Annotated in this window: 82 protein-coding genes and 1 pseudogene (1 of these 83 running past the window's edge); 41 read left to right on the forward strand and 42 right to left on the reverse strand. The window is 71.5% G+C overall.

The genetic code is table 11. The features are described from left to right. Nucleotides 1-37: 37 nt before the first annotated feature. From Pen02_RS35050 to Pen02_RS35060, 3 genes are all read right to left on the reverse strand, one after another. The gene (locus Pen02_RS35050) at nt 38-14,236 is read right to left on the reverse strand and encodes a non-ribosomal peptide synthetase (protein ID WP_239141849.1); all 14,199 of its coding nucleotides are present in this window, start codon (nt 14,234-14,236) and stop codon (nt 38-40) included. Nucleotides 14,237-14,342: 106 nt separating this feature from the next. Continuing rightward, a complete protein-coding gene (locus Pen02_RS35055; RefSeq protein ID WP_203870490.1) occupies nt 14,343-14,630 on the reverse strand; it encodes an acyl carrier protein in 288 nt (95 codons plus the stop codon). Further along, entirely contained in the window at nt 14,630-16,435 is a 1,806-nt protein-coding gene (locus tag Pen02_RS35060) for a fatty acyl-AMP ligase (protein WP_203870491.1), read from the reverse strand. The genes Pen02_RS35055 and Pen02_RS35060 overlap by 1 nt, the downstream gene beginning before the upstream one ends. A 584-nt stretch (nt 16,436-17,019) precedes the next feature. Here Pen02_RS35060 and Pen02_RS35065 point away from each other — a divergent pair. From Pen02_RS35065 to Pen02_RS35085, 5 genes are all read left to right on the forward strand, one after another. Continuing rightward, a complete protein-coding gene (locus Pen02_RS35065; RefSeq protein WP_203870492.1) occupies nt 17,020-17,634 on the forward strand; it encodes a dTDP-4-dehydrorhamnose 3,5-epimerase family protein in 615 nt (204 codons plus the stop codon). A 2-nt stretch (nt 17,635-17,636) separates the two neighbouring features. After that, nucleotides 17,637-19,082: an NDP-hexose 2,3-dehydratase family protein gene (locus Pen02_RS35070; RefSeq protein ID WP_239141801.1), complete on the forward strand. Its 1,446-nt coding sequence runs from the start codon at nt 17,637-17,639 to the stop codon at nt 19,080-19,082. Then, entirely contained in the window at nt 19,082-20,098 is a 1,017-nt protein-coding gene (locus tag Pen02_RS35075; RefSeq protein ID WP_203870493.1) for a Gfo/Idh/MocA family protein, read from the forward strand. Before Pen02_RS35070 ends, Pen02_RS35075 begins: the two co-directional genes overlap by 1 nt. Beyond that, nucleotides 20,095-20,994: a glucose-1-phosphate thymidylyltransferase RfbA gene (gene rfbA, locus Pen02_RS35080; protein WP_203870494.1), complete on the forward strand. Its 900-nt coding sequence runs from the start codon at nt 20,095-20,097 to the stop codon at nt 20,992-20,994. The genes Pen02_RS35075 and rfbA overlap by 4 nt, the downstream gene beginning before the upstream one ends. Nucleotides 20,995-21,064: 70 nt before the next feature. Beyond that, entirely contained in the window at nt 21,065-21,895 is an 831-nt protein-coding gene (locus tag Pen02_RS35085) for an AfsR/SARP family transcriptional regulator (RefSeq protein ID WP_203870495.1), read from the forward strand. Nucleotides 21,896-21,946: 51 nt separating this feature from the next. On the opposite strand, the gene idi is transcribed toward Pen02_RS35085, so the two are convergent. Next, complete coding sequence (idi, locus tag Pen02_RS35090) at nt 21,947-22,561, reverse strand: isopentenyl-diphosphate Delta-isomerase (protein WP_203870496.1); 615 nt, start codon at nt 22,559-22,561, stop codon at nt 21,947-21,949. Between the two features lie 2 nt (nt 22,562-22,563). Next, entirely contained in the window at nt 22,564-23,706 is a 1,143-nt protein-coding gene (locus tag Pen02_RS35095) for a tryptophan dimethylallyltransferase family protein (RefSeq protein ID WP_203870497.1), read from the reverse strand. Between the two features lie 382 nt (nt 23,707-24,088). On the opposite strand from Pen02_RS35095, the gene Pen02_RS35100 reads away from it, so the two are divergent. After that, entirely contained in the window at nt 24,089-25,312 is a 1,224-nt protein-coding gene (locus tag Pen02_RS35100; RefSeq protein WP_203870498.1) for a sensor histidine kinase, read from the forward strand. Then, nucleotides 25,309-26,016, forward strand: a complete 708-nt coding sequence (locus tag Pen02_RS35105) for a response regulator (RefSeq protein ID WP_203870499.1) — start codon at nt 25,309-25,311, stop codon at nt 26,014-26,016. Before Pen02_RS35100 ends, Pen02_RS35105 begins: the two co-directional genes overlap by 4 nt. A 61-nt stretch (nt 26,017-26,077) precedes the next feature. Here the strand turns inward: Pen02_RS35105 and Pen02_RS35110 are convergent, their stop codons facing one another. Beyond that, nucleotides 26,078-27,094: a sulfotransferase family protein gene (locus Pen02_RS35110; protein ID WP_203870500.1), complete on the reverse strand. Its 1,017-nt coding sequence runs from the start codon at nt 27,092-27,094 to the stop codon at nt 26,078-26,080. 237 nt (nt 27,095-27,331) lie between these two features. Here Pen02_RS35110 and Pen02_RS35115 point away from each other — a divergent pair, with 237 nt between their 5' ends. Next, nucleotides 27,332-27,844 (forward strand): phospholipase, encoded by a 513-nt coding sequence (locus Pen02_RS35115; RefSeq protein ID WP_203870501.1) that lies wholly within the window; start codon nt 27,332-27,334, stop codon nt 27,842-27,844. Nucleotides 27,845-27,890: 46 nt separating this feature from the next. Here the strand turns inward: Pen02_RS35115 and Pen02_RS35120 are convergent, their stop codons facing one another. Next, a complete protein-coding gene (locus Pen02_RS35120) occupies nt 27,891-29,345 on the reverse strand; it encodes a glycoside hydrolase family 43 protein (RefSeq protein WP_203870502.1) in 1,455 nt (484 codons plus the stop codon). Between the two features lie 161 nt (nt 29,346-29,506). Between Pen02_RS35120 and Pen02_RS42225 the strand changes: the two genes are divergently transcribed. Continuing rightward, a complete protein-coding gene (locus Pen02_RS42225; protein WP_239141802.1) occupies nt 29,507-30,622 on the forward strand; it encodes a cellulose binding domain-containing protein in 1,116 nt (371 codons plus the stop codon). A gap of 57 nt (nt 30,623-30,679) precedes the next feature. Here the strand turns inward: Pen02_RS42225 and Pen02_RS35130 are convergent, their stop codons facing one another. Continuing rightward, entirely contained in the window at nt 30,680-31,939 is a 1,260-nt protein-coding gene (locus Pen02_RS35130; protein ID WP_203870503.1) for an acetamidase/formamidase family protein, read from the reverse strand. Between the two features lie 248 nt (nt 31,940-32,187). Here Pen02_RS35130 and Pen02_RS35135 point away from each other — a divergent pair, with 248 nt between their 5' ends. Together Pen02_RS35135 and Pen02_RS35140 are read left to right on the forward strand one after the other, a co-directional pair. After that, nucleotides 32,188-33,333, forward strand: a complete 1,146-nt coding sequence (locus tag Pen02_RS35135; RefSeq protein WP_203870504.1) for an NAD(P)/FAD-dependent oxidoreductase — start codon at nt 32,188-32,190, stop codon at nt 33,331-33,333. A 299-nt stretch (nt 33,334-33,632) separates the two neighbouring features. Then, the gene (locus Pen02_RS35140; RefSeq protein WP_203870505.1) at nt 33,633-33,869 is read left to right on the forward strand and encodes a preprotein translocase YidC; all 237 of its coding nucleotides are present in this window, start codon (nt 33,633-33,635) and stop codon (nt 33,867-33,869) included. 59 nt (nt 33,870-33,928) lie between these two features. On the opposite strand, the gene Pen02_RS35145 is transcribed toward Pen02_RS35140, so the two are convergent. Continuing rightward, the gene (locus tag Pen02_RS35145) at nt 33,929-34,723 is read right to left on the reverse strand and encodes an NADPH-dependent oxidoreductase (RefSeq protein ID WP_203870506.1); all 795 of its coding nucleotides are present in this window, start codon (nt 34,721-34,723) and stop codon (nt 33,929-33,931) included. Nucleotides 34,724-35,071: 348 nt separating this feature from the next. On the opposite strand from Pen02_RS35145, the gene Pen02_RS35150 reads away from it, so the two are divergent. The 3 genes from Pen02_RS35150 (at nt 35,072) to Pen02_RS35160 (ending at nt 40,044) form a co-directional block, all read left to right on the forward strand. Continuing rightward, entirely contained in the window at nt 35,072-36,142 is a 1,071-nt protein-coding gene (locus tag Pen02_RS35150) for an LLM class flavin-dependent oxidoreductase (protein ID WP_203870507.1), read from the forward strand. A 439-nt stretch (nt 36,143-36,581) separates the two neighbouring features. Further along, complete coding sequence (locus tag Pen02_RS35155; RefSeq protein ID WP_203870671.1) at nt 36,582-38,201, forward strand: glucuronyl esterase domain-containing protein; 1,620 nt, start codon at nt 36,582-36,584, stop codon at nt 38,199-38,201. Nucleotides 38,202-38,652: 451 nt separating this feature from the next. Beyond that, nucleotides 38,653-40,044 carry a glycoside hydrolase family 43 protein gene (locus tag Pen02_RS35160; protein WP_203870508.1) on the forward strand — a complete coding sequence of 464 codons (1,392 nt, stop codon included), beginning with the start codon at nt 38,653-38,655 and terminating at the stop codon, nt 40,042-40,044. A 125-nt stretch (nt 40,045-40,169) separates the two neighbouring features. Here the strand turns inward: Pen02_RS35160 and Pen02_RS35165 are convergent, their stop codons facing one another. From Pen02_RS35165 to Pen02_RS35180, 4 genes are all read right to left on the reverse strand, one after another. Continuing rightward, on the reverse strand, nt 40,170-41,381 hold the full coding sequence (locus Pen02_RS35165; RefSeq protein ID WP_239141806.1) for a fumarylacetoacetate hydrolase family protein: 1,212 nt from the start codon (nt 41,379-41,381) through the stop codon (nt 40,170-40,172). A 201-nt stretch (nt 41,382-41,582) separates the two neighbouring features. Continuing rightward, a complete protein-coding gene (locus Pen02_RS42700) occupies nt 41,583-42,041 on the reverse strand; it encodes an NUDIX domain-containing protein (RefSeq protein ID WP_275413647.1) in 459 nt (152 codons plus the stop codon). Continuing rightward, nucleotides 42,028-43,149 carry an MAB_1171c family putative transporter gene (locus tag Pen02_RS35175; RefSeq protein WP_203870509.1) on the reverse strand — a complete coding sequence of 374 codons (1,122 nt, stop codon included), beginning with the start codon at nt 43,147-43,149 and terminating at the stop codon, nt 42,028-42,030. Before Pen02_RS35175 ends, Pen02_RS42700 begins: the two co-directional genes overlap by 14 nt. Continuing rightward, nucleotides 43,142-43,705, reverse strand: coding sequence for a UBA domain-containing protein (locus Pen02_RS35180; protein ID WP_203870510.1), 564 nt, complete (start codon nt 43,703-43,705; stop codon nt 43,142-43,144). The genes Pen02_RS35175 and Pen02_RS35180 overlap by 8 nt, the downstream gene beginning before the upstream one ends. Before the next feature lie 344 nt (nt 43,706-44,049). Between Pen02_RS35180 and Pen02_RS35185 the strand changes: the two genes are divergently transcribed. Then, nucleotides 44,050-44,499 (forward strand): helix-turn-helix domain-containing protein, encoded by a 450-nt coding sequence (locus tag Pen02_RS35185; RefSeq protein WP_203870511.1) that lies wholly within the window; start codon nt 44,050-44,052, stop codon nt 44,497-44,499. Nucleotides 44,500-44,664: 165 nt separating this feature from the next. Beyond that, on the forward strand, nt 44,665-45,630 hold the full coding sequence (locus Pen02_RS35190; RefSeq protein WP_203870512.1) for an ion transporter: 966 nt from the start codon (nt 44,665-44,667) through the stop codon (nt 45,628-45,630). Between the two features lie 34 nt (nt 45,631-45,664). On the opposite strand, the gene Pen02_RS35195 is transcribed toward Pen02_RS35190, so the two are convergent. After that, a complete protein-coding gene (locus Pen02_RS35195; protein WP_239141808.1) occupies nt 45,665-47,152 on the reverse strand; it encodes an RICIN domain-containing protein in 1,488 nt (495 codons plus the stop codon). Nucleotides 47,153-47,662: 510 nt separating this feature from the next. Here Pen02_RS35195 and Pen02_RS35200 point away from each other — a divergent pair. From Pen02_RS35200 to Pen02_RS35210, 3 genes are all read left to right on the forward strand, one after another. Continuing rightward, nucleotides 47,663-48,313 carry a M23 family metallopeptidase gene (locus Pen02_RS35200; RefSeq protein ID WP_239141810.1) on the forward strand — a complete coding sequence of 217 codons (651 nt, stop codon included), beginning with the start codon at nt 47,663-47,665 and terminating at the stop codon, nt 48,311-48,313. A 98-nt stretch (nt 48,314-48,411) separates the two neighbouring features. Further along, nucleotides 48,412-50,094, forward strand: coding sequence for a hypothetical protein (locus tag Pen02_RS35205; RefSeq protein WP_203870514.1), 1,683 nt, complete (start codon nt 48,412-48,414; stop codon nt 50,092-50,094). A gap of 109 nt (nt 50,095-50,203) precedes the next feature. Further along, complete coding sequence (locus Pen02_RS35210; RefSeq protein WP_203870515.1) at nt 50,204-52,501, forward strand: LLM class flavin-dependent oxidoreductase; 2,298 nt, start codon at nt 50,204-50,206, stop codon at nt 52,499-52,501. Nucleotides 52,502-52,658: 157 nt separating this feature from the next. On the opposite strand, the gene Pen02_RS35215 is transcribed toward Pen02_RS35210, so the two are convergent. Then, nucleotides 52,659-53,600, reverse strand: a complete 942-nt coding sequence (locus Pen02_RS35215; RefSeq protein WP_203870516.1) for an aldo/keto reductase — start codon at nt 53,598-53,600, stop codon at nt 52,659-52,661. 46 nt (nt 53,601-53,646) lie between these two features. Here Pen02_RS35215 and pdxR point away from each other — a divergent pair, with 46 nt between their 5' ends. Together pdxR and Pen02_RS35225 are read left to right on the forward strand one after the other, a co-directional pair. Then, complete coding sequence (pdxR, locus tag Pen02_RS35220; protein ID WP_239141812.1) at nt 53,647-55,101, forward strand: MocR-like pyridoxine biosynthesis transcription factor PdxR; 1,455 nt, start codon at nt 53,647-53,649, stop codon at nt 55,099-55,101. A 76-nt stretch (nt 55,102-55,177) separates the two neighbouring features. Beyond that, nucleotides 55,178-55,729 carry a dihydrofolate reductase family protein gene (locus tag Pen02_RS35225; RefSeq protein WP_203870518.1) on the forward strand — a complete coding sequence of 184 codons (552 nt, stop codon included), beginning with the start codon at nt 55,178-55,180 and terminating at the stop codon, nt 55,727-55,729. A 143-nt stretch (nt 55,730-55,872) separates the two neighbouring features. Here the strand turns inward: Pen02_RS35225 and Pen02_RS35230 are convergent, their stop codons facing one another. Both Pen02_RS35230 and Pen02_RS35235 read right to left on the reverse strand, forming a co-directional pair. Beyond that, on the reverse strand, nt 55,873-57,084 hold the full coding sequence (locus Pen02_RS35230) for an FUSC family protein (protein WP_203870519.1): 1,212 nt from the start codon (nt 57,082-57,084) through the stop codon (nt 55,873-55,875). Between the two features lie 73 nt (nt 57,085-57,157). Then, nucleotides 57,158-59,323 (reverse strand): amylo-alpha-1,6-glucosidase, encoded by a 2,166-nt coding sequence (locus Pen02_RS35235; protein WP_203870520.1) that lies wholly within the window; start codon nt 59,321-59,323, stop codon nt 57,158-57,160. 323 nt (nt 59,324-59,646) lie between these two features. Here Pen02_RS35235 and Pen02_RS35240 point away from each other — a divergent pair, with 323 nt between their 5' ends. Then, nucleotides 59,647-61,080, forward strand: coding sequence for a condensation domain-containing protein (locus Pen02_RS35240; protein ID WP_203870521.1), 1,434 nt, complete (start codon nt 59,647-59,649; stop codon nt 61,078-61,080). A 138-nt stretch (nt 61,081-61,218) separates the two neighbouring features. Here the strand turns inward: Pen02_RS35240 and Pen02_RS35245 are convergent, their stop codons facing one another. Continuing rightward, entirely contained in the window at nt 61,219-64,026 is a 2,808-nt protein-coding gene (locus Pen02_RS35245) for an immune inhibitor A domain-containing protein (protein ID WP_239141814.1), read from the reverse strand. 679 nt (nt 64,027-64,705) lie between these two features. Here Pen02_RS35245 and Pen02_RS35250 point away from each other — a divergent pair. Together Pen02_RS35250 and Pen02_RS35255 are read left to right on the forward strand one after the other, a co-directional pair. Continuing rightward, nucleotides 64,706-65,983, forward strand: a complete 1,278-nt coding sequence (locus Pen02_RS35250; protein WP_203870523.1) for a pectate lyase — start codon at nt 64,706-64,708, stop codon at nt 65,981-65,983. 77 nt (nt 65,984-66,060) lie between these two features. Next, nucleotides 66,061-67,272 carry a right-handed parallel beta-helix repeat-containing protein gene (locus Pen02_RS35255; RefSeq protein ID WP_203870524.1) on the forward strand — a complete coding sequence of 404 codons (1,212 nt, stop codon included), beginning with the start codon at nt 66,061-66,063 and terminating at the stop codon, nt 67,270-67,272. Nucleotides 67,273-67,359: 87 nt separating this feature from the next. Here Pen02_RS35255 and Pen02_RS42705 read toward each other — a convergent pair whose 3' ends face one another. The 5 genes from Pen02_RS42705 to Pen02_RS35280 all read right to left on the reverse strand — a co-directional run bounded on the left by Pen02_RS42705 (nt 67,360) and on the right by Pen02_RS35280 (nt 76,201). Then, complete coding sequence (locus Pen02_RS42705) at nt 67,360-70,149, reverse strand: discoidin domain-containing protein (protein WP_203870525.1); 2,790 nt, start codon at nt 70,147-70,149, stop codon at nt 67,360-67,362. 154 nt (nt 70,150-70,303) lie between these two features. Beyond that, nucleotides 70,304-73,018, reverse strand: a complete 2,715-nt coding sequence (locus Pen02_RS35265; RefSeq protein WP_203870526.1) for a laminin G domain-containing protein — start codon at nt 73,016-73,018, stop codon at nt 70,304-70,306. Nucleotides 73,019-73,035: 17 nt separating this feature from the next. Then, nucleotides 73,036-73,968, reverse strand: a complete 933-nt coding sequence (locus Pen02_RS35270; protein WP_239141816.1) for a carbohydrate ABC transporter permease — start codon at nt 73,966-73,968, stop codon at nt 73,036-73,038. After that, entirely contained in the window at nt 73,965-74,861 is an 897-nt protein-coding gene (locus tag Pen02_RS35275; protein WP_203870527.1) for a carbohydrate ABC transporter permease, read from the reverse strand. The genes Pen02_RS35270 and Pen02_RS35275 overlap by 4 nt, the downstream gene beginning before the upstream one ends. 62 nt (nt 74,862-74,923) lie before the next feature. Continuing rightward, nucleotides 74,924-76,201 (reverse strand): ABC transporter substrate-binding protein, encoded by a 1,278-nt coding sequence (locus Pen02_RS35280; protein ID WP_203870528.1) that lies wholly within the window; start codon nt 76,199-76,201, stop codon nt 74,924-74,926. A gap of 236 nt (nt 76,202-76,437) precedes the next feature. On the opposite strand from Pen02_RS35280, the gene Pen02_RS35285 reads away from it, so the two are divergent. Both Pen02_RS35285 and Pen02_RS35290 read left to right on the forward strand, forming a co-directional pair. Beyond that, on the forward strand, nt 76,438-77,472 hold the full coding sequence (locus Pen02_RS35285; protein ID WP_239141818.1) for a LacI family DNA-binding transcriptional regulator: 1,035 nt from the start codon (nt 76,438-76,440) through the stop codon (nt 77,470-77,472). Between the two features lie 90 nt (nt 77,473-77,562). Next, nucleotides 77,563-78,525, forward strand: coding sequence for an NAD(P)H-dependent flavin oxidoreductase (locus tag Pen02_RS35290; protein ID WP_203870529.1), 963 nt, complete (start codon nt 77,563-77,565; stop codon nt 78,523-78,525). 114 nt (nt 78,526-78,639) lie between these two features. Here Pen02_RS35290 and Pen02_RS35295 read toward each other — a convergent pair whose 3' ends face one another. Further along, a complete protein-coding gene (locus tag Pen02_RS35295; RefSeq protein ID WP_203870530.1) occupies nt 78,640-80,355 on the reverse strand; it encodes a dihydroxy-acid dehydratase in 1,716 nt (571 codons plus the stop codon). 101 nt (nt 80,356-80,456) lie between these two features. Between Pen02_RS35295 and Pen02_RS35300 the strand changes: the two genes are divergently transcribed. The 4 genes from Pen02_RS35300 to Pen02_RS35315 all read left to right on the forward strand — a co-directional run bounded on the left by Pen02_RS35300 (nt 80,457) and on the right by Pen02_RS35315 (nt 85,707). Beyond that, complete coding sequence (locus Pen02_RS35300; RefSeq protein ID WP_203870531.1) at nt 80,457-81,479, forward strand: zinc-dependent alcohol dehydrogenase; 1,023 nt, start codon at nt 80,457-80,459, stop codon at nt 81,477-81,479. A gap of 79 nt (nt 81,480-81,558) precedes the next feature. Then, nucleotides 81,559-82,122 carry a hypothetical protein gene (locus tag Pen02_RS35305; RefSeq protein WP_203870532.1) on the forward strand — a complete coding sequence of 188 codons (564 nt, stop codon included), beginning with the start codon at nt 81,559-81,561 and terminating at the stop codon, nt 82,120-82,122. 75 nt (nt 82,123-82,197) lie between these two features. Further along, entirely contained in the window at nt 82,198-82,818 is a 621-nt protein-coding gene (locus Pen02_RS35310; protein ID WP_203870533.1) for a hypothetical protein, read from the forward strand. A gap of 558 nt (nt 82,819-83,376) precedes the next feature. Further along, entirely contained in the window at nt 83,377-85,707 is a 2,331-nt protein-coding gene (locus tag Pen02_RS35315; RefSeq protein WP_203870534.1) for a M28 family peptidase, read from the forward strand. 243 nt (nt 85,708-85,950) lie between these two features. On the opposite strand, the gene Pen02_RS35325 is transcribed toward Pen02_RS35315, so the two are convergent. After that, nucleotides 85,951-86,499: a hypothetical protein gene (locus tag Pen02_RS35325; protein ID WP_203870535.1), complete on the reverse strand. Its 549-nt coding sequence runs from the start codon at nt 86,497-86,499 to the stop codon at nt 85,951-85,953. Between the two features lie 428 nt (nt 86,500-86,927). On the opposite strand from Pen02_RS35325, the gene Pen02_RS35330 reads away from it, so the two are divergent. Then, nucleotides 86,928-87,695, forward strand: a complete 768-nt coding sequence (locus tag Pen02_RS35330) for an SDR family oxidoreductase (RefSeq protein ID WP_203870536.1) — start codon at nt 86,928-86,930, stop codon at nt 87,693-87,695. Between the two features lie 66 nt (nt 87,696-87,761). Here the strand turns inward: Pen02_RS35330 and Pen02_RS35335 are convergent, their stop codons facing one another. From Pen02_RS35335 to Pen02_RS35385, 11 genes are all read right to left on the reverse strand, one after another. Continuing rightward, a complete protein-coding gene (locus Pen02_RS35335; protein WP_203870537.1) occupies nt 87,762-88,556 on the reverse strand; it encodes an AAC(3) family N-acetyltransferase in 795 nt (264 codons plus the stop codon). Nucleotides 88,557-88,766: 210 nt separating this feature from the next. Next, a complete protein-coding gene (locus Pen02_RS35340) occupies nt 88,767-89,438 on the reverse strand; it encodes a FadR/GntR family transcriptional regulator (RefSeq protein ID WP_203870538.1) in 672 nt (223 codons plus the stop codon). Nucleotides 89,439-89,485: 47 nt separating this feature from the next. Then, on the reverse strand, nt 89,486-90,337 hold the full coding sequence (locus Pen02_RS35345; RefSeq protein WP_203870539.1) for an amidohydrolase family protein: 852 nt from the start codon (nt 90,335-90,337) through the stop codon (nt 89,486-89,488). Beyond that, nucleotides 90,334-91,344 (reverse strand): aldo/keto reductase, encoded by a 1,011-nt coding sequence (locus Pen02_RS35350; protein WP_203870540.1) that lies wholly within the window; start codon nt 91,342-91,344, stop codon nt 90,334-90,336. The genes Pen02_RS35345 and Pen02_RS35350 overlap by 4 nt, the downstream gene beginning before the upstream one ends. After that, nucleotides 91,341-91,724, reverse strand: coding sequence for an L-rhamnose mutarotase (locus tag Pen02_RS35355; RefSeq protein WP_203870541.1), 384 nt, complete (start codon nt 91,722-91,724; stop codon nt 91,341-91,343). The genes Pen02_RS35350 and Pen02_RS35355 overlap by 4 nt, the downstream gene beginning before the upstream one ends. A 98-nt stretch (nt 91,725-91,822) precedes the next feature. Then, nucleotides 91,823-92,851, reverse strand: coding sequence for an ABC transporter permease (locus Pen02_RS35360; RefSeq protein WP_203870542.1), 1,029 nt, complete (start codon nt 92,849-92,851; stop codon nt 91,823-91,825). Further along, nucleotides 92,848-94,380, reverse strand: a complete 1,533-nt coding sequence (locus Pen02_RS35365) for a sugar ABC transporter ATP-binding protein (protein ID WP_203870543.1) — start codon at nt 94,378-94,380, stop codon at nt 92,848-92,850. Before Pen02_RS35365 ends, Pen02_RS35360 begins: the two co-directional genes overlap by 4 nt. Beyond that, nucleotides 94,380-95,429: a sugar ABC transporter substrate-binding protein gene (locus Pen02_RS35370; RefSeq protein WP_239141820.1), complete on the reverse strand. Its 1,050-nt coding sequence runs from the start codon at nt 95,427-95,429 to the stop codon at nt 94,380-94,382. The genes Pen02_RS35365 and Pen02_RS35370 overlap by 1 nt, the downstream gene beginning before the upstream one ends. A 358-nt stretch (nt 95,430-95,787) precedes the next feature. After that, nucleotides 95,788-96,588 (reverse strand): SDR family NAD(P)-dependent oxidoreductase, encoded by an 801-nt coding sequence (locus tag Pen02_RS35375; protein ID WP_203870544.1) that lies wholly within the window; start codon nt 96,586-96,588, stop codon nt 95,788-95,790. Beyond that, entirely contained in the window at nt 96,585-97,979 is a 1,395-nt protein-coding gene (locus Pen02_RS35380) for an L-fuconate dehydratase (protein WP_203870545.1), read from the reverse strand. The genes Pen02_RS35375 and Pen02_RS35380 overlap by 4 nt, the downstream gene beginning before the upstream one ends. Continuing rightward, on the reverse strand, nt 97,976-98,806 hold the full coding sequence (locus tag Pen02_RS35385; RefSeq protein ID WP_275413648.1) for a fumarylacetoacetate hydrolase family protein: 831 nt from the start codon (nt 98,804-98,806) through the stop codon (nt 97,976-97,978). The genes Pen02_RS35380 and Pen02_RS35385 overlap by 4 nt, the downstream gene beginning before the upstream one ends. Before the next feature lie 343 nt (nt 98,807-99,149). Between Pen02_RS35385 and Pen02_RS35390 the strand changes: the two genes are divergently transcribed. From Pen02_RS35390 to Pen02_RS35420, 7 genes are all read left to right on the forward strand, one after another. Next, entirely contained in the window at nt 99,150-102,554 is a 3,405-nt protein-coding gene (locus tag Pen02_RS35390) for a glycosyl hydrolase family 95 catalytic domain-containing protein (RefSeq protein ID WP_203870547.1), read from the forward strand. A gap of 287 nt (nt 102,555-102,841) precedes the next feature. Further along, the gene (locus Pen02_RS35395) at nt 102,842-103,750 is read left to right on the forward strand and encodes an ABC transporter ATP-binding protein (RefSeq protein ID WP_203870548.1); all 909 of its coding nucleotides are present in this window, start codon (nt 102,842-102,844) and stop codon (nt 103,748-103,750) included. Nucleotides 103,751-103,760: 10 nt separating this feature from the next. After that, on the forward strand, nt 103,761-104,501 hold the full coding sequence (locus Pen02_RS35400; protein WP_203870549.1) for an ABC transporter permease: 741 nt from the start codon (nt 103,761-103,763) through the stop codon (nt 104,499-104,501). Between the two features lie 3 nt (nt 104,502-104,504). Then, the gene (locus Pen02_RS35405) at nt 104,505-105,800 is read left to right on the forward strand and encodes a sensor histidine kinase (RefSeq protein ID WP_239141822.1); all 1,296 of its coding nucleotides are present in this window, start codon (nt 104,505-104,507) and stop codon (nt 105,798-105,800) included. Then, nucleotides 105,797-106,426, forward strand: a complete 630-nt coding sequence (locus tag Pen02_RS35410) for a response regulator (RefSeq protein WP_203870550.1) — start codon at nt 105,797-105,799, stop codon at nt 106,424-106,426. The genes Pen02_RS35405 and Pen02_RS35410 overlap by 4 nt, the downstream gene beginning before the upstream one ends. 89 nt (nt 106,427-106,515) lie before the next feature. Next, complete coding sequence (locus tag Pen02_RS35415) at nt 106,516-107,772, forward strand: PP2C family protein-serine/threonine phosphatase (protein ID WP_203870551.1); 1,257 nt, start codon at nt 106,516-106,518, stop codon at nt 107,770-107,772. Then, a complete protein-coding gene (locus Pen02_RS35420; protein ID WP_203870552.1) occupies nt 107,769-108,125 on the forward strand; it encodes an STAS domain-containing protein in 357 nt (118 codons plus the stop codon). The genes Pen02_RS35415 and Pen02_RS35420 overlap by 4 nt, the downstream gene beginning before the upstream one ends. Before the next feature lie 37 nt (nt 108,126-108,162). On the opposite strand, the gene Pen02_RS35425 is transcribed toward Pen02_RS35420, so the two are convergent. Continuing rightward, entirely contained in the window at nt 108,163-109,056 is an 894-nt protein-coding gene (locus Pen02_RS35425; RefSeq protein ID WP_203870553.1) for a sulfotransferase domain-containing protein, read from the reverse strand. A 243-nt stretch (nt 109,057-109,299) separates the two neighbouring features. Here Pen02_RS35425 and Pen02_RS35430 point away from each other — a divergent pair, with 243 nt between their 5' ends. Next, on the forward strand, nt 109,300-109,770 hold the full coding sequence (locus Pen02_RS35430; RefSeq protein WP_203870554.1) for a GNAT family N-acetyltransferase: 471 nt from the start codon (nt 109,300-109,302) through the stop codon (nt 109,768-109,770). A gap of 293 nt (nt 109,771-110,063) precedes the next feature. On the opposite strand, the gene Pen02_RS35435 is transcribed toward Pen02_RS35430, so the two are convergent. The 4 genes and pseudogenes from Pen02_RS35435 to Pen02_RS43110 form a co-directional block, all read right to left on the reverse strand. Then, nucleotides 110,064-110,432, reverse strand: coding sequence for a group I truncated hemoglobin (locus tag Pen02_RS35435; protein WP_203870555.1), 369 nt, complete (start codon nt 110,430-110,432; stop codon nt 110,064-110,066). Between the two features lie 202 nt (nt 110,433-110,634). Continuing rightward, nucleotides 110,635-111,480 (reverse strand): MOSC domain-containing protein, encoded by an 846-nt coding sequence (locus Pen02_RS35440; protein ID WP_203870556.1) that lies wholly within the window; start codon nt 111,478-111,480, stop codon nt 110,635-110,637. A 180-nt stretch (nt 111,481-111,660) separates the two neighbouring features. Continuing rightward, the gene (locus Pen02_RS35445) at nt 111,661-112,623 is read right to left on the reverse strand and encodes a WD40 repeat domain-containing protein (protein ID WP_239141824.1); all 963 of its coding nucleotides are present in this window, start codon (nt 112,621-112,623) and stop codon (nt 111,661-111,663) included. Between the two features lie 30 nt (nt 112,624-112,653). Beyond that, nucleotides 112,654-112,770: pseudogene (locus tag Pen02_RS43110) on the reverse strand (hypothetical protein); the annotation flags it as partial. Nucleotides 112,771-112,894: 124 nt separating this feature from the next. On the opposite strand from Pen02_RS43110, the gene Pen02_RS35450 reads away from it, so the two are divergent. After that, nucleotides 112,895-113,380: a hypothetical protein gene (locus tag Pen02_RS35450; protein WP_203870558.1), complete on the forward strand. Its 486-nt coding sequence runs from the start codon at nt 112,895-112,897 to the stop codon at nt 113,378-113,380. 536 nt (nt 113,381-113,916) lie between these two features. Next, entirely contained in the window at nt 113,917-114,966 is a 1,050-nt protein-coding gene (locus Pen02_RS35455; RefSeq protein WP_203870559.1) for a polysaccharide deacetylase family protein, read from the forward strand. A gap of 246 nt (nt 114,967-115,212) precedes the next feature. Here the strand turns inward: Pen02_RS35455 and Pen02_RS35460 are convergent, their stop codons facing one another. Continuing rightward, nucleotides 115,213-115,343, reverse strand: the 3' end of a protein-coding gene (locus tag Pen02_RS35460; protein WP_203870560.1) for a carbohydrate ABC transporter permease. The gene runs 736 nt beyond the window's last position; 131 of the gene's 867 nt are visible here — the last part of the coding sequence; the start codon falls outside the window, past its right edge; its stop codon occupies nt 115,213-115,215.

A 115,343-nucleotide genomic window follows, 5' to 3' on the forward strand; every position in this document is an offset into this window, starting at 1 on the left:
AACGGCAGGACGTCCTCAATGACCGAGGCTGACTGACTCATCGCGACGACTCCCACTCTGCTTGCAGTTCGCGTTCGAACTCGTCGATCTCGCTCTGGTCGATCGTGGACAGGGCCACGTCGGACGGGGTCAGACCACCGGCGCCGGGTCGTTCGGCATGCGCCACCAGGACCTCCAGGGCGCGGAACCAGTACCCGGCCAGCCGGTCCACCCGCTCCTCGTCGATCGCGCCCGGCGCCCAGGTCCAGACCGCGGTCAGCTCGGGGCCGGCGTCGGTGTCCCGGGTGGCCGCGTTGACCTCCACCACGTGGGCCAGCGGCAGCGTCGGATCCTGGTCGGTGCCGGTGTCGAGACCCGGCACCACCGCCCAGTCCGCGCCGTCCGGCACGGCGATCCGGCCGAGGTAGTTGAAGCCGACCCGGGGGCGCGGCAGGTCGGCGAACTCCGCCCGGCTGCCCGGGTCCAGGTAGCGCAGCAGGCCGTGCCCGAGGCCGTTGCCGGGCACCGCCCGGAGCAGTTCCTTGACGTGTTTGAGCAGCCCGCCGGTGGCCGGCCCGCCGGCCCAGACGTCGGCTCCGGCGCCCGAACCGGGGTCGAGGCGGACCGGGTAGAGCGAGGTGAACCAGCCGACCGTGCGGGACAGGTCGAGGCCGGCGGCCAGGCTCTCGTCCCGGCCGTGTCCCTCCAGGTCCACCAGTACCGAACCGTCATCGGTGCCCTGCTCCTGGAGGATCGCCATCAGCAGGGCGGTGAGCAGTACGTCGTTGACCCCCGCCTGGTACAGCGCCGGCACCGTGGAGAGCACCGGTCCGGTGGTGCCGGCCGGCAGGTGCCGGGTGAGCCGGCGGGCGCTGGCGTACGTGTCGGCGGGGCCGAGGTCGCGGTCGCCGGGGCGTACCGACGGTGGGGTGAGCGCCTGCCGCCACCACTGCGCCTCCGCCTGGCGTACCGGCTCGGTGGCCTGCCCCTCGAGGAGTTGCGCCCAGCGACGGTACGAGGTGCGTACCGCCGGCAGCCGCACCTGCTGACCGGCCGACACCGACAGGTACGCCTCGGCCAGGTCGGGCAGCAGGATGCGCCAGGACACCCCGTCGACGGCGAGGTGGTGCACCACCAGCAGCAGGTACCCGGAGCGCTCTGCGCCACGGTCGAACCAGACCGCCTGGAGCAGTACCCCGCGTCGCGCGTCGAGCCGGGCGCGGGCGGCGATACCCTCGGCGCGCAGCACGTCGGCGTACGCCTCGTCGTCCGCGTCGCCGACGTCGACCCGGCGCAGCAGCGGGTCCGGTGGCAGCTCCCCCGATTCCGGGATGGTCAGCGACCACCGGCCGTCGGTCACGGTGAGCCGGGTACGCAGGGCGTCGTGCCGGTTCACCAGCGCGGCCAGCGCGGCGGCCAGCGGCGCCTCGCCGGTGTCGGCCGGTACCCGGAGCACCTGGGACTGGCTGAACAGCATGTCGGGGGTGGCCCGCTCGGCGAAGCGCGCCACGATCGGGGTCAGCGGCACCTCCCCGGTCGGTACGTCGGGCTCGGTGCCGACGCCGGCCGGCGATTCCGTGCTCCGCCCGGCGACGACCCGGCTGAGCGCGGCGACGGTCTGGTGCTCGAAGACGTCGCGGACGCTGATCTCCAGCCCGGCCCGGCGGCTGCGGGCCACCAGGTCGATGGAGAGGATGCTGTCCCCGCCGAGTTGGAAGAACCCGTCGTCGACGCCGACCTCCGGCAGGTGCAGCACGTCGGCGAAGAGTTCGCAGAGCAGTTGCTCCTGCGGGCCGCGCGGCGCCTGTCGGGTGGCGGCGCGGCCGTAGTCCGGCACCGGCAGCGCCTGCCGGTCGAGCTTGCCGTTGCGGGTCAGCGGCAGCGCCTCGACCGGGACGACGGCGGCCGGCACCATGTAGCCGGGCAGCCGGGCCGCGAGGTGCCGGCGCAGTTCGGCCGGGTCGCAGTCGAGGCCGGTGGCGGGCACCACGTAGCCGACGAGCTGGCGGAGGCCGGGCCGGTCCTCCCGGACCAGTACCGCGCTCTGCCGCACCGACGGGTGCCCGGTCAGCGCCTGCTCTACCTCGCCGGGCTCGATCCGGAAGCCGCGCAGTTTGACCTGCTCGTCGGCCCGGCCGGCGAAGACCAGTTCACCGGACTCGGTCCACCGGGCCAGGTCCCCGGTGCGGTACATCCGCTGGCCGGGCGGCCCGTACGGGCAGCCGACGAAACGCTGCGCGGTCAGCGCGGGGCGGTGCAGGTAGCCCCGGGCCAGGCCGGGTCCGGCCAGGTACAGCTCGCCGACGACGCCGGGCGGGACGGGCCGGAGGGCGGCGTCGAGAACGTACGTCCGGGTATTGGCGAGCGGGCGGCCGATCGGGGCGGCACCGCTGCCGTCCAGCGGATCGCTGGCGGTGGCGTTCACCGTGCACTCGGTCGGCCCGTACGCGTTGACCAGCCGGCGCCCGGCGGACCAGCGCTCGACCAGGGCCCGGCTCGGCGACTCGCCGCCGACGACCAGGGTGCTGACGCTCTCCGGCAGCCGTGCCTCGGCCGGCAGCGCGGCCACCACCGCGGCGGGCAGCTTGGCGTAGGTGATCCGTTCCCGGGTGAGGAAGTCGGTCAGCGGCAGGTCGGCGACCCGCAGCCGTTCCGGCACCAGGACCAGGGTCGCCCCGGTCAGCAGCGCGGTCCACATCTCCAGGACCGACACGTCGAAGGAGAACGAGGCGAACTGGAGTACCCGGCTGTCGGCGGTGACGCCGTGCTCGGCGGCGAGCAGGGCCAGGTTGCCGAGTCCGGCGTGCGTGCTGACCACGGCCTTCGGCGTGCCGGTGGAGCCGGAGGTGTAGATGACGTAGGCGGCGTGTCCGAGGGCCGACCGGCCGGGCTCCGGGTCGTGTTCCGGTTCGGTGTGCAGCTCCGGCAGCACGTCGAGCACCAGTACCGGCCGGGCGTCGTCGAGAATGAACTCGATCCGCTCGGTCGGCAGCTCCGGGTCGATCGGCAGGTACGCGGCGCCGGCCTTCTGCACGCCGAGGATCGCGGCGACCAGGTCGGCCGACCGGGGCATCCGGAGCGCGACCAGGTCCTCGGCGCCGACGCCCTGCCGGATCAGCCAGTGCGCGAGGCGGTTCGCCCGGGCGTTGAGTTCGGCGTAACCGAGCTGCTCGCCGTCGTGCTCCAGCGCGGTCCGCCGGGGGTGCTGGCGGGCCAGCTCCGCGAACCGGTCCGGTGCGGTGCGCGCCGGCACCTGTCGCTCGGTGGCGTTCCACCGGCGCAGTACCCGGTCCTCCTCGACGGCGGTGAGCAGCGGTACCTCGCTCAGCCGGCGCTCGGGGTCGCCGACGACGTACGCCAGCAGCCGGACGTACCGGTCGGCGAGGGCCTGCACGGTCGCCTCGTCGAAGAGGTCCCGGTTGAAGGTGAGCCGCCCGGTCAGCCCGGCCGGCGCACCGTCTTCCGCGCTGTGTTCGAGCAGCGAGAAGGAGAGGTCGAACTTGCCGGCGCCGATCGGGATCCGCTCGTGCCGCACGGTCAGGTCGGGCAACTCGGCGAGTGCCTCCAGCGCCGCCTGGTGTTGGGCGCCGTCGAGGTTGAGCATCACCTGGAACAGCGGATGCCGGGCCAGCGAGCGTTCCGGGTTGACCAGTTCGACCAGCCGCTCGAACGGCACGTCCTGGTTGCCGAACGCGGCCAGGTCCACCTCGCGGACCCGACCCACCAGCTCGGTGAAGGACGGGTCGCCGGCCGCGTCGGAGCGCAGCACCAGGGAGTTGACGAAGAAGCCGACCAGCTCCTCCAGGCCGGCGTCGGAGCGGCCGGCGCTCGGGGTACCGATCGGGATGTCCTCGCCCGCACCCAGCCGGGACAGCAGACCGACCAGGCCCGCCTGGAGCACCATGAACAGCGTCGCCTGCGAGCCGCGCGCCAGCCCGGTCAGTCCGGCGTGCAGGGCCGGGTCCACGGCGAAGCCGACCTCGCCACCGCGCTGCGAGCCGACCACCGGCCGGGCCCGGTCCACCGGCAACGCCAGCTCCGTCGGCAGGTCCGTCAGGCGGTCCCGCCAGAAGGCGAGTTGCCGGCTCAGCCCCGAGCCCGGATCGTCCTCGGTGCCGAGCAGCTCCCGCTGCCACAGCACGTAGTCCAGATAGGACACCGGCAGCACCGACCAGGCCGGCGTCCCGCCGGCACACCGGGCCACGTACGCCCGGGTCAGGTCCGAGGCCAGCAGCGGCATCGACCAGCCGTCGGCCGCGACGTGGTGCACCACCAGCACGAGTACGAACTCCCGCGCGCCGGTGGCCAGCAGCCGTACCCGCAACGGCGGCTCGCGCAGCAGGTCGAACTCGTGCCGGGCGAGGGTGGCCAGGGTCTGCGACAGACTCTCCGGGTCGATCGGGGTCGGCTCCAGCCGGGGTACCGCGACGGCGGCCGGGACGATGACCTGGTGCGGTCCCTCGGCGTCCTCGGCGATCACCGTACGCAGCGGCTCGTGCCGTTCGGCCACGTCCCGCAGCGCGGCCAGCAGTGCCTCGTGGTCGAGGTCACCGGTCAGCCGCAGCGCAGTGGAGATGTTGTCGTTCCCGTTCGGCCCGTTCAGGTGGTGGACGAACCACAGCCGCTGCTGCGCGTGCGACAGCGGCAGCCGGGCCGGCCGGGTGGCGACCCGCTCGACCGGCGGGCGTGCCGTGCCGGCCTGCCCGAGGGCGTCGGCCAGCCCGACCACGGTGGGCGTCTCGAAGACCTGCCGGATGGACAGTTCTGCGGAAAGCGTGCTGCGGATCCGGCTGACCAGCCGGTTGGCCAGCAGCGAGTGGCCGCCGAGGGCGAAGAAGTTATCGTCGATGCCGACCGACGCGACCCCGAGCACGTCGGCGAAGATCTCGCAGAGCATCGCCTCCTGCGGACTGCGCGGCGGCCGGGCCGCCCGACCGGTCTGGTAGTCGGGGTCGGGCAGCGCCGACTGGTCCAGCTTGCCGTGCGCCGTCCGGGGCAGTACCGGCAGCGGCACCACGGCCGCCGGCACCATGTGGCTGGGCAGGTGCCGGCCGGCGTACTCGCGCAGCGCCGCCGGGTCCGGTGCCGTTCCGGCCGCCACGACGTACGCCACCAGGCGCCGGTCGCCGGACGGGTCGGCCCGGACCACCACCACCGCCTGGGCCACCTGCGGATGCGCGCCGAGTACCGCCTCGATCTCGCCCAGCTCGATCCGGAAGCCCCGGATCTTCACCTGCGAGTCGGCCCGGCCGAGGTATTCCAGGTTGCCGTCCGGGGTCCACCGGCCCAGGTCACCGGAGCGGTAGAGCCGGGAGCCGGGCGGGCCGTACGGGTCGGCGACGAAGCGGACGGCGGAGAGTTCGGGCCGGTTCAGGTACCCCCGGGCCACGCCGGCACCGCCGACGTAGATCTCGCCGCCGACGCCCACCGGCACCGGCCGGAGCCGGTCGTCCAGCACCCGGAGGCTGAGGTCGGTGATCGGCCGGCCGACCAGGCTGCGGGCCCGGGCGCCGTCGGCCACCCGGCGGTCCACGGTCAGCTCCGTCACGTGCACCGTGGTCTCGGTGATGCCGTACATGTTGACCAGTTGCGGGCGGTCCGGGTGCCGGTCCAGCCACGGCCGCAGCCGGGCCAGGTCCAGCGCCTCACCGCCGAAGATCACGTAGCGCAGCGCGAGCGGACCGTCCGGCCCGTCGACGGGCAGCTCGGCGTCGGCCCGCATCAGCTCGGCGAACGCCGCCGGGGTCTGGTTGAGCACCGTCACCCGCTCGCGGGCGAGCAGCCGACGGAACGCGGCAGGGTCGCGGCTGTCCGCGTGCGACACGACGACCAGCCGGCCGCCGTAGCGCAGCGCACCCCACAGCTCCCAGACCGAGAAGTCGAAGGCGTACGAGTGGAACAGCGTCCACACGTCCGAGGCGTCGAAGCCGAACCGCCGGTCGGTCATCGTGAACAGCCGCTCGACGTTGGCGTGCGTCACCACCACGCCCTTGGGGCGCCCGGTCGACCCGGAGGTGTAGATGACGTACGCCGGATGCTCCGGCCGCAGTGGCCGGACCCGCTCGGTGTCCTCGACCGGGGTGTCCGAGAACCCGCCGAGGTCGGTCTCGTCCAGCACCACCACCGGAGCACCGGTGGCCGGCAGGAGTGACGCCGTCCCGGCGGCGGCGAGTACCAGCACCGGCTGGGCGTCGCCGACGATCAGCCGGATCCGCTCGGCCGGGTAGTCCGGGTCGACCGGCACGTACACGCCACCGGCCTTCACCACGGCGAGCAGCGCGACCACCAGGTCGGCGGAGCGGGGAACCGCCAGCACGACCAGCGACTCCGGGCCGACGCCGTGCCCGATCAGCAGCCGGGCCAGCCGGTTCGACCGCAGGTCGAGATCGACGTAGCTGAGTTGTTCGGTGCCACTGACCACGGCCACCGCGTCCGGGTCGCGCCGGGCCTGCTCCGCGAACGCCTCCACCAGGGTCCGCGGTGCCGGTGCCGCATCGACGGCGTCACCCCAGCGCAGCACCTCGTCCCGGCCGGCCGCGCCGAGGATGTCGAGATCGGCGACGGTACCCGTCGGGTCGTCGACGACAGCCCGCAGCACCCGGGTCAGGCAGGCCACCATCCGCTCCGCCGCCGACCGGTCGTAGAGGTCGGTGCTGAACTGGAGCGCACCCTCCAGCCCGGCCGGCGCACCGGCCGCGTCCCGCCGCTCGCGTACCCCGAAGAGCAGGTCGAACTTTGCCGCCCCGGTGCCCACGTCCCGGGGCCGCACGGTCAGCCCCATCAGCCGGCCGACCCGTTCCGCCGCCACGTCCTGGTCGGAGTTGTCGAAGGCCAGCGCCACCTGGAACAGCGGATGCCGGCCCATCGACCGCTCCGGGCTGAGCACCTCCACCAGCCGCTCGAACGGCAGGTCCTGCTGGCCGTACGCGGCCAGGTCGGTCTCCCGGACCCGGGCCAGCAGCTCGGTGAAGGTGGGGTTGCCGGAGAGGTCGTTGCGCAGCACGAGGGTGTTGACGAAGAACCCGACGAGGTCCTCGGCGGCGTCGTCGACCCGGCCGGCGATCGGGGAGCCGATCGGGATGTCCGGGCCGGCGCCGAGCCGGTACAGCACGGTGGCCAGTGCCGCCTGCACCACCATGAACAGCGTGGCGTGCTGGGTACGGGCCAGCTCGCGCAGCCCCTGGTGCAGGTCGGCCGGCAGGGTGAAGCCGATCCGCTGACCCTGGTAGGAGGAGATCGCCGGCCGGGGCCGGTCCGCCGGCAGGTCGAGCTGTTCGGGCAGCCCGGCCAGGGCGGTACGCCAGTAGTCGAGCTGGGCGGCGGCCGGCGAACCGGGCTGCCGCTCGTCGCCGAGCACGGCGTGCTGCCACAGGGTGTAGTCGGCGTACTGCACCGGCAGTGGCGGCTGCTCCGGTGCGGTGTCCTGCCGCCGGGCGGCGTACGCGGTGGCCAGGTCGCGGGCCAGCAGCGGCACCGACCAGCCGTCGGCCGCGATGTGGTGCATCAGGATCAGCAGCGTGTGCCGGTTCGGCGCGACCTGGAACAGCCGGGCGACCAGCGGAAGCTCGCTGGCCAGGTCGAAGCGGTGCCGGCTGGCTTCGGCGATCCGGTCCGGCAGCGCCTCGTCGGTGGTGACCTCCAGGGCGAGCGCCGGCCGCGCGGCCTCGACGTCCAGCACGTGCTGGTACGGGCCGTCGGCGTCCTCCGGGAATACGGTACGCAGCGACTCGTGCCGGGCGACTACGTCGGCGAGGGCGGCCTCCAGCGCCACCCGGCTGACCGGTCCGGTCAGGTCCAGCGCCAGCGGCATGTTGTACGGGCTGGTGTTCTCCTCCAGCCGGTGCAGGAACCAGAGCCGGCGCTGGGCGAAGGAGAGCGGCAGCCGGTCCGGCCGGGACACCGGGGCGAGGCGCGGCCGGGCACTGCCGCCGGGTGCGGTCAGCACACTCGCCAGCCCGGCCGGGGTGGGGGTGCGGAAGAGCTGTCGGATGGTGATCTCGGCCTGGAACATCGCCCGGACCCGGGACGCCAGGCTGGTGCCGAGCAGCGAGTGCCCGCCGAGTTCGAAGAAGTTGTCCTCCGGCCCGACGCTCGGCACGCCCAACACCTCGGCGAAGAGTCCGCAGAGGATCTCCTCCTGCGGGGTCGACGCCACCCGCCCCTCGGCGGCCCGCTCCTCCGGGGCCGGTAGTGCCCGCCGGTCCACCTTGCCGCTGAAGTTCGTCGGCAGCGCGTCCAGCGGCACGTACGCCGCCGGCAGCATGTGTTCGGGCAGGAACCGGGCGAGGTGTGCGCGCAGTACCGCCGCCTCCGGTGCCGGCGTGTCGGCGACCAGGTACGCGACCAGCCGCTTGTCGCCGGGCCGGTCCTCGCGGAGCAGTACCACCGCCTGCCGTACCGCCTCGTGGGCGGTGAGCGCGGCCTCGATCTCGCCGAGTTCGATCCGGAAGCCGCGCAGCTTGACCTGGTCGTCGGCTCGACCGAGGAACTCCAGTTCGCCGCCCCGGTGCCGGCGTACCCGGTCGCCGGTGCGGTAGAGCCGGGTGCCGGGCGGGCCGAACGGGTCGGCGACGAACCGTTGCGCGGTCAGTCCGGGCTGGTCGAGGTAGCCCCGGGCCAGTCCGGCACCGGCGACGTACAGCTCGCCGGGGGCGCCGACCGGCACCGGCCGGAGCCGGTCGTCGAGCACGTACGCCCGGGTGTTCAGCGACGGTCGGCCGATCGGCACCACGGCGCCGAGGTCGGGGGCGCAGCGCCAGCTCGTGGCGTCCACGGTGGTCTCGCTCGGCCCGTACGCGTTGAACATCACCCGGCCGGCGGCCCAGGTCCGGATCAGGTCCGGGGTGGACGCCTCGCCGGCGACCACGATGGTCAGTCGGGCCGGCACGTCGGCCGGGGACATCGCCGACAGCGCGGCCGGCGGCAGGGTGGCGTGGGTGATCGCCCGTTCGGTCAGGTACCGGGCCAGCGGCTCGCCCGGCGCACGCTCGTCCGCGTCCGGCACCACCAGGGTCGCACCGGAGAGCAGCGCCATGCAGATCTCCGAGACGGAGGCGTCGAAGCCGACCGAGGCGAACTGGAGCACCCGGCTGTGCTCGTCGACGCCGAAGGCCGGTACCTGGGTGCCGACCAGGCTGGCCAGGCCGACGTGGCTGACCAGTACGCCCTTGGGCCGGCCGGTCGACCCGGAGGTGTAGATCACGTAGGCGGGGTGCTCGGGCCGGAGCGTTGCACGCCGGTCGTCGTCGGTCAGGTCGGCACCGGCGTCGGCCGCCGACGGCTCGTCCGGCCGGGACCCCGCCGAAGACGCGTCGGCGCCGGACGGCTCCTCGTCGAGCAGCAGCACGGCGGTGCCGGTGTCCGGCAGCCGGGCGGCGGTGGCCCGGTCGGTCAGCAGCGCCACCGGGGACGCGTCGGCCAACACCGTCCGGATCCGCTCGGCCGGGTAGTCGGGCTCGATCGGCAGGTACGCGCCGCCGGCCTTGACGATCGCCAGCAGGCCGGCGATCAGGTCGACCGAACGGGGCAGCGCGACCGCCACCACCGTCTCCGGCGCCACTCCGGCCCGGACCAGCCGCCGGGCCAGCCGGTTGGCGCGCTCGTTGAGTGCGGTGTAGTCGAGCGTGACGTCGCCGGACTCGACGGCGGGCCGGTCCGGGGTACGCCGCACCTGCGCCTCGAACATCGCCGGCCAGGTCTGCGCCGGCAGGTCGGCGTCGGTGTCGTTCCAGCCGCGCAGCACCCGGTCGCGTTCGTCCTCGTCGGAGACGTCGATGTCGTCCAGCCGCAGCGACGGGTCGGCCACCACCTGCCGCAGTACCCGTTCCAGCCGGTCGACCAGGCCGAGCGCCGTCTCCGGGTCGAACAGGTCGGCGGCGTACCGGACCCCGCCGGTGATGCCGGCCGGGCTGCCGTCCGGGGTGAACTCCTCGCCCAGGTCGATGGAGAGGTCGAACTCGGCCCCGCCGGTGTCGGTGTCGAGCAGGTCCACGGCGAGACCGGTCAGCTCGCCGACCGCGCGCAGCCCGTCGTGCCGGAAGGTGTTCTGGTAGCTGAGCATCACCTGGAACAGCGGGTGCCGGGCCAGCGACCGTTGCGGGCGCAGCACGTCGACCAGCCGCTCGAACGGGATGTCCTGGTGCGCGTACGCCTGGAGGTCGGTCTCCCGGACCCGGTCCAGCAGCTCGGTGAAGGTCGGGTCGCCGGAGGTGTCGGTGCGCAGCACGACCGTGTTGACGAAGACCCCGACCAGGTCCTCCAGGGTGTCGTCGACCCGGCCGGCGACCGGGGAGCCGATCGGGATGTCGGTGCCGGCGCCCAGCCGGGTCAGCAGGGTGGCCAGGGCCGCCTGGAGCACCATGAAGACGCTGGTCCGGGTCGACCGGGCCAGCCGGTCGACGCCGGCGTGCACGTCGGCCGGCAGGCCGACCTCGAGGCGGCGTCCGGTGCGGGACGCCACCGGCGGCCGGGGCCGGTCGGCCGGCAGAGCAAGTTCCTCGGGTACGTCGACAAGCACCGTCTGCCAGAACGCCAGTTGCCGGGCCATCGGGCTGTCCGGGTCGCCCTCGGCGCCGAGCACCTGGCGCTGCCACAGGGTGTAGTCGGCGTACTGCACCGGCAGCGGGCGCCAGCCCGGGGCGCTGCCGGACCGGCGGGCCGCGTACCCGGACGCGAGGTCGCCGACCAGCCGTTCCATCGACCAGCCGTCGCCCGCCACGTGGTGCACCAGGAGCAGCAGCACGTGCTCGGCCGGCCCGAGCCGGAACAGGGTGGCCCGCAGCGGCAGGTCGGCACCGAGGTCGTACCGGTACCGCACCGCCTCGCCGAGCTGCTCGTCCAGTTCGGACTCGGTCACCTCGCGGACGGTCAGCGGGGCGACGTCGTCGCCGGGTGCCCGGATCACCTGCTGGAGATCGCCGGCCTCGCCGACCAGCACGGTACGCAGCGCCTCGTGCCGGTCGGTGACGTCCCGCAGCGCCTGCCGCAGGGCGTCGGTGTCGAGGTCGCCGGTCAGCCGCAGCGCGGCCGGGATGTTGTAGGTGGCGTTGGTCTCGTCGATCCGGTCCAGGAACCACCAGCGTTCCTGGGCGAACGACGCCGGCATCGGGTCCGGCCGGTGCACCGGGGCGCACCGGGGCAGCGCGGTGCCGCCCCGGGCCAGCAGTGCGGCGACCTCGGCCACGGTGGGGGTGTCGAAGAGCTGCCGGATGGACAGGTCGACGCCGAAGGTGGCCCGGACCCGGCCGGCCAGCCGGGTGGCGAGCAGCGAGTGCCCGCCGAGGGCGAAGAAGTCGTCGTGCACGCCGACCCGGTCGAGGCCGAGTACCTCGCCGAAGAGCCCGACCAGGATCTCCTCGGTGCCGGTACGCGGACTCCGGTCGACCTGCTCGGTGGCGTAGCTCGGCGCCGGCAGCCGCCGCCGGTCGACCTTGCCGTGCGCGCTCAGCGGAATCTCGTCGAGCAGCACGACGGCCGCCGGCACCATGTAGTCGGGCAGGGTCCGGGCCAGCGCGTCCCGCAGCGCGGCCGGGTCCGGCCGTGCCCCGTCGGCTGCGGTCACGTAGCCGACCAGTCGGGGGTCGCCGGCCTGGTCCTCCCGGAGCACCACGACGGCGGCGGCCACCTCGGGCTCGGCCCGCAGCGCGGCGGCGATCTCGCCCGGTTCGATCCGGTGGCCGCGCACCTTCACCTGCTCGTCGGCCCGGCCGGCGAACTCCAGCACCCCGCCGGCGGTCCACCTGGCCAGGTCACCGGTCCGGTACATCCGGGCACCGGGCGGGCCGAACGGGTCGGCGACGAACCGCTCGGCGGTCAGCCCTGGCCGGTGCCGGTAGCCCCGGGCCAGCACGGTGCCGGCGATGTACAGCTCGCCCGCGATCCCCTCGGGCAGCGGGTGGAGGCCGGCGTCCAGCACGTACGCCCGGGCACCGGCGAACGGGCGGCCGATCGGCACCGGCCCGGCCGGCAACGGACTGCCGGGTTCGATCCGGTGGTCGAGACAGTTCACGGTCGCCTCGGTCGGCCCGTACGCGTTGACCACCAGCGCGTCCGGGTGCCGGTCCCGCCAGCCGTGCAGGGCGTGCCCGTGCAGCGCCTCGCCGCCGAGCACCAGGCAACCGGTCGGGGACGCCTCGTCCGGCAGCGCGTCCAGCAGTTCGAGGTGGCTCGGAGTGAACTTGGCGAACGTCACCGGCCCGGCCGCGCGTACCCCGTCCTCGGTGAGTTCCCCGACGCGTACGCTGCCGCCGGCGACCAGCGGGGTGAACAGGGCGGTGACGGTCAGGTCGAAGGAGACCGGCGAGTGCAGCAGGGAACGGCCGGCCGCCGCCGGGTACGCCTCGCGGGCCCGGAGCAGGTAGCGGGCCAGCGAGCGGTGTTCCACCGTCACGCCCTTGGGGCGTCCGGTCGAGCCGGAGGTGTAGATCAGGTACGCCGGATGTGCGTCCCGCAGCGGAACACCGCGCTCGGCGTCGGTCACCGGACCGGCCGGTACGGCGTCGAGCAGCGCGCGTACGTCGGGGGCGTCGAGGGCGACGGTCGGCACGTCGCCGAGCCGGGACGCGTACGCCGTACTGGTGACGGCCAGCACCGGGCGGGCGTCGTCGCACATCAGGGCGATCCGGTCGGCCGGCAGCGCGGGGTCGATCGGCAGGTACGCGGCACCGGACCGGAGTACGCCGAGCAGCGCCACCACCAGGTCGACGCTGCGCGGCATCGCCACCGCCACGTACGCCTCGGCGGCGGCGCCCCGCCCGATCAGGTACCGGGCCAGCCGGTCGGCCCGGTCGTCCAGTTCGGCGTAGCTGAGCGCGCCGTGCTCGTCGGCCACCGCCACCGCGTCCGGGGTGGCCCGGGCCTGCGCGGCGAACAGCTCCGGCAGGGTGGTCGCCGGAACCTCGGTGACCGGCCCGGTGCCGGCGGCGAGCAGCGCGGCACGGTCGGCGGCCGGGGTGACGGCGCTGCGCCCGACCGGACGGCCCGGGTCGGCGACGAGTTCGTCGAGCAGGTGGAGGAAGCCGTCCCGGTGCCGCCGGACCAGCTCCGGCGGGTAGAGGGCCGGGTTCGCGTCGACGTCGACCCGGATGCCGCTGGCCGCGTCCGGGGTGCCGTAGACGTGCACGGAGAGGTCCTTGACCCGGCCGGTGGAGAGCTGCCGGGCGACGGCGTCGAACTCGCCGAACCGGAGGCCCTGGTCGAAGGTGACCAGGTTGACCACCGGGCCGGTGATGGCGGCGTCGCCGGAGCGGCCGAGCGCGGCGTGCAGCTCCTCGGCCCGGTACCGCTGGTGCCGGACCGCCCGGCGCAGCGCCTCGGCGGTGTGCCGGACCAGGCTGTCGAAGGGTGCCGAGACCGAGCCGGCCAGCCGCAGCGGCACCTCGTTGGAGACCATCGCCGGGGTGCCGAGTTCGGCGGCGCCGGTGCGGGCCGCGACCGGCAGGCCGAGCACCACGTCGTCGGTCGCGGTGATCCGCTGCACGTAGCCGGCGAAGGCGGCGGTGACGACCGTGCTCCAGTTGGTACCGGTGGACCGGGCCGCCTCGCGAAGCCGGCGTACCCGGTCCGGGTCGAGCCACACGGTGGCCCGCAGGTCGCTGTGCCCGGGCGGGGCGGCGACCGGGGCGAGTCGGCTCGGCTCGCCGACGTCGGCCAGGGTGGCCAGCCAGTACGCGCGGTCGCGGTCGTACCGGGCCGAGCCACGGTAGACGGCGTCGCTGGCGAGTACCTCGGCCAGTGCGCCGAACCGGCTGGCCGGCGGCTCGGCACCGGCCAGCAGCGCGGTGTAGATCTCGGCCACCCGGCGCAGGTACAGCGTCTGCCCCCAGCCGTCCAGCAGGATGTGGTGGTAGCGCAGGTAGAAGACGCTGCGGGTGGGGCTCACCGTCAGCAGTGCGTGCCGGTACAGCTCGCCGCCGGCCAGCTCGGTCGGGGTGGCGAGGTCGGTCCGCATCCAGTCCTCGGCGGCGGTGCCGGGGTCGGGGGCGTCCCGCAGGTCGACGATCCGCAGCGGCTCCGTGGGCGCGGCCGGGAAGTCCTGCCACGGCTCGCCGTCCTCGGCGCGGAACCGGGCCCGCAGCGCCGGGGTCTCGGCCAGCGCCCGGGCGACGGCCCGGCCGAGCAGCTCCGGGTCGGGTCGGCCGGGCAGGTCGACACAGACCCCGCAGTGGTAGAGGGGTTCGCCGGGCTGGAGCTGCTGTGCCACCCAGACGCCGCGCTGGGCGGCGGAGAGAGCCTGCCGGGTGGGTGGGCGGTCGACCATGGTCACGGTGCACTCTCCTGATGTCGCGGTGTGCGGCCCGGAGTCCGGGCCGTACGGGTGCGGGCGCTACGCGCGGACGAGGACGGCGATGCTCCGCCGGGACTTCTCAACCGGCGTCCGTGCCCGGCTCGTGCGCCCCGGCGAGGTAGGCGACCAGGCCGTCGACCGTGGGGTACTCCCAGAGCAGGTCCGAGTCGAGTTCGCGGTGCAGCAGGTCCTCGACCTCGGCGACCAGGGCCACCGCGGAGATCGAGTCGAGCCCGTGGTCGGCCAGCGGCCGGTCGGCGGGCACCTGCTGCGGCGGGACGTCGAGCAGGGCGGCGGCGCGGGCCAGGACGAACGTCCGCAGCTCGTCGGCGGGGATCGGCAGCCCGGCCCGCAGGTCGCCGGTCATCACACCAGCTCCGGGCGGCGGGCGGCGGTGGTCTGCACCGGCACCAGGTCGCGCCACCGGGCGTCGACCTCGACGTGCTCGGCGGTCAGCTCGCCGTTGCGGACGAGTTCGCGCATCGCGGTCCGCTCGATCTTGCCGCTGGTGGTACGCCGGACACCGCCGCGACGCAGCAGGATCACCGCACAGGCGCCGACGCCGAACTCGCGGGCGACGGTGTGCCGGATCTCGCCGGCCAGCCGGGCGAGGCCGGGCCGGTCCCGGGGGTCGGTCACCTCGTGCACCACGACCAGCAGGTCGTCGCCGCTGCTGTCCGGTTCGGCGAGGGTGAAGACGGCACCGACGTTGCCGAGGCCCGGATGCCGGCCGCGCAACTCGTGCTCGACGTCCTGCGGGTACAGGTTCCGGCCGTGGATGATCATCATCTCCTTGATCCGTCCGGTGACGTACAGCTCGCCGTCGTGCACGGTGCCCAGGTCACCGGTACGCAGGTAGCCCGCGTCGCCGTCGGCGGTGACCGCGCCGAGCACCTGGGCCGTCGCCTCCGGCCGGCGCCAGTACCCCGACGTGACGCTCGGCCCGCGCAGCCAGATCTCGCCGACCCGGCCCGGTTCCAGCACCGCCCGGGTCGCCGGGTCGACGATCCGCACGTCGTACTCGGGTGCGGTGCCGTTGCTGGGCAGTTCCCGGATGCCGGCGTCACCGGACGCCGGCCGGAACCGGTGCCCGGCGAGCTGTGCGGCGTCCACCCGGGCGACGCCGAGCGGCCGGGGCGGGGCACCGGAGACGAACACGGTCGCCTCGGCCAGCCCGTAGCAGGGGCAGCAGGCGTCGGCGGAGAACCCGGCCGGGGCGAACCGCCGGGCGAAGCCGCGCATGGTCGCGACCCGGACCGGCTCGGAGCCGTTCACCGCGTACTTCCAGCGGGACAGGTCGAGCCCGGCGATCTGCTCGTCGCTGATCCGCTCGACGCAGTAGTCGTAGGCGAAGTTGGGCGCCGGCGACCAGCCGATGTCGTACTTGTCGATCATCGTGAGCCAGGCCAGCGGGCGCTTGAGGAAGCTGACCGGTTCCATCAGCACGCAGGTGCTGCCGGCGAAGAGCGCCGGCAGGGTCTGCGCCATCAGCCCCATGTCGTGGTAGTGCGGGGCCCAGCCGCCGAACCGCAGGCCCGCCGGCACCCGCAGGGTCTCCAGCAGCGTGGCGGTGTTGTGCAGCAGGTTGCCGTGGGTCACCATCACGCCCTTGGGGTCGCCGGTCGACCCCGAGGTGTACTGCAACAGGGCGAGGGTGCCGGCGTGCACCGACGGCGGCTGCCAGCTTCCCGGGTCGGTGCCGACCTCGCCGTCGGTGGCCAGAATCTCCAGCTCGGCGAGCGGGCCGGCCGCAGCGAACTCGCGGACGGTGGCCAGGTGCGCGGTCTCGGTGAGTACGGCCGCCACCTCGGCGTCGGCGGCGATGCCGCGCACCCGGCGCTGCTCGTGCCGGTACCGCCCGGGCAGCGGGGCGGGTACGGCGACCATGCCCGCGTACAGGCAGCCGAGGAAGCCCACGATGAACCGGACCGGTGAGTAGAGCAGCAGTACCCGGGAACCGACCGGGCAGCGCTCGCGCAGCCAGACCGCCACCGCGCGGGCCTGCTCGTCGAGTTCGGCATAGCTCAGCCGCTCGTCCCGGCGCTCGCCGGGATCCTCGACCCAGATCAACGCGTCCGACGACGGCCGACGAGCCGCCCAGCGGCGCACCGCCTCGATCGCGTCCGGCAGTTCGCGGATGCCTGTTCCGCCGCTCTCGCCGTCCACTGTCATCTGTGCTCTCCCCGCCGTGGTAGTGCCGGACCGGGCCGAGCGCCCGCGTGCCCGAATGGCGCGCGCGTATCCGGCAGACAATGCCATTCGTCGACGTTCGGCAGCGCCACCGTAACGAGCAGCGATGGAGGGGTCAAGCAATCTTTCGAGTAGCCGAAAAGGCTAACGTCAGAGGGGTGGCGAGATTTGGAGAGGTGGCGACAATATCGTCCTGCGTCTTTCACCCGACGCTGAAACAGGATGACCACGACAACCCTCGCTGCTAGCGTACGGGAGGCTGTGAGCTGGGTCTTTGCCTTGCATCGGCGCAGTTTCACGGTAAGCGGAGCACCGCAGGCGCTGTTTTGGACGAGGCTTAAAAACCGCCGTCACGGGTCCATTTCGAAAGGACGACCACACGCGGTCGCGCGACGGGAAGAAGAACTGACGACCGAATCCGCCGCCGTCGGGACGCCGATGCCGGACGACCTGTCGGCGGGCATACGAAAACGGTGCCGACCATCGCTTCGACAGTACGGACTTCCGGAGGTTCACCGCATGCCCGAGCACCTGAGTGGATACCGACCCCGACGGGAGGCCCGGTCATGAAGATCATCCCGGGCGAGCTGCCGGGCATGTTCCGGCTACAGCCGGAGCACCTGGAGGACCGGCGGGGCCGCTTCTTCGAGGCGTGGCGCTCCGACGAGCTGGCCGAGGCGGCCGGCCGGCGGTTCGAGGTACGGCAGGTGAACTTCTCCATCTCCCGGCGCAACACGCTGCGCGGCATCCACGGCACGCTGACCCCGCCCGGCCAGGCGAAACTGGTCACCTGTGTCCGGGGCACCGTGCTCGACGTGGTGGTCGACATGCGGATCGGCTCGCCGACCTACGGCCGGTACGCGACCACGGTGCAGGACGCCGAGTCGGGCCTCGCGGTCTACATGGCCGAGGGCCTGGGCCACGCCTTCCTGGCGCTCACCGACGACGTCTGCATGAACTACCTCTGCTCCACCGAGTACGTCCCCGGAACCATGGTGGACGTGCAGGCGCTCGATCCCGAGATCGGCATCCCGTGGAACCTGACCGCCCCGCCGGTGATGTCCGACAAGGACGCCGCCGCACCCACGCTGGCCGAGGCCGCCGCCGCCGGGCTGCTGCCCACGTACGAGGACTGCCTCGCGCTGCCCGACCCCGGGCGTACCCCCGTCGGGCAGGGCTGACCATGCTCATCGACGCACCCCACCTGGAAGCGCCGGCCTCCGACGACCTGTTCGGGCTGTCGGCGGCACATCCCGACAGCCCGGTCCTGCCGATGCGGGAGTTCGACGCCTGGCTGGCCGCCCGGGGCCGGACCCAGCAGCACCGGGTCACCCGGATACCGCTGGCCGACATGGCCGGCTGGCAGAGCGAACCGGAGACCGGCAACCTGGTGCACGACAGCGGCCGGTTCTTCTCCATCGAGGGCCTGGACGTCTGGACGGACCGGACCTGGGCCGGGCACTGGCAGCAGCCGATCATCGTGCAGCCCGAGGTCGGCGTGCTCGGCATCCTGGTACGCCGGATCGACGGCGTACCGCACCTGCTGATGCAGGCGAAGATGGAACCGGGCAACGTCAACGGCATCCAGCTCTCCCCGACCGTGCAGGCCACCTGGAGCAACTACACCGGGGTGCACGGCGGGCGGGACGTGCCGTACCTGAACCACTTCCTCGGCCCCGGCGCCGGGCGCACCGTCGTCGACGTGCTCCAGTCCGAGCAGACCGCGTGGTACCTGCACAAGCGCAACCGCAACATGATCGTCGAGGTGACCGGCCCGGTCGAGGCCCGGGACGGCTTCTGCTGGCTGACCCTGGGTCAGGTCCGGCGGCTGCTGCACCGCGACCACCTGGTCAACATGGACGCCCGGACGGTGCTGGCCTGCATCCCGCCGCCCGGCCCGGCCGACGTGGTGCCGACCGCCGACCCGTTCCGGGCCGCGCTGCGCGACTCGCTGCGCGGGCGGGGCCGGCCGGAGACGCCGACCCCGGAACTGCTGAGCTGGCTGACCGACATCCGGGCCCGCCGCCGGCTGGTGCAACGCCGGGTACCGCTGCACTCGGCGCGGGCGCACGGCTGGCGCTGGCACCCGGACGAGATCGCGCACACCGACGGCAAGTACTTCCGGGTGATCGGCGTGCACGTGCAGGCCGGCGACCGCGAGGTGCGTTCGTGGAGCCAGCCGCTCATCGAACCGGTCGAGCCGGGCGTGGTGGCGCTGATCGTCAAGCCGGTCGACGGGGTGCTGCACGCGCTGGTGCAGGCCCGGATCGACGCGGGCGCGGCGAACGTCGCCGAACTCGCGCCGACGGTGAACTGCCAGCCGGGCAACTACGTCGGGGTGCCGGCCCCGTTCCGGCCGCCGTTCCTGGACCACGTGCTGGCGGCCGACCCCCGGCGGATCCGGTACGACGTGATGCTCTCCGAGGAGGGCGGACGCTTCTACCACGCGCACAACCGGTACGTGGTGCTCGAAGCCGATCCGGACTTCGCCACCGCACCCGGCCGCTACCACCGGTGGATGACCCTGCACCAGTTGTCCGGCCTGCTGCGGCACTACAACTACCTGAACGTCGAGCTGCGCAGCGTACTGGCCGGGGTGCACACCCTGGACGGATTCGGAGGGCTCTGATGGCCGCCACGGGTTCCCCACTGCGCTTCGGGATCATGGGCTGCGCCGACATCGCACTGCGCCGGATGCTGCCCGCGCTGGCGGCCGAGGAGTCGGCCGTGGTCACCGCGATCGCCAGCCGCGATCCGGGCAAGGCCGAGGCGGTCACCAAACGGTTCGGCGGCGAGCCGGTGCACGGGTACGACGCACTGCTCGACCGCGACGACGTGGACGCGGTGTACCTGCCGCTGCCGGCCGTACTGCACGCCGAGTGGATCGCCCGGGCGCTGCGCGCCGGCAAGCACGTACTCGCCGAGAAGCCGCTCACCACCGACCTCGACCAGGCCCGGGAGCTGTTCGCGCTGGCCCGGCGGCAGGGGCTGGTGCTCTACGAGAACTTCATGTTCCTGCGACACTCCCAGCACGCGGCGGTGGCCCGGATGGTCGCCGACGGCGCGATCGGCGAGCTGCGCGGCTTCGCCGCCACCTTCACCATCCCGCCCAAGCCCGCCGGGGACATCCGCTACCAGCCGGAGGTCGGCGGCGGTGCCCTCGACGACATCGGCGTCTACCCGGTCCGGGCAGCCCTGCACCACCTGCCCGGCGAGCTGTCGGTCACCGGCGCGGTGCTCCGGGTCGACCCGGTCGGCGGGGCGGTGCTCTCCGGCAGCGTACTGCTGCACACCGCCGAGGGCGTGCCGGCGCAGTTGCGGTTCGGCATGGAGCACGCGTACCAGAGCAGCTACGAACTGGTCGGCAGCACCGGCCGGCTGCTGCTGGACCGCGCCTTCACCCCGCCGCCCAGCCTGGCGCCGGTGGTCCGGATCGACCGCCAGGACCATCGGGAGGAGATCACGTTGCCCGCCGACGACCAGTTCCGCAACGTCGTCGTCCTGTTCACCGGCGCGGTGGCGACCGGTGACCTGCTGCCCGAGATCTCCGCCGGCTCGCTGCGCCAGGCCGAGACGGTGGCCCGGATCAAGGAGTATGCCGTGCGCCGCCCGGCGGTCGCCGTCGGAAAGGGAGTGAACGAGTGAAGGGCATCGTCCTGGCCGGCGGGACCGGCACCCGGCTGCATCCGATCACCATCTCGGTGTCGAAACAACTGCTGCCGGTCGGCGACAAGCCGATGATCTACTACCCGCTCTCGGTGCTGATGGCCGCGGGCGTCCAGGAGATCCTGGTGATCACCCGCCCCACCGACCAGCCGCTGTTCCGGACCCTGCTCGGCGACGGCGCGCACCTGGGGCTGGACATCTCCTACGCCGAGCAGCCGCAGCCCCGGGGCATCGCCGAGGCGCTGCTGCTCGGCGCCGACCACATCGGCGACGACTCGGTCGCGCTGATCCTCGGCGACAACATCTTCCACGGGCCGTCGTTCTCCCGGCTGCTCCAGCGGGAGGCCGACCAGGTGGACGGCGCCACGCTGTTCGGCTACCGGGTCCAGGACCCGGAGCGGTACGGAGTCGGCGTGACCGACGCCGACGGCCGGCTGCTGGCGATCGAGGAGAAGCCGGCCCGCCCCCGGTCCAACCGGGCGATCACCGGCCTCTACCTGTACGACAACGAGGTCGTCGACATCGCCAAGAACATCCAGCCGTCGGCCCGGGGCGAGCTGGAGATCTCGGACGTGAACGCGGAGTACCTGCGCCGGGGCCGGGCGAAGCTGGTCGACCTCGGCCGTGGGTTCGCCTGGCTGGACACCGGCACCTTCGAGTCACTGGTCCAGGCCGGACAGTACGTCCGCACCCTGGAGGAAAGGCAGGGGGTACGGATCGCCTGCCTGGAGGAGCTGGCCCTGCGGATGGGCTTCATCGACGCCGACGCCTGCCACGCGCTGGGCGCCGCGATGCCCAACTCGGACTACGGCCGGTACGTGATGAACGTCGCCCGGGAACTGACCGGCGACGTCGAGTACCTGCCGGCGGGCTAGGCCGGGATCGGCGACGACCGAAAGGCGCAGCACTGTCGGCGAAGACGCACTGTCACGGGGTGACATAGCAGTGGAATTCCGTATCCTTGGGCCCGTCGAGCTGTGGCGCGACGGGCACGAGGTGCCGTTGAACGGCACCAAGCAGAAGACCCTGCTGGCCGCCCTGCTGCTGGCCCGGGGGCACGTGCTCACCGACCACCAGCTCAGCGGGGTGCTCTGGGGCGACGACATGCCGGAGACCCAGCAGGCCCAGATCTACACGGCCGCGTCGCGGCTGCGACGCCAGTTCGACGACACCGCCGAACTCAACCGGCAGGGTTCCGGATACCTCCTGGAACTCCGCTCGGCCAGCTTCGACTACCAGGACTTCGTCCGGTTGTCCGGGGCCGGCCGGGCCGCGATGGGTGAGCACCGCTACGAACGGGCGGCCGAACTCCTCGACACGGCCCTGGCGCTCTGGCAGGGCCCCACGCTGACCGGCGTGACGAAACTGCTGGCGGATGCCGCCTGCCCCCGCCTCGACGAGGAGCGCCTCGACGCGCTGGAGAACCGGATCGAGGCCGAACTGGCGCTCGGCCGGCACGCCCGGCTGATCCCGGAACTCATCGGCCTGGTCGGCGCCTACCCGATGCGGGAGCGCATCCGGGCACAGTTGATGACCGCACTGTACCTGTCGGACCGGCAGGCCCAGGCGTTCGCGACGTACCAGGAGGGGTGTCGGCTGCTCGCCGACGCGTTCGGGGCGGATCCGGGGCCGACGTTACGCAACGCGTACCAGGCGATCCTGACCGGCGAGCTGGCGCGGCGGGTACCGGAGCCGGTCGGGGCCCGGGTGCCCGGGGACCCGACGCGGGCCGGGCACCCGGGCCTCCTGCCCACCCGGCCTGCGCTGCGGGCGTGACGCCGGCGCGACCCGATCCCCGGTACGCGGGGACCGGACGCGCCGGTGCCGTCACGCGACCGCCGCCGCCGGCAGCTCCGAGTCGTCCCGTACCGGCCAGCTCGCCGGATCGGCGCCGAGGTCGACCAGTTCCGCGACCTGCAACGCCGACCAGGGCGAGATCGATCCCGGCCGGGCCGCCGCGTCGGCCACGTAGGCGTGCCACGGGTACCACTCGGCCGAGTCCACCTCCGCCGGGTTGATGGTGAGCATCGCGGCGGAGTCGGCGTACGCCCGGTAGACCGGGCACAGCTCGTTCTCCACCATCCCGTCGGCCATCACCGCCCGGTAGCGGAACCGGGGCAGTACCAGGTCGAGCCGCTGCACCGACACCCCGAGTTCCTGCCACAGCCGGCGTACGACGGCGTCCCGCATGGACTCGCCGGGGCCCGGGTGGCCGCAGCAACTGTTCGTCCGTACCCCCGGCCAGGTCTTCTTGCTCCGCGCCCGCCAGGTGACCAGCAGGCGGTCCGAGGCGTCGAACACGTAGCACGAGAACGCCAGGTGCAGCGGCGTCTCGGCGTGGTGTACGTCCCGCTTGAGCATCTGGCCGGCGGCCGAGCCGTCCGGGCCGCACAGCACGACGGACTCGGTGGACTCCTGCTCGACTACGGATAGGGTCTGCACGCTCACTCCTCGGTTCGGGCCAGGGCGAGGACGCCCGGTCTGCCGCTCTGTACGGGTTTGACGCCATAGATCTCCGTGGACAGGTAGACGGTGACCCCGGGTCGGGGTACCCCCATCCGCAGCGAGATGTGGGAGATCAGCCCTCTCCCCTGTTCGAGTGGCCGGCGGGCGACGGCGGCGATGGCGTCCTCGCAGCCGGTCGGGTCGTGCCCGAAGCGCTCCAGCACCGCGATCACGCGCTCCCGGGCCTCCCGGTCGTCGGCCACGTAGTCGCGCACCGGGATGTACAACGAGTACCCGCTCGGCGTGTCCCGCCGTCGGGACAGGAACGAGTAGCTGGACATCAACGGCCGGCGGTCGTGCCGGTCGCCCTGGTCACCGGCGAGTCGGCAGAACTCGCGTACCTGGTCCAGGTCGATCCCGGGCACCGCCTTGGCCGCCCGGACGGCGTCGTCGGCGCTGGCCGCCCGGTGGCTGACGTAGACCTTGACCCGGGCGTCCGGCCCGTCGTTGAGGTCGAGTGCGAAGTAGCCGCAACTGTCCAGGCCCGGTCCCCGGCTCAGGCCGGAGTCCTGGAGCACCCGGAAGCCCTCGCCGAAGCCGAGCCGGTGCAGTGCCTCGCGGACCAGCTCGGCGCTGTTGGCCGGGCCGCCCGCCGCCGGGTTGAGGTACGCCTTGACCTCCGGGTGCTCGTCCCGCAGCACGATCGAATACCAGAGCGCGAAGAGCCCGGTGGCGTGCTGCGGAAAGAAGAGGTCACCGAGCGAGAGCAGCCGGTTCGTCGAGAGTCCATGGTGCCCGAGCAGCCGGTTCAGCCCGCTCAGCGCGTGCCGGGTGTTCGACCGGTGGCTCGGGTAGGCCGCGATGGGCTCCACGAGGATCCGGACCGACGGTGCCCGGTTCGGCTCGAACGCCACCGACCACTCCACCGGGGAGTGGTCGTCGGCGACGTCGGAGGGCCAGGCCGGCGGGGCGCCCACCCGGCGCGCGACGACGTCGCCGAGGAACGTCTCGAGCAGTCGCATGCCGGAGTCGTACTGTGCCCCGGCACCGACCGCCGTCAGCAGACCGGCGAATTGGTCGCGCAGCAGTGCGCCGAGGGTGAGATCGGGTGTGTGCGGAGGTCTCTGGAAGTGAGAGGTCACGTGCGGATCCCCATTCAGTCGAAACACCGGAGCGCGACGGGCCCGCTGCCCGGACCGATCGCTTCACGACACGGTGACTCATCATGTCGGGGCCATCGATATCTGATCTATAAAACATAGATAATCGAACGATAATCAAGGGCGTACGAGGCCGACGGGAATCGAATTCGTCCGGCGCTCGGGGCGGGGCGCGCTATGCGTACGGGCGCGGTCGGGCAGAGGCGTCCGCAACGGGGCGGAAAACGTCGGTCGGCACTTTTTCGGGGACCGCTGAAAGGTATCGTCCCGCGCGGCACGGCGCCGACGCGTCCGACCACGGTCAGAGATCCAGGTCAGACCTGGGAGGCATGTGCGGAGCAGCCCGCCGGTATAGCGTTCTGGCATGCGCTCCGACTCCCCCGGGAGCTTCACCTGGCTCACCGGATCGAGGATCCGGGCCGTCATCGACATCACCGTCGCCGTGCTGCTGGCCTACCTGGCCGCCGCCGCCGCGCTCGATCCGCCCGGTCGCCCGTTCGACGGGCCGGCCTGGATCGCCTGGCTGGTCGGCGCGGCGGTCGGGCTGCCGCTGGCGCTGCGGCGCCACTGGCCGCTACCGGTGTTCGCCTGGGTGGCGGTGACGGCGGCGGCGGCGACCGCGTTCGGCGCGGTCGGTGCCGGGGTGATCTGGGTGACCTACGCCTCGGTCGCCCTCGGTCTGTACACCGTGGCCACCGCGCACGGGCCGGTGTTGGCGACGCTGTCGCTGGCCGGCACGCTGGCCGCCGCGGTCGCCACCATTCCCTGGTTCTACGACCTGTACGGACCCTCGTCCGCCGACGCCGCGAGCAGCGAGGTGCCGCTCTGGTGGCCGGTCGACCTGGGAATGGTGACGGTGACCCTCGCCGCGGCCTGGGTGACCGGGCGGCTGGTACGGTGGCGGCGCGGCGTCCGGGCCGACGCCGCCCGCCGGCTGGCCCGGGACGCGGTGTCCGAGGAGCGGCTGCGGATCGCCCGGGAGCTGCACGACATCATCGGACACAGCATGAGCCTGATCGCGGTGAAGGCGACGGTGGCCAACCACATCGCCACCGAGCGCCCCGAGGAGGTACGCGCCGCGCTGGGCACCATCGAGCAGACCAGCCGGGCCGCGCTCACCGAGATCCGCCGACTGCTCGGGGTACTGCGGTCGGACTCCGAATCGGCGGCCGAGCTGAGCCCGGCGCCGGGCACCGCCGACCTGCCGGACCTGGCCGAGCGGCTGCGTTCGGCGGGGCTGCGGGTGGACCTCGGCGTGCACGGCACGGACGAGTTGCCCAAGGCGGTCGACCTGACGGTGTACCGGATCGTGCAGGAGGCGCTGACCAACGTGATAAAGCACGCGCAGGCGGCGCACTGCCGGGTGCGGGTACGCACCGGGGACGGTGAGGTGCACATCGAGGTGGTCGACGACGGCCGGGGGGCGCACCGCTCCGCAGGTGGACGCTCCGGTGGCGGTCAGGGGCTGATCGGGATGCGGGAACGTGTGAGCATGTACGGCGGCACCCTGTCCGCCGGCCCGCTGCCCCGGGGCGGGTTCCAGGTGATCGCCGACATCCCGTACGACGCCTCGGAGGAGAGCGCATGACCGACGTCCAGGCTGCCCCGGCCGCACCGTCCGGATCGGACATCGGCGTGCTGATCGCCGACGACCACGCCCTGCTGCGGGACAGCTTCCGGGCGCTGCTCGACGCCACCCCGGGTTTCGTCCCGGTGGGCGAGGCCGGCACCGGCGCGGAGGCCGTGCGGATGACCCGGCAGTACCGGCCCGACGTGGTGCTGATGGACGTCCGGATGCCCGAACTGGACGGCATCGAGGCGACCCGGCAGATCTGCGCCAACCCGGACACCGAGTCGGTACGGGTGCTCATCCTGACCACCTTCGACCTGGACGAGTACGTCTACACGGCGTTGCAGGCCGGTGCGAGCGGGTTCCTGGTGAAGGACACCACCGCCGCCGACCTGCTGGCCGCCATCCGGGTGGTCGCTTCCGGCGAGGCGCTGCTGTCGCCCCGGATCACCCGGCGGCTGATCTCCACGTTCGCCGGCCAGGCCCAGCCGCCGGTCGGGTCGGGCGCCAACCTGGAGGCGGTGACCCAGCGGGAACGCGAGGTGCTGACGCTGATCGCGCGCGGGATGTCCAATGCCGAGATCGCCGAGGACCTGCACGTGGCGCTGGGCACGGTGAAGACCCATATCGGACGGCTGCTCGGCAAGCTCGACGCGCGGGACCGGGCACAGTTGGTGATCGCCGCGTACGAGGCCGGGCTGGTCCGGCCGGGCGGCCGGTGATCCGGGTCGGGCCGATGAACCGGTCGGGCCGCTGACCCGGTCGGGCCGTTGAAGCAGTCCGTCAGGCCGGTGCCAGTGCCTCTTCGCCGGGGGCGCAGGCGAGCAGCAGTTCCTCTCGGACCGGCGGGTCGAGCCGTTGCGCCGAACCGGTCAGGGAGCCGTCCATGAGCTTGCCGACCCGGTCCAGCCACGGCTGGTCGGCGGGCACCCCGAGGAACGCGGCCAGGGTGGCGAACTGGGCGGTCGGCTCGGCGACCATCCGCTCGTAGCGCAGGTCGAGCCGGTCGGCCGGGTCCAGTCCGGACAGCTCCCGCACGCCGTGCTGGATCATCGAGGACCAGAACTCGCCGAAGTCGCGTACCGGCAGGTCGGCGTTCATGATCAGCTCGGGGCTGTAGTCGCCCCGGAAGAACCGCTGGTAGTCCTCGGGCAGCCGGTCGAGGTGGTTCTTGATCAGGCCGGGCACCGGCACCCCGGCCACCCGGGCGGCGGTCCGGGGCAGCATCATCAGGCGGAACCCGAAGTGCCGGCTCATCGACAGCGCGCAGTCGGGTCCGTTGCGGAAGATGTGCACGAAGCGCGCCTCGGGAAACATCGCCCGCAGCCGGTGCACGTAGTTCAGCGAGGTGCCGGAGCGCTCGACGACGGTCTGCCGGCCGAACCGTCGGGCGAGCCAGCCGAACAGGTCGCGGTAGTGCTCCACCACCGGCCGAAGTGGCCAGTTCGGCAGCTCGGCGGCGAGTTCGTCGTAGAGCCCGTCCGGGTCGTCGGTCAGCTCCGGCAGCGTCATGTGGCAGATGGCCGGTACGTCGGCGAGCCGGCCGAACCGTCCGGTGTCGTACGGGTACACCTGCTCGCGGGTGCGCAGTCCGTTGCGGACCATGGCGTCGATCGCCGGGTCCGGCGCGCTGAGCATCCGCCAGAACCGCTCGCCGTCGATCGGCCCCTCCGGAAAGGCACGGTTGCGCAGCGAGGCGAAGAACTCGCTCAGGCTGAGGATGTCCGGGTGGGTGTGCAATGCCTTGCTCAGAATCGTCGACCCACACCGGCCGGTGCCGACGACAAAGGTCAAGGACATCGTAACCTCCATGGGGCCGCGAGGGTCCGACGATAAATTCTCCCGGCAGCGGCTGTCAATCACGTCGGGTGCCGGGCGCGGAGCGTACCCGTAGGTTTTCCTGGGTTATTAAACACCACCTGAATGTCCGGGCGTCCCGATCGCCGGCAGGACCATTTGGCGAGGCATTGAAGATATAGCCCGACGGCTATACGGAATGCTACCTTGGTGGCACGGTCGTCGTTTGGGGGGACACGCATGCGCGTCACTGTCCGAGCCGTTCTCGGAACGGCCACCATCCTGGGTCTGTTGCTGGTCCTGCCCGGGGCGGCCACCGCCGCGGTCACCGACGCCCAACGGCTCGCGGTCGCCATCCAATGGACCCAGCCCACCGGCCCCAGTCAGCAGGAGTGGGACAGCGCCCGGCTCGACCAGGCGCCGTGGGCCGAATACCAGTTCGACTGGACGACCGACTACTGCACGACCAGCCCGGACGAGCCGTTCGGCTTCGACTTCCGGCTGCCCTGCCAGCGGCACGACTTCGGCTACCGCAACTTCACCGCGCTCGGGGTCCTCGACGCCCACAAGGACCGGCTGGACGACGCGTTCCACGTCGACCTGCGGGCGGTCTGCGACGGGTACGGCGGTCTGCAACGCTCGGCCTGCCGGGGACTGGCCCGCACCTACTACGAGGCGGTCCGGTTGCTCGGGCTCTCCGACGTGACCGCGCGGCAGATCGACGACGGCACCCGGGACACCCGGGGCGAGTAGCCGGCGCACCGCGCCGAGGGCGCCCGCCCTCCGCTCCGGTCATCGGTCAGCTCGTCACCCGGAACGTGGCGTCGGCCCGACCCTGGGCGTCGCCGACCGGGTCCAGCCGCAGCACGTAGTCGTAGTGCCGGATGTACCGGTCCGGGTAGTTGTACGACTGGAACGACGTCCACGACGAGCTGGCCAGCCCGGCGACCTGGCGGAACGTGGCGTCCCCGGCGAAGGTGCCGGTGCCGTCGCTCGCCTCCAGCCGGAAGTCGAAGCCGTAGTGCCGCAGGTAGTAGCCGGGGTAGTTGACCGACTGGAAGGAGACCGTGCCGGCGGCACCGGCCAGGCCCGGCACCAGCCGGAACTGCGCGTCCTGCGCGGGGCTGACGTTGGCGTCGATCCGCACGTCGAGGTTGACGTGCCGGACGTACCGGTCCGGGTAGTTGTACGACTGGATCCGGTTCACCGGCACGCTGCTCCCCCACCTGCCGAGTACCCGGCTCTGCTCGGCGGCGGTCAGGTTCAGGATCGAGCCGTGCCGCTTGCGGTTGCCGCCCATCGCGTAGTCCGAGTGGGTGCGGAAGTTCTGCGTACTGTCCAGGTTGGTGGAGACGATCGGGAGGTACCCGCGCCCGGTGGCGAACTGGTCCAGCCAGAGCGCCCACTCGTTGCGCCCGTTGAACTGGGCCCACATCGGACCCTCGACCACGTTGCCACCGCCGGTGCCGTTGGAGATGCCCAGGTGCGACAGGTTGCCCAGCGTCGTCCAGGAGCCCAGCACGGAGTTGCTCGCCTCGACGGTGATGTGCCCGTCGGCCGAGGCCCGGTAGTAGCGGTAGCCGCCGACGCTGTTGGGTACCTCGACGATCTGGGTGTCGATGATGCCCTGGGTGCCGCCGCGCTCGATGTAGAGCTGGGGTGCGGTGAAGCTGCGGAAGTCGCCGGTGCGGGCGTACCAGATGCGGTGCTTGGTCACGCCGTTACGGGCCGAGTTCGTCGCCCAGTAGACGACGTAGTCCCCGGTCGCCGGGTTCCAGATGGCCTCGGGTGCCCAGGCGTTGCCGGCGCCGGCGATGCCGCCCGCGACGTTGACCAGGCGTGGTGCGGACCAGTTGACCAGGTCGGTCGACTCCCAGACGACCAGCGAGGTGCTGCCCCGGTTGGCCGCGTCGCTCCACGAGGTGCCACTGGCGATCCGCAGGTCGGTCGCGACGATCCAGTACCGGTCACCGGCGGGTGACCGGACCAGCGCGGGATCGCGTACGCCCCGGGTGCCGACCGTGGAGAGCAGGACCGGACCGCCGTTGTTGAGGTCGGTCCAGTGCACGCCGTCCCGGCTGTGCGCGAGGTAGATCTGCTCGCCGGTCGCCGACTCGCCGGTGAAGTGCGCCATCAGGTAACCGGTGAACGGGTCCAGCGCGGCGGCCGGCCGGGGTGCGGCCAGTGACCAGGTGGTGAGGAGCAGGACGGCGACCACGAACGTCGCCCCCGCCCGGTGCAGGGCTCTGGACATGGGTGTCTCCTCTCGGGGCGCGGGGACGACCGGGTCAATATATCGATACTAGTCGCTGCCTCCCTCGGGTGGCAGGATGTGGATAGTTCGTTTAATGCCCCAACTAACTACCGTACGCTCCGTCGCCGCCACCGGCGACCCGACCCGACCAGGAGGCAGGTATGAGACCCACCCACTTGCGCAGGAACCTGCGACGACGGCTGCGCGCCGGCCTCGCGGTCTCCGCCACGCTGCTGCTCGGCATCGGCCTGACCGCGGTGCTGAGCGCGCCGGCCAGCGCCGCCACCGGCTGCCGCGTGACCTACACCGTCAACCAGTGGCAGGGCGGCTTCAGCGCCAACGTCGCGCTGACCAACCTCGGCGACCCGCTCAACGGGTGGACGCTGTCGTGGAACTTCGCGAACGGGCAGACCGTCACCCAGGGCTGGGGCGGCGAGTTCAGCCAGAGCGGCAGCCGGGTGACGGTGACCAACGCGTCCTGGAACGCCGCACTGGGCACCAACGCGACCGTCACCCCCGGCTTCAACGGCACCTGGAACGGCAGCAACACCGCGCCCACCTCGTTCACTCTCAACGGGGTGACCTGCACCGGCTCCCCCGGCGGCGGCACCGGACAGCCGCCCACCACCCGGCCGCCCACTCCCACCCCCACCCAGCCCGGTGGCGCCGTGTGGCGGTCGTCGGAGCAGTGGGGAACGTGGACCAACGGCGGGTACACGCTCTACAACAACATCTGGGGCAGCGGCGCCGGGAGCCAGAGCATCTGGGCCAACTCGTACAGCAACTGGGGTGTCACCGCCAACCACCCGAACACCGGCGGCGTGAAGTCCTACCCCAACGCCACCCGCAACGTGAACCGCAACCTCAGCGCGATCGGCAGCCTGACCAGCAACTTCAACGTCACCGTACCGAGCGGCGGGGCGTACGCCAGCACGTACGACATCTGGGCCGACAACCACGCGTACGAGATCATGCTGTGGATGAACAAGACCGGCCCGGTCGGTCCACTCGGGTCACTCCAGACCACCGCCTCCGTCGGCGGGCACACCTGGCAGATCTACCGGGGCTCCAACGGCGCCAACGAGGTCTTCTCGTTCATCCGCACCAGCAACACCAACTCGGGAACCATCGACATCCGCGCCGTCCTCAACTGGATCCGCACCGCCGGCTGGTACGGCGACGTCCTGGTCGGCGACGTCCAGTTCGGCTACGAGATCACCTCGTCGGCGGGCGGGCTGAACTTCACCACGAACAGCTTCTCGGTGTCGTACGGCTGACCCCGCCTCCCGGCCGGTCACCGCCCCGCCGCAGCCGGCGGCGGGGCGTCCGTCCGGTCAGCGGCGGCCCCTGAAGACGCTCTTCGGGATGTAGCCGGTCACCACCTGGGTACGGTCGACGACCTCGGCGTTGTGGTAGTTCACCGCGATCGAGGCGAACGAGTACGCCTTCGGCACGGTCAGGCCCTGCGTGGTGACCAGGAAGTCGACGGTCTTCTCGACCGCGATCCGCATCGCCCGGTCCAGGTCCCAGTGGATGCCCATCATCATCCAGTGGTCGTCGGTCTCGGCCCACGGCAGCTCGGTCCGCACGTTCTTGATCAGGGTGATCCGGAACGTACCGGCCAGCGAGTGCTCGACGGCCGTGCCACTGACCTCGCCGTCGCCCTGGCAACTGTGCGGATCGCCGACGAAGACCTGCCCGCCCGGCTGGAAGACCGGCAGGTAGAGCGTCGTACCGACGTTGAGGTCGCGGACGTCCATGTTGCCGCCGAACCTGCCCGGAGGCGTCGAGTTCTGCACGCCGGTAGCCGGCGGCGGGGCGTCCTCGGTGTTGCCGATGAACTCGCCGGTCGGCGGGGCGACCGCGATGATCCCCATGAACTTCTGGGTCGGGATGACGATCCCGTCGGCGAAGAAGACCACCTCCCGACCCCGGTGCAGGCCGGTCCGGTAGAGGTGGGTGCGGACGTCCGGCCAGACGCCGGCCGGCAGACCGGGCGGGATCTCGGCGGGAATGTCCAGGCCCACGTCGCCCTCGCGCCAGCCCGGGTAGAAGGTGGCCATCACACCGCCGGTCGGCGCGGTGTTGTTGAAGCCGTACGGCACCCGGGTGTCGATTTCGAGGATGTCGATGGCGATGGTGTCGCCCGGCTCGGCGCCCGCCACGTAGATCGGGCCGGTCAGCACGTGCCCGCCGTACTGCCGGCCGGTGGCCTGACGCTCGGGCAGCGTCTCCCAGAACGCCAGCCCGTCGGACAGGATCTCGTCCGGCTTGACCCCGAAGGCACCGAAGTAGTCGCGCGGGTCGACGGCAGGGTTGGTGAAGCCCTGGTGGGAGAGGGTGTCGACCCGGACGGTCTGACCCGAGCGCATCGTCAGGCCGGGCTTCCAGCCGATCGGGAAGCCGCCCCAGTGCAGTTTGTCCGGGGTGGACCTGAGCCGGTGGTCCCACCTGCCGGGCTTGGGACCGCCGTGACCGCCGCGTCCTGCCGGCGCCGCCTGGGCGGGGGTACCGGTGCCGGCCGCGAACGTCGCCGCCAGACCGGCGGCCAGCAGGCTTCGCCGACGCGCCGAACTCCAGTGGTTGGTGGACATGCGCAACTCCCATCGCTGACCAGGGACCGCGCCCGCCACGGATGCTCGGACGTGTCCCATTTCGATGATCGGGGGGTCGGTACACAGTCCCGGCCCGGTGTTTCGGTCGTGTGACGGCCGTGCAAATCCGCCGAGCCCCCGAGTGGAACGCCGACGATGGCCCGACCTTGTCCGGAACCACCACGGCGGCGGACCATGGCGTACGGACGCGTCGGAGCGCGACCCCCTCGGAAAGGGGCACGATCGGCATGGTCACGCACGTGGTCGTCATCGGGGCCGGGGTCTACGGCGCGGCCGTCGCCGCCGGGCTGACCCGTCGGGGAGCCCGGGTCACCGTCGTCGACGCCGGGGCACCGGCCGGCGGCACTTCCGGCGCGACCTTCTCCTGGACCAACTCCTGCGGCAAGCAGCCCCGGGCCTACCACGAGCTGAGTGTCGCCGGCATGGCGGCGCACCGCCGGCTGGCGGCGGAGGCGACGCAGGATGGCTGGTACCACGAGAGCGGCAACCTGGAGTGGGCCGACGGCGACGTCGCGGGCGCGCGGCTGCGGGCGAAGGTCGCGGGCGTCCTCGACTACGGGTACGAGGCACGCTGGCTCGACCGCGCCGAGGTACTCCGCCTCGAACCGGGGATGGCCCAAGCGGAACTGCCGCCGGACGGGGTCGCGTACTTCCCGCGCGAGGGCTGGATCGACCTGCCCCGGCTGGTCGGGTACCTGCTGGCGACCGCCGTCTCCGGCGGTGCCGAGGTCGTCCGCGACGACGCCGTCACCGGCCTGGAGACCACCGCCGCCGAGGTACGCGCGGTCCGGCTCGCCTCCGGGCGGCGGCTCCCCGTCGCGGCCGTGGTGAACTGCGCCGGACCGCAGGCCGCCCGGGTCGCCGAACTCGCCGGTCTGGTGCTGCCGATGCGCAACACCCGAGGCGTACTCGTGCAGACCTCGCCGGCCCCGGTCGCGGTGTCCCGGGTCGTGCACGCCCCCCGGGTGCACCTCCGTCCCGACGGGGACGGGCGGCTGCTGCTGCACAGTCCCGAGATCGACGGTGCGGCCCGGGTCGCCGACGACGGCGGGTTCCAGGTGGCGCCGTCGGCGGTCGAGCGGGTGGTCGAGGCGGCGGTCGCGCTCTACCCCGGCGTCCGGGCCGCGAGCGTGCGCGACGTACGGGTCGGCGAGCGGCCGATCCCCGATGACGGCCTGCCGGTGCTGGGCCGGGCCGCCGCGCTGGCCAACTTCCACTTCGCCGTATCGCACAGCGGTGCGACCCTCTGCGTACACGCCGGTGACCTGGTCGCGGCCGAGGTGCTCGGCGAGGACCGGAGCGAGGAACTGGCCCCGTTCCGGTTCGACCGGTTCAACCGGTACGGCGGCGCAGGCACCGGGCACAACAGCTAGCGCGTGGCCGGGACGTTCCCCGGGCGTGGGAGCTTCTGGCCGGCAACGACCGGTTGCTGCCGCACCGCGACGTTCTGCGACGACACCCGCCCACCGTCCCGTGCATCCCGGTCCGGTGGAGTACGAGAACCGGTGCCGCCGCCGCGAACCACGCCAGTCCGCCCACGGTTCCCCGCGAGGTACGCCCGGTGCCGGTGGGTGACTCGGAGCCCGGTGTGGGTAAGCGGACCGTACGGACGGGCCCACGGTTGGGCGACAGCGGCAGACCGCCGCGTCCGAGAGCGCATCGGGAGGCGGCCATGGGATACCGGGCGCGTCAGGGTGAACAGCCGGTCGATCCGGAGCACGCCGAGGACGAGTACGGCCAGGCCAGGTTGACGCAGGTGGTCGCGGAGACCGAGGTTCCGGCCCCGGCGGGTACGGACGAGCGGCCGGACATCGTCACCGAGGACGACAACTCCGGGATGGCCGGCGGCTCGTCCGGCGGAAGTGGCGGCAGCTCGGGGACCACCGGCCACCCGGACTCGGTGCACTGACCGACGACGCTTCCGACTCCGGCAAGGGCCCGGAGCCGGCGTGCCGGCCGCCCCCGCCGTCAGCGGGAGGGTAGGCCGAGGCGTTCGAGGATCTCGCGCAACCGGTGCCGGCCGGCCATCGACGCCGGCCCCCGCAGCCGGTCCAGTACTCTGCCGCTCCAGTTGCCGGTCAACCCGAAGCGGGCGTTGTACGCGGCGAGCACCTCGTCGTAGCCGGCGATGTGCCCGTCGGCGGCGGCGTCGTACTGCTCCCGGTGCAGTACGGCGTCCTGCGGCAGTCTCGGCTTGACGTCGGCGCGCTCGGTGGGATCCGGTGTGCCGACGGCCAGCCCGAAGGTCGCCACCGCGTGCGGCGGCAGTCGCAGTTCCGCCGCGACCTCGGCGGGACGGTTGCGGATCGCGCCGACGAACACCGAGCCCAGACCGAGCGACGCGGCGGCCACCACGGCGTTCTGGGCGGCCAGCGCGGTGTCCACGAACCCGATGATGGTGGTCTCCAGGTAGTCGGCGGCGGCGACCTCCCGTTCGGCGCGCGCGGCCATCCGCCGGGCTCGGCTGAGGTCGGCGACCCAGACGAGGAACAGGGGTGCCTGCGCGACGAAGTCCTGGTTGCCGGCGAGCCCGGCCAGCCTGGCCTTGCGGGCGGGGTCGCGCACCGCCACCACGCTCCAGGGCTGGAGGTTGGACGACGTGGGCGCGGACTGCGCCGCCGCGACCAGCGCGGTCAACTCGTCGTCGGTGACCGGACGCGGCCCGAACTTGCGCACCGAGCGGTGCGCGAGTTGCAGGCTGAGCACGTCGTTGAGCACGGCGAGGACGGCGCCGGAGTCGCCGTAGCGGGCGGCGGCGGTCATCGGGGCGCCATTCGGTCCGTCGTACGCCGGGTCGGGACCGGAGCCGGTGTGCCGAGCCGAGCGGCGGCGTGGCGGTGACCGGCCGGGCGACGGCGGGCACGGGTCACCGGCGGGCTGCCGGCTGGTGCCGAGCCGGCACGCCGACGTGGTACGCGGGATCGTTCTCGCGGCTGAGGGTATGGCACCGGATCGGACACGTTCCCTATAATACCTATCGACTCAGTAGAGTTTATCGGTGATCCGGACCGTCGGGTTCGGCGCGGAGGGTGGACCCGCCCGACGGCTGTCCGCGACGTCCCGCTTCGGCACCGCACCCGCCGACGTCCGGACGAAGCGGAGGAGCCGTTCATGAGCCTCGAGTTCCTGTGGTACATCCCGAACCAGGTCCAGCCCGGGCATCGCGGCGACGATGTCGTCGAGAGCCACAACAGCCTACAGACCCTCACCAGCCACGCCCGGGCACTGGAGGAGCACGGGTGGGGCGGCGCGCTCCTCGGCACGGGTTGGGGACGACCGGACACCTTCACGGTGGCCACCGCCCTGGCCGCCCGGACCACCACGTTCCGGCCACTGATCGCGATCCGCCCCGGCTACTGGCGACCGGCCAACTTCGCCTCGGCGGCGGCGACCCTGGATCAGCTCACCGACGGACGGGTGCTGGTCAACATCGTCTCCGGCCAGGACAACCTGGCGGCGTACGGCGACAGCGAGGGCGACCAGGCGCACCGGTACGCCCGTACCAGCGAGTTCATCCGGCTCGTCCGCAGACTGTGGACCGAGGAACACGTCACCCACCACGGCGAGCACTTCAGCGTCACCGACTCCACTGTGCTGCCGCGTCCCGTCGTCCGGGGCGACCGCCGGCACCCCCGGCTCTACTTCGGTGGTGCCTCGGCCGCCGCCGAGCGGGTAGCCGCCACCGAGGCCGACGTCCAGCTCTTCTGGGGCGAGCCGCTCGACGGCGTACAGGAGCGGATCGAACGGCTCAAGCGGCTCGGCGACGAACTGGGCCGCGAACACGCCCCGCTGGAGTTCGGGTTGCGGATCACCACGCTGGTCCGGGACACCACCGCGCAGGCGTGGGCCGACGCCGAGGCCAAGGTCGCCCGGATGGCCGAGGGCAGCAGCACCGGCACCGGCACACCCGATCCGATGCGCCGGGCCGCTGTCGGCCAGCAGCGCCTGCTCGACCTGGCCGCGCGCGGGGAGGTACTCGACGACAACCTCTACACCACGCCCGGGAAGTTCGGCGGCGGCGGCGCGGGTACGACCTGGCTGGTCGGCTCGGCCGAGGACGTGGCGAAGTCGCTGCGCAGGTACCAGGCCCTCGGCATCACCCACTTCGTACTCTCCGACACTCCCTACCTGACCGAGATCAGCCGCCAGGGGGACCAACTACTGCCGCTGCTGCGCGACTGAGCCACCGCTCCCCGAGCGAGCGTCACTGCCCCCGACCCAGCATCGCCCCCGACCCGACGTCACTGCCCCTGACCGAGCATCACCGCCTGCCGACCGAACCTCGCCGCCCCTGACCGAGCGTCGGCGTTCCGCCGACGTCCGGGCGAAGTCGGGTCAGAGCGGGGTGGCCCGGACGATGCGACCGGGCGCGGACCGGCACGGAGATCGACAAGTCCGGCCGGTCGCGCGCGTCTACTTTCGGTGGCCGTCAGGTGACGACCTGCGAGGACGGTCGACGACGACCGGAACAGCATTGACACGTTTCATTGTTGTGATTGAAACTTATCAGTGTCGACATCGGCGATCATCGATTTCTGTCGTCGCAGCCATCACCCCACCCGGAAGGAGAGCCCTAGTGGCCATCAGCTCGGGCTGCTCTAAGGTCCGTTCCGCGCTCGTCATGCTGGCGGTAGCCGCCCTCACGGTGGTCGGAGCGGTAACTGTAGTAGCGAAAACCACCACCGCCGAAGCCGCCGCCGGCATCCTCGCGGCCGGCGTCGAGGACGACGGCGCCGACTGTCCGGTGCCCAACGCTCCGCAGACGTCGAACTCCAGACTGCCGGACCCCTTCCGGAAGATCGACGGTACGCGCATCTCCAGCAAGTCCGACTGGCGCTGCCGGCGGGCGGAGATCCGAGAGCTGGCGGAACGGACCGTCTACGGTCAGAAGCCGGCCAAGCCGGCGACCGTCAGCGGCACCGTGTCGAGTTCCAGCATCACGGTGAACGTGTCCGACCAGGGCAGGAGCGCCAGCTTCTCGGCGAGTGTCCAACTGCCGAGCGGTACCGGCCCGTTCCCGGCCGTCGTGGTCGTGGGCGGCTTCGGCGCGGACACCGCCACCATCAGGTCCGCCGGGGTCGCCGTCATCAACTACGACCCGCTCGCCGTCGGTCGGGAGGGCACCCCCCGGAACAACAAGCAGGGCGCGTTCTACAGCATCTACGGCGCTTCCAGCAGCACCGGCATCCTGATGGCCTGGGCCTGGGGGGTCAGCCGGATCATCGACGTGATCGAGCAGTCCGGCGGCAACATCATCAAGGCCGACGCGATGGGCGTCACCGGCTGCTCCCGGTACGGCAAGGGCGCCTTCACGATCGGCGTCTTCGACCAGCGCATCGCGCTGACCATGCCGGTCGAGTCGGGCAGTGGCGGGGTCGGCGCCTTCCGTGCGATCGCCGGGGAGAGCGGCGCCCAGCCGTTGAGCAGCGCCTACTCCGAGCAACCGTGGTTGGGAGACGCGTTCAGCTCCTTCACCGGCAGCCCGAACACCCTGCCGATCGACACCCACCAGATGGTGGGCATGATCGCACCGCGCGGACTGTTCATCATGGACAACCCGTCCATCGACTGGCTGGGCGCCCGGTCCGGGAGCGTGGCCGCCCTGGGTGGGGCCGAGGTCTACAAGGCGCTCGGTGCCGGTGACAACATCACCTACTGGTCCGACGTCCAGGACGGCACCCACTGCGCGGTCCGGCCGGAGTGGCGTACGCCGATGCAGCAGTTCCTCCAGAAGTTCCTGTTGAAGACGGGCAACGCCGCCGGCACGATGCGGATCTCCAGCCGGAAGGCCGGCAACCTGGCCGAGTGGCGGGACTGGCAGACCCCGACCCTCGCCGACGGCCCGACCACCCCGCCGACCAACCCGCCCACCACTCCCCCGACCACCGGGCCCACCACGCCCCCGACGACCCCGCCCACCACCCGGCCCCCGACCACGCCACCGGCCGGCGGCGCCTGCTCGGCGACGGTGTCGATCAACCAGTGGACCGGCGGCTTCGTCGCCACGGTACGGGTCACCGCCGGCTCCGCGCCGGTAAGCGGCTGGACGGTCTCCGTGACCCTGCCGTCCGGCGCCACCATCTCGAACGCCTGGAACACCAACCGCAGCGGGAACACCGGGGCGGTCCAGTTCACCAACGTCAGCTTCAACGGCAACATCGCCGCCGGTCAGTCGACCGAGTTCGGTTTCCAGAGCAGCGGTACCGGTGCTGGAATGGCGCCCACCTGCGCGGCCAGATAGGTCCGCGTCCGCCGAGTTTCCCGGGGCCCGGTGCGGAGGTGTTCGCCTCCGCAGCGGGCCCCGTCCAGTTCACCCGCCAGCCAGGTGGTGACGGTGAACCTCTGGTGGTACGGAACATCGCGGAGCCCTTTCCTCAGGTGACGCCACCGGTGGATCTGGTCTGGTCGAGCCGGCCCGTCCACCAGGAAGGCACGTCAACGATGAGAGCGCTAACAGCGCGCGAGATGCGTGTTGGCGTCGCCTGTTCTAGGGCTTGCGGAGCGACCTCCCGCACGATATGTTACCGCTCACATCAACACTCACCTATGAATGATCACAGCGCCGTCGCGCCGGCCGCGCCGCTCGTCCACGACGCGCCCGGGGCTGCCGCCGCCACCGGCACCACCCGGACGAGCCGGCCGCCGTAGCCGCACCACACCACCATCGACCACCGGTCAGAAAGGTCGACACCGTGCCACTGAGCCGACGAGCCTTCACCCTGGGCGTGACCGCCTCCGCCGCGGCCACCGCCACCGGCCTGGCCCTGCACCCGCGAGCCGCCTCCGCGGCGACCTACACCGCGTACGTCATGACCTACTTCACCGAGTCGCCACAGTTCCAGGGCGCCGACTACGGCCTGCACGTCGCGGTCAGTCGGGACGGTCTGAACTGGACACCGCTGAACCAGAACAACCCGGTCGTCACCCCCACCGCAGGCGAACTCGGCCTACGCGACCCGTTCGTGTTCCGCAAGCAGGACGGCACGTTCGTCGTGGTCGCCACCGACCTGCGCGGCACCGACTTCAGCCGCAACAGCCAGTACCTGCACGTCTGGGACTCGACGAACCTGACCGCCTTCACCGGCTACCGCCGGATCCGCATGCACACCCTGAACACGCACACCTGGGCGCCGACGGTCTTCTGGGACGCCTCCCGGGGGCAGTACGGCATCGTCTACTCCGCCGTCAACGGCGGCCAGGACGTGTTCATGGTCAACTACACGACCGACTTCCGTACCGTCAGCTCGCCGCAGGTCTACTTCAGCCCGGGCTTCGCCGTCCTCGACGGCGACATCGTCGTCGACGGCGGCACCACCTACCTGTACTACAAGAACCTCTCGAACGGGAACCTCTACGGCGCGCGGTCCTCCACCGGCGCCCCGAACAGCTTCACCACCTACACCAGCGGCCTGCGGCAGGGCAACGCGATGGAGGCGCCGCTGCTGGTCAAGCGGAACGACGGCGCCGGATGGTGGCTGTGGGGCGACTCGTTCAGCCCGGTCAACGCGGACTACTACGCCTGGTCGTCGGGGAACATCACCGCCAACGCGTGGAGCCAGCTCAACCAACGTGACTACACGCCGCCGCTGAACGCCAAACACGGCTCGATCCTCGGTATCACCGACGCCGAGTACAACGGCCTCGTCTCCCGCTGGGGCGCGCCGAACTGGGTACGGCTGAAGTCGTCCAACCTGCCGGACTACTTCGTACGGCACGCGAACCTGGTCGGCCGGATCGACCCGTACCCGTTCGACCCGTACCAGGACCAGCTCTGGCGGATGGTCGCCGGCCTCGCCGACCCGGCCGGGGTGTCGTTCGAGTCGGTGAACCGCCCCGGCAGCTACCTGCGGCACGTCAACTACGCGATCCGGCTCGACCCCAACGACAACAGCGCGACCTTCCGGGCCGACGCCACGTTCCACCGCACCGCCGGCCTGGCGGACTCGGCCTGGACCTCGTTCCGCTCGTACAACTTCCCCACCCACTACCTACGGCACGCCGGCTATCTACTGCGGATCGATCCGCTCGGTGCGAGTTCCGCGACGGCGGACCGGCAGGACGCCACCTTCCGGGTCACCTCCTAGCGACCACCACCAGGCGCGGGCCGGTCGAGACCCCGGTCGTCCGGCCCGCGAAGCCGAGCCGCACACCCGACGCCCGGATCGGGACGCCCTGGCTCCCGGCGCCCGACCGGGCCGACAGCGGCAGCTCAGAGCAGTCCTCGCCGGGCGAGGCTGCCCATCAGGTCGCGGACCCCGAAGTCCCAGGGCGCGCAGTCCTCCGCGTACCGGACTCGGTTGACCAGGGTGCCGAGCGGCGGCGAGCTGATCCGGACCACGTCGCCGACCTTGTGCGTGAACCCCTCCCCCGGCCGGTCCCGGTCCTGGATCGGCGCGAACATGGTGCCCAGCATCAGCACCGCGCCGTCCGGGTACTGGTGCTGCGGGCCGGTCAACTGCTCCACCAGGGACTCCGGGTCGCGTGACATCAGCGTCATGTCCGAGACGGCTCCGAGGCGGAAGCCGTCCTCGCCCTCGATCTCCAGCGCCACCTCCAGCCGACGTACCCGATCGAGGTCGAACCGGTCGTCGAAGAGTCGGACCAGCGGGCCGAGCGCGCACGACGCGTTGTTGTCCTTGGCCTTCGGCAGCAGGAGCGCGGAGCGCCCCTCGACGTCCCGCAGGTTCACGTCGTTGGCCAGGGTCGCACCCACGATCCGCCCGCTCGACTGCACCACGAGCGCCACCTCGGGCTCGGGGTTGTTCCAGGTCGACGCGGCCAGCACCCCGACCGGGACGGCGGTTCCCATCGCGGAGAGGATCTGCCCCTTGGTGAAGATCTCGGCGTCCGGCCCGATCCCCACCTCCAGGTACTGGCTCCAGATCCCCTCGGCGACCAGCAGTTCCTTCAACCGGGCCGCCTCCGCCGAGCCCGGCGTCAGGGCGTGCAGGTCGGCGCCGACCTCGGCCAGGATCCGCTGCCGGATCTCCGCCGCCCGCGCCAGGTCGCCGCGCGCCCGCTCCTCGATGACCCGCTCGATCATCGAGACCGCGAAGGTCACCCCGGCCGCCTTGAGCGCCTGGAGGTCGACCGGGGCGAGCAGCCACGGCCGACCTGGATCCCGGTCGGCGACACCCGTGTTGGCCAGTACCTGCGCCAGGCTGCCGACCCGCCGGCCGTCAAGACCGGCGACCACGGCGGCGGGGTCGGGCAGTTCGCAGATGTCCCGGACGGTCGGGAAGTCGGCGCTCAGGTCGAACACGTCGCCGTCCCGGACCAGCACCGGCGACGGTCCTCCGGCGGCGGGATCCCAGATCCGGCCGATCAGGACACTCTCCGCGGCATCGTCCGGCAGCATGTCCGCAGCCGTTCCGAACCAGTTCGACTCGGCGCCGGGCGCCTCGGGCGGTAGCAGGGTCACGAGCCGTCTCCCAGGTCGAGGCGGGCCGCTCGGCCGAGCCGGAGGTCGCGGACGGCGTCCCGGAACATGCACACGGCGGGTGCGCGGCGGGCCAGGATATCGCGCGGCCGGGCGCCGCATCGACGAGGCGTTCGGCGAGGACGGCCCGATCCGGTGCGTTCGGCGGGACGTTCCTGGCCGGTCGGAGGCGCCGGGCCGAGGTCAGATCCCGGCCAGCTCGACGTACCGGGTCGCGCCCTCGGCACGGGCTCGCAGCACCTCCGCCAACAGGGTGTACTGCGGCTCCGAGAGCAGCGACCGGGCCTGCTCCGGCGACACGAAGGCGTGTTCGGCGAGTTCTCCGGGATCGAGCACGATCGCCGCCTGCCGGTCCGGCGGCAGTACCCCGCCGTCGAAGACGAAGTAGAGCTTCCCGTCCGGGCCGGCGGCCGTCCAGGCGACCACCAGCAGCGGGCCGACCGGCACGTCGAGCCCGAGTTCCTCGCGTACCTCCCGGACGCAGGCCGCCCGAGGTGTCTCACCGGCGTCGACGCCGCCACCCGGCAGGTTCCAGAACTTCTTGTACGTCGGATCCACCAACAGGATCCGGCCGTCGTCGTTGAAGAAGGCGGCGCCGGACGACACCCGGGGCCGGGCGGGTACCGGCTCAGGCGTGGTCAAGTTCCGCCGCCCGTACCGTGGCGAACGACCGGCTCACCTCGACGAGCCAGGTCAACTCGTTGTCCCGGACGCCCGGCGGCCGGTCCGGCAACACGGTCGCCGGCCGGTGCCCCTGCTGCCGGTTACGGAGTCCCTCGGCGATCGCCCGGGCGGTCTCCGCCGGCTCGCCCGAGCCGGACGCCGCCGAGGCCGGCAGGTACGGCCGCAGCGCCAGATAGCCGTCCCAGATCTCCACCATCCGCCGGTAGAGCCGGTAGTTCACGTCGCCGACCGCGATGGAGTCACCGTCGGCGGGCGAGTGCAGTGCGATCTCCGGGAACGCGTCGTGCAGGGCCGACCAGAGCGGTTCGAGCGCGCGGTAGGCGCTGAGTTGGTCGACCCGGGTCTTCGGACCCCAGCTCGGCATGGTGAGCCCGGCGAAGAAGACCATCTGGCCCACGCTGGCGAACGGCTGGGCGATGTCGACGAGCGGATCGACCCGGATGTCGACGCTCGTCAGGATCAGGTAGCCGCCCCGGCAGACGCAGTACCCGAAGCTGATCAGCGCACCCAGGGCGGTGACCCGCAGTCCACGGCGCAGCCACGGCAGTTCGCTGGTGAGCGCGGCGAACCGCCACGACCGGTACGCGATCGCGAGCAGCCCGGCGCTGAGTGCCACCAGGAACATCACCAGGTACCAGAGCATCAGCGTCTCGCCGGCGTGGGTCTTCCAGAAGTGGATCGTGTACTCGTCGTGCACCGGTGCGATGACGATCAGCGCCGACATGGCGGCGACAACCACGAGCCCGACCGCCCAGTACACCCGGGCGCGCTGTCGGGCCCGGGGCGCGGGGTACTGCCAGAAGGCCAGCAGGTGCAGCACGCACACGCTGAACAGCACCATGCTGGAGTGGATGAACAACTTCGTCAGGTTGGGCACGCCCAGCGCGGCGTCGATCGGCTGGTAGACCGGCCCGACGGTGAGCGTGAACGCCACCGCCGAGAAGACGAAGGCGGCGACCATGGCGCGCAGCGCCGTGTTCGACCAGTCCTGCCGCAGGTGGTTGACCTTGTAGGTGAAGGCGATCCAGCCCGCGAGCGCGCCGAGCCCGTAGATCAGGTCATGCATCGGTACGCCGTCCTCGGTTGTCGGGGGCCAGCAGGGCCGCTTTGAGCCGAATGGTGAGCGCCGTGTCGTCGTCGCCGTGGTCGGCGGGGGTCCGGTCGACCCGGCTGAGCAGGAGCGACGCCAGCACCTCGGCCTCCCGCTCCTGTGCGTCGGAGTAGTGACTGCGCCCGAGCAGCGTACGCACCAGCCCGGGATCCAGGTCGGGAAAGAGTTGACGGGGGTCGAACGGCCGGTCGTCGCCGAGCACGGAGTGGCCGCAGACGACGTGGGCCAACTCGTGGGCGACGATGTGGTCCTGGTGCATCCGGGTGGTGTTGGCCTCGTAGACGATGAGGTCGGCGTCGGGCAGGGCCAGCCAGATGCCGCACGGCCGCGCCTCGTGCAGCGGCATCGGCAGCAGCCGGATCGGACGGTTGCGCTGCCGGCCGATCTGCTCGCAGAGCGTCTCCATGCTCGCGGTGGCGGGCAGTCGCAGGGCGGCGAGCCGGGCGGTGCAGCGGCGTCGGAGCCGCCTGAAGCGCCAGGCGGCTTTCCATTGACGAACAGGGAGGATCATCGTGGACTCCCCATGGCCGCGCACGGCGAGGATCGCTCAGGGCGAAAGGATCTCGAAAGCGATGTAGCCGGCTCCCACGGGGGAAGGAGTCGGCTACATCGAATAGGAACCATAGGTCATAACGGCGCGAAGCGCAAAGCGGCAGCACAGCGAGGTTTACCGGCCAGCATCGGACACCCCCGTGCTGACGATGCTGGCCGACGCCCGTGTGGACAGATGTGCCGGACTTCGTCCACACTAGCTAACGGCCAGCACGCAGACAATCCGATATCAACCGCAGGTCGCGACGGTGATACCGTGTCCACCATGGCAGGTGTCCACGCTAGCGAACGCTGGCGATAGCGGTGGCCGAGCCGAAGGGCGGCCCGCTGGCCAGCCGGATCGATCATCTGTTCAAGGCGGTGCGGCCGAAGGGGCGCGAGTACAGCTACGACGAGGTCGCCCGGGGCTGCGAGGCGCTGACCTCGGGCACGTTCTCCAAGACGTACGTCTGGCAGCTCCGCACCGGGCAGCGCGACAACCCGACCAAGCGGCACCTGGAGGCGTTGGCCGCCTTCTTCGGCGTGCCGGTGGCGTACTTCTTCGACGACCAGGTGGTCGACGACGTCAACTCGCAACTGGCCCTCGCCGCCGCGCTGCGCGACTCCGACGTCCGGGACATCGCACTGCGCGCCCTGCACATGGACACCGCGACCCGCCAGTCGCTGGCCCGGATCGTGCACGAGATCAGCCGGATGCAGCAGAGCCGCCCCGACCCGGCCGACCCCGACTCCGGCCCCGACGCGCAGACCTGACCGGGCCGACCGGCAGCCCCGGCGACCCGACCGGCAGCCCGACGCCCGGGCCATGCGGACCTGACGGGCCGGCCGCAGACCAAGATCCTCATCCCGCCGCATCGGCACGTACGGCACAAATTACGCTGTCCGCCGACAGTTTCATCCACAGAGGAGCGTGTCGGCGTGTACGAAGCTCGGCCTGCCGTCAGGGTACGGGTGGCGGCCTGGTGCGACCGGCTGGTCGGTGCCGACTGGTTCAACGCCGCGTCCTTCGGGCTGATCATCGTCAACGCGATCGTGCTCGGGGTCGAGACCTACGACCAGGCGCTCGCTCGGGCCGGGCACGTCCTGCTGGCCGTCGAACACGTCTGCCTCGCCTTCTTCGTCGTCGAACTCGGGCTGCGGTTCGGGGCGCACCTCACCGCCCCGGGCGGGTTCTTCCGGGACGGCTGGAACCTCTTCGACCTGCTGATCGTCTGCGCGCCGCTGCTGCCCGGCGTACGGGAGAACGTCACCCTGCTGCGGATGGTCCGGCTCGCCCGGGTCGTCCGGGCGGTACGCCTCTTCCCCGGTCTGCGGGTGGTCATCGGCGGTGTGCTGCGCAGCCTCCCCGGACTGGTCAGCTTCCTGCTGATCGCGACCCTGACCATCTACCTGTACGCCATGGTCGGCTGGATGGCCTTCGGCGAGGCGTACCCCGACCGGTACGGCACGGTCGGGCGGGCCATGTTCACCCTCTTCCTGCTGCTGTCCCTGGACGGCATCACCGACGCCTTCGAGGCCGGCCGGGCGGTCTCCGAGTGGAGCGTTCCCTACTACGCCTCGTACATCATCATGGCCTCCTACCTGCTCACCAACCTGCTGGTCGGGATCGTGCTGAAGGCGCTGGAGGACGCGCACCAGGCCGAGCGGCCGACCCGGCCCGCCAGCTCGCCCGTCGCCGCCGGTGTGCTGCCGGACGGGCAGCCGCCACCGTCCGGGGAGCCGTCCGACGTCGGCGCCCGGCTACGCGAGCTGCGGACCGCGCTGGACGCCCTGGAGGCCGAACTGGCCCGCCAGTCCCGGCCGCCCGCCGGTCCGAGCGCCGAGCGCCGTCCCGGCGGCCGACGCCCGAAGTCCGGACGCCGGTCCGCCGGGGCACGGAAGTGACGGCGGCGACGGTCGACCGTCCGTCCCACGCCGCTCAGGTGCCGATGTTCGCCTGCGGTCCGGCGTAGCTGCGCAGCAGGCCGGGCACGTTCGCGACCGGATCGAGGGTGTACGGGTAGAAGCTGCTCGGATTGAACGCCGATCCCTTCGAGGTCACCTTGCCCGAGTCCCACGGGCTGTTGACCAGGACGTTGCCCCGGTTCACCAGTTCGCCGGCCTCGACGTAGTACGGGTTGCGGCTGTTCTCGAAGTAGCTGTTCTCCACCACGCCCTTGGTCAGGCCCCGGATGTAGTTGCCGTACGACGAGGTGTTCTGGACGTAGTTGTTGTAGAGGTGGCAGTAGGCGATGTTGTCCGCGCTCGGGTTGCGGGTCCGGGTGTTCTGGAACCAGTTGTGGTGGATGGTGATCCGCGCGGTGACGTTCTCGGTCCAGCCGATCCCGAAGGTCTTGTTGTTGTCGACCAGGTGGTTCCAGGACACGGTCAGGTTGGTGGTGTCCTTGCGGCTGTCGATCAGGCCGTCGTTCATCCGGGACAGCCGGTTGTGGTCGATCCAGATCCGGTTCGCGGTGTCCATCTGGATGGCGTCGTAGTCGTATGCGTCGTCGCCCGGGTCGTCGTCGGGCATCAGGGTGTCGCGGATGGTCAGGTTGCGGATGATCACGTTGCTGACCCCGGTACCGAGGAAGAACCCGCCGCCGACGATGTGGCCGCTGGTGCCGACCCCGATGATCGTCTTGTTCGAGGCGACCCGAAGTTCGGTGCCCTTCGGGCTGATGTTGATGGTGCCGGCGACCCGGACCACGTACGGGGCGCTGGCGGTGACGTACTGGTTGAGCTGCGCCTGGGTGGTCACGGTGACGGTCTGGCCGCCGGCGCCACCGGTGGTGCCCTGCGCGAAGCCGTCGGCCGTGTTCGGCCAGTTCCGCCCGCCGCCCGTGGGCGTGGGTTGGGGGTTGCCGCCGACCTGCTCGAACGCCCACTGCATCCGGGCGACATCGGCACAGGTCTCCTGGACGATCGGATTGTTCCCCGCCGTCGAACCATCCCGATCGCTCACACACAACCCGCTCGCCGCACTCGCGACGGTGTACTTCCCCGACGCCGCCGACGAACCGGCGAACGACCACAACTGGTTCACCTTCGTACCGTCACCACAGCCCCACTGCTGCAACTGCACCCCCGACACCGACGAGCCCGACGGCACGTCCACACATCGCCCACTCCCCACGTTCACCAGATTGAACCGACCCGCCGAGGACACCACCCGCCACTGCTGCCGCGCCGACCCCGACGCACACGCCGCCTGCTGCAACAACGCACCGTTGTCCACCGAACCACCCGCCACCTCCACACACTTCCCACTCGCCGCGACGGCCAAGGTGTACACCCCACCGTGCACCGGGGCGACCGCCGCCTGCGACGGTGGCACCGCCATCGCCACGACGGCGACCGGCACCGTCAGGGCTGCCAGGGCCGCGACCGCCAGGCGCCGGAGCACCGGTGGAACTCGTCGGGACATCCGCTGTCCTTTCTTCGCGCACAGGAATGACCGGCCGGGTACGACGACTCGCTCGTCGCGAGCGCCGACCGACCCCGGGGTACGGCCAACGTGATCTGGTTCGGGCAGTCGTGACCGGCACCGGGACCGCCGACGCCCTGGATCGGGTACCGCACCGGCGACGCCGCCTTGCCTGGTGTCGGGGCTCGACGGCGGTCGTCGAGACACCCACGTCGGGCTGCGAGGGCTCCGCGCGACGGGATCTGTCGGCCGTCATCGGGGCTGCCAGCCGTCGTCGGCCCGGACGCGCGACGAGCTGATGACGGTGGTTGCCTGGCCACCGATCTACCTCGATGTATCTGCGAGGTTATGCCCGCGACCCTATTAAGTCAATCGATGCAACAAAGTAACTGCACGCCGCCGGCTCGGCAGCACTCCGATCGGTACGCCGTGCGGTGGCGCAGGCCCGATCTCACCGGCGGGTGCGACCCGGAACGCACCACGTTGCCTGCGTCTGCCATCCTCGGGGCGGTGACGACCGGCCAGCCGCTCCACCGAGGTACCCGCCGCCGCCAGCGCAGCCGTACCGCCCGCAACCTGCTGGTGCTCACCGCCGTGGTGGCCGTGCTCGCCGTGGCGGTGGTCGTCGTGGTGCTGCTGCGGCCACCGGGGCCGCGTCCACGCTTCCAACTGCCGGTGGCCTGTGGCGAGACGTGGCAACTGGGCACCTACCCCGGGCACGACGACTTCGACGTCGACCTGTTCCCGACCGAGGGCGAGGCGTGGGGGCGGCCGGTGCTGGCGTCGTACGACGGCGAGGTCACCGTGGCCGGGATCAACGGGTCGCTGGGCGGCCGTACCGAGGAGAACCCGGACGGTCCGCGCGGCCGGGGCGGCGGCTACTGGGTGAAGATCGACCATGGCGGCAAGTGGGAGACGCAGTACCTGCACCTGCTCGAACCGCCGCTGGTCCGGGTCGGCCAGCGGGTGGCCCGGGGCGACCAGATCGGCAAGGTCGGCAGCACCGGCAACTCCGGCGCCCCACACCTGCACTACGAGCAGCGCCAGGGCTGGCAGAAGGTGGAGGCGCACTTCGACGGTGCGCCGTCCGGCATCACCCACGACGACGAGGAATACACCGTCACCCGGAAGAGCAACAACTGCGTCGACGGGCAACAGTGACACTCCAATAGACAGCTTTCTATATTGATGCTGCCGGGCATATGCTCGCCGTGCCCCGGTGGCAGCGGACCGTCGGGGCCGGCCCACGGAGGAACGCGATGGCACCGCGATCCGGAGCACGACGTCGGTTCCGCTGCGCCGCCGCGCTGGCCCTGACGCTGACGGTACCTGCCGGCACCGCGACGGCCGCCCCGGCGACCGGGGACGGCCGGACCCGCGCGGCGGACTTCGCCGTCTTCGGCTTCAGCCAGTCCGACGTCGACCAGGAGGACCCGCAGGTCTACGAACTGGCCCCGGACGTCACCATCCGGGCCATCGGCAAGTGGTCCACCAGCGGCGACGAGCCGGCCGACTACAACTTCGACCAGATCCGGCGCTACCACGCCCGGGGCATCACCTTCATGGGCAGCGGGACGGCCAGCGTCATCTTCCCGCACGACTTCGCCAGCCCGGAGATCTTCGACGACATGTCGACCCGGGACGCGGACAACAACCCGGTGCCGCACGACGAGTTCGGCTTCCCCGTACCGGCCCGCCGGGGCAACATCTTCAACCCGGCGTACCGGCGCTACCTGCTGGACTGGGCGAAGATCCAGATCGACGGCGGGGTGGACGGGATCAACCTCGACGAGGTGAACGCCGGGTTCGGCGGCGGTCAGAAGTACGCCTTCAACGGCAACGAGGGCTTCGACGACTACGCGATCGCCGACTTCAACCGCTACCTGCTGGCGAAGTACCCGACCTTCACCGCCGCCGACTGGACGTCCCGGTTCGGCATGACCGACGACAACCTGCCCCGCCGCGACCTGCCCGCCGACGACCTGACCGGCAACTTCAACTACCGCGACCACCTGCGGGCCAACGGCTGGAACCTCGACCCGCTCACCCCGGCCAACCCGCTGGCCGCCGAGTGGGGGCGGGTCACCCCCAACCGGATGTACGCCGACGACCACTCGTTCACCGCCGGCTACCTGCGCCGGTACTGGAAGGAGATGGTCGACGAACTGCGGGCGTACGCCCGGCGCACCGCCCAGCGTGAGATCCTGGTCAGCTCCAACGGGCTGCTGCCGTACGTCGACTTCAACAGCGTCGGGATGTACCCGTGGAACCCCGACGAGCAGACGCCCGACTTCCGGGGCGCCGACTACGTGCCGGTGGTCGACGGCCACCTCGACGGCGCCAAGTCCCTCCAGGCCAACTACCGGTACCTCAAGGAGAAGAGCCGGGAGATCGCCGGGGACGTACCGGTGGCGGTCTTCATCGACTGGCCGAACGACATGATGACCGACTACCTGAACCTGCCGCTGGCCGAGAAGCAGGACTACTGGCGGATCTTCGGCGCGGAGGCGTACGCCAACGGGATCTTCCCGGCCTTCCACCTGAAGGACACGGTCGGCAACCCCACGGCGGAGCAACTGGGGATGCTGGAGTTCTTCAGGACGTACAGCAGGTTCTACCGCGACCACCGGGCGCTGTTCCGCGGCAACGACCACGGCACCCAGCCGGTACGCGTCGACGTCGGCAACGTCGCGGCGAGCCTGCTGGTCCGGCGCGGCGGCGGCGTCCGGACGGTGCACCTGGTCAACCACAACTACGACCGGGGGATCGTGCCGCAGACCGGCGTCGTCGTCCGGGTCGACCTGCCGTCCTGTCCCCGCCGGATCGCCATGGTCTCGCCCGACCTCGCCGGGTCGAGGACGCCGGCCTCGTCCTGCCGGCACGGGCGGCTCTCGGTGACCGTCGACCGGCTCGACTACTACACGGTGCTGGTGCTCAGGTAGCGCGTTCGAGGGCTCCACAGGGAATGTGTGGGCTGCCATATGAGTTGTAGTGCAGAAGATATGGCTCCTAGACTTCACCTCGGGCAACCGACCTGCACGGAGGCGCACAATGCCTGACTACGGCCATCAACTCCTGTTCGGGGCGTTCATCACCCCCGGCGCGCAGGCGCCGGAGCGGGCGGTGGGCCTCGCCGAACTCGCGGAGTCGGCCGGCCTGGACCTCGCCACGTTCCAGGACCACCCCTACAACCCGGCATTCCTCGACACCTGGACCCTGCTGAGCTGGGTCGCCGCCCGGACCCAGCGGATCCGGGTCTCGGCCAACGTCCTCAACCTGCCGCTGCGGCCACCGGCCGTGCTGGCCCGGGCCGCCGCCAGCCTGGACCTGCTCGCCAAGGGACGGTTCGAACTCGGGCTCGGCGCCGGGGCGTTCTGGGACGCGATCGAGGGCATGGGCGGACGCCGGCTCGGCACCGGGCAGGGCGTGGACGCGCTGAGCGAGGCGATCGACGTACTGCGCGGGGTGTGGGACAGCACGGCGGGACCGCTCCGGCTGTCCGGCAAGCACTACCCGGTACCCGGGATGCGCCGTGGACCCGCTCCGGCACACGACATCGGGATCTGGCTGGGGGCGTACAAGCCCCGGATGCTGGCGCTGACCGGGCGCAAGGGCGACGGTTGGCTGCCGACCCAGGAGTACCTCGACACCCCCGACCGGGCCACCGCCAACCGCCTGATCGACGAGGCGGCCGTCGCGGCCGGACGCGACCCCCGGCAGATCCGCCGACTGCTCAACATCATGCAGGTCGACTTCTCCCCCACCGGGCGAGGCTTCCTCCAGGGTCCGCCCGAGCAGTGGGTGGACCAACTGCTCCCGCTCGTGCTGGACGAGGGGTTCAGCGCGTTCCTGATCGGCCGCGACGACCCGCGCCTGCTCCAGACCTTCGGCGAGGAGGTGGCACCGGCGCTGCGCGAGGCCGTCGCCACCGAGCGGCGCAAGAACGACACCCCGACCGGACCGGTACGGCCGGCGATCGCGCTGGCCAGGCGGCAGCCCGGGATCGACTACGACGCACTGCCGGCAGCGCTGGCCGACCGGGCAATCGAACCCGGCGACCCGGAGTACGACCGGGTCCGGCACAGCTACAGCCATCAGGGCTCCCCCGCACTGGTGATCCGGCCCGAGAACCCCGCCGAGGTGGCCGAGGCCCTCGGCTACGCCCGCTCCCAACAGGTGACGATCTCGGTACGCAGCGGCGGACACGGCATCAGCGGCCGGTCGACGAACGACGGCGGCATCGTGCTCGACATGTCGAAGCTGAACAGGGTGGAGGTGCTCGACCGGGCCACCCGACGGATCCGGCTCGAACCGGGCGCCCGGTGGGGACACGTCGCCCAGGCACTCGCCCCGTACGGGCTGGCGATGAGCTCCGGCGACTACGGCGACGTCGGCGTCGGCGGGCTCGCCACCACCGCCGGAATCGGCTACCTGGCCCGCAGGTACGGCCTGACCATCGACCACGTCGTCGCGGCCGAGATCGTCACCGCCGACGGCCGGCTGCTCCGGGCCGACCGGGAACAGCACGCCGACCTGTTCTGGGCGATCCGGGGCGCCGGCGGCAACTTCGGCGTCGTCACCGCCCTGGAACTGGAGGCGTACGAGGTCGGCAACGTCGTCTACGCCCAGCTCGTCGTGGACGCGTCCGAGCCGGCCGAGCTGCTGGGACGCTGGGGCCGGCTGGTCGAGGACGCGCCACGGGAGATCACCAGCTTCCTCTCGCTCTTCCCCAACCGGCGCGGCGGTCCGCCGATGGCCCAGGTCACGCTGGTCTACGCCGGGGACGACGTCGAGGCGGCCGAGGCGGCACTGCGCCCGTTCCTGGAACTGGGACCGATCCTCGACCAGCAGGCGCAGCTCGTGCCGTACCCGGCGATCGTCGCCCCGCCCGGCAACCAGCACCACGGCCAGGGACTGGCGGACACCCACAGCGGGCTGCTGCCGCACATCACCGCGCCGGCCGCCGACGCGGTGGCGAAGATGATCCGCTCCGGCGACGTACTGGTGGTGCAGTTCCGGTCGGTCGGCGGTGCCGTCAACGACGTCGCCCGAGACGAGACGGCCTATCCGCACCGGACGCAGAACTTCTCGGTGCTCGCCGCGACCGTCCCCGAGCGGCGGGCCCGACTCGACCGCCTCTGGGCCGACCTCTACCCGCACCTCGACGGCATGTACCTCAGCTTCGAGGCAGACACCGCCCCGGAGCGCCTGCTCGACGCGTTTCCCGAGCCGACCCTCGGCCGGCTGCGCGCCGTCAAGGCGGTCTACGACCCCGACAACGTCTTCGACCGCAACTTCCCCGTCCCGCCCGCCGTGCCCGACGACACCGAGGCAGCACTCGTGCCGTAAGACCGGAGCGCGGGCACCGGGTCCGGGTGGCCACCCTCGCGGTGGTCACCCGGACCCGCGCCGGTCCCCCGTACCCACACACCGGCGCCGCCCGGCCCGCCCGGTCGGGCCACCGGGTCGGGCCGTCGGATCGGATCGCCCGAGTCGAACCGTCGGATCAGGTTGCCGAGTCGAGGCGTTCGCGCTGCTCGGCGGTGAGCACCAGGGCCACCCCGGCCAGCGCCTCCCGCAACTGCGCGACCGTGCTCACCCCGACGATCGGGACGGCGGCGGGACTGCCGCCGGTCAGCCAGGCCAGCACCACGTGGTTGCGGGTGGTACCGGTCTCTGCGGCGACCTCGTCGAGGACGGCGAGCCGGCGGTCGGTGCCGGGGTGCGCGTACTCCGGCGGCAGCGGCTTGTCCGCCCGGGTGTACCCGCCACCCAGCAGTGGCGTGTACGCCCACAGCGACATCTCGGGGTGGCACTCCAGGTAGTCGACCACCTCGTCGCTGACCTCGCCGAACCGGTGCACCACGGTCGGCCGGGTGCCGGGGCGTGGCCTGAGGTAGCTGCGGTGCTGCTGCACCGCCGTGAACCCGGTCAGCCCGTTCGCCCGGGCGATCTCCCGAGCCCGCTCCACCTGCCAGACGGCGTAGTTGGAGCAGCCGAGCGCGCCGACCGTACCGGCCGAGACGAGTTCGTCGAAGGCCGCGACCGTCTCCGCCAACGGCGTACGGCGGTCCTCCTTGTGTGCCCAGTACAGGTCGACGTGGTCGGTGCCGAGCCGGCGGAGACTGCCCTCGATCCCGTTCTTGACCACCGGGGCGGAGAGGCCCTCGGCGGTCTCCGGGAACCGGCCGGCCACGGTCGGCTCGCAGCCCACCTTGGTGCTGATCTTCACCCGGTCCCGGACGCCGGGCCGCCGGGCCAGCCAGCGCCCGAGCAGTTCCTCGCTCTGCCCGCCGAAGCCGCTGGGGTGCTCCCAGAAGGCGTAGCAGTTGGCCGTGTCGATCCAGACGCCGCCGGCCTCGACGAAGTGGTCAAGGATCTCGAAGGAGCGCCGCTCGTCCTGGACGGTGCCGAAGAGCATGGCGCCGAGCGCGATGTCGTAGGTCATGGAAAAAACGGTAGGCGCGATCGGACGGGCGGTACGCTCCAATGTCGTGGCGGATTCCCAGACCAATTCGGCGTGGGCGACGCTGCTGGACATCGAGCCCCGGGAAGCCGGCCGGCGTCCGCTGCACGACCGGCTGACCCGGGCGCTGCGGGCCGCGATCCGGGACGGCCGGCTCGGCACCGGCGCCGCCGTGCCGCCCAGCCGGGCGCTGGCCGAGGAGTTGGCCTGCTCCCGGTGGGTGGTGACCGAGGCGTACGGCCAACTAATCGCCGAGGGATACCTCGCGGCCCGGGTCGGTTCCGCCACCCGGGTGTCGTGGTCGCCGGAGACCATCCCGGCGCGCCGCGCGACCTCCGGCCCGACACAGCCACCGGTCCGGTACGACCTGGCGCCCGGCCTGCCCGACCTGCGGGCCTTCCCCCGTCGCCGGTGGGCGGAGGCGGTGCACGCGGTCACCGGTTCGGCCGGGCGCTACGACCTCGGCCCGCCCGATCCGGCCGGCCATCCGGGGCTGCGCGGCACGGTCGCGGAGTACCTGCGCCGGTCCCGGGGCGCCGAGGCGCAGCCGGGCTCGGTGGTGGTCTGCGCCGGCATCACCGACGGGCTGTTCCGAATCTGCCGGGCGCTGCGCGCCGAGGGGATCGCCGAGGTGGCGGTCGAGGACCCGGGCTGGGGACGGCTACGGGACGCGGTGACCAGCGCCGGGCTGCGGATCCATCCGGTGCCGGTGGACCGGGAGGGGGTACGCGTGGCCGAGCTGGCCCGGGCCGGCGGACCCCGGGCCGTGGTGGTCGGCGCGGCGCACCAGTTCCCGACCGGGGCGATGCTGTCGCCGGCCCGGCGGGCGGAACTGGTGCGCTGGGCGCGCGCGGTCGACGGGTACGTGGTCGAGGACGACTACGACGCCGAGTTCCGGTACGACCGCCGCCCGATCGCGGTGATGCAGGGCCTGGACCCGCGCCGGGTGTTCCTGGTCGGCTCGGTCAGCAAGACCCTCTCGCCCGCCCTGGGGCTGGGCTGGCTGGTCGCGCCGCCGGCCCGGTTACCGGCACTGATGGCGGCGAACGCCGTCGCGGCACCGCCGCCGGTACTGGACCAGCTCGCCCTGGCCACCTTCGTCGACCGGGGCTGGTACGACACCCACCTGCGGGCGGCCCGGCGGCGTTTCCGGACCCGCCGGGACGTACTCGTCCGGGAGCTGGCCGCCCGGGTGCCGCAGAGCCGGGTCGCCGGCACCGCCGCCGGACTGCACATCCTGCTGCACCTGCCGGACGGCACCGACACCGACACGGTGGTCACGGCGGCGGCCGGATCGGGGCTGCGGCTGGTCGACCTCGACGCGTACCGGTCGGGGCGGTCGGGGCCGCCCGCACTGGTGCTCGGCTACGGCAACATCACCGACGCGGAGATCCCGCCGGCCGTCGCACTGCTCCGCAAGGCGCTGGAGGCGCCCCGGTCACGGCGCCGGGCGTTACCCGTGCCGCCGCGCCGACCTGCTTAAGGTCACCTGAAGCGGATCGTAAGGACGCTCCGGCAGTGTTGCCGTCGACAGCGACAGTACGACGGAAGGCACCCCGATGCGCAAGATCATCTGCTCGACCTACATCACCCTGGACGGCGTCATCGAGAACCCGATGTGGAGCATGCCGTACTTCGACGAGGAGGCCGCCGCGTTCGCCGGCAGCCAGACCGAGGCCGCCGACGCGCTGCTGATGGGGCGGCACACCTACGAGGGCTTCGCCGCCAGTTGGCCGCAGCGGGACGAGAGCGACCCGACCACCGGTGCCGCCTTCTTCAACAACGTCAAGAAGTACGTCGCCTCGACCACCCTCACCGGCCCGGAGTGGAACAACAGCGAGGTGCTCCAGGGCGACCTGGTCGAAGCGGTCACCCGGCTCAAGCAGGGCGAGGGCAGGGACATCCTGATGTACGGCTACGGCACCGTGACGCACACCCTGCTCAGGGCCGGACTGCTCGACGAGGTCCGGTTCTGGATCTGCCCGGTGTTCGAGGGCGGCCCGACGGTCAGCTCGGCGCTCGACGACGTCAGGACGTCGCTGGAGCTGACCGACACCCGGGTCACGAAGAGCGGGGTCATCATCGCCACCTACCGGCCCGCCGCCGCCTGAAACCGCTGACGGAGGCACGGGTCGGGCCGCCGTGATGCCCGGCCCGCCCCCGTCGCACGGGTCGGGGGCGGACCCGTGACGACGCTCGGCCGGTCAAGGTGCACGAGGCGAACCGAGGGCCTGCCCTCCGGGGGGCGCCCGGCTCAGTCGGAGCGGGGCGCCGTACCGGCCGGCTCCCCGGGCCCGACGTCGCGGCCGACCGCCCACCGGACCAGGCGGTTGGCCTCGACCCGTTCGATCCCGGTGGCCCGGAGCAGGTCGCTCGCGGTCGTCCGCACCTGGGCGACGACCACGCTGCCGGAGAAGCCGACACCGTCCTTGTACGCCCGGCCGGCGGCGGTGACCGCGCTGAGCGCGCACTGCCGGGCGGCCTTCGGCAGTGTGCCGACGCCCAGGTCGTGCCGGAGCATCCGGACCGCGTCCGCCAGCGCGGCCACCGCCGACGACAACGAGGACGGGATCGGCTCGCCGTCCTCCAGCGCCGTCACCGCCCGGCGTACGAGGGTGCCACTGTTCTGCACCGCGTGGTTGATGAACTCGGCACCCTCGAAGTACTGGCTCAGCGCGCCGCGCCGATGCCAGCGGGCCGGCGAGAGGATGGTGGTCTCCCGGCCGCCCTCCAACGCCTCCTGTAGCCCGTCCATGTACTCCTCGATCTCGGTCAGCCGGTCCAGCGCCCGCTGTGCCCGTGGCGCGTCGTGGGTCGCCAGCGCCTCGGCGGTCTCATTCAACTGGTCGGCGAGCCGGTCCAGGGCCGGCTGTGCGGCGCGGTCCACCAGGCGTAACGGGTTGAAGGGCAGCAGCAGCGCGATCACGCCGAGGGCGACGAACCCGCCGATCAGCGCGTCGATCACCCGGAGGAGTTCGACGTCCGGCGACGCCGGGGTGAGTACCGTGATCAGGATCGCGGTCGCCGCCGCCTGGTTCACCACCGCCGGCCCGCCGCCGAGGAAGATGGTGAGCACGATCGCCAGCGCCACGATGATGCCGAGTTGCCAGGCGCCACTGCCGATGACGTAGATCAGCAGGTCGCCGATGCCGATGCCGACCGCAACCCCGATGATCAGCTCGACGCTCCGGCGCAACCGCTGGCCGACCGAGCCGGCGATGGTGCCGATCGCCGCGATCGGCGCGAAGACCGGATCCGGGTTCCTCAGCAGGTCGTTCGAGAGCGCCCAGGCGAGTCCGGCGGCGAGCCCGGCCTGGGCGGCCAGCATCAGGTTGAACCGGGTGGCGTGCCACCGGTCCCGGACGGTGGCCTGGGACCGTTCGCGCAACTGGGCCAGCGCCTCGACGATGTGGCTCTGGTCGAGATCGACGCCGTCGACCGCAGCGGAGTCCCGGCCAGCACGCATGGCCCCGCTTACCCACGATCCACATCGTTAACCGCTGCCCCGCCGGTGCCGGACGACGCGGCCCGGTCGCGGCTCACGGCACCAGCCGCAGATGGCCCTGGTCGCGGTTGACCTCGACCTCCCAGCACTGCCCGAAGCCCTGCACCCGGCTGAGCTGGATCCGTCCGAACCGCTCTGGGACGGCCGGGTCCAGCACGAACCGGCCGTCGCTGGGCTCCAGTCCGAACATGGTCCGCAGGAACAGCAGCGGCGCGGCGCTGGCCCAGGCCTGCGGGTTGCACGCGGTCGGGTACGGCACCGGGACCCGGCCGAACGAGCGGTCGTACCCGGAGAACGCCTCCGGCAGCCGGTTGTCGGAGTGTCGGGCCGCGTCCATCATCGCCTCGATGATCCGGTTCGCCTCCGCCCGGAAGCCGTACCGGCTCAGCCCGTAGGCGATCAGCGAGTTGTCGTGCGGCCAGACGGTGCCGAGGTGGTAGCCGATCGGGTTGTAGCCGCGGTCGCCGGTGGACAGGGTACGCACGCCCCAGCCGGAGAAGAGCTGGTCGGACATGAGCTGCCGGGCCAGTACGCCGGCCCGCTCCGCCGGCACGATGCCGCTCCACAGCAGGTGCCCCATGTTGGAGGTCATCGCGTCGATCGGCCGCTTGTCCCCGTCCAGGCCGAGGGCGTAGTAGCCGCCCCGGTCGTCGAGCCAGAAGTCCCGGTTGAACCGGTCGGCGAGGTCGGCGGCATCGTCGCGCAGCCGCCGGGCCAGCGCCGGATCCGCGTACGGGCCGTCGGCCAGCTCGGCCAGCCGCAGCTTCGCGTCGTAGGTGTACCCCTGGATCTCGCAGGTCGCGATCGGCAGCACCGGGATCGCCCCGTCGGCGGACTGCACGCCGTTCCAGGAGTCCCGCCAGCACTGGTTGCCCAGCCCCTGGGTGGACCGGGTGGCGTACTCGACGTAGCCGTCGCGGTCCCGGTCGCCGTACTCGTCGATCCAGCGCAGCGCGGCGTACGCGTTGTCCCGTACCTCGTGCAGGAGCTGCTCGTCACCGGTCCAGCGCCAGTACTCGGAGAGCAGCACCAGCCAGAGCTGGGTGGTGTCGGCGGAGCCGTAGTACGGGTTGTGCGGCTTGACGCCGAGCCGGGTCAGTTCGCCGCTGCGGTGCTCGTGCGGCATCTTGCCCGGCTCGCGGTCGGTGAAGGCGTCCGAGTCGGTGGCCTGGTGCGCGGCGAGGGTGCGCAGCGTCCCGTGTGCGAGTTCCGGCCCGGCGATCATCGCCTGGTAGGCGGTGATCACCGAGTCCCGCCCGAACAGGGTGAGGAACCAGGGCAGCCCGGCGGCGACGATGACCACCCGCTGCCCGGAGACCTCCTTCTCGACCCGCATCGAGACCAGGTCGGCGATCGACTGGTGGTAGACGTCGCAGACCAGGTCCGCGTCGGCGTGCACGTCGGGCCGGCTGGTCTGCCACCGGCTGGCCGGATCGGTACCGCCGTCGACCTCGAACACCTCGCCGAACTCGCGGCGGGTCGGCACGATGTCGATGTTGACGTACCGCAGCGGCACGTGCAGCTCGACCTGCCAGCTCTCCCCCGGGTGCAGCACCAGGTCCCAGACCAGGTCGTCGCCGTCGAGCCGGCTGGCCGGCGGGATCGCCCGGACCTCGGTGGCGACCGTGAAGCCCTCGTTGTCGTAGCCGAACCTGAGCCGGGAACCGTCGGTGGCGTGGTCCCGGACGATCTGCGCGGAACGGTCCCGGAGCTGCTCCTTGATCTCGAACAGGTCGGCGAAGTCGGCATCCACCCCGAGTCGCAGCTCGATCGGCACCCGCTGGTTGGTGAAGCACTGCACCGAGATCCGTTCGAACATGCCCTCGCCGACGAACCGCTGCCGGCGGATCCCGACCCGGTTGGCGGGCAGGTCCGGCAGCTCCGGGTTGGCCAGGAAGAAGGCCGCCGAGTACGGGTCGACCGAGCTGGAGCCGAGCAGCAGCGGCCGGGCGCCGCCAAGCAGGAGCTGCCAGCGGCTCAGGAAGCGGGTGTCCTCGTGGATCAGCCCGCCGATCGAGCCGGCCGGCACGTCTCCGCTCGCATCGGAGAGCATGAAGGTCAGCCCGTCGAGTACGCCGACGGCGTCCGGCCCCAGCTCGGGCGGTAGGTCCCGGTCGGTTCCGCTCGGCACCTGGCCGTCCGTCACCGGCTCCGGGCTCGGGTCGGCGGGCGTCGGTCGCCGTCGACCGGTCGTCGTCACGCGCACCTCCGTGAAGGGAAGCGGAATGCGTGCATATAACCCGTAATGCTACTGGCTCACGCCTCCGCCGTCGACACGAACGCGAGTACCCGTCGCAGAGCCATCGGAGCAGGCCGGGGCCGTGACCGGCGGCCCGGACCGCCGCCGACAGCCCGCCTCCAGTCTCCGTTCAGTCGATCCTGTGACGGTGGAATCGTCAGCCGCCGCCGCGAGGACGGAACACGCATGCCGGAGAACGTCGACACCGCCAGCCTCGCCGACACCCTCGGCGGCGGTCACGCTGAACGGATCGCGCGGCGGGGCCGGAGCGCCGGGCAACACCGATGACCCCGACCTTCCCGCTCTCCTTCGCACAGGAGGCGCTGTGGCTCGCCGCCCGACCGGGCGAGGTGCCACCCTACGACCAGGACCTGGAGGCCGATCCGCCGCCCGGAGCCGGCAGCCGGTGGGTGCTCGGCCGCTGCTTCGACATCGCCGGCCACCTCGACCTCGCCGCGCTGCGGCACGCCGTGACCGCGGTGGTACGCCGGCACGAGGCGCTGCGCAGCGTCTTCCTGCACACCCCGGACGGGCCGGTGCAGCGGATCGAACCTCCCGGGCCGGTGCCGCTGCGGATCGTCGACCACAGCGACCGGCCGGACCCGCGCGCCGAGGCGCTGGCAGCGGCGCAGCAGGCCGTACGGCAACCCTTCGACCTGGCGACGGGCCCACCGATCCGGTTCCTGGTGCTGCGGCTGGCGCCCTGCCACCACCTGCTCGTGGTGGCGGTCCACCAGCTCGTCGCCGACGGCCGGTCGATCGAGATCCTGCTGCGCGACCTCGGCGTCGGCTACGTCAAGGCGCTCGTCAACGGTCCGACCACGCTGCCGGAGCCCTCGATCGGGTACGTCGACTGGGCGGTCTGGCAGCGGCACCGGCTCTCCGGCATCCGCCGCAGGGACCTGCGCGCCTGGTGGCGGGCGGCCCTCGACGACGTACCCCGGATCCTGGACCTGCCGGCGCAGGCGTGCACCGAGATCCGGCCGCAGACCCGGCGGCACCGCAGGTCCGTGCCGCTCCCGGCCCCGACCCGGTACGCCGTCGACGCGCTCGCCCGGCAGCAGCGCGGCACCGCGTCCACCGTGCTGCTCGCCGCGTACGGCGTGCTGCTCGGCCGCTACGGCGGGGCGGACCGGCTGCTGGTCGGCATTCCGGTGGCCAACCGGGAGCACCCGCAGACGGCCGAGGTGGTCGGGCTGTTCGTCAACACCCTGCCGGTGCCGGTGGACCTGACCGGCGCACCCACCTTCGCCGAGCTGGTGGCCCGGACCCGGCGCGCGACGCTCGGTGTACTCGAACACCAGGACCTGCCCTTCGAGCAGCTCGTCGCCGACCTCGCCGCGCCCCGGGACGGCGCCCGGCCGCCGCTGGCGCAGGTCTGCTTCACCCACCGGGGCGCCGATCCGTCGGCCACGTTGACCCTCCCGTCCTGCACCGTCGACGAGGTGCCGCTGGACGCCGACACCGGCAGGTTCGAACTGACCCTGCTGGTCGACGAGTCGGGCCGGGACGCCGAGGTACGGGCCGAGTACGACGCCGACCGCTACGCCGGCCCGTTCGTCGAGGGCCTGCTGGCGGCGTACGTGGTGCTGCTCGACGCGGCCGGCACGGCACCCGGTACGCCGGTGTCCGAGCTGCCGCTGCCCGACCGGCACTCTCACGCGCGGTCGGTCGGGCTCGACAGCGAACCGCGCCGGCCCGGGACGGATCGCGGGTAACCGCTCGGTCGCCGTACCCCGTCGAGTCGACGGAAGACCCTGCGGTTGCCCGACGTCGCCGGTCCGGCACGGGGTCCGGGCACGGAACGGGGCCGCCGCCGACGGATGCCGGCGACGGCCCCACGGACCGATGTGCTGTTACGGTGCGGCGGCGGGCGGGACCACCTGCACGACCGCCCACTGGTTACGCTGGCCGGGCTGGAGCAGGTCGAACCGGACGCCGAAGTTGAGCGCCACCTCGCCCGGGTTGCCGGTGCCGGTCAGCACCCCGCCACCCAGGTCGATGCCGTACTGGCTGCGCGCCGGCTTGCCGTTCTTGTCCACGATCCGCGTCGAGTAGGGCGCGTTGCCCTTCGACGGCAGCACGACCGAGGCGTCGGCGTCCCGGAAGAACAGCGGGTTCGCCGCGTCGAGATCCGGCCGGTACTCGATGCCCGGGGCCCAGCCCTTGCTGTCGGTGAAGGACTTCACCCCCGGCTGCGCCTTGATCTTCGTGCAGTAGGCGCTGAACGGCTCGTTCGGCGCCTCGTAGCACTCGGTGAACGGATAGGTCTTGCCGAAGCTGAACGCCGCGTTGGACGACTGTGGCCGCGACGGCATGTTGTCCAGCCCCGACGGGTCCTTGGCCGCCGCCTGGCCCTGCCGGCGCATCGGGTCGAAGTGCGAGTCCACGATCAGCAGACCGCCCTTGGATCCGACACTCGGCAGGTCGAACAGGTTGTTCAGGGTCAGGTTGAGGTTGCCGTAGCTGGTGTCCCGGTACCAGACGAGCATGCCGGGAGCGTTGTACGGCACCCGGTCCACCTTCCAGGCACCGTCCCGGTTGTAGTTCGTCTGGTACGCGTACTTCAGGCCCTCGTCGAAGCCGTCGTGGTTGCGCCACTCGGCGAGGTAGTAGTGCGCATAGGAGAACTCGCCGGGCGAGATGGTCCAGCCGGCGCCGGTGGTGTTGGTGAAGGTGCCGACGGTGGCGGTCCAGCCGTTCGCGCCGCCCTCGACGTCGTCCGACCAGGTGGTGGTGCCGCCCGAGGTGACCGAGAAGTCGTCGGTGAACCAGCCGGTGTCCTCGAACGCGGCGTCGGTGGCGTAGCGCAGCCGCAGTTGCACGGTCTGGCCGGCGAAGGCGGTCAGGTTGACGTAGTCGTGCCGCCACTCGCCGCCGGTGCTGCCGGTCAGGCCGTACTTCTTGTTGCCGTAGTCGCGCAGCCGGCCGTTGGGGTCGGCGTCGCCGTCGTCGGTGGAGACGAGGTTGCCGGCGGCGTCGAAGACCTTCTGCTCGGCCCAGGTGCCGCCACCGTCGGTGGACACCTCGACGAAGCCGTAGTCCCAGTCCTCCTCGATCGAGTAGTTGTTCCACAGCCAGAACCGCACGTCACCGCCGGCCGGCACGTCGAGCGTGCGGGACAGCCGTACGTCCGCCCAGGACTGGTCGTTGCTGGTCCACCACTGGCCCTCCCCGCTGTGCGGGGTGGAGAGGCTGATCTGCTTGGCCGGCAGGTTCACCCGGACACCGTCCTCGGTGCCGACCGGGGTACGCGAGGTCTGTCCCAGCTTGACCCGGGCCGGGTCGTCGCCCGGGTTGAGGATCACCGGATCGGCCCAGCCCAGCACGAACTTGTCCCACAGGCCCATGTGGGTGGGGATGCCCTGGAAGATCGGGCCGGTGTGCGAGCCGGCGGACATCAGGTCCCAGAAGTCGACGTCGGACTCGCCGCCGGAGCCGATGTCGTAGAGGTCGGGCAGGCCGAGGTCGTGGCCGTACTCGTGGGCGAAGACCCCGACGCCGGAGTCCTCCGGCTGGACGATGTAGTTGCTGATCATCTTGTCGGTACCCGGGATGGTGTGACCGGGCACGATCGCGGACGAGTGCGCCCAGATCGCGTACGGGCCCTCCTTGCCGCCGCCGCCCGACTTGTCCTCACCGGCGTGCACCAGTACCAGGTGGTCGACGACGCCGTCCGGCTCGTTGAAGTTGCCGTCGCCGTCGGAGTCCGCGACGTCCTCGATGTCGTAGTCGGCCCACGGGAAGTTCGGGTTCTGCGCCGCCAGCACGTTCACCGCGTCGACGCCGAGCGCGCCCGGCCCGGCCGGGTTGTCCGGGTGCCCGTTCATGTCCTGGCTGGCCCCGGCGACCCAGACACCGTCGGACTGCGTGCAGGTGTCGGCGCCGTACCACGCCTCCGAGTGCGGCACGGTCACCCAGGGGGTCGCCTCGCCGTCCACGGTGTACGCACCCTTGGACATCTCCAGGTACATGTTGCGCATCGTGTAGCCGCGCAGGTCGATGCCGCGCTTGCCGTCCGGGCCGCGCAGGTCGGTGCGGACCCGCTCGGTGATGCCCTCCCGGCTGTAGAGCATCTTGTTGTACAGCTCGGTGGAGAAGTCCGGCACCCACATCGAGTTGTTGTCCGGGTGCGACGCCTTCGCCGGGTTCGGGATGTTGTTGTGCAGCGGCCCGTTCTGGACGTTGCCGGGCACGCAGTCCCGCTCGTTCTGCGGCGTGGTGGCGTCGTCGAAGGTCGCCTGCGGCACCATCACGCCGCTGAAGTCGTCGTTCGCGTTGGGGTTGAACTCGACCAGGATGGTCAGCAGCTTCGCGACCTGTGTCTCGTCGGCCTGCTTGTAGCGGATGTGCCGGGGGTTCTTACCGGTCCGGATCGCCTCGGCCTCGGTCTTGGCCAGCCCCCTGGCCGCGACCGGGTTGCCCTCGGAGAACTTCCGACCGTACACGGCGACCGGATCCGGGCTCGCCTGCTTGACCTTGCGCTTGCCGTTCTGGACCACCACCTCCGGGCCGTCGCTGGGCCGCTCGACCTTCGCGTCGACGTAGTTGATGTAGTAGTCCCGCTCCGTCGGGTTGAACCGGGCCGAACGGTCGGCGGTCGCCGGCCCCGCACTGCCTACCGCCACTCCGGCCGCCGCGACGAGCAGCACGGGTACGGTCACCAGCGCCCGTCTCTTCCCGCCTGCCCATCTCATCCCCCCGCCGAATATCCGTCCTTGCACGTCCCTCCCCTTCCGCGCGTCCCTGAGCGAAGAACTCACCCGACGCATCCGCCCGGATACGCAGGCAACGACAGGCACGCTATGCGACGGCAGAGTCATGGACAACCACCGTTGTCCAATCGGCGGCACACAAGAGTTTCAACCGGACAGTTCGCGCTCGGCCCTTCAGCACGGACGTTTCCGGCAGGCGGTCGTGCACTTCTGGGCGACGGAGGGCCGCCCGGGTAGCCGCGCCGACGCCCCGTCGCCCACCGCTGTCCGGAGTGCTCCGTGGGCTGCCGGGGCCGGGCCGGCGCCGACCGGGCCGGTTGATGCAGCAGTCGTCCATGGTCGGCGGCAGCGGCCGTCGGGCTGGTGCCGGGCCTTGGGCGACCGGCGGGTCGGTGGACCGGAACGTGACCTCCGCCGGGACGCCGCCGCCACGCCGGGCCAGAACGTGGCACACCGGCTGACCGACGTCGACGCCGCGGCCGTCCGCGCAGGTGAGCGAAGGTTTGGAAGTTTCTCGGCGAGTCCCCGTTATCTGGACGTCCATCGATGCATCAACTACAGTCCCGGTCCACAGGAAAGCGCATTCCCATCCGCACCCACCACCGTCCACGCTCCCGGAGGTCCCCAGATGACCCAATCCACCCTGGCGGCCGGGCTCGCCCGTCCCGCCGGACGCTGGCGAGCGGCAGTACTCGCCGGCGCGACCACGCTGGCCGCCGTGGCGACGATCGGCATCGTCGACGTCGGCACCGCCTCGGCCGCCACCGTCGACACCAACGCCAATTACGTGATCATCTCCCGGCACAGCGGCAAGGCGATGGACGTCTACAACTGGGCCACCAACGACGGTGCCCCGATCGTCCAGTTCGCCCGCAACGACCTGGCCGTCCAGCAGTGGCGGTTCGTCGACGCCGGGAGCGGCTACTACAAGATCCGCTCGGTGCACAGCGGCAAGGTGCTGGAGCTGCCGAACTCGAACGACGGTACCGGCCTGGTCCAGATGACCGACAACAACAACACCCGGCAGCACTTCCGGCTCGCCGACTCCGACGGCGGGCACGTCCGGTTCATCAACCGGCACACCAGCAAGGCCCTGGACGTCTGGGAGTGGTCGACCGCCGACGGCGCCCCGATCGCCCAGTTCGCCGACCTGAACGGCGCCAACCAGCAGTGGCGGCTGGTCGTCGTCACCGGTGGCGGCACACCGCCGACGAACCCGCCGCCGACGGGTTCCTGGCCCACCCCGACCGGCCAGGTCGGCGTCAACGGCACCATCTCGGTCTCCGGCACGCTGGACGGCGGGATGCGACGGTACTGCTGCATCGGCGACGGCGGCCAGGAGGAGAGCCAGGACCCGATGTTCAGCCTGGCCTCCGGCGCCACGCTACAGAACGTCATCATCGGCGGGCCGGCCGGCGACGGCGTGCACTGTGCCGGGCCGTGCACCCTGCGCAACGTCTGGTGGGAGGACGTGGGCGAGGACGCCGCCACCTTCCGGGGCAGCGGATCGCCGAGCTTCCTGGTCGACGGCGGCGGCGCGCGCAGCGCCAGCGACAAGGTCTTCCAGCACAACGGGCCCGGCACGCTGACCATCCAGAACTTCCAGGCCAGCAACTTCGGCACCTTCTACCGCTCCTGCGGCAACTGCTCGACCCAGCACCGGCGCAACGTCGTCATCCGCAACGTCACGCTGACCCGGCCCGGCAACACCGTCGCCGGAGTCAACGTCAACTACGGCGACACCGCCCGGTTCACCGGGATCACCATCGTCAACGACTCCGGCCGGTCGATGGTGATCTGCCGCAAGTACAACGGCAACAGCAGCGGCGACGAGCCCACCCAGGTCGGCACCGGCGCCGACGGCACCAACTGCATCTACTCCGCGTCCGACCTCACCTACCGGTAGCAGCCGGGCCGCGCCGGGCGGGCCCGCGCCTCCACCACGCGGGCCCGCCCCCGGTCGACCACCAGGGAGTTCCTCGAATGTCTCGACGACTGCACCGAACGGCACTGACCATGGCCCTGACCGCCACCGTCGCCGCCACCGGAGGCGCCACCCTCGGCCCCACCGTCCCGGCCCGGGCCGCCGCCTCGACACTGGTCGTGGCGACGAACGGCAACGACGCCAACCCGGGCACCGTGAGCGCGCCGCTGGCGACGCTGGGCCAGGCGGTCGCGCTCGCCACCCCGGGTACGACCATCGCGCTGCGCGGTGGCACCTACCAGTTCGGCACCAACGTACGGATCATGAAGGACGGGACGTCGGCGAACCCGTACACGGTCACCAACTACAACGGCGAACGGGTGGTACTCGACGGGGAGAACCTGCCGCACACCCCGGCGCCGCTCGGCGGCAGCATTCCCAACCTGGAGCGCGGGGTGCTGCACATCGAGGCCGACTACTGGCGGTTCCGGGGCCTGGAGATCATCCACGGCCCGTACGCGATCTTCTGCCGGGACTGCAACAACAACGTCTTCGACCGGATCGTCGCCCGGGACAACTACGAGTCCGGGGTGCAGATCCAGAGCGCGTCCAGCAACAACCAGGTACTCAACCTCGACGCGTACGGCAACCGCGACCCGCGCAAGAACGGCGAGAGCGCCGACGGGCTCGCCATCAAGGAGGGCTCGGGCACCGGCAACGTCGTACGCGGCGCCCGGTTGTGGAACAACTCCGACGACGGCTTCGACGCCTGGCTGTTCACCTCGCCGATCCTGGTGGAGAACTCGGCCGCCTGGGGCAACGGCGTCAACCGGTGGAACCTGCCGGACTACGTCGGCGACGGCAACGGCTTCAAGATGGGCGGCGGCGACCCCGACCCGCCGGCCAACCACACCATCCGGAACAGCGTCGCCTTCGACAACGCGGTCGGCGGCTTCATCGACAACGGCAACCCGGGCACCATCACCGTCGACCGGAACAGCGCCTGGCGCAACGGCGACGGCGGTTTCAAGTTCGCCAACTCCACGTCCCGGCTGACCGGGAACCTCGCCGTCGCCAACGGCGCCGGGGTCTCGCTCGGCTCCTCCACCGCGACCGGCAACTCGTGGAACATCAAGGGTTCCTGGAGCGCGTCCGACCTGGTCAGCACCAACTCGTCCACGTTGACCGGCGCCCGCGACACGAACGGCAACATCCGTCCCTCGGACTTCCTGCGCCCGCGCAACTACCCCCAGCTCGGCGCCCGGCTGTAGCCGGTCCCCGACCGGCCACCGGCCCGGCGAAGTCCCTCGCCGGGCCGGTGGAGTCCGTCGCCGCTTCGGCCACGGGGTGATGGCGGGTTACGGGGACGTGATCGAGTACGTCACGCCGGCCTGGGTCGGGAACGAGACGACGTCACCGCTGACCGTCGGCGTCACCGTGCCACCGCCGGACCGGGTGACCACGACCGTCCGGCCCGGCCACGGGTTACGCAGCCGGAGCTGCCGACCCTGCTCGCTGGTCACGTCCACATAGCTCACCCGGCCGCCGGTGAGCTGGCTCGACACCAGGAACGCGTCCCGCTCCCGCAGCTTGACGAAGCTGGCGTCCCGGCCGGTCGGCCAGACCGGGAACACCGTCACGATGCCGTCGTCGCTCTGCACCAGCAGGTTGTTCACCGCCTCGGTGGCGCCGGACTTCTCCAGCCCGTGCCACTCGTCGCGGATCCGCAGGTTCGGGTCGGTCTTGGCATTGATCTGCGCCTTGAGCCGGTCGATCAGGCTCTGCGCCGGATAGCCCACCCGGGCCGCCTGGGTGAACACCTTCGGGAAACTGTTGTCCTGCCCCCAGGAGTTCATCGCGTCCAGCGTGTCGATCGCCCGCTGCCGGTCGGCGGCCGGCGAGTTGATCCCGAGCGCCTCGCCGGGATGGATGAACTCCAGGTTGACGGTGTTGTCACCGGGCCGGATCGCCCGGCCGTCGGAGACCGTGCCGGGGTCGCCGAGCGCGTACACCGTCCTGCCGTTGTACGTGGTGGTGGCGATCGGCGGGAGGCCGTTGAGCATCTGCTGCCAGAGCGGGCGCGACCCGGCGTCGAGACCGAGTTCGTTGCTGGCGGCGAGCAGCGAGGTCAGCAGGTAGCGCAGCATCCCCACGTCCAGGCTCGGGTTACGCGCCCAGGTGCCCTCGTGCGGCCCGCCCCAGGTGGTGTACCGGCCGGTCGCCGAGTTGTACTCCATCCACCGGCTGAAGAAGGTCGCCACCTCCTTCATGAACGGGTACGCCCGGTTCTGTAGGTAGCTGCGGTCCCGGGTGTAGTCCCAGTACCGGATGAACTCCACCACGGCGAACAGCGAGTTGCCGACCTGCTGCCAGTAGTTGGTGTCCGGGGTACCGCCGAACGGGCTGATCCCGACCGGGAAGAGCACCCCGCCGGGGATGCCGCCGGTGCCGAACCGGGGCGTGACGTAGTCGGACTTGACCCGTTGCAGCTCCTGCACCGACAGCCGCCGCGCCTCCGGCAGGTAGCTGGTGATCGCGTCCATGAACGGCATCGCGAAGTCGGCCCGGTTCGACGAGTACGCCCCGTAGAAGTTGGCGTTGAAGTTGTAGTTCATGTGGTAGTCGCCGCTGAAGTACGGGTCGTCCTTGGTGATCCAGAGCCCGTACAGCCCCGGCGCGGTCTTGCCGTTGCGGCTCGCCGACCCGAGGAAGTACTGGGCGGCGTAGTAGAACCGCTCCAGCACGTCGTCGTTCAGGTCGACGTAGGAGCGCAGCCAGTACTGCTTCCACCACTCGACATGCTGGTTGTAGAGAGCGTCCAGGCCGGTACCGGTCTGCGCGTCGGCGAGGCTCCGGGCGCTCGGCGCCGGATCGGCCGGGTTGGCGCCACCGCCCGCGACGGCGGTGGTCAGCCGTACAGTCTGGCCGGGTTGCAGGTCGAACTGGAACCGGGCGGTGTTGCCCGACGAGGTCGGTGCGCCGACCGGGCTGGTGCCGACGATCCGGCTGGCCAGCGCGGCCCGGGACACCCAGCGGGAGCCGGACGGGGTGGTCCGGGCCGCCCAGGTGGTGCTGCCGGAAACCCCGGAGGTCTGGGTGAAGCCGCCCGTCGGACTTGTCGCACCCGACCAGGTACGCGCCTCCAGCCGCACCGGCGCGCTGCCGGTGGACCGGATCGAGGTGACCAGCACGTTGTCGTTCGCCGCCAGCCAGGTCTTCAGCACCACCGGCTGGCCGCCGATCGTCATCGTGGTGTCGACCTCGCCCCGGAGGATGTTCTGCTCCTCCAGGAACGGCCCGCCCGGGTCGCCGCCGCCGGGGCCGCCGCCCGCGCCGTAGAGTTCGAGCTGACCGATCCGGGCCCGTGGGTTCTGCTGCGAGTCCGGCGTGCTGCCCTGGGTCGGCTCGCTGACCACCAGCCGCACCCACCGGGCGGTACGCGACGCCACCGTCCGGTCGGTGACCGCCGCCGTGTTGCCGGTGACGGTGTCGATAGTCGTCCAGTTCTGGTTGTCGGTCGACGTCTGCACCTGGAAGTCGCGGGTGTTGTTGGCCGTCTCGGCCGGCCGGGCCGCGCTGTCGTGCCGGACGATGTACCGGGTGAACGTCTTCGCGCTGCCCAGGTCGACGGTGAGGGTCTGCGGCTTGCCGACCTCGGAGACCCAGCCCTCGTAGCCGCTCCCCCACTGCCCGCTGACCGCGCGGGCCGGCGGGAACGACGGATGCGAGCTGGTGGCGGTGGCGGTCGCGCCGAGCGCCAGGTTGGTCGAGCCGGAGCTCCCGCTGGCGGCGGCCAGGGTGACCCCGCCGACCGGGGCGACCGCCGGCCCGGGATTGCCGCGCCAGAAGTTGCCCTTCGAGACGAGGAACGTCTTCACTCCGGTGGAGCCGGCGGAGGTGACGCCGATGTCGCCGTTGCCGAGCAGGGCGGTGCTCGGCATTCCGTTGACGATCGAGTTGACGTAGGACTGGTCGGTCCAGCGGCCCTTGATGTTCGCGAGCAGCGACTGGATCGCCGCCCACTGCTGGTCGGGGGTGGGTGTCGCGGCCTGGGCCGGGCCTGAGACGACGCTCAGGCCGGCAACGACCGTGGTGACGACAGCTCCGGCGAGGATCCGCCGGAGGTGTCGCGGCCGTCGTGGGATCACGGGGGTTCCTTCCTGGTACGGCGGGATCACCGCCGGTCGAGCCGGGCGTCCGTGTTCGGCGGGCAGCACCCGCCTGGCACGGACGGCACCCGCTTCGGCGGGCGCCGCCTGCCTCGGCAGCGCGGAGCTGCGTCCGGCAGGCGGCGCCCACGCCTCAGCGGGCGGCTCCTGCCGGGGCGGGCAGCGGTTCGGGGGCCGGCCGGAGGTTCAGGTTGGCCAGCACCCCGATTCCCGGATCGGGGGCGGTGACCGTGGCGGGACGGGGGACGGAGGAACTGAGCGAGGTGTAGCCGGGCTCCACGCCGAAGAGGCCCGCGATGACCGCCTCGGTGGTGGCGGCCCCGGCGATGGAGTCCCGGTTGGCGACGCCGCGACCCGCGACGCGTACCACCGGATCGGCGTCCGCCGAAACGCCGTCGCCCGACGGGACACCGCCGGGAACGATCTCCATCGCCTGTCCCCACAGGGCGCCGGAGGCGGCCCGTGGGGTCCTGCGTAGCACGCCGACCGCGAGGTCGGGCCGGCCGAGTTTGGCCAGCCCGTACGCGGTGACGCCGGGCCAGGCGCCGAACGCGCCGCCTGCCCCGTGGTCCGGCCGGTCGGAGAACGGCGCGATCGGGTCGTCGGCCGCCAGGGCCCGCATCCACGGGCCGGCGAGCAGCGAGTCGACCACGAACGCGACCATCTCGTCGCGGCGGTCTTGTGGCAGGTCGTCGTGCAGGGACGCGGCGACCAGCCCGAAATCGAGGACGTGTCCGATGGTGTCGCGCCCGCCGGGGCGCGCGATGTGCCACCGGCCGCCGCCGGCACAGAGACCGAGTACGGCACCCGCCAGCTCGCCCGCCTCGGTGTCGGCCCGGTCCGCCTCGTCGTCCCGGCCGAGGAACCGGAGCAGTCCGGCGTACGAGCGGAGCATGTGCACGTACGCGGCGTTGAACGAGGCCATCGCGTGCACGTAGTTGGGTACGCACTCCAGCACACCCCAGGCGTCCGGCCCGTAGTCGGCGAGCACTCCTCCGGTGGCGGCGGTACGTCGACCGGCGAAGCCGTACGCCAGCCGTTCGACGTGTTCGAGCACCGACCGGTCGCCGGCCGGCTCGGCCAGGAACGCCACGTCCCCGGTGACCCCGACGTAGTGCTCGACCAGCCGAAACAGCGAGTAGTCGTTGGAGACGTAGTAGTTGCCGAGCGACCCGCCGCCCCACACGTCGAACCCGAACGACGCGTCGTAGTGGCCGGAGAGTGCCCGGAGCAGCCACTCCCGCAGCCCGGCGGGCTCCAGCATGGCGTACATCCGGCTCCACTCGGTGTGGTCCCAGAAGTAGGTGGTGGTGGCGCCGAGCCTCGGCCCGCCGGTCAGAAAGACCGGCCGACCGCTCCGGCCGACCCGGATGTTGCGCATATAGAGCACCAGCAGCGCACCCATGTAGTAGGCGCGGGCCAGCTCCGGATCCGGGCTGTGCAGGGTCGGCAGGTGCCCACTGAACTCAGCGTTGTCCGGGGTGAAGGCGCTGCGCCAGAGCTGCCGCCAGGCGTCGGCGGTGGCGGCCAGGGCGGGCTCGATCGCCCCGGCCGCCCGCCGCGCGGCCACCGCCACCTGCTCGGCGTCGGTGCCGTAGCCGCAGGCGACGCCGAGCACGATCGATTCGCCGGGCCCGAGTTCCCGCCGCCACGTCGCCCGGCCGCCGGCCCCGTCCGCCACCAGCTCGTCCGGGGGTACGCCGAACGCGTACCCGGCCCGGGCCGGTGACCGGCTGTCGACGATCGCCAGCACGCCGTCCTCGACGCTGGACCGCCAGCGGGCCGCCCGGGTCCAGTGGCCGGTCCGGGCCACCTCCCGGCCGTCGAGGTGCAGGCTGGCGTGGTCGGCGTCGAGCCGCACCCGCAGCCGGTGCCAGCGGCCGGCCGCCACCGGCTGGTCGGCGAGTTCCCGTTCACCGCAGATGCCGAGCCAGAGCCGACCGTCGGCCAGCCCGAGCTGGAGCGAGTCCGGATGGTTGCCGTGGGTCAGCAGTACCCCGTCATGCCCGGGATCGTCGGCCCGGAACTCCAGCCCGAACTCAAGCCCCGGGGCGAGCGGAAACGCCTCCAGGGTCAACTCGACGTCGTCGGTGAGTACGACCGGTCCGGGGTGGTCCAGCAGCAGGCTGTCGGCGGCGCCGGAGCGGCTGTCCGGCCCGGTGCAGCGCAGGTCGCGGACGGCGCCACGGACCGCCGAGGTGTGCGGGTAGACGGTGTCGGCGCTGACGTGTCGGGGCAGCTCGAATTCGAGCAGCATCGGCGCGGTCTCCTCGTCGCGCTGGATGCCGGGCGGCCGGGGCCGGCCCAGCCGCAGCCGCCGGGGCCCCGAGCCGAGCAGGTACGGCGTCCGCTCCGCACCCGCCCGGGTGGTCTCCCGGATCCGTTCCAGCGCGTGGTAGTCGTACTGGTCCTCGGCGTTCCACGGGACGGTGTGCAGCCAGCCCCAGCCGGTCTCGGAGTGTCCGATCGGTGCGAACAGCTCCTGGGTCACCTCGACGGTGGCCGGCTCGGCCCGCTCGTTGGTGACCTCGATCCGCCAGAGCAGCTCGTCGGCGTCGTACGCCAAGCTGGTGTCGGTGACCACCGTGACCTGCGCCGAGCGGTGTTCCCGCCGGGTCCCCCACGGCTTCCAGCGGTACCGCTGCGCCCCCAGCGCCGCGCCGTCGACCCGGAGCACGCCGGTGTGGTAGCCGCCGGAGAAGGGCGGCGCGGCCAGCCAGGAGACCGAGCTGAGGTCGTGGTTGACGTGCGCCTGCCCGCGTTGGTTGCGCAGCGACGGCAGGTGGTGCAGCTCCTCGGCCGGTACCTCCTCCCCGGCCACGTCGTCCAGCTCGGGAACTCCCGGCACGCCCCCGGCGATCCCGGTCACTTGCTGGCGCCCGAGGTCAGACCGGCCACGAACTGCTTCTGCACCGTGAGGTAGCCGAGGACCGGCAGGATGCCGGCGAGGAACATGATGCCGAAGAGCTGGCCGTAGTCCACTGAGTACTGTCCGATCGTGAGGTAGAGGCCGGTGGTGATGGTCTGGCCCTGGAGCGGGCCGAGGATGAAGAGCGGGTTGAGAAAGTCGTTCCAGATCCACAGCGTCAGGAAGATCACCACGGTGGCGGTGGCCGGCCGGACCAGTGGCATCACGATCTGCCACCAGACCCGCAGCCCGCTGGCGCCGTCGAGTCGGGCGGCCTGGATGATCTCGTCGGGGACGGAGCGCATGAAGCCGACGTAGACGAAGACCGCGAACGAGAGGTAGCCGCCGCCGAGGTTGGACAGGATCAGCCCGGGATAGGTGTGGTCGAGCCCGATCCAGGTGAGGATCTTGATGGTCGGCAGCAGGGTCACCTGCGGCGGGATCATCAGGCCGGCGGCGAAGGCGACCAGGATCGCCGCCTTGGTGCGGCCCCGCCTGCGGGAGATGTAGAAGCTGAACGCCGAGCCGAGCGGCACCAGCAGGGCCACCGAGACGACCGCGACGATCAGCGAGTTGCGCAGCCCGAGCGGGATCAGGTTGTCCGGCCGGGTCAACGCCTGGGTGACGTTCTCCAGGGTCGGCGGCCACGGCGGGGTGATCGGGTTGGCCAGGATGTCGTCCTGGGACTTGAACGCGTTGACCAGCATCAGGTAGATCGGCGCGACGAAGACCAGCGTGACGGCGGCGGCGACCAGGATCCGGAACCGGCCACCGAACCGGCGGGGCCGGCCGGTCGGCCGGGCGCCGGCCCGCTCCGGCGGAACCGCACCGATCCCGGCGGCGAGGCTGGTCCGTTCCCGGGTACCTCCGGACGGGGCGACGGTGGTCACAGGCTCACCTCCCGGCGGCGCAGCGCTCCGGTGACCGTCAGCGCGACCAGTGCGGAGAGCGCGAGCAGCAGCATCGCGACGGCGCTGGCGTATCCGACCCGGTCACTGGTGAACGCGAGCTTGACGATGTAGAGCGCGGTCGACTGGGTCGAGTTGGCCGGCCCACCGGCGGTGAGTACGGCGATGATGTCGTAGAGCTTGAGCACGGTGATCAGCGAGATGGTGACGCTGATGGTGGTACCGGGAGCGATCATCGGCCAGGTCACCATCCGGAACCGCTGCGTACCGCGTACCCCGTCGAGCGAGGCCATGTCGTGCAGTTCCAGCGGAATGCTCTGCAACGCGGCCAGGTAGACGACCGTGGTGAACCCGCTGAGCACCCAGGCGACGACGACCCCGATGGAGAAGAGTGCGGCGTTCGGGCTGCCCAGCCAGGGATAGGGCTCGTCGAGGACGCCGATCTTCAGCAGCGCGGTGTTGAGTACGCCGTTCTGGGTCAGGATGGTCTGCCAGACGAATCCGACGATCACCCCGGAGAGCACCTGCGGCAGGAAGGCGACGGTACGCATCACCCGGTAGCTCAGGTTGGTCCGGTTGAGCAGGATGGCGAACCCGACGCCGATGGCGTTGGCCGCGATCGTCACCCCGAACGCGAGCAGCAGGGTGACCTTGAGGCTGGCCCGGAGCTGCTCGTCGCCGACCATCTCGGTGTAGTTGCGCAGCCCGACGAAGTCGTTGGTGGCGCGGAGCGGGTTCTCGTTGGTGAAGCTGCTGCGCAGGCTGAGCAGCAGCGGCAGCACCAGGAACACGAGGTAGAGGCCGAGGGCCAGGGCGGCGAGCAGGGCGAGGCCGCGGTCGGGCGTTTCTCTTCGGCGTCGGCGGGTGCCGGGCATCTGGTCTTCTCCTTGCAGCGGGGTGGCCGGGGGCGCTGGTCGCCCCCGGCCACTGCCGGTTCCTACTGCGTGGCGGTCTTCCACGCCTCGTCGAGCTTCTTCATCTCCCCGGCGACGTCGTCACCGGAGAAGAGGGCCTGCGCGGACGCGTAGAAGGCGTCGTTGAGGCCGGGCGGCAGCGCGTCGTCGTTGGTCGCCCAGCCGATCGCGTTGACCTTGTTGTTGTCCTGGCCGACGTAGGCGTACGAGTCCTTGAAGACCTGGCTGACGGTGACCCCGTAGTCGTCGAGGGTCTTGCCCTTGATCATCGGGAACGCGCCGTCGGTCTCGATCAGCGCCTTGAGGTTGGCCGGGTTCAGCGACCAGGCCCGGCCGAAGTTCTCCGCCATCGCGCTGTCCTCGGCCTTGGCGCTGATCGCCATCGAGCCGCCACCGACGAACGGCACCACCACCGAGCCGTCGTCGGTCGGCCACGGGAACGAGCCGAAGTTGTCGGCGTTCTCCTTGGGTACCGAGCCGAGGAACCAGCTTCCCATCGGGTACATCGCGGACTTGCCGCCGGTGAACCGGGTGATCGAGTCGGCGTACTTGACGCCCAGCGCGCCCTTGTCGAAGTACCCGTTCCCGACCAGCGTGCGGTACTTCTGCACCGCCGTGACCACGTTCGCGTCGGCGAACTTCACCTTGTCGGCGTAGCGGTCCTGGAGCCAGTTCTTGTTCTTGCCGAGGATGTCGGCGCTGACGATGCCGACCAGCGGCATGCTGGCGGCGAACGGGTCGGCGCCGCCGAGTTCGATCGGGGTGACGCCGGACGCCTTGAGTTTGGCGCAGGCGTCCAGGAACTCGGCCCAGTTCTTCGGCGCGGCGGTGATGCCGGCCTTGGTGAAGAGTTCCTTGTTGTAGTAGACCTGCGGCACGATCTGCGAGTTGGTCGGCGGGATGTAGACCTCGCCCTTGAGGGTGTTCGCCGAGGGCAGCAGGAAGTTGGCGTCGATCCAGGTCTTGTCGTACGGCTTGAGCAGGCCGGCGCCGACGAAGTTGGACGGCGTGATCGACTGGAGCAGGTCCGGGAACTGGCCGGACTGCTGGAGCTGCTTGGCGTACGCGTCCCGGTCGGTGCTCGGCGCGACGATCTTGTTGATCTTCGCTCCGGGTACCTCGGCCTGGGCCGCCGCGATCGAGTCGTCCCAGAACTTCGCGGTGAGGCTCGGGGTCTCGAAGACAAGGTAGGTCAGGGCGGTTTCGTCGCCTTCGCCCCCTGCGCCCCCGCCGCCGGAGCAGGCTGCGGTGAGGGCGAGGAGACCGGCGGCGCACGCCGCGAGGAGCGGCTTCCGTATCAAGGGGTCCTCCTACGGACGGGCTTTTCCAGGGAGTACGGGTGGGATGACGCTGGGGTGACGCGTGGTGCGGCGCTGGCCTCGGGCCTCGGGCGGCGGCGGGGGTGGCGCGGCTCGCACTAGGCAGGAAGATCAGCGTGAGATAACGTTATCCCGCAAGCTAGGGAAGTTTCGACAGAGTGTCAAGAGTGTTGCCGGAGCGCTGCCCGGAAGTGGCGCCCAGAGGGGAGGATCGGGCGATGACCGAGCGGGTGGCTGCCTCGTCCGGCCGGAGTGGACGGCGGAAGCGGCCGACCATGCTCGACGTGGCCCGGGAGGCCGGCGTCGCGCTCCGCACCGTGTCCAGAGTGGTCAACGAGGACCCGACCGTCGGCGCGCACCTGGCCAGCCGGGTGCAGGCGGCGATCACCGCCCTCGGCTACGCCCCCGACGAGCGGGCCCAGCAGTTGCGCCGGGGCACCAGCGGCACGGTCGGTGCCGCCGTACGCAACCTGGCCGACGCGCACCCGGTGCTGAGCGCCGTCGACCACGCGGCCCGGGAGGCCGGGCTGGCCGTGCTCGCCATGTCGACCGAGGACGACGAACACCGCGAGCGCGAGGCGGTGATGTCGATGTGCCGGCGTCGGGTGGACGGCATCGTCATCGAGCCGATCGGGACGAGTCACGACTACCTGTCCGGCGAACTGGCCGCCGGGCTGCCCCTGGTCGCCGTCGACCGGCCGACCGGCGGAGTCGAGGCCGACGCCGTACTCTCCGACAACGCCGCCGGGATCGGCATGGCGTACCGGCAGCTCGCCCTGCACGGCCACCGCCGGATCGGCTACATCGGCGACGACGAACGGATCTTCACCGGCCGCGAACGGGCGGCGGCGTTCCGGGCCTGCGTCGCGGCCAGTGGTGGACCGCTGGACGGGATGACCCATCCCGGGGTCTTCTCCCCGGCCCGGATCTCCGCCGCACTGACTGCGGTGCTGACCGGGCCGGCCCCGGCCACCGCGCTGATCACCGGCAACGTGGAGACCACCATCGAGGTACTGCGGCACCTCGGCGCCGACGCCGGCCGGGTGGCCCTGGTCGGCTTCGACGACTTCCCGCTCGCCGACATCCTGCGGCCGGGGCTGACCGTGGTGGCGCAGAACAGCGCGGTGATCGGGCGTACCGCCATCGACCTGCTGGTGGCTCGGTCGGCCGACCCGGCCCGGCCGGTCCAGACGGTGACGGTCCCGGTCGAGCTGATCCCGCGCGGCTCCGGCGAGCTGCCCCCGCCGGACTGAGCCGTGTGACGGCCACCACAGTCGGGTTATGAACGGCAGATAACGTTATCCTGCCGCCTGTCCGACGGGGCGGCAGGCGATGATGCCACGATGGCCTTGTCGACGGAGTTCACGCGACTGTTCGGGGTACGGCATCCGATCGCACTGGCACCGATGGGCGGTTCGGCCGGTGGCGCGTTGGCGGCCGCCGTCTCGCAGGACGGTGGCCTCGGAATGCTCGGCGCGGCCCACGGCGATCGGCAGTGGCTGGACCGTGAGGCGAGGATGGTCGCCTCCGGCACGGATCAACCGTGGGGTGTCGGCTTCCTGACCTGGGCGATCGACGTCGGCGCGGTGGAACGTGCGTTGGCGTACGGACCCCGGGCGGTCATGTTCTCCTTCGGCGACCCGAGCCCGTTCGTGGAACGTGTCCGTCGGGCGGGAGCAATCCTGATCATCCAGGTCACAGATCTGGAAGAGGCCAGGCAGGCCCTGGACCTGGGTGCCGATCTGCTGGTGGCGCAGGGCACCGAAGCCGGTGGTCACGGGGCTCGGCGGGGACGGTCCACGCTGCCGTTCGTACCCGTCGTGGTGGACCTCGCGGCGCCGGTGCCGGTGCTGGCGGCCGGCGGGATCGCCGACGGCCGGGGCCTCGCCGCAGCCCTGGCCCTGGGCGCCGCCGGTGCCCTGATCGGCACTCGCTTCCAGGCCACCGCCGAGGCGCTGGTGAGCCCCGAGATCACCAGGGCGATCGTCGAAGGACGGGGCGAGGACACCGAGCGCAGCAGCGTGCTCGACATCCTGCGCGGCTCCCGCTGGCCGTCCAGGTACCCGGCCCGCACTCTCGGCCACCCCCACCTCGACCGGTGGCGCGGCCGTGAGGCCGAACTCGTCGGCGACCCCCGGGCCGGACAGGACTACCAGGACGACGTGGCCCTGGGCGTGATCCCTCCGCTACCGGTCTGGGCCGGCGAGGCCATCGACCTCATCACCGACCTGCCGTCCGCCGCCGGACTGGTCGGCACCCTGGCTCACCAGGCCGAGGAGGCCCTGGCAAGAGCGGGAAGGAGCTGACCGGCGGCCGGACCGGACCGGCCGGCGAGTCTCCCCGGTTGCCGAGCACCGGAGCGGGCGAACCGGTCTGCGTCAGCGGGTCGACACCTCGTCGGCCCGGTTCCTCGCCAGACGTCAGTGCGACTCGCGGGCCACCCGGTCTCCGCTGCCGCCCACCAGGAACCCCAGGTCGGCACCGGTGTCGGCGCCGAGCACGGTGTCGACGTAGAGCCGTTCCCAGCCCCGGGCCGGCCGGGCGAACGCCGTCGCCATCGCCTCGGCGAGCGGCCGGGCCGCCAGCTCGTCGGCCGGAATGTCGACGTCCAGCCGACGCGCCTCGACGTCCAGCACGATCGGGTCACCGGTGCGTACCCGACCGAGCGGCCCACCGGCGGCGGCCTCCGGCGCGACGTGCAGCACCACCGTCCCGTACGCGGTGCCGCTCATCCGGCCGTCGCAGATCCGCACCATGTCGCGTACGCCCTGGCGGAGCAGCTTCTCCGGCAGCGGCAGGTTGGCCACCTCCGGCATCCCCGGATAGCCCTTCGGTCCACAGCCGCGCAGTACCAGTACCGAGTCGGCGTCGACGTCGAGATCCGGGTCGTCGAGTCGGGCGTGCAGGTCCTCGACCGAGTCGAAGACGACCGCCCGACCCCGGTGCCGCAGCAGGTGCGGGGAGGCGGCGGCGGGCTTGATGATGGCACCGGCCGGCGCCAGACTGCCGCGCAGCACCGCGATCCCCGCCTCCGGCATCAGCGGCGCCTCACGGGACCGGATCACCTCCGGATCACTGATCTCGTGCCCGGCGAGGTAGTCGCCGATCGGTCGGCCGGTCACCGTCGGCGCGGCCGGATCGAGCAGGTCGGCAACCTGGTTCAACACCGCCGGCAGGCCACCGGCCCGGTGGAAGTCCTCCATCAGGAAGCGCCCGGCCGGTTGCAGGTCCACCAGCAGCGGTACGCCGCTGCCGAGCCGGTCGACGTCGTCCAGGGTGATCGGCACGCCGACCCGGCCGGCGATCGCCAACAGGTGCACCACCGCGTTCGTGGAGCCGCCCAGCGCGGCCAACGCGACGATCGCGTTCCGGAACGACGCCTCGGTCAACACCTGGCTCGGCCGGCGCTGCTCCGCGACCATCTCCACGATCAGCTTCCCGGTGCCGTGCGAGCGGGCCAGCAGCCGGCTGTCGGGCGCCGGCAGACCGGCCGTACCCGGCAGGGTCATCCCGAGCACCTCGGCGAGCAGCCCCATGGTGGAGGCCGTACCCATGGTGTTGCAGTGTCCCCGGCTGCGGATCATCGACGACTCGGAGGCGAGGAAGCCCTCCGGGGAGAGCGTGCCGGCGCGTACCTCCTCGGAGAGCCGCCACACGTCGGTGCCGCAGCCGAGCGGCACGCCCCGGAACGTGCCGGTCAGCATCGGGCCGCCCGGCACCACCACCGCCGGCAGGTCGACCGAGGCGGCACCCATCAGCAGCGCCGGAATCGTCTTGTCACAGCCGCCGAGCAGCACCACCCCGTCGACCGGGTTGGCCCGGATCATCTCCTCGATCGCCATCGCGGCCATGTTCCGCCACAGCATCGCGGTCGGCCGGACCTGCGTCTCCCCCAGCGAGACGACCGGCAGGTTGAGCGGCACCCCGCCGGCCTCCCAGATCCCGTTCGCCACGCTCGCCGCGACCTCGTCCAGGTGCCGGTTGCACGGGGTGAGGTCGGAGGCGGTGTTGGCGATCGCGATCTGCGGACGACCCTCGAAAGCCGAGTCCGGCACGCCGCGCCGCATCCACGCCCGGTGCAGGTAGGCGTTGCGGTCCGAACCGGCGTACCACTGATCACTCCGGAGTGCAGGCATACTCCCATTATCAAGAACATCTTCGGGTACGGCTCCCGCCGTCTTCGGCGGATCACCCGTCCGCCGCACCGCGTCGACGCGTACGGTGCGGTGAGCTGACCGTGCGTGCGTTCGTGGTGACCGGTCCGGGTACCGCCGAGGTGTGTGAGGTCCCGCCACCGGTCGCCGGCCCCGGCGAGGTCGTCGTCGACGTACTGCGGGCCGGGGTCTGTGGCACCGACGCGGAGTTCTTCTCCGGACACATGGCGTACCTGCACAGCGGCGACGCCCGCTATCCGCTCCGGATCGGGCACGAGTGGTGCGGGCTGGTGTCGTCGGTCGGCGCCGACGTGGACGAGGGTTGGCTGGGCCGACGGGTCACCGGCGACACCATGCTCGGCTGCGGCCGGTGCGCCCGGTGCGTCGGCGGACGGCAGCACCTCTGCGCGGACCGGTACGAGATCGGCATCCGGGGTGGCTGGCCAGGCGCGCTCGCCGAGCGGCTGCCGGTCCCGGTCCGGGCCCTGCACCCGCTTCCCGACCAGGTCGACGCGACGCTCGGCGCACTGGTAGAGCCGGGCGGCAACGCGCTACGGGTGGTCGAGGCGGCACAGGTCGGCCCCGGGCGGCGACTGCTCGTGCTCGGTCCCGGCACGATCGGCCTGCTGGTGGCGCAGATCGCGGCGGCCCGGGGTGCCGAGGTGCACCTGCTCGGCCGGGACGAAGACTCGCTCGACTTCGCCCGCCGACTCGGCTTCGGGTACGCCTGGACCGCGCGGACGCTGCCCGGCCCGGACGCGCTCGCCTTCGACGCGGTGGCCGACGCCGCCAACGACGAACGGCTGCCGGCGCTGGCGGTGGACCGGGTCGAGCCCGGCGGCCGGGTCGTCTACCTCGGTCTCGCCGAGCGGCCGAGCCTGCTCGACACCCGTCGGTTGGTGCTGAAGGACGTGACGGCGGTCGGGGTACTCAGCGCCTCCGGCGGGCTCGCCGGCACCGTCGAACTCTACGCGTCGGGAGCCGTCGATCCGCGCCCGCTGGTGGCGGCGACGGTGGGGCTGGACGACGTCGCGGCGGTGCTGCGTGGCGAGCGCGATCCCGACTGGGGCGCCGCCCCGAAAATCCACGTCGATCCGCAACGCTGACCGGTCCGACAGTCAGCCGGACGGGGTCGGGATGTTTCCGTTTTCGCCACCCGCGACCGACCACATTAGGCTGACCCGCATGTCACGCCCGACACCCGACCCGCCACCTCCCCGGAAGCTGGTGTGGGCCTCCAACGAGGTGCTCGCCCGGATCGGTGAGCAGGTCCAGCCGCAGGTCAGTCTGTCGAGGAAAATTGCGCTGGCGGCGACGACCGCCTTCGTCTTCACCTGGGTACCGGCCTTCCTCGCGTTGGCGATCACGACCCTCGCGGTGCCGTCGGCGACCGACGAGGCAGGCGTCGGGACGACCGCCTTCTGGGCACTCCAGCTCGCCGTCCTGATCGCGATCACGGCGGTGGTCAGCACGTGGCGGCGTAACGCCGAGCCCGACGCAGCCGGCGCGGAGACGCCGGGCCGACCGGCTCCGCTGCGTATCGCGATCCACGTGCTGGTCACCGGCACATGCGCGGCGTTGGTGCTGGCGGCGCAGGGGCTCTCCACCGGCCAGATCGCCTCGCTGACGATCGTGCTCGTCGCCGTACTGCACCTGTTGCCCGTGATCCTGGCCAGGCTGCTGCGACGAGGCCGTAGGCGGTCCCCCGCTCCTGCGGCTGATCCTGGTGCGACCGACCCGGTCCGATAAAGCGCTCGTCACCGATGCTCACGTCATCGGCGGCGGACCTGGTCGGCCCGATCGCGGCATCGTTACGCTTGCGCCGTGGCCGCATGGTTCGTACGTCGCGTCGTGCCGCGTGGCGAGCCGGACGGGGTGGCAGTCGCCTTCCTCGTCGGCGGCAGACGGACCGCCGTCTGGGCATCCATCGCGTCGTTGGGCAGCATGGGTGCGGTGGTTGTCGGGGCGGACGGCCAACTGACCTTTCCCGGGCCGACGCCGGAGCCGGACACCGTACCCTTCGCCGTGTTCACCGCACTGCGCGACGGCCCGGCCCGGCCGGCGGTGCTCGCGAGGGCACCCGGCGGCGCCGCACGGGTCAGTCGGCACGGCCGGCTTGCGGCCGAACCCGAGGTGGCCGCCGCCGTCGACCGGCTCCGCCAGCAGCTCGTGGCCGATGGCTGGCTCGGTAACCGGTCCGCGACCAGGCGACTGCTCGGCCGGCTGCGGAACGCGCACCGACACCTCGGGCCACAGTCGAACCCGGCCTGGCCCGTCTACGGGCCGCACGGCGCCGCAGTCGCGGTGGCACTCTTCGGCCAGAACGCGATCTGGCAGGCCGACCCACAGCTCGCCAGGGCGCTCGGACTGCCGTTGCCGGTCATGAAACACCGGCAGAGAAGCACACCCCCGGTCGACCAGGACGCCGACTGCGGCTGCTCGTGACGTCTCGCCGCAGAAGATCCCGCTGAGACCGCATCTCATTTGGGGTCGTTGCTGGTCGGCAGGTTGAGCCGGTCGGCTCGCCGGTAGCGGATCAGAGCGCAGGCCAGGCGCGGGAATCCGGTGAGATGAGAAGCTTTGCGTTCGTAGCGGTGGGCCAGCCGCCGGAACCTGGTGACCCACTCCAGGCAGCGTTCGATGACGTAGCGATGCCGGCCGAGGCGTGTCGATGACTCGACGCCCCTGCGCGCGATCCGGGCCCTTATCCCGCGCTGGGCGAGGGGTTGCGCAGGCTGCGTCGATCTGCGGTGGTCGCAGTCGTCGGTCAGGGGCTGTGTAGGTGGGTCGGGGTGGGAAGCGTTGGAGGACGCTTCCCGGACAGGCTGTCCACGTCGTGTCGTCACACAATCTCGGTCAACGTTCCCGGGCAGTACGGCTACGTCGTGTCGGTTCCGGGGATCGTGGGACCTTTCCACCATCTCACAGGTGGGGAAGTCCGCAGTGTGACTGTGCGGCGCTCACCATCGTCGCGGAGATCCACTGTCAATACCGTCGGCAAACGTGAATCAATCGACTAACACCTGGCGCTCACGTCTCGGCGGATGGGCGGTGTGGCTGGCCGTCGCGGCGGTCGTGGGAATCACCGTCATGGGCGAGGCCAGCGTGCAGCGGGCGGTCCCGATCGACGGTGCGACCGGCGTGTTCAGTGCCGGCCGGGCCGTCACCCATCTGGAGCGTTTCGCCACCGAGCCGCGTCCGTTGGGCAGCCCCGCCAGCGAACGCGCCCGGAACTACGTCGCCGAGGAACTGCGCGCGGCCGGGCTGACCGTCGAGATCCCGTCCGCTGTCGGAGTACGGGACGCGGCAGGGCTCGCCACCTTCGGTCGGGTCCAGAACGTCGTGGCGGTGCTGCCGGGCACCGATTCGACGGGCACGCTCCTCCTGGCCGCGCACTACGACTCGGCTGCGGTCAGCCCCGGCGCCTCGGACGACGGCGCCGCCGTGGCCGCGATCCTGGAGACCGTCCGGGCCTTGCGGGCCGGGCCGGCACTCCGCAACGACCTCGTGGTGCTGGTCACCGACGGCGAGGAGGATGGTCTGCTCGGCGCCGAGGCGTTCGTCCGCGAGCATCCGTTGGGCAGCCAGGGCGGGATCGCCCTCAACTTCGAGGCGCGCGGAGTCACCGGGCCGTCGGTCATGTTCGAGACCTCGCGCGACAACGCCGGACTGGTCAGTCTCTTCGCGGACGCGGCGCCACACCCGCGCGGCGATTCGTCCATGGTGGAGATCTATCGGCTGCTTCCCAACAACAGCGACTTCACCGCACTGTCCGGCGCGGGCTTTTCCGGCCTGAACTTCGCCTATTTCGAAGGTGCCGCGTTCTATCACACCGCCGGCGACTCACTGGCCAACCTCGATCGGGGTAGCCTCCAGCACCACGGCGAGAACATGCTCGCCGTGGCGCGGGCACTCGGTGAGAGCGACCTTCGCTCACTCGCCGCGAAACACGACCGCACCTACTTCCGGGTCCTCGGCGTCATGGTCGGTTATTCCGACGGGGCCGTGTGGCCGCTGGCCGTACTGTCGATCCTGGCCGTTATGGCATTCGCGGTCCTGGCCCACCGCCGACGGCACGCCACCGTGGGCGGCCTGCTCGCCGCGACCGGCTCGGCGCTGTTGCCTCTCCTCGTGGCGGCTGTGCTCGGTCAGGCGCTCTGGTCGCTTCTGGCGTGGCTGCAGCCGCAGTACGATGCGATGGGCGGCCTGCTGCACCAGCCTTTGCCGTTCCAGGCCGCGATGGCGGGCCTCGGCATCCTGGCAGTACTCGGCTGGCTTCTGCTGATGCGGCATCGGGTGGGTGGCGCAGCCATCGCGGTGGCCGGCGCGTTCTGGGTCGGCCTTCTCGGCGTGGTGTGCGCGGCGTACGCCCCGGGCGCCGCCTACCTTTTCACGATTCCCGCCCTGGTCTGCGCGCTCGCCGGTATCGTCGCCGTCGGTGTCGACCGCCTCTGGTTGAACGTCGCGACAATCGGGACGGCGGCGGCGATCTCGGCCGTGCTGCTCCCAGCCGTTATCCGTAACGTCTTCAACGGTGTCGGGCTCGTGTTCGGTGGCGCCGGCTCGCTCCTCGTCGTCCTACTCGGACTCACCCTTACGCAGGTGGTCGATCTCGTCTGGGTGGGCCGGTGGGCCAAGGAGGACAAGGCGCGCCGACCCGGCCGGCGCACGACGATCGCCGCTGCGGCCATGACGCTGCTGCTGGTGCTGGCCGGACTCTGGTTGAACACACCCGACACCGACCAACCGGGTCGCACCCACCTGGCCTACATCCTCGACAGCGGCACCGGCCAGGCGTTCTGGGTCAGCGCGGAGACCGAACCGACCGACTGGACCCGACGACACGTGTCCGGCACCGACACCTCCGGGCTGCCTCCCGGATACCAGCGCGGAACACTGTGGACCGGCGCCGCCTCGACTATCGACGCGCCAGGGCCGCAGGTCACGCTACGGTCGCGGACCATCGACTCCGTGACCGTGCACGTGGCGTCCCCGCGCGGCGCCCCTTCGGTAACGCTGCGGACCGAGGTACCGATCGTCGGCGCCACAGCGACGATGCCGGGCGAGGCCCCGGTGAGTGCCGTGGTCGAGGGCACCCGAGCCAACACCTGGCCGGGTGAGATCCGCTTCCGTGGCCTGCCGGCGGAGGGCGTCGAGATCACGGTCCGGATCGGCACCCCGGACGCGTTCCGGCTTACGGCGATCGACGAGACGCACGGCCTCGAGGACGCGCCCGGGTTCGTTCACCGGCCGGCAAACCTGGTTGCCGGGACCCGTGAGGACGGCGACATCGTGGCGGTCGCGACCACGTTCCCCGTCCCGGCCGCGCCGTAGGCGGCGATCGCTCGGCTCGCCTCGGCCGGCACCGCTACGTCGTCGAACGCTGCCTGGAGTGGGTCACCAGGTTCCGGCGGCTGGCCCACCGCTACGAACGCAAAGCTTCTCATCTCACCGGATTCCCGCGCCTGGCCCGCGCTCCGATCCGCTACCGGCGAGCCGACCGGCTCAACCTGCCGACCAGCAGCAACCCCAAATGAGATGCGGTCTGGGGGCGCGACGTGTCCGGGACCGACGACGTCATCGCTGTCGGGCGAGCGGGCCGCCTTCGTCGAATCGCCAGGTCGGGTAGCGGTCCGCCAGGTAGGGACGGTGGCCGTCCCAGTCGGCCGGCCCGAGCCGGCGTACCGGCGACAGGTGAAGCCCGTCGTCGAGGTCCTGCTGATAGCCCCACGCGAAGCCGACCAGCGGGACAACAAGCCGGGGGTCGACGTCCCAGGGGCCGACCGTCAGGAAGCTGTGCGCCTGCCACCGCACGGCGCCGACATGTCGTCGTGACGGAGCGTCGAACAGCGTCGGCCGGAACCCGTACCAGGCGAACGGTGCGGTGGAGTCGGCGAAGAGGTCGAACGGGTCGATGGTGAACGGATCCGTCGCACCAGGCTCCTGGACCAACTGCACCCAGCCCAACAGGGACCGGTATCCGTGGGCGCTGAACTCCACGGCCGCAGCGCAGACCGGCATCCCCAGATCACGCTCGTCCTTGCCGACGACCACCGGATCGGTGTTCGCCACCACCTCGACCAGTACCCGACCAGACTCGCCGCCGACATCGAACCCGATTTCCACGGGGTCATCCTCGCACCGGCCCCGGTGCACTCGACTGCCCGGCGGACTCCGGCGGCCTGAGCACGGCCAGCCCCACCAACACGGTCAGCACCATCCGCCAGGTCGCGGATCCGGCCAACAGGGCCGTCGCAGCACCGGGTGCGGTACTGCCCCGTCGGACCACACTTCCACCAACCTCGGTCTCTCACCGGGTTCGGTCGGCACCCTGTCTCCGGGCCTGCTCCAGTGCGGCAAGGACCACGTCCAGCCAACCGTCGAGCGGCCCGTTCAGCCGCCGAGCGGACCTTGCGGCTTGGTCGTCGTCGAGGCCCGGGGCGGCCCAGGGTCGATGGGGGCGGCCACCGGTCGTTGACGCATTCCGTGCCGCTCACTAGCCTGGGGCGACCTGTGCATACACAGGTATCACTACGGGGGAGGTAGTGCGGATCATGGCGCGCTTGAGCGGTAAGACCGCCCTGGTAACCGGCGGCAGCCGAGGCATCGGCCGGGCGATCGCCACCCGACTCGCGGCGGACGGCGCGCTCGTCGCCGTCCACTACGGCAGCAACGAGACAGCCGCGAAGGAGACCGTCAGCGCCATCACCGAGGCCGGTGGCCACGCGTTCGCGGTCGGCGCCGAGCTGGGCGTACCCGGCGACGCGGAGACGCTGTGGACCGCCTTCGACGCCGGACTCGCCGACACCGGCGCCGAACCGGGCCTCGACATCCTGGTCAACAACGCCGGCATCGCCAGTTCCAGCAACCTGACCGGCACCGACGAGGCCGAGTTCGACAGGATCTTCGCTGTGAACGTCAAGGCGCCGTTCTTCATCCTCCAGCGGGCCACGGGCCGGCTGCGGGACAACGGGCGGATCGTCAACATCTCCTCCGCCGTCACTCGCATCGCCGCACCCGGGACGCTTACCTACTCGGTGACCAAGGGTGCCCTCGACACCCTCAGCTTCACCCTGGCGAAGCAACTCGGCGCACGCGGGATCACGGTCAACGCGGTGGCACCCGGCATCGTCGACGTCGACAGCAACGCCCACGTGCTGCGGAACAACCCGCAACAGCTCGCCTTCTGGGGGTCGTTCTCCGCGTTCGGCCGGGTCGGTCAGCCCACCGACATCGCCGACGTGGTGGCCTTCCTCGCCTCCGACGACTCTCGCTGGGTCACCGGCCAGGTCATCGACGCGAGCGGCGGCGCCCGGCTGTAGCCCGTCCCCTCACGACGTCCGGGAGCGCATCTCTCGACGCGAAGACGACGCCGAGCACCGCGTTCATCAAGCCCGGGGACGGTTGTCGGCAAACCACGCGGTCGCGAAGTCGACCAGTTCGCGCTGGGACATCAGCCGTGCGGTCGAGTTGCCCACCCGGCCGATCTTCGTGGTGCCGGTGGCCTCGAAGGCGGCGCCGAGTCGGTCGAAGTCGCTCTCGTCGAGTTCCACGTCGACCCAGCTGGTCCACCGGTCGGTCCCGTCGGGCTGCCGCACCGAGGAACCGGTGACGGCCCGTGGTGCGGACGGCTGGCGCGACTCGGCCAGGTGCAGGGAGGTGTTGGAGTCGTGCCCGCACCCCAACAGCAGCACCTTGCCGTCGAGCCGGTAGATCGCCCCGAGCGGGGACTTCTCGCCCAGCGCGTCGTCCAGCCGGTGGTCGCCGACGATCGTCGACGCCTGCGCGCCGAGGGCGGCGAAGGAGACCTGCGGGTGGGTGCTGCGCAGCGCGCCGGGCCAGGTCCGGACCGCCTCGGCGATCACCCCCATCCAGCGGCTCGGTGTGCGGGCCGGGTCGAATCCCGGCGTCTCGTCGCGGATCACCTGCCACCACGATTCGGGTACGGGCGGGTGGCGCCAGCCGGCCGGGTCGGTGTTGTCGGGCGTGTGGGTCGGCACCACCACGGTTCCGGTCGCCCCGCACACGTCCACCAGCGACTGCACGACCGACTGGGTGCCGCCGGCCACGAATCCAAGGCTCCGTTGGGAGGCGTGCACCAGCAGCACATCGCCGGTGCCGACCCCCAGCGTGCGCAGGTCGGCCGCGAGCGACCTGGTGGTGTACGGCACCGACTGGTCCATCCGAGCAGCCTACGACTCCCATGCCCCCGATCGACGCGTGGCCGATCCGATCGCCGACCACGGCTCGCCGGTCCCGGACCACGGACGACGAACCACGGACCACGAATCGCGGACCACGGACCCCGGACCACGGACGGCCGGAACAGGCTTGCGAGAGAGCCCGACGAGCGCGCCCGCCGTCCGTCACACCCGGCCGGACGGATGGACGTGCTACAGCACCCGGCGTAGCCACTCCTCCACCCCGGCGATGTGCACGGTCGCCCAGGCCCTGGCCAGTTCCGGCTGCCCCGACGCGACCGCGTCCAGGATCGCCGCGTGCTGCTCCCGGGTCTTGCTGACCGCGCCCTCCTGGGTGAGCCCGCGCCAGACCCGGGCCCTCGTCGTCGGCCCGGAGAGGCTGTCCAGCAACGACGTCAGCACGTTGTTGCCGGCGCAGGCCGCGATCTGCCGGTGGAACTCCAGGTCGTTCGCGACCAGCTCGTCGATGGTCGGATCGTCCCCGAGCCCGTCCAGCACCGCCCGCAGCTTCTCCAGGTGTTGCTCGGTCATCCGCTGCGCCGCCAGCGCCGTCGCGGCCGGTTCCAGGATCCGGCGTACCTCCAGGAACTCCAGCACGGTGTCGTCGCGGTGGAAGTCGACGACGAAGCTCAGCGCGTCCAGCAGCAGCGCCGGGTCGAGGCTGGTGACGTACGTGCCGTCGCCCTGACGTACGTCGAGGACCCGGATCAGCGACAGCGCCTTGACCGCTTCCCGCAGCGAGTTGCGGGACAGGCCGAGCCGCTCGGCCAGGTCGGGTTCCCGGGGCAGCCGGTCACCGGGGCGCAGTTCACCGGCGACGATCATTTGTTTGATTTTGTCGATCGCCTCGTCTGTGACCGCCACGCGTTCCTCCCACGTCCTTCCGCCGTACCGCGAACACTAGGCGCCGGTCAGGTGCCGAGCCGGTAGGTCCGCACCGCCGTTTCGCCGAACACCGCCGACCGCTCGGCCGTCGACAGCGGCGGCAGTACCTCGATCAGCGCCGCCAGCACCGCGCCGTAGCCGGCGGCGAGCCGGCAGACCGGCCAGTCCGAGCCGAACATCAGCCGCGCCGGCCCGAACAGCCGGACCGCCTCGGCCACGAACGGCCGCAGGTCGGCCGGCAGCCACCGCGCCCAGTCCGCCTCGGTGACCAGCCCGGACAGCTTTGCCGTCACGTTCGGCGCCGCCGCCAGTTCGGCGACCGGGCCGGACCAGGCGGCCAGACCGGCGGCGCCGTCCCGGATCGCCGGCTTGCCCAGGTGGTCCAGCACGAATCGCAGCTCCGGCACCTCGCGGGCGACCCGGGCCACCGCCGACAACTGGTCCGCCCGGCACACCACGTCGAAGGCCAGTCCGGCTTCCGCGATGGTACGCAGCCCGCGCCGCACCTCCGGCCGGTCCAGGTACCCCGGATCGGTCTCGGCCTGCACCTGCGGCCGGATCCCGACCAGCAGCTCGCCACCGGGGAGCCGACGGTAGCCGGTGATCGTCTCGGCCAGTTCCGGATCGGCCGGGTCGGCCCAGGCGACCACCCCGGCGATCGCCGGACAGTCGGCGGCGTAGCCGAGCAGGATCTCCGCCTCGGCGGTGTCGCACCGGCCGCCCTCGACCAGTACCGTCCGGTCGATGCCGGCCAGGGTCAGCTCGGCGACCAGGTCACCGGGCTGGAACGAGCGGCGGATCGGGGCCAGCTCGGGGGCGTCCAGCCACCCGTAGCCGTCCTCGATCCGCCACAGGTGGTGGTGCGCGTCGACGATCACGGCGTACCGACCGGGTGGGTGGGTACCGGCGCGTCCGGGCGGAGCAGTCCCACGGTGACCAGCTCCGACCAGAACTCCCCGGGCGGCGCCCCGGCCGCGTGCAGTGCGGCGTTCCGGCGTACCTGCTCGGGGTTGTGCGCGCCGACCACCACCGAGGCGACCGTCGGGTGCGCCCCGGCGAAGGCGAGCGCCGCCGCCGGCAGCGTGGTGCCGTGTTCGGCGCAGACGGTGGCGATCGCCCGGGCCCGGTCCAGGATCTCGGCCGGGGCGTCGGCGTAGTCGTACGGAAGTCCGGCGTGCGGCCGGTCGACGGCGAGCAGCCCGCTGTTGAAGACGCCCGCGTTCAGCACCGAGACGCCGCGCCGCCCGCACTCCGGCAGCAGGGTGTCCAGCGCCGGCTGCTCCAGCAGGGTGTACCGGCCGGCCACCATCACCGCGTCGACCTCGGTCTCGGCGACGAACCGGTGCAGCACCTGCCACTGCTTCGAGCCGACCCCGATCGCGCCGACGACACCCTGTGCCCGCAGCTCGTGCAGGGCCGGATAGCCCTGCTCCAGCGCCTGCGCCTGGTGGTCCTCCGGGTCGTGGATGAGTACCAGGTCGATCCGGTCCAGCCCGAGTCGGACCAGGCTCGCCTCCAGCGACCGCCGTACCCCGTCCGCGCTGAAGTCCCAGAGCCGCCGGTGGTCGGCCGGTACGTCGAAGCCCTCGTCGTCCCGCCGACCCGCCCCGGACCGGTCCGGTACGAGCAGCCGCCCGACCTTGCTGCTCACCGTGTATTCCTCGCGCGGCAGCGTACGCAGCGCGTCGCCGAGCCGGCGTTCGGAGAGGCCGAGCCCGTAGTGCGGGGCGGTGTCGAAGTAGCGGATGCCGGACTCCCAGGCCGCCGCCACGGTCGCGAGCGCCTCGGCCTCGCCGACCGCCGTGTAGAGGTTGCCGATCGGGGCGCAGCCGAGGCCCAGCGGGCTCACGACCACCTTGGAGTGCCCCACCCTGTTCCCCGTCATGCCGTCTCCTCGTCGCGTTCTGGCAAGTCGCGTGCTGGCGACCCGTCGCGTGGCGGCGACTCGTCGCGGATCGGCAGCTCCCAGACCATTGACAGGCCCGAGTCGTTGCCGGAGTAGTCGTCCCGGACCTCCAGCAGCTCCGCCATCCGGGCCTGCCAGGGCACGTTCGCCGGATGGTCGCGCAGCTCGTGCCGCATCCGCTGGTAGTCCTCCACCTCCACGAGGTGGAAGAGGTCCTGCCCGTCCCGCCAGATCCGCCAGTTGTGCACCCCGGCGGCGCGCAGCGCGCTGTCCAGTTCGGCGGGGATGACCTGGTGGACGCTGTCGTAGTCAAGCTCCCGCCCCGGCTTGAGCCGGGTGTGCAGGGCGATCCGCTGCATCGCTGCGAAGCTCCTTCCAATGCCTGTCCGGCCGGGCCGGGACCCGGTCCCGCGGGTCGGCGTGACCACGGGACCGGGCCGGCAGCCGCCGGGTGGAGCTAGTCCTGCGCCTTGCCGGAGGTGAGCCGGGCCAGGATCAGCGCGATCAGGATGATGGCGCCGTAGATGGCCTGGATCCACTGGGCGGAGACCCCGGCGAGGGTCAGGATGTTGTTGATCAGGCCGAGCACGACGACGCCGCAGAGCGCGCCGAAGAGCGTGCCCTTGCCGCCGTCGAGGCTGATCCCGCCGATCACCGCGGCGGCGAAGACGGTGAAGATCATGCCGTCGCCCTGTGCCGCCGCGACCGAGCCGAGCCGGCCGGTCATCAGCAGTCCGGCCAGTGCCGCGAGCAGCCCGCCGACCATCAGGATGATCCAGACCACCCGGTCGGTACGGATGCCCGCCGCCCGGGCCGCGTCGGTGTTGCCGCCGATCGCGTAGACCGCCCGGCCGTGCCGGAAGAACCCGAGCGCGGCGATGCCGACGACGAACAGCGTCCCGCTGATCCAGATCGACGCCGGTACGCCCAACCAGACGGCGTTGCCGAGGTAGAGCACGGACGGCGGGATGTCGAAGAGGTTCTGCCCGCCGGTGATGCCGATCTGGAGGCCCCGCAGCACGATCAGCATGCCCAGCGTCACGATGAAGGCCGACAGTTTGAACCGCAGGATCAGCAGCCCGTTGAACGCCCCGATCGCCATGCCGGCGAGCAGGCAGATCGGGATGGCGAGGGCGGCCGGCAGCTCGGTGCCGAGCCCGTTGCTGGCGGCCGGGATGACCAGGGCCAGGGCGAGCGCCGGGGCGAGCCCGATCGTCGACTCCAGCGACAGGTCGAACTTGCCGGCGATCAGGATGATCGCCTCGGCGAGTACGAGCAGGGCCAGTTCGGTCTGCTGTTGCAGCACGTTGGTGATGTTGGCGGCGGACAGGAACACCGGGTCGATGATCGCGCCCACCACGACGAGCAGCAGGATCGCGGGGACCAGGGCGAGGTCCCGCAGCCTGGCCAGCGGTACCCGGCCGCCCAGTCCGGGCCGGCCCGGCGCCGGGGCCGGCGGCTTGGCGATTGTCTGGGTGCCGGTCACGGCTCCTCCACTCCTTCTACTGCGGTCACCAGCTCGGCGTCGGCCCAGCCCCGGGAGACCTCCCGGACCACCCGTCCGTGGAACATCACCAGCACCCGGTCGCACGAGCGCAGGTCGTCAAGCTCGTCGGAGACGATCAGCACCCCGGTGCCCCGGGCGGCGGCCTCGGTGACCGCGCGCAGCAGGGAGTCCTTGGAGCGGACGTCCACCCCGGCGGTCGGGCTCACCATCACCAGCGCCTTCGGGTCGTTCGACAGGGCGCGGGCGAGTACCACCTTCTGGGCGTTGCCGCCGGAGAGGCCGTTGACCGGCTGGTGCGGACCGTCGGTCTTGATGTCGTACATCTCGATCATGCGCTGGGCCACGGCACGCTGCCGGGCCGGTGCGACGATTCCGGCCGGCCCGAGCCGGTCGGTGATCGGCAGGGTGGCGTTCTCCGCCACCGAGAGCAGCGGTACCAGCCCTTCCCGGTGCCGGTCCTGCGGCAGGTAGCCGAGACCGGCGGCGAGCGCGGCGGGCACGCTGCCCGGCTTCGGGGTGTTGCCGGCCAGGCTGACCGTACCGGTGTCGGCGCGGCGCAGCCCGGCGATCGTCTCGGCCAGCGCCACCTTGCCGCTACTGCCCGAGCCGATCAGTCCGACCAGTTCACCGGCCCGCACCTTCAGGTCGATGTCCTCGTAGAAGCCCGACAGGCCGAGCCCGGCCACGTCGAGCACCACCGGGGCGCTGTCCGGTACGGCCGGCCGGTCGACGCCGGCCAGGGTCTCCCCCGCGTCGCCGGTCATCGCGGCGACCAGTGCCTCCCGGGAGAGCGTGTCGACCGGCTGGGTCAGGATGTGCCGGGCGTCGCGCAGCACCGTGACGTTCTGGCAGACCTCGTACACCTCCTGGAGGTGGTGCGAGATGAACAGGAAGGTCACTCCGGCGGCCTGCAACTCGCGCATCCGGTCGAAGAGGCGTTCGATCGCGGCACCGTCGAGCTGTGCGGTCGGCTCGTCCAGGATGATGAACGTGGCGCCGAACGACAGCGCACGGGCGATCTCGACGAGCTGCCGCTGCTCCACGGTGAGGCTGCCGGCCAGCGCGGCCGGGTCGACGGCCACGCCGTACCCGTCGAGCAGGTCGGCGGCGCGGCGCCGCAGGCCGCGCCAGTCGATCAGCCCGCGACCGGCCTGGCGGTTGAGGAAGAGGTTCTCCGCGACCGTCAGGGTCGGGATGATCGTCGACTTCTGGTAGACGCAGGCGACCCGTTGCCGCCAGGCGTCCCGGTCGGCCAGGGCCGGCGCGGGCGTTCCGTCGAACTGCACGTGGCCGCTGTCCGGCCGCTGCAACCCGGTGAGGATCGAGACCAGGGTGGACTTGCCGGCGCCGTTGCGCCCGACGAGGGCGTGCGTCTCGCCCCGGGCGATGGTGATGCCGGCGGAGTGCAGGGCGACCGTCGCGCCGTACCGTTTCGAGATGTCGCGGGCCTCCGCGGCCGGGGCGACGGCCCCGGCCACGGTGCCTGCGGTCTGCGTCTGACCGGTCATCACTTGCCGATCTGGTTTCCCCAGAGCGCCGGATCGTCGACGTTCTCCTTGGTGACCAGTGGTGCGGAGATCTGGTCCTCGAGGCCGTTTCCGACGTCGATGATGGTGCTGTTGTGGTCGGTCGGGCCGGGCTGGAAGGTCTTGCCCTCGGCCGCCGCCTTGGCGTAGTAGAGCGCCCACTTCGCGTAGAGGTCGGCGGGCTGGGAGACGGTGGCGTCGATCTCGCCCTTGCGGATCGCCTCGAACTCCTGCGGGATGCCGTCGTTGGAGACGATGAAGATGTGCTTGGGGTCGGTCGGCGGCACCAGCAGGTTCTTGGCCTTCAACACCTGGAGCGTCGGCGCCAGGAAGACGCCGCCGGCCTGCATGTAGATGCCCTTGATGTCAGGGTGCTGGGCGAGCCGGGTCTGGAGTGCGGCGGCGGCCTTCGGCCCCTCCCACTCGGTCGGCTCCTCGAAGATGGTGATGCCGGGGAACTTCGTCTTCATGCACTCGGCGAACGCCTCGGAGCGGTCCCGGCCGTTGATCGAGGAGAGCGAGCCCTGGAACTCGATCACCTTGCCCTTGCCGCCGAGCTTCTCGCCGAGGAACTCGCAGGCCTTCTGGCCGTACGCCCGGTTGTCGGCCCGGACGACCATGAAGACCTTGCCCTTGTCGGGGCGGGTGTCGACGGAGACCACCGGGATCTTCTTCGACTCCAGCGTGGTCAGGGTGCTGGCGATCGCGCCGGTGTCCTGCGGCGCCATCACGATCGCCTTGGCGCCCTGGCTCACCATCGCCTGCACGTTCGCCACCAGCTTGGCGACGTCGTTCTGCGAGTTGGTCGGCGACATCAGGTTGATGTCGTACTCCTTGGCGTACTGCGGGACGTACTTGGCGTACGAGTTCCAGAAGTCGGAGTCGGCGCGGGGCAGGTCGATGCCGATCTGCGGGCTCTGCCCGGCCCCGGCGCCCGTCTCCGACGGCGACGAGTCGCCACAGGCGACCGTGCCGACGGCGAGCGTCGCGGCCATCGCGATCCCCGCCAGGGACTTGGCGGTACGTCTCACTGTGGTCCTCCATCCGGTGCGGATACGGTGGGTAATTCTTGGAGGCAATCGGAAACACGCGGGTAATACATCGGATGTCTATCAGCCCGCCCCTGGCCCCGCAAGACCCAGAACCGGCAATCTCCCGGTCCGTTACCGGGCAGGCGGAATCGTTACATCGGATGACCGTGCAACGGCGGGCTGGACACCGATCGGTGGGCAGCATGGAGCGCGGGACCGGCGACCCTGCCCGGGGTCGCCGGTCCACATCGAAGGGCCGAGGGCCGCGCCCTCAGCTCGACAGGACGGGGTGCTCCGCCCGCCGGAACGGGCCTCGGCTCGGCGGGGGCGGGATGCTCCGCCCGCCGAGCTGTCGGCCTCAGCTCGGCGGGGCGGGGCGTAGTCGTAGTCCGTGCATGCCGCCGTCCACGCCGAGCACCGTGCCGGTGGTCGCCCCGGACAGCGGGCTGGCCAGGTAGGCGATCGCCGCCGCCACCTCGTCCGCGCCGACCAGCCGGCCGGTGGGCTGGCGGGCCTGTAGCGCGGCGAGTTCCGCCGCCGGATCGTCGGCGGCGCCGAGGAGTCGGCGTACCCAGGGGGTGTCCACGGTGCCGGGGTTGACGCAGTTGACCCGGATCCCCTCCCGGACGTGGTCGGCCGCCATCGCCAGGGTCAGCGACTGCACGGCCCCCTTGCTGGCGCTGTAGAGCGCCCGGTTGGGCAGTCCGGCCCAGGCCGCGATCGAGCAGGTGTTGACGATCGCGGCGGACGCCGAGCGGCGCAGGTACGGCAGCGCGGCCCGGGTCACCCGGACCATGCCGACCACGTTCACGTCGAGTACCCGGTGCCACTCGTCGTCCGGGTTGGTCTCGACGGTGCCCTGCGCGCCGATCCCGGCGTTGTTGACGAGTACGTCGATGCCGCCGAGCGCCCGGGCCGCGGCGGCGACCCCGACGCGTACCGAGGCGTCGTCGGAGACGTCGGCGCTGATCCCGAGCAGTGGTTCGGGAACACCGCCCGGGTTCAGGTCCAGGCAGGCGACCCGGGCACCTCGGGCCGCCAGCAGGGTGGCGGTGGCCAGTCCGATCCCGGAGGCGCCACCGGTCACCACCGCCGTCAGCCCGGCGAACTCGCCCCGGCCGGCGCCTCCCCCGTCACCGGGGACGTTCTCGCTGGTCACGGCACCGCCACCTCGGCCGGCGGGGTTTCCACCCCGGGCGCGCCGGTCGGCGGAGTCGTCGCCCCGTTGGCCGTGGCCCCCGCCTCGGCCGTCGCCGGGGCCGCCCAGACCGGGCCGTCCGGGTAGGCGTACTCGGTCAGGGTCTCCGGGCGCATGGTGGCGCTGAAGCCGGGTGCGGTCGGTGCGACGTACCGGCCCTTGCGGATCACCACCGGGTCGACGAAGTGCTCGTGCAGGTGGTCGACGTACTCGATGACCCGGTCCTGCATCGAGCCGGAGACGGCGACGTAGTCGAACATCGACAGGTGCTGGACGAGTTCGCAGAGCCCGACGCCGCCCGCGTGCGGGCAGACCGGTACGCCGAACTTCGCCGCCAGCAGCAGGATCGCGATGTTCTCGTTGACCCCGGCGACCCGGCTGGCGTCGATCTGCACGTAGGAGATCGCGTCGAGCTGGAGGAGCTGCTTGAAGACGACCCGGTTGGCGACGTGTTCGCCGGTGGCAATCCGGACCGGGGCGAGTTCCCGGGCGATGGTGGCGTGCCCGACGACGTCGTCCGGGCTGGTCGGCTCCTCGATCCAGTACGGGTCGAACGGCGCCAGCTCGCGTACCCAGGAGATGGCCTGCGGCACGTCCCAGCGCTGGTTGGCGTCGACCGCGATCCGGATGTCCGGTCCGCAGGTCTGTCGGGCGATGCCCATCCGCCGGATGTCGTCGGCGAGGTCGGCGCCGACCTTCAGCTTGATCTGGGTGAAGCCGTCGGCCAGCGCCTCCTTGCAGAGCCGGCGCAGCTTCTCGTCGTCGTAGCCGAGCCAGCCGGGCGAGGTGGTGTAGGCGGGGAAGCCCTCGCTCAGCAGGTGTTCCTCGCGCTCGGCCCAGCCGGGGCGGGCGTCGCGGAGGATCTGGAGAGCCTCGTCCCGGGTGAGCGCGTCGCTGAGGTAGCGGAAGTCGACCAGGTCGACCAGTTCCTCCGGGCTCATCCGGGCCAGCAGTCGCCAGAGCGGCAGCCCGGCCCGCTTGGCCCGCAGGTCCCAGAGCGCGTTGACCACGGCGGCGATCGCCATGTGCATGACGCCCTTCTCCGGGCCGAGCCAGCGGAGCTGCGAGTCGTGCACCAGCTCGCGCCAGAAGCCGCCGAGGTCGGCCAGGACCGCCTCGACCGAGCGACCGACCAGGTACGGCCGCAGCGACGCGATCGCCGCCGCCTGTACGTCGTTGCCCCGCCCGATGGTGAAGGCGAAGCCGTGCCCCTCGTGCCCGTCCCCGGCGTCGGTGCGGATCAGCACGTACGCGGCCGAGTAGTCGGGGTCGGGGTTCATCGCGTCGGAGCCGTCGAGTTCCCGGGAGGTCGGGAAGCGGATGTCGGCGATGTCCAGTCCGGTGAAGATCATGCCTGCCCCATCGTCTGGCGCTGCCGTCCCAGCCCGTCGATTTCGAGTTCGACGACGTCACCGGCGCGCAGGTACGGCTTCGGCTCGGGTTGGCCGAGCGCGACGCCGGCCGGGGTGCCGGTGTTGATGACGTCGCCGGGGTGCAGCACCAGGAACTGGCTCAGGTAGTGCACGATCTCGGCCACCGGGAAGACCATGTCCTTGGTGTTGCCGTCCTGCTTCAGCACGCCGTTGACCCGCAGCCGCAGCCCGAGGTCCTGCGGGTCGGCCACCTCGTCGGCGGTGACCAGCCACGGGCCGAGCGGGTTGAAGGTCTCGCAGTTCTTGCCCTTGTCCCACTGGCCGCCGCGTTCGAGCTGGAACTCCCGCTCGGAGACGTCGTGCGAGACGGCGTAGCCGGCGACGCAGCCGAGCGCCTCTTCGGGGCTGGCCAGGTAGCGGGCGGTCCGCCCGATCACCACGGCCAGTTCGACCTCCCAGTCGGTCTTGGTGCTGCCGCGCGGCACCAGCACCTCGTCGTCCGGGCCGATCACGGTGTCCGGGGCCTTCATGAAGACCACCGGCTCGGTCGGCAGCGGGGCGCCGGTCTCGGCGGCGTGGTCCCGGTAGTTCAGGCCGATGCAGATGATTTTTCCCGGCCGCAGCGGTGGCCCGACCCGTACGTCGTCGGGAAGGACCGGCAGTCCCTCGACGTCGATCCCGGCCAGCCGCTCGATGCCGCCGTCGGCCAGGAACGATCCGTCCAGGTCATCTACCACTCCACCGAGGTCGCGTAACCGCCCGGCCTCGTCCAGCAGCGCCGGGGTCTCCTGCCCCGGTGCGCCCACCCGCAACAGCCTCACCCGTCGCCCCCAGACTTCCGTCGTAACCCGTCAGCAATACATCCGATGTCTATCAGGTGGGCTCGTCAGGACACAAGCCCGGGGCGGTAATCGCGGGTCAACCGGTACCCCCGTCAGGCCACTCCCGACAGCGGACGGAACAAGGAGCCTACCGGGCAATATGCCGGTGACCAGGTAACCCGGCCCAAGATCCTCTCTTGTTTCTGCCGGGTGACCTTTGTAACCTCATCGCCAAACATCGGATGCGTGCCGGACGCGTGGTCGTGGCCGCGACGTCCGTACCGCCAAAAGTTCTCCCCCGGCCCATCTGGACGACCCGGAGACATTCATGGATGACCCTAACCGGCGGCCCGTGCCGCGTCGGTGGACGGCTGCCGCACTGGTGGCCGCGCTGACCGCGTTCGTGCCGGCCTGGTCCACCACCACCCCCGCCTCCGCCGCCCCCGACCACACGTCGGGAGCTGCCGCGTCCGCCGAGGACGCGCTTACCCTCTGGTACGACGAACCGGCCGCCGACTGGGAGACCCAGGCGCTGCCGATCGGCAACGGTGCACTCGGCGGCATGGTCTTCGGCCGCGTCGCCGCCGAGACCGTGCAGTTCAACGAGAAGACCCTCTGGACCGGCGGCCCCGGCTCGGCCGGCGGCTACAACTTCGGCAACTGGACCTCGCCCCGCCCCGGCGCGATCGAAGAGGTGCAGCGCCTGATCAACGAGCGGGGCCGACTCAGCCCGCAGGAGGTGGCGAGCCGGCTCGGCCAGCCGAAGAGCGGCTTCGGGTCGTACAACACGTTCGGGGACCTGTCGCTGCGGCTGACCGAGGACCCGGGCACCGTCACCGACTACCGCCGCGAGCTGAACATCGGCCAGGCGGTCGCCAAGGTCTCCTACACCGACGACGGGGTGCACTACACCCGGGAGTACTTCGCCAGCCAGCCGGACGGCGTGCTGGTGGTGCGGCTCAGCGCCGACCAACCCGGCAAGATCGGCTTCACCACCGGGGTGACCGCACCGAACAACCGCTCGAAGAGCGCCACCGCCAGCGGCGGCCGGATCACCTTCGCCGGCACCCTGAACGACAACAAGCTGAAGTACGAGTCGCAGATCCAGGTCAGCGCCGACGGCGGTACGGTCGCCGACGGCACCGACGGCACGGTCACGGTGGCCGGGGCGAACTCCGCCACGGTGCTGCTGGGGGCCGGCACCGACTACGCGGGCACGTACCCGACGTACCGGGGAGCCGACCCGCACGCCAAGGTCACCGCGACGGTCGACGCGGCGGCCAGGAAGTCCTACGCCGCGCTGCTCGCCGCGCACACCGCCGACCACCGGGCGCTCTTCGACCGGGTACGCCTGGACATCGGCCAGACCATGCCGGCCATCCCGACCGACGAGCTGCTGCGGCAGTACCGGGGCGGGGCCTCGGCGGCGGACCGCGCGCTGGAGGCACTCTTCTTCCAGTACGGCCGCTACCTGCTGATCGCCTCCTCCCGGGCCGGCTCGCTGCCGGCGAACCTCCAGGGCGTCTGGAACAACGTCACCAACCCGCCCTGGGACGCCGACTACCACGTCAACATCAACCTCCAGATGAACTACTGGCCGGCGGAGACGACGAACCTGTCCGAGACCACCGCCCCGTTCTTCGACTACGTCGACGCGATGGTGCCGCCCGGCAAGGTCACCGCGCAGCAGGTGTACGGCAACCGGGGCTGGGTGGTGAACAACGAGACCAACCCGTACGGCTTCACCGGCCTGCACAACTACCCGCAGTCGTTCTGGTTCCCGGAGGCGGGCGCCTGGCTGGCCCAGCACTACTACGAGCACTACCGGTTCACCAAGGACGACAGGTTCCTCCGCCAGCGGGCGTACCCGCTGATGAAGGAGCTGGCGCTGTTCTGGCTGGACGAGCTGGTGGTCGACCCGCGTGACGGCAAACTGGTGGTCTCGCCGAGCTACTCGCCGGAGAACGGCGAGTTCACCGCCGGTGCGTCGATGTCCCAGCAGATCGTCTGGGAGCTGTTCACCAACACCATCGAGGCGGCCGGGATCGTCGGCGGGGACAACGGGTTCCGCGGCGAGCTGCGCGACGCGCTGGCCAAGCTCGACCCGGGCCTGCGGGTCGGCTCCTGGGGTCAGCTCCAGGAGTGGAAGGAAGACCTGGACAACCCGAACGACCAGCACCGGCACGTCTCGCACCTGTTCGCCCTGCACCCGGGCGCGCAGATCACCGCGCTGGACGACCCGGAGCTGGCCGCCGCCGCCAACGTCTCGCTGACCGCGCGCGGCGACGGCGGTACGGGCTGGAGCAAGGCATGGAAGATCAACTTCTGGTCCCGGCTGCTGGACGGGAACCACGCGCACAAGATGCTCGTCGAGCAGCTTCGGCAGAGCACCCTGGCGAACCTCTGGGACACCCACCCGCCGTTCCAGATCGACGGCAACTTCGGCGCGACCGCCGGGATCGCCGAGATGCTGTTGCAGAGCCAGAGCGGTGACGTACACGTGCTGCCGGCGCTGCCGAGCGCGTGGAAGGACGGCGCGGTCAGCGGGCTGCGTGCCCGGGGCGGGTTCACCGTCGACACGAAGTGGTCGGCCGGGGCCGCCACCGAGATCGCGCTGACCGCCGACAAGACCGGCGAGGTGACGGTGCGGAGTCCGCTCTTCGCCGGGCCGTACGAGCTGGTCGACGCGCGTACCGGCAAGAAGGTCAACGCGAAGGCGAAGGGTGACCGGCTGACGTTCGACGCCCGCGCCGGCCACCGGTACGTCGCCACCGCCCAGGTCGGCTTCGCCATCGACGCTCCGGCGACGCTGGACACCGACCAGGCCGGAACGGTCTCGGTGACCGTCTCGGCGCTCGGTGACAAGAAGGTGGCGCCGTCGGCGCTGAAGCTGGCGCTGCCGGCGGGCTGGGAGGTCCGGCCCGGTCAGGTCCAGGTGCCCAAGCTGTGGCCGGGCGACTCGCAGACCTACCGGTTCACCGTCACGCCGAGCCGGGAGGCCGCAGCGGGACCGAACCGGGTCGAGGCGCGGCTGACCTCCGACAAGTGGCGGGCCACCGCGAGTACGTCGATCGCACTGCCGGTGCCGCCGCCGTGCGCCCGGCCGGCTCCGGGGGTGCCGTTGGTGGCCTGGGACCCGGTCTCCGGTGACACGGTGGCCGACCGCTCGCCGAACGGGCGGACCGCGACGGTGCAGACCGGCGGCGCGTACGTCGCGGCCGGGCCGACCGGCAGCGCGCTGGTGCTGGACGGCAACCGGTTCCTGCGTACCACCGCGCCGACCACTCTCGGGTACGTCGAGAAGGCGACGTTCGCGGCCGAGGTCAAGGTGACCACCAGCGGCAGCTACCGGCGACTGTTCGACTTCCAGCCCGGCGGCGACCCCGGTACCGACGGCATCCTGATCGACCTGACCCCGAGCAACCAGGTCCGGTTCATCGGCTCCGGCACCGGCACCACCAGCAACGCCACCGTGCCGACCGGCCGGTGGATCGACCTGGTGATCACGATGGACGACGACGGCAACATCGTCGTCTACGTCGACGGCCAGCAGGCCGGCACCGCCAAGGTGCCGGACGGCGGCATCGTCGGCTGCGCCACCCGGGAACTGCGGTTCGCCGCCGACCAGGGCGGCGGCCAGCGGCTGACCGGCGAGGTCGACCGGATGGCCATCCTTCCGGAGGCGCTTCCCGCCGACCAGGTCACCACCTGGCAGGCCCGCGCCTTCGGCTGACCCGTCAGACGTTCCTCTCTTCCCCCTCCGCCGCCCGGCGGGCCGACCCTCACCGGTCGCCCGCCGGGCGGCGCCATTTCCGCAGCGATCCTCACCCCTTGGCGGCGGATGCGGAGGTACCGCCCCCGGAGCCCACCGTTCGACGCAGCGGCGGGGCAGCCGGTCCGGCGCCGAGGAAGTTCCGGCAGGCATCCACCGATCGGTTGATCGGCGTACCCACCCCGGCCCGCGCCGGCCGGAGCCACCTGGTCGATTCGACGCCGGGCGGCGGACGGCAGGCTTCCGGTATGGCAATCATCGAGGTGGACGGCCTGGTCAAGCGGTACGGCGGACACACCGTGGTGGACGGGGTGAGCTTCGCCGTCGAGCCGGGCGAGATCTTCGGCATCCTGGGCCCGAACGGGGCCGGCAAGACCACGACGGTCGAGTGCGTCGAGGGGTTGCGGACCCCGGACGGCGGCACCATCCGGGTCGGCGGCATCGACCCGCAACACGACACCGGCGAGCTGCGACAACTGCTCGGCGCGCAGTTGCAGGAGAGCGAGCTGCCCGACAAACTCCGGGTCGGCGAGGCGATGGAGCTGTTCAGCTCCTTCTACCGCGGCCCGGCCGACTGGCGGGACCTGGTCGACACCCTGCGGCTCACCGGCAAGCTCGACACCCAGTTCCGACGCTTGTCCGGCGGGCAGAAACAGCGGCTGTCGATCGCGCTCGCGCTGGTCGGCAACCCGAAGGTGGCGGTACTCGACGAGCTGACCACCGGCCTCGACCCGCAGGCCCGCCGCGACACCTGGGACCTGATCGAGGACGTTCGCGACCGGGGCGTGACGATTCTGCTGGTCACGCACTTCATGGAGGAGGCGGAACGGCTCTGCGACCGGCTCGCCGTGATCGACTCGGGTCGGCTCGTCGCGCTCGACTCCCCGGCCGGGCTGGTGGCGAGGGTCGACGAGCGGCAGCGCATCCGGTTCCGGCCGTCGGCGCCGCTGGACCACGCCGTGCTGACCGCGCTGCCCGAGGTCACGGCGGTAGAGCGGGCCGGCAGCCAGCTCGTGGTGACCGGTACCGGAAACCTGCTGCTCGCGGTGACCACCGTGCTGGCCCGCAACCAGGTCGTCGCCGCCGACCTGCGGATCGAACAGACCTCGCTGGAGGACGCCTTCGTCGCGCTCACCGGCCGCCCCTTCGAAGCCTGAGGAGACCATCGTGTCCGCGCTGTCCCGGCTCACCGTCACCGAAACCCGGCTGTTCTTCCGCGAACCGATGATCGTGTTCTTCGCCCTCGCGTTCCCGCCGATCCTGCTCGTCGTCTTCGGGGCGATCCCGTCGTTCCGGGAACCCGACCAGTCCCTCGGCGGCCTGCGGGTGATCGACCTGTACGTCCCGATCGTCGTCGCGATGAGCCTCGCCCTGTTCGCCCTGAACAGTCTGTCCCAGCTCTTCGCCACCTACCGGGAGAAGGGCGTACTGCGACGCATGCGGACCACTCCGGTGCGGCCGGCGATGATGCTGGGTGCGCAACTGCTGATGTCCACGATCCTGTCCGTGCTCACCATGGCGGTCGTACTGGCCGTCGGCCGGCTGGCGTTCGACGTACGGCTGCCTCGGCAGTTGCCGGCGTACCTGCTGGGCTACGTGCTGGCCGCGCTGGCGATGTTCGCGATCGGTCTGCTGGTCGCCGCACTCGCACCGACCGGCAAGAGCGCCGGCGCGATCGGGACCGTGCTCTTCTTCCCGATCGTCTTCTTCGCCGGCCTGTGGATTCCACGCGACAGCATGAACGACGTGCTGCGGACGATCAGTGACCTGACCCCGCTCGGCGCGGGCGTGCAATCATTGCAGGACGCCACGGCCGGTCACTGGCCGCAACTGCTGCACCTGGCGGTGATGCTGGCGTGGACGGTCGTGGCCGGCGGGTTGGCCGCCCGGTACTTCCGCTGGGAGTAGGTCGTGAGCATCGAGGCGGAGCTGCGGGCCGAGTTCGACCGCTGGGAACGCAGGGAGACCACCACTCTCAAGGCGCTGCCGTACCTGCTGCTGGCGGCCAGCAGCCTGCTCACGCTGTTGCAGCCGACCTGGGACATGCCGCTGCACGTCCCGACCGTCCTCGGGCTGATCCTCACGGCCACGCTCTGGTTGCTCTTCTTCCACACCCTGCACCCCGAATGGCACGAGAACGCCCCGCTGATGGGCCTGTACTACGCGGGCCTGATGGTGCTGGCCGCCGGCCTGGTGGCGGTCGCGCCGTTCTTCACCCTGTTCACCTTCGTCGGCTACCCCCAGGCGATCCAATACCTGGTCGGCCGCTGGCGTTACGTCGGCGTCGCCGTCACGGCGACGATCTCGGCGGTCGGTTACCTGGGTGGAGCCGCCAACATCGTCGACGGGGCGTGGCGGGAGTGGATCGCCGTCAGCATGATCAGCATCGTACTGGCCGAGGCGTTCTTCTACTTCGCGGTCCTGTCCGACCAGCGCAACCTGAAGCAGAAGCAGGCGCTCGCCGAGTTGCACGAGGCGAACGCCAAACTGGAGGCAGCGCTGGAGGAGAACGCCGGCCTGCACGCCCAACTGCTGGTCCAGGCCCGCGAGGCCGGGGTGCTCGACGAGCGGCAGCGGATCGCCCGGGACATCCACGACACCCTCGCCCAGGGGCTGGCCGGCATCCTCACCCAGCTCCAGGCCGCCGAGCAGATCCTGGCCGCCGAGCAGGCCGACGATCCGTCGGCGTCCCGCCGGCACGTGACGAACGCGATGAACCTGGCCCGGGAGAGCCTCACCGAGGCCCGTCGGACGGTGCACGCGGTGGAGCCGGCGGTGCTCGCCGAGGCCCGGCTCCCGGACGCGATCAACGACGTGGCCCGGCGCTGGGCGGAGGTGCACCACGTCGAGACGGTGTTGACCACCACCGGCGACGCCCGACCGATGCACGCCGACGTCGAGGTGGCACTGCTGCGTACCGCGCAGGAGGCGCTCGCCAACGTGGCGAAGCACGCCCGAGCCAGCCGGGTCGGCCTGACACTGTCCTACATGGAGGATCTGGTGACGCTCGACGTACGGGACGACGGGGTCGGGTTCGAGCCCGGTGCCAGGCGGGCCAACGGCTCGACGAACGGCGGGTTCGGGCTCGCCGGGATGCGGCAGCGGGTGCAACGGCTCGCCGGCCGGTTGGACATCGAGTCCGAGCCGGGTGGCGGTACGGCGATCTCGGCGGCAGTGCCGGCCATCCCCGCCGGAGGTGCGGATTGATCTCGCTGCTGATCGTCGACGACCATCCGGTGGTGCGGGACGGTTTGCGGGGCATGTTCAGCGCCGACCCCCGGTTCGAGGTGCTCGGCGAGGCCGGTGACGGCGCCGAGGCCATCGCCGCCGGGGAGCGGCTCCGGCCCGACGTGATCCTGATGGACCTGCGGATGCCGAGGACCGACGGGGTCACCGCGATCAAGGAACTGGCCAGCCGTGGCGTGCCGGCCCGGATCCTGGTGCTCACCACGTACGACACCGACAGCGACGTGCTGCCGGCGATCGAGGCCGGCGCCACCGGGTACCTGCTCAAGGACGCGCCGAGGGACGAGCTTTTCCGGGCGGTCGAGGCCGCCGCGCGCGGACAGGCGGTCCTCTCCCCCGCCGTCGCGACCCGGCTGATGGGTCAGATCCGCCAGCCGGCCTCGGAGCCGCTGTCCCAGCGTGAGCTGGAGGTGCTGGAGCTGATCGCCCAGGGCTCGACCAACCGCGAGGCCGCCAGGCAGCTCTTCATCAGCGAGGCGACGGTCAAGACCCACCTGCTGCACGTGTACGCGAAACTCGGCGTCAACGACCGGGCCGCCGCCGTGGCGACCGCCTTCTCCCGTGGCTACCTGACCCCGCGAGGCTGACACCCGGCGGGCCGGTCCGAGGGCGTAGGTCCAGCGTGCGGGGCCGGAAAACGCGCGCGTCAGGATGGTCCCGGGATATCTTGACCGCCATGGACACGGTCGTCGACGTTGGCTGGTGCCAGGCGCTCCGGACGCTCCTCGACCGGGCCCATCTGGTGACGCCGAGCGGGCTGGCGGCGTTGGTGGCCGAGGCGGCGGGTCCGCTGGGGCTGCGCCCCACGATCTGGTTGATCGACTACGAGCAGACCTCGCTGCATGCCATGCCCGTGGCGGGCCGGGAGACGCCCGGGCCGATACCCGTGGACGGTTCGCTGCCGGGCCGGGCGTTCGCGTCCGTGGTGTCCCTGTACGTCGGCGGCAGCGGTACCCAGGCCGGCCGGTGGTGGGTGCCGGTGGTGAACGGCACCGAACGGTTCGGGCTGATCGAGTTCACCCCGGTCGACGGGACGGACGGGCAGGGCCGCGACTTCGTAACCCGGTGCGAGCTGCTGGCCGGCCTGGTGGGCCATCTGCTCGGGACGATCATGACGGGTGGCGACGGCATCGAGCAGCTACGTCGTACCCGGCCGATGTCGGTCGCCGCCGAGCTGCTGTGGCGACAACTGCCACCGTTGACGTCGAGCACCGAGGCGGCGGTGGTGACGGCGATCCTGCAACCCTGCTACGACGTCGGCGGTGACGGCTTCGACTACGTACTCGAGAACACCGGCGCCTGTCTGCTGGTGCTGGACGCGATGGGTCGGGGCTTGGGCGCGGGGTTGGCCTGCGCGGTCGCCCTGGCGGCGATCCGGGCCACCCGCCGGGCCGGTCGAGGCCTGTACGACCAGGCCCGGGCCGCCGACGCCGCGCTGCTCGACCAGTTCCAGGACGCCCGGTTCGCCACCGCGGTCCTCGCCGAACTCGATCTGGAGACGGGACGACTCCGCTACGTCAACGCCGGCCATCCGGCACCGCTGCTGCTGCGCGGCGGGCGGCTGGTGCGGCAACTGTCCGACGGTCGCCGGATGCCGCTGGGCGTCGACGACCCGTCGGTGGAGGTCGCGGAGGAGTCACTCGAACCCGGCGACCGGTTGCTGCTCTACACCGACGGCGTCACCGAGGCACGCGCGGACGGCGGTGAACGGTTCGGGGTGGACCGGCTGGTCGACCTGACCGAACGCCACGCCGGCTCCGGCCTGCCCGCCCCGGAGACGCTCCGGCGCCTCGCCCACACGGTCACCGCCCACCAGGGCGGGCCTCCCGCGGACGACGCCACGCTGATGCTGGTGGAATGGTCTGCCACGGCATCGCACCGAACGGTGCCGGGGGCCCGCCAGGTGATCCGCGACGACGAGGGACGTTCATGACAGACGACGAGATCCTGACGGTCAGCCGCGCCGACACGACGGGGTCGGTTCCGGTCCTGGCGGCGGTGGGCGAGATCGACCACGACAGTCGGGACATCCTCCGGGAGGCCGCGGATCTGGCGCTGCGCGACGGCGGTAGCCGGCTCGTCATCGACCTGGGCGACGTCTCGTTCTGCGACTCCGGAGGTCTGGGACTCTTCCTCGAACTGCACCGGCTCACCACCGCCCGTGGCGGCGCCCTGCGGCTGGCCCGGGTACCACCACCCGTCCAACTGGTCCTCGGCGCGACGAACCTCGACCGACTCCTGCACCTGGAGCCGACCGTCGAGGACGCGGTCCGCGCGTTCCGTTGACCCGAGCGACACCTGTGCCGTGCCCTGCGGTGGGCGGTCAGGAGTCGGGTGTGCGGGCGGCGGCGGGAGACGGATCGCGTGCGGGATAGCCCAGCAGTTCGACGAGGTCGCCGGTCGTCGCGGTGAAGACCTCGTGGATGTCGTCGTCGAAGTGGTTGCGCCAGTCGCCGGCCGCGCCTTTCCGGTAATGGGAGACCGATCCGGCTCCCTCCCCGCCACCGCGCATCTTCGAGAAACTGTACCGGGAGAGCAGGGCGGTCAGCTCGGCTGGCGGAATGGATATCCCGCAGTGCCGCATCATTTGGTCCACCTCCTCCGCCTGCCGTTCCCCGGTCAGGTCCTCGTAGCGGAACAGGCGGATGGCGTCCGTGTTCGGAGCGGTCGCCCAGGACCGGAGGGTCCGGAAGGTGCCTCTGCCTTCGAGATGGTCGATGACGTGCAGCAGCCCGTCCTTGACCGACTTCTCCCGCAGCACGCTGCGCACCTGCGGCACGTCGCCCATCGCGGTGTGTGAACTCCGGTAGGAGAAGTAACCGGAGACGACGATGTCGCGCGGGTCGCGGAGGATGAAGACGGCCCGGTAGCGGTCGGGCTTCGGGATGTTCATGAAACCCTTGTAGGAGACGAAGAGGGTCGAGACCGCACGGTCACGCGGCAGGGGCTGCGGATAGCGCCACCGGTAGGGGCGCGGGTCGTACGGCAGTAGACCGGAGTGCCGGTAGACGACGGGATCGCTCAACAGGGACTTGATCCATTGACTGGCCGTCTTGCGTGTCGTGCAGTGGAAGACGTTCTCGAACTCACTCCGCGTTTCCACCGGAACCGCGAGCCGCAGTTTGGCATTGCGAGCCGCACACATCACCCGACGCGCGACCACCCGCGCGGAGTTGGGGGTGTGGTGCTTGGTGAATGTCAGGGCACGCCTCATCATCGCCTAAACCTCTCCTTACCTGGACGGTCGGGAATACACCGCTGGGCAGTCGAGCAGTTGTTCAGGTGGTGCGGGTCGGGTGGCGGCCGGCCACTGTGGGGGTACCTCATTCCTCCGGCCGCCAACGTTACATCGGTAACATCGCGTTCACATATCGACCTGCATTGCCGGCCTTCGGGCCGGTCCCCGCGCCAGCCGTGGACCGCCGACAGCGGGACAGGTACGCCGGGGTAGTTTTCGATCATGGCGGACTGGGCGGCGCGTCGGGCCACGGCCACGGACGTGCCGGCGATCGCCGAACTGCGGGCCGTGGTGCTGCGGGCGGACCTGGAGCGACTCGGACGGTACGACGAGCAGCGGGTACGGCAGCGACTGCGGGCGGGGTTCGTGCCCGAGCACACGTCGGTGATCGAGGTCGGCGGCGAGTTCGCCGGCTGTGTGTCGCTGCGCTCGGCCGAGGACGCGCACTGGCTGGAACACTTCTACCTCGCCCCGCGCTTCCAGGGCAGGGGCATCGGGGCAGCCGTGCTGCGTGGACTGTTGGAGCGGTGCGACCGCGCCGGCGTCCTGGTACGCCTGAACGTGCTGCACGGCAGCGCGGCCCGGCGGCTCTACGAGCGGCACGGGTTCACCGTCGAGACCGAGGATCCGGTCGACGTCTTCATGGTGCGGGAGCCGGCCCTGGATTCGACGTCCCCGGAGATCGACGCCTGAGCGACAACTCCACATCGGATGGTGTCAGCCTGTCCCGTCTGGACGGGACGGCTACGGTGTCGACTGGGCGGATCACCGGTCGTGATGTCGTACCGGTGAAGGACATTGCCTGTCGGCGGGCCGGTCCGGCGGTGTCACCGCGACGCCCCGACTGCCCAGGCCGCTGCCCACGCTCATCTACCCGACCGGCGCTCCGGCACAGAGGCACGGCGGACGACCCCGGCCGTAGCCGCCGGTGACCGGCTCCGCCGCCGGGTCCGCTGGCCGCACGCGGCGCCGGGGGCCGGTGGCTGTCAGCTGGCCAACTCGGGCACGGAGACGACCTGCGAGCGCAGCGGCGTCAGTGCCGTGGCGATCTCGGCGATGTCCTCGCCCGACACACCGAGGTCCGCGAGGGTACCCGCGAGGTGCGCCACCACGGCGTCGAAGGCACCGTCGGTGATGTCCAGTCCGGCGTGCGCGGCAGTCATGTCCCGCCCGGCGTAGATCTCCGGACCGCCGAGCGCCGCGGCGATGAACGCCCGCTGGTGGGACTTCAGTCGATCGAGCTCCACACCCGCGAAGAAGGGCTTGAGTTCCGGATCGGCCAGTACCCGCGAGTAGAACTCCTCGACGGCGGCCCGTACGGACTCCGCCCCGCCGATCCGGTCGTAGATGCTCATGGCGCCTCCGTCTCAGGTGCTGCCGATGCAACGGGTCTACGTCGTGGGCGACGGTAGGCCCGGTGCGTTGCCCGGTCGTTGTTGCTCGGCAACACCGGCGATACGAGGGCCGCACACCCGCACCGGGCGAGTTGTGAGGACTTCGCATGATTCCTCCCCGAGCTGCTCGGCTCGGCCGAGCGCGTCGGGGCAGGCCGTCCGCTCAGTCCAGCAGCTCCACGGAGTCACCGACGCTGACCGTACGACCCTCGGGGGCGGCTTCGCCCGATTCCGCGCGTACCGTCATCTGGAGACCGAAGCGGAGCTTCTGGTCGATGTTCCGCCGTGCGGCGAGCGTCCGCAGCGGCTCCCGGCCCCGCTCCCCGGTCTCCTGGTCGATCGTCGCGACCACACAGCGGACACACTCTTCGGCACCCTGGAACACCGCACCGCCGATCCTGACCCGCCGGGCGACCCAGTCGGCCTCGACCCAGGGCGCGGCACCGCTGATCACCACGTTGGGACGGAACTGGACGATCGGCAGCGGCCCCTCGGTGCTGCCCGACTCCAACAGCCAGCCGTTGAACGCGTCCAGCGACGCGGTGTTGGCCAGCAGCAGTGGCGTACCGTCGGCGAAGCTCACCTCGGCGCCGACGCCGGCCGGAACCTCCCAGGGAACGAGGTTGCGGGCGGGGTCACTGAGCCAGACCAGCCGGGCGCTGCGCCCCAACAGCCGCTTGAGCCAGTCGTCCGCCTCGGGGCCGGCGGCGCGTACCGGTGAGAGTGGCCGGTCCCGGTAGACCTGTACCTCGATCGCCTCGCCGTCGGTCGGTTCGGCCAGATCGAGCGGAGCCATCCCGGGGGCGTCCAGGGTCAGCCCACCCGGCCGGGACACCGCCCTCATCGCCACCAGCTCCCGGTGCTGGTGCTGGGACAGGCCGAGCCCGTGGTCGTCCACGATCAGCCAGCGCCGGTCGCCGTCCAGGCCCCACGGCTCGACCCGGGCCGTGGCGCGGTCCATCCGGTGACACCCCTTCACCGGGTACGTGTATATCGAGGTGACTCGCATCCGGTCAGGATGACACGACGTGGCGTGACGGGGGTAACGTCGCGTCGGCGGTTGCCGTCACCGGCCGACCCGATGCCGTTACCGGCGACGTCCCACCGCACGACGACTACGACGAAAACGCGCCTGCGGGACTTCTGTTGGTGCTGCACGGCCCACCGGCCGAGGGGTAGCCCGTCGTGCTCACGCGTCGGCAGCGAGTCGGTCCAGCGGAACGTCCCATACGGACAGCCGCAAATCTGGTCCGCCTCCGATCGCCAGCCGCAGCACGCCGTCGCGTTCGGTCGAATCGGCCCACGCCACGGCGATCACATAGTTCGAGCTGAAGTTGGCGGGCCGCTCCAGGGCCCGGATCGGGTCGACGACGCGGCGCAGCGTGCCGCGCTCCCCGTCCCAGACGTGCACCCGGTTGCCGAGCAGATTGGCACCGGCCAGCAACATCCCTGCACCGGCTCCCGGGGATGCGATCCAGTCCAGCGACGAGGCCTGGACGACGACATCGGTCGGATGCGTACCGTCGAGTTCGTCGCGGAGCACGTGCCGGCACTCCCAGGTTTGCGCATCCCAGATCCGTACCGTGCCGTGGTCAGCGCCGGCGGCCAGCAGCAGCGTCCCGTCGGGGCGCGTCGCCCAGGCCAGGGAGATCACCGACGCATCGCACCGCAGGACCTGACGGCACTCCCCCGAGTCGACATCCCAGATCCGCACAGTGTGGTCGTACGCGCCGCTTGCGAGCAGCACTTGGCCATCGTTCGTCCTGGCGCCGGCCACGGCCGTCACGTACAACGAGTGGCCGGTCAGCACCCGCCGACACCTCCAGGAGCCGGCATCCCAGACCCGGACCGTTTGGTCGTAGCTGGCCGTTACCAGGAGCGACGCCCCGGGCCGGTCAGCTATCCAGGCCACCGACCGGATCCGCTTGAGACGGGCTGGTGGGCGCCTGAACCGGCGGAGCAGCGGGATGCCCGAGGGGCGGCCCTGGTAGTCGTCACCGGCGACGAGCACCCGGCTGCACTGCCAGGTGTCCGCATCCCAGAGCCGGACGATGCCGTCGTCGTCGCCCGTCGCCAGCAGCAGCCCGCCGCCGGGTGGCTCGACCCATCGAACGGACGCCACCGGGCGGTCGTGGTCGGCGAGCACCGCCACGCACTCCCACGAGTCGGCATCCCAGATCCGAACCGTCTCGTCATAGCTGCCGCTCGCCAGCAACAACCGACCATCCGAGCGTCGTACCCAGTCCACCGACCACACCGCGCCCCGGTGGCCGTCGAGTGCCCGCCACGACTCCTCCATGACCAAGGGAGCGTAACCGGGTCACGGCATCGGTTGGGTACCCCCGGCGACGGATGATTCACCAAGGGCCGTTGCAGGAAGCGCTATGTCAGGGACGAGCTTGGTGTGTGGATAGGGTGGCGCCGTGGCGGAGTCGGTAGGCACGGGCTACGACGGTCTCTCGTCCCGCCTGGTTCCGGAAATCGAGCTGCGGGCGTTCCTGCTGGACTGCTTCGGGATCGACGAACCCGAGTTGTTCGTCGGTCATGCTGACCGGACCGCCGAGGATCTACGGAACGTCCCGCCGGACGTGGTGTTCGCCGCGTTCTTCACCTACTGGCAGGTCTCCGGCCACTTCGCGATGGGCTTCGACCTCGGCATCGAGGGCAGACTGGTCGATCGGGTCGGCCGGCGGGAGTTCGCCGAACGGTTCGCCATCCGCTTCGACGCGAACGTGTTGTACGGCGACACGGAGCCGCCAGGGCTGTGGACGGTGATCCTGAACGACGGCAGTCGCGTGCTCGCCGCGATGGACGAGGAAGACGAGCAATACCTGCTCTACGCTGCCACGGCACCGGTGCCCGGGCTACCCGAGGTCCGCGTACGCGAGGACCTCTGGCAGCTCCGATGAGCCTCCGCCAGCCAGCTCCACATGTCCCCGGACCACCTCTCGGTGCAGCGTGGTGCGGCAGGCCCAGGGCTGCGTACAACGCGTAAACGCTGACACCGGTTACCGGTTGGCGACGCTACCGGCACTTCCGCCGGTCCGGTGGGCCGGGCTCGCAACCATCGGTGGCCGACGACGGGCAACGCGAAGCCAAAGCTTTCCGGGAGGTGTTCCGGAAAGCGTCCGAGTTGTGGGCCGACGTCACGCCCACCAGATCATGCGGAGCCGCGCGGCGTTAGCGTAACCGCACCTCGGAGCTGCCGGGACCGCGTCCCGCACATCGACTGGCGTCCGGAAAGCTTCCGGAACTTATTGACGTTCCTGAAAGTCCGCTGCGATACTTTGATCTATTGCGGTCGATGCGAGGCACCTGGTCAAGGTATGAGGCAGCCGTCCCGCTCACACCCACAGGTCCGGACTGGACGACCGCGCCGTCCGTGCCCCGGCTCCCACGGCCGACACCGTACGTTCGGCATCCACCACCCCAGGAGGAAACCGCCATGTTCGGCAAACTCGACAGGCCCCGGCCACCGACCACTCCACGCCGGCTCGGCCACATCGCCCGACTTGCCGTCGTCGCCACCACCGTGGCGACGACCGGCGTCGCCGTCGCGGTCGTCGCGTCTCCGTCCAGCGCCGCCGCCTGCAACGGTTACGTCGGCCTGACCTTCGACGACGGGCCGACCGGCAGCACCAGCGCGCTGCTGTCCGTGCTGCGCAACAACGGCGTACGGGCCACGATGTTCAACGTCGGGCAGAACGTCCAGAACAACCGGTCGGCGGCACAGGCGCAGGTCTCGGCCGGCATGTGGGTCGCCAACCACAGTTGGAACCACGCCCACATGACCTCGATGAGCCAGAGCCAGATGCAGTCCGACCTGTCCCAGACGAGTTCTGCGATCCAGTCGGCGACCGGCGTCCGACCGCAGCTCTTCCGGCCGCCGTACGGGGAGACGAACTCCACCCTCCAGTCCGTCGCCTCGTCGCTCGGCATGCGTCAGGTGATCTGGGACGTGGACTCCCAGGACTGGAACGGCGCAAGCGTCAGCCAGATCGTCTCCAACGCCGGCCGCCTCCAGGCCGGCCAGGTCATCCTGATGCACGACGGGATCCAGAACACCCGCGACGCGATCCCGCAGATCATGGCCAACCTCACCAGCCGCAACCTCTGCCCCGGCATGATCTCGCCGTCCACCGGCCGCGCGGTGGCCCCCGACGGCACCACCCCGCCCACGACTCCGCCCGGCGGCAACCCCACCACCCCACCGGGCGGCGGCGGTTGCAGTACGTCGGTGACCCCCGGCACGGTCTGGGGCGACCGGTACAACACCACGGTGACCGTCAGCGGCGCCAGCAACTGGACCGTGGTCGTCGCCGTCACCTCGCCGCAGTCGATCACCACCACCTGGAGCGGCAGCGCCAGCCTGAGCAGCAACAACACCGTGCTGACGATGCGCTCCAACGGCAGCGGCAACACCTTCGGCTTCACCACGATGATGAACGGCAACTCCGGCGCCCGACCACAGGTCAGGTCCTGCACCGCCGGCTGACACCTCGCCACCCGGCCGAGTACCGCCCTCGGAACCTGCCGGGACGCCGCCCGGCTCGGCCGGGGCAAGGGAACATCCGAGCCGAGCCGGGGGTGTCCGGCGACAGGGACCAGAGCCTCGTCGCCGGACAATCCCGGGCCAACGCCTACCCGTCGGAGTCACCCTCCACCTCCGGCGACCCGGATGCGGACGCGGTGGCCACACCGGCCCGACGCGGAAGTGCGGCGGCCGGAGAGCCGGGCAGGATCAACCCTTCACGGCTCCGGTCAGCCCGCCGACGATCCGGCGCTGGAACAGGCTGAAGAAGAGCAACGCCGGGAGCATCGACAGCGACGTGAACGCCAGGACCTTGGCCGTGTCGACCGAGTACTGCGAGG

This window comes from Plantactinospora endophytica (assembly GCF_016862915.1).
In the GTDB taxonomy this organism is placed as follows: domain Bacteria; phylum Actinomycetota; class Actinomycetes; order Mycobacteriales; family Micromonosporaceae; genus Plantactinospora; species Plantactinospora endophytica.

What these genes read in the sequence shown, in the direction of transcription:
- Pen02_RS35050 (WP_239141849.1), bottom strand. Translation starts at nt 14,236, where the DNA reads ATGGTCGACCGCCCACCCACCCGGCAGGCTCTCTCCGCCGCCCAGCGC.
- Pen02_RS35055 (WP_203870490.1), bottom strand. Translation starts at nt 14,630, where the DNA reads ATGACCGGCGACCTGCGGGCCGGGCTGCCGATCCCCGCCGACGAGCTG.
- Pen02_RS35060 (WP_203870491.1), bottom strand. Translation starts at nt 16,435, where the DNA reads ATGACAGTGGACGGCGAGAGCGGCGGAACAGGCATCCGCGAACTGCCG.
- Pen02_RS35065 (WP_203870492.1), top strand. Translation starts at nt 17,020, where the DNA reads ATGAAGATCATCCCGGGCGAGCTGCCGGGCATGTTCCGGCTACAGCCG.
- Pen02_RS35070 (WP_239141801.1), top strand. Translation starts at nt 17,637, where the DNA reads ATGCTCATCGACGCACCCCACCTGGAAGCGCCGGCCTCCGACGACCTG.
- Pen02_RS35075 (WP_203870493.1), top strand. Translation starts at nt 19,082, where the DNA reads ATGGCCGCCACGGGTTCCCCACTGCGCTTCGGGATCATGGGCTGCGCC.
- Pen02_RS35100 (WP_203870498.1), top strand. Translation starts at nt 24,089, where the DNA reads ATGCGCTCCGACTCCCCCGGGAGCTTCACCTGGCTCACCGGATCGAGG.
- Pen02_RS35105 (WP_203870499.1), top strand. Translation starts at nt 25,309, where the DNA reads ATGACCGACGTCCAGGCTGCCCCGGCCGCACCGTCCGGATCGGACATC.
- Pen02_RS35110 (WP_203870500.1), bottom strand. Translation starts at nt 27,094, where the DNA reads ATGTCCTTGACCTTTGTCGTCGGCACCGGCCGGTGTGGGTCGACGATT.
- Pen02_RS35115 (WP_203870501.1), top strand. Translation starts at nt 27,332, where the DNA reads ATGCGCGTCACTGTCCGAGCCGTTCTCGGAACGGCCACCATCCTGGGT.
- Pen02_RS35120 (WP_203870502.1), bottom strand. Translation starts at nt 29,345, where the DNA reads ATGTCCAGAGCCCTGCACCGGGCGGGGGCGACGTTCGTGGTCGCCGTC.
- Pen02_RS42225 (WP_239141802.1), top strand. Translation starts at nt 29,507, where the DNA reads ATGAGACCCACCCACTTGCGCAGGAACCTGCGACGACGGCTGCGCGCC.
- Pen02_RS35130 (WP_203870503.1), bottom strand. Translation starts at nt 31,939, where the DNA reads ATGTCCACCAACCACTGGAGTTCGGCGCGTCGGCGAAGCCTGCTGGCC.
- Pen02_RS35135 (WP_203870504.1), top strand. Translation starts at nt 32,188, where the DNA reads ATGGTCACGCACGTGGTCGTCATCGGGGCCGGGGTCTACGGCGCGGCC.
- Pen02_RS35140 (WP_203870505.1), top strand. Translation starts at nt 33,633, where the DNA reads ATGGGATACCGGGCGCGTCAGGGTGAACAGCCGGTCGATCCGGAGCAC.
- Pen02_RS35145 (WP_203870506.1), bottom strand. Translation starts at nt 34,723, where the DNA reads ATGACCGCCGCCGCCCGCTACGGCGACTCCGGCGCCGTCCTCGCCGTG.
- Pen02_RS35150 (WP_203870507.1), top strand. Translation starts at nt 35,072, where the DNA reads ATGAGCCTCGAGTTCCTGTGGTACATCCCGAACCAGGTCCAGCCCGGG.
- Pen02_RS35155 (WP_203870671.1), top strand. Translation starts at nt 36,582, where the DNA reads ATGCTGGCGGTAGCCGCCCTCACGGTGGTCGGAGCGGTAACTGTAGTA.
- Pen02_RS35175 (WP_203870509.1), bottom strand. Translation starts at nt 43,149, where the DNA reads ATGCATGACCTGATCTACGGGCTCGGCGCGCTCGCGGGCTGGATCGCC.
- Pen02_RS35180 (WP_203870510.1), bottom strand. Translation starts at nt 43,705, where the DNA reads ATGATCCTCCCTGTTCGTCAATGGAAAGCCGCCTGGCGCTTCAGGCGG.
- Pen02_RS35195 (WP_239141808.1), bottom strand. Translation starts at nt 47,152, where the DNA reads ATGTCCCGACGAGTTCCACCGGTGCTCCGGCGCCTGGCGGTCGCGGCC.
- Pen02_RS35205 (WP_203870514.1), top strand. Translation starts at nt 48,412, where the DNA reads ATGGCACCGCGATCCGGAGCACGACGTCGGTTCCGCTGCGCCGCCGCG.
- Pen02_RS35210 (WP_203870515.1), top strand. Translation starts at nt 50,204, where the DNA reads ATGCCTGACTACGGCCATCAACTCCTGTTCGGGGCGTTCATCACCCCC.
- Pen02_RS35215 (WP_203870516.1), bottom strand. Translation starts at nt 53,600, where the DNA reads ATGACCTACGACATCGCGCTCGGCGCCATGCTCTTCGGCACCGTCCAG.
- Pen02_RS35225 (WP_203870518.1), top strand. Translation starts at nt 55,178, where the DNA reads ATGCGCAAGATCATCTGCTCGACCTACATCACCCTGGACGGCGTCATC.
- Pen02_RS35230 (WP_203870519.1), bottom strand. Translation starts at nt 57,084, where the DNA reads ATGCGTGCTGGCCGGGACTCCGCTGCGGTCGACGGCGTCGATCTCGAC.
- Pen02_RS35240 (WP_203870521.1), top strand. Translation starts at nt 59,647, where the DNA reads ATGACCCCGACCTTCCCGCTCTCCTTCGCACAGGAGGCGCTGTGGCTC.
- Pen02_RS35250 (WP_203870523.1), top strand. Translation starts at nt 64,706, where the DNA reads ATGACCCAATCCACCCTGGCGGCCGGGCTCGCCCGTCCCGCCGGACGC.
- Pen02_RS35255 (WP_203870524.1), top strand. Translation starts at nt 66,061, where the DNA reads ATGTCTCGACGACTGCACCGAACGGCACTGACCATGGCCCTGACCGCC.
- Pen02_RS35275 (WP_203870527.1), bottom strand. Translation starts at nt 74,861, where the DNA reads ATGCCCGGCACCCGCCGACGCCGAAGAGAAACGCCCGACCGCGGCCTC.
- Pen02_RS35285 (WP_239141818.1), top strand. Translation starts at nt 76,438, where the DNA reads ATGACCGAGCGGGTGGCTGCCTCGTCCGGCCGGAGTGGACGGCGGAAG.
- Pen02_RS35290 (WP_203870529.1), top strand. Translation starts at nt 77,563, where the DNA reads ATGGCCTTGTCGACGGAGTTCACGCGACTGTTCGGGGTACGGCATCCG.
- Pen02_RS35295 (WP_203870530.1), bottom strand. Translation starts at nt 80,355, where the DNA reads ATGCCTGCACTCCGGAGTGATCAGTGGTACGCCGGTTCGGACCGCAAC.
- Pen02_RS35305 (WP_203870532.1), top strand. Translation starts at nt 81,559, where the DNA reads ATGTCACGCCCGACACCCGACCCGCCACCTCCCCGGAAGCTGGTGTGG.
- Pen02_RS35330 (WP_203870536.1), top strand. Translation starts at nt 86,928, where the DNA reads ATGGCGCGCTTGAGCGGTAAGACCGCCCTGGTAACCGGCGGCAGCCGA.
- Pen02_RS35335 (WP_203870537.1), bottom strand. Translation starts at nt 88,556, where the DNA reads ATGGACCAGTCGGTGCCGTACACCACCAGGTCGCTCGCGGCCGACCTG.
- Pen02_RS35350 (WP_203870540.1), bottom strand. Translation starts at nt 91,344, where the DNA reads ATGACGGGGAACAGGGTGGGGCACTCCAAGGTGGTCGTGAGCCCGCTG.
- Pen02_RS35355 (WP_203870541.1), bottom strand. Translation starts at nt 91,724, where the DNA reads ATGCAGCGGATCGCCCTGCACACCCGGCTCAAGCCGGGGCGGGAGCTT.
- Pen02_RS35365 (WP_203870543.1), bottom strand. Translation starts at nt 94,380, where the DNA reads ATGACCGGTCAGACGCAGACCGCAGGCACCGTGGCCGGGGCCGTCGCC.
- Pen02_RS35380 (WP_203870545.1), bottom strand. Translation starts at nt 97,979, where the DNA reads ATGATCTTCACCGGACTGGACATCGCCGACATCCGCTTCCCGACCTCC.
- Pen02_RS35390 (WP_203870547.1), top strand. Translation starts at nt 99,150, where the DNA reads ATGGATGACCCTAACCGGCGGCCCGTGCCGCGTCGGTGGACGGCTGCC.
- Pen02_RS35395 (WP_203870548.1), top strand. Translation starts at nt 102,842, where the DNA reads ATGGCAATCATCGAGGTGGACGGCCTGGTCAAGCGGTACGGCGGACAC.
- Pen02_RS35415 (WP_203870551.1), top strand. Translation starts at nt 106,516, where the DNA reads ATGGACACGGTCGTCGACGTTGGCTGGTGCCAGGCGCTCCGGACGCTC.
- Pen02_RS35420 (WP_203870552.1), top strand. Translation starts at nt 107,769, where the DNA reads ATGACAGACGACGAGATCCTGACGGTCAGCCGCGCCGACACGACGGGG.
- Pen02_RS35425 (WP_203870553.1), bottom strand. Translation starts at nt 109,056, where the DNA reads ATGATGAGGCGTGCCCTGACATTCACCAAGCACCACACCCCCAACTCC.
- Pen02_RS35430 (WP_203870554.1), top strand. Translation starts at nt 109,300, where the DNA reads ATGGCGGACTGGGCGGCGCGTCGGGCCACGGCCACGGACGTGCCGGCG.
- Pen02_RS35435 (WP_203870555.1), bottom strand. Translation starts at nt 110,432, where the DNA reads ATGAGCATCTACGACCGGATCGGCGGGGCGGAGTCCGTACGGGCCGCC.
- Pen02_RS35440 (WP_203870556.1), bottom strand. Translation starts at nt 111,480, where the DNA reads ATGCGAGTCACCTCGATATACACGTACCCGGTGAAGGGGTGTCACCGG.
- Pen02_RS35455 (WP_203870559.1), top strand. Translation starts at nt 113,917, where the DNA reads ATGTTCGGCAAACTCGACAGGCCCCGGCCACCGACCACTCCACGCCGG.